Source organism: Enterococcus sp. AZ091 (assembly GCF_051714805.1).
Classification (GTDB): Bacteria; Bacillota; Bacilli; order Lactobacillales; family Enterococcaceae; genus Enterococcus_D; species Enterococcus_D gallinarum.
Map to the genome: position 1 here is coordinate 1 of NZ_JBIOSO010000002.1, position 115,343 is coordinate 115,343.

A 115,343-nucleotide genomic window follows, 5' to 3' on the forward strand; every position below is an offset into this window, starting at 1 on the left:
ACACAACGTCCTAGTGTGGATGTCATCACAGGAATCATCAAAGCCAACGTACCTTCAAGAATGGCGTTCGCCGTTTCCAGCGGGGTCGATTCCCGGACAATCATTGACAGCAACGGCGCGGAAAAACTTCTTGGACGAGGCGATATGTTGTACTTGCCTATGGGTGAGAATAAACCAATCCGGGTGCAAGGAGCCTTTATCTCAGACCACGAAGTAGAACGGGTCGTGTCGTTTGTTACCGAGCAGCAGGGAGCGAATTACGAAGAGAAAATGATGGTTACCGAAGAAGATACGGTAAGTACCAGCAGTGGTCAACCACAGGATGAACTATTTGATGATGCCAAAGCATTGGTGATCGAAATGCAGACGGCAAGTGTCTCTTTATTACAACGCCGCTTTCGGATTGGCTACAATCGGGCAGCCCGTCTTGTTGACGAATTGGAAGACCAAGGGGTCGTAGGTCCTTCAGAAGGCAGTAAGCCTCGGAAGGTGCTGATCGAAGCAGCAGCCGAAGAAGTGCCGGGGTTTGATGAGTAACGTGCAAGTCCTCTTTTTGAGAGAGAATCAATGACTGGAAAGGCGAGGAAAGAAATGAAGCGTAAACATATTTTATATCGTGATGTGGCAGATAAAATCAAAGAAGACATCATGTCCGGACACTATCCTGTTGGTTCTTTTCTACCGACAGAAACCGAATTAGAAGCAGCCTTCAATGTGAGTAAAATCACGGTACGCAAAGCAATCGAGCTATTAGCAGCAGATGAATATGTCGAAAAGCGCAGTGGACGCGGGACCACGGTTTTAAGTAATCGACCTTATAACAAGTTGTCTAAAGGGACAACTTTCAGCCAGTTATTAGAAAAAACCGGCAAAGAATATACCAAGAAAAATCTTGATTTTAATCTAGTCGAGCTCGCAGAAGATCATCCAGCTTCTGCTTTGATGGGCAGAGAAGTCATGCGTTTGCGGCGCATGTACTACTTTGACCATCAACCATTTATTTATTATGAATATCATTTGCCCAAATTGTTAAAAGGCCTTGCCATGGAAGAATTGGAAGAAAAATCACTGTACCGTATTTTAGATGAACATCGGATGGTGATCGATACCTTTGAAGATTCGTTTGCAGGACTGACGTTGAATGAGGAACAACAAAAATTTCTGATCACACCAGAGATTTCCGCTTTAAAGCGCGTCCGTCGCTCTTATGATCTGCATGGAGAAGTGGTAGAATATACAGAGGGCATCTATAATACAGCATTGCATCCTTATGTGATCGAGTTTGAAGCCTAATCTCTTGATTAGGCTTTTTTTACAAGAAACAGCGAACATAGGATCATAAATGTTAGAAGGAGTGAGTGTTATGAAAACCATCGCCTTTATCGGGGCCGGAAATATGGCAAAAGCAATTATCAAAGGATTGATCCAATCGGAACTATATCAACCAAAGGAAATTTTAGTCTACAATCATCGGTACGAACCGACACTTAAACAGTTGGAACAAGACTTAGGGATCACCCCTACATTAGAACTTTCTGAAGCCGCAGCTGCTTCCATTTTGATTTTAGCTGTCAAACCGTTTGTGTTTCCTAAATTATTGGAGGATCTAAAAGCGCAATTAAATGAACAGCAGTTAGTTGTATCGATCGCAGCAGGCGTTACGATTGCGCAGATGGAAGAAGTTTTGGGTCAGCGCAAGATCGTTCGAGTGATGCCGAATACTCCGGCACTAGTCGGAGAAGGGATGACGTCTATCAGTAACAATCCGCATGTGACCGTAGAGGAAGCTGCAGAAATCCAAAAATTATTTGAAAGCATGGGAAAAGCAGCTCAAGTGCCTGAATCCATGATCGATGCTGTGATTGGGGTCAGCGGTTCTTCCCCAGCATATACCTATCTGTTCATTGAAGCATTGGCCGATGGCGCAGTCGCCGAAGGAATGCCCCGCCAAATGGCCTATGAATTTGCTGCTCAGGCAGTTTTAGGCGCTGCGAAGATGGTGCTGGAGACCAAAGAACATCCTGGTGTATTGAAAGACAATGTCAGTTCTCCTGGTGGTACGACCATTCAGGCCGTAAAAACACTGGAAGAAAATGGCTTTCGTGCTGCGGTGATGAAGGCTGTTCATGCAGCTGCCGAAAAGAATCGTCAAATGTCTTGATTAAAATACTTATATTGAAACTGCTTGAGTATGAAGGAGAGAAGGAGTAAAGAGTCTATGAAAGAATTATTGATTTTTGATTTGGACGGATTGCTGTTGGATACGGAAAGAGTCTATCATGAAGGCTGGTTGGCACTTTTTGAAAAGTACCATCTACCGATCACATCAGCAGATATCGTTGCTTGGCGTGGGCAAAGTTGGCAACAGACAGCAACCTTACTAGCGAAAAAAGTTGGTGGTCTTCAACGTGTGGAGGAACTTCGGCAAGAACGAGAAGGGTACATTGAAGACCAATTGCTCAATGGAAACTTGCAGCCAAAACCATTTGCTCGTGAGACATTGGCTCTGGCACGAGAAAAAGGGTTAAAGACAGCATTAGCCACTTCTTCGATGGCTTTTCGAGGTGAAAAACTACTGGATCATTTTGAATTGCAGAATGCATTTGATTTCAAGACATTTGGTGACGATGTCCCAGCACACAAACCAGATCCGGCTCCCTATTTGCTGACATTGAAAAAAGCAGCACGAACCTCTGAATCAGCTTTAGTTATGGAAGACTCATTGCCAGGAGCTACCGCGGCAACTCGGGCAGGAATTCAAGTGGTGTTGATACCGGATCAAAGTTTCACTCATCATTTTTCAGCTGATGAAAAAGCAGGTTTGAACCTTTATGCCGAAACGACTTCTCTTGAGTACGTTTATCAACTATTGGCCACTGAGCAGTTGACAAACTAGAACAGGCACCATTGATCGTATCAAGGGAAACGGTCAATGGTGCTTTTTTATGATTGCTTTTAGCAAACAAATTGTTCGTCTGCCAAAAGCAGTCGTGTTAAAGTTAAAGAAAAGATTAACAATAAGGGAAATTACGCGAAAAGTAAAGGGGTTTCATTTTGACAAATGGTACATTTTGTCAAAAGGCTGATATCAAGGGAATCATTCCCATTGGCGGCGTACAAAAAACGTGGTAAATTATCCTTCGACGAAGAAAAGTGGGGGAAAGAAAATGAACAAAATCAAAAACGTGTTTTATTTATACAAATTAGACTGGAAACGAATTTTTAGTAATCCGATTTCCGCTTTTTTGATCATTGCTTTGATGATTTTGCCCTCGCTTTATGCGTGGTTCAATATCAAAGCATTATGGGATCCATATGGAAACACTAGTGAACTGCCCATTGCGGTTTACAGCGCGGATAAAGGCGCAGAATTCCAAGGGAAAGAGCTATCGATTGGGAATGAAGTGATCGACTCTTTACATGAAAATAAGCAGTTAGGTTGGCATTTTCTAGATTCTAAAAAAGAATTAGTGGAAGGGGTCAAATCAGGTAAATATTACGCGGGAATTTATTTGCCTGCTGATTTTTCAAAAGATCTGGTCAGTTTTACCAGCGGTACGATCGTTAAACCGAAAATTGAATACTACAGTAACCAAAAAATCAATGCTATCGCACCTAAGATCACTGACAAGGGAGCAAGCAGTCTCCAAGAACAGATCTCAAAGAACTTTATTGAAACTGCTAGTTCTACATTAGTCAAAGTGTTCAACGAAATCGGGTATGATATTGATTCAAATCTAGTTAGTATCAATAAAGTCAAAAATATGATTTTAGAGACCGATGGCAATCTTGACACCATTGATAGTTACACGAAGCAAATTGTTGATTTGCATGACAAGTTCCCGGAAATCAAAGACAAAATCGCCAAAGCCGAAGAATTTACGGATTATATTCCTCAGGTCGATGAAATGGGGGATAAACTGATCGCATTGAATGATAAGCTGCCAGAATTAAAAAAACAAGCTAGTGTCATTCTGACATTGCAGAAAAAGATCCCTGAGATCCAAAATGCCGGCAAGCAATTAAAAATGATCGATGATGATTTTGATTCTATTGCTAGTACAATGACAGATGGTATTGATACAGCTAAACAAGGACTGCAAATCATTGATCAAGTACAAACCGCATTGCCAGAAATCCAACAATTAGGGGACCAAGCAACAGACTTTGCCTCAGCGACGAAAGAAGGTGCCCAACAGTTACAAGATGCGCTACCAAGTATTTCTAATAGTGTTCAAGTAACGATTGATTCCATCAGTCAAGTCGCTACCACGACAGTTAGCTTAACGAATACAATCAAACAAGCAATTGCTGACAATCAATTGACCGACCAAGAACGGGAAAACATCCAAAAGGTCATCAGTGATTTCCAACAAAATATTCAACGACAACAAGCAGCGCTGGATGGCTTGATCACTTTCTTAACGAATCTTCAAAACTCAGGCAACACATCCGATTTATCAGGGATCATTAATCAATTGAGGGATGCAAAAAGTCTCTTGGGGGATCTTTCTTCGCGGCTAGATCATTTAAGCGAATTGGTCAAAAATGGGAATACAGATGCCATTACCGACTATTTAACTGAAGTCAACACTGCTGCACAAAATGTTACGGATCTCTTAAAAGGCATTAATGTGACGAATATTACCGATACCATCGACAATGTTTTGTCTAAATTGATCACCACCATCACCACAGCACAAGATGTATTGAAAAAAGCGCAAGCCATTGACTTCAAGTCTTTATTGACATCAACCAAAAATGTGGTCAGCAATGCCATCAGTATCTTAGAAAAGTATCAAAAAGAATTACCTGCTATTAAGCAAGAGTTGCATGATGCCAATACGATGCTCAATGGTCACATGGATGAGATCGTCGCAGCCATCAACAAAGGGGCCGATCTTTACAACAATGAACTGCCAATCGTTGAAGATAAGTTAGGGATTGCGGCTGGTTTCTTACAAAATGACTGGCCCACCATCAAAGCTGAAATCACTTCGACCATGAACATGGTTGATGAGAAACTGCCAGATGTAGAAAAAGCATTGAATGCGGCAGTTGATTTGATCAATAATGATTGGCCAAATATCAAAACAGGCATTCATAAGGCAGCCAATGCGATTCGCAAAGGTGAAAGTGAAGTTGATCTAGGCGAGATCATCAAGTTGTTGAAGCTTGATGCAACTAAAGAAGCGGATTTCTTCAAACAACCAGTTGAATTGCAAACAAATGATATCTATCCGATTGCCAACAATGGTTCTGCCAGCACTCCATTCTATACAGCGTTATGTTTATGGGTCGGGGCGTTATTGTTGTCAAGCGTGGCTACAACAGAGTATCATTTAGAGAAGAAAGATAAAAAACGCTTTACGCAACGAGAAACATTCGTTGCTCGAATGCTGACTTTCCTAACTATGGCCATTGCGCAAAGCTTGATCGTTACACTAGGAAATATGTTCTTATTAGGAGTAGATGTTCATAATCCGGTATACAGCGTCTTGTTCGCATTACTCGTTGGACTGGCATTTATGATGATCGTCTACGTCTTAGCCGGACTGTTTGGCAATGTCGGGAAAGGGATCGCGATCATTATCCTTGTTCTATCGATTTCTGGTGGGGGCGGAAATTATCCGATCCAAGTCTCTGGTAAATTTTTCCAATTTATTAATCCGCTGTTACCATTCACCCATGCAGTCAATCTGTTAAGGGAATCAGCCGGCGGGATCTATTGGCCAAACGCCATTCCTCAGTTGATTATTTTGTCACTGTTGTTTATTGTATTTGGCATCATAGGAACATGGGCTTATCCTTATCTAACAGATGTAACTAAGAAACTAAATAATGTCTCGAAAAAGAGTCATTTTTTCCATTAAAAAATCAAGAGCAGATAGGGCACGATGTTCTATCTGCTTTTCTTGAATCTTCTTGCGAATTCTGATAAAAAGAAGAGGGAGTTTGTTCAAATTTTTCATGCCATTTTCATTGACTTTTGTCGGTTTCAGGAGTAGCATACAGTCTTGTTAATTCAGTAATTATCAAAGAAATTTTGTATGTGCAATTATGATCTTTTTCATGAAAAAAGGAGTGTAAAAAAGTGGAATATTTGAAACGTTTGTTGGTCGGACGTCCATTGAAATCCGCGGAGAATGATGAACAAAAATTGACAAGGAAAGCCGCGTTGGCTTTGTTATCTTCGGATGCATTGTCATCGATTGCTTATGGGACCGAACAAATCGTTGTTGTCTTAGTTGCTTTGTCAGCTGCTGCTATCTGGTATTCACTACCGATCGCCGCATTCGTTATTATCTTGTTGATTTCATTGACCTTATCCTATCGTCAAATCATTCATGCGTACCCTCATGGTGGTGGGGCATATGTCGTTAGTAGTGAGAATTTAGGCAAGAATGCAGGATTGATTGCTGGCGGCTCTTTATTGATCGACTACATGCTGACTGTTGCCGTTTCGGTATCGGCTGGGGCAGAAGCGATTACTTCTGCCGTACCCGCTCTATATGGGCATCAAGTGGGTATCTCGATCACTATTGTTTTACTGATCATGATGATGAACTTACGGGGGTTACGAGAATCTGCGAGTTTCTTGATGGTTCCTGTATACACCTTTATCGCTGTGATCACGATCTTGATTCTTGTAGGATTATTTAATATTATCACTGGGGTACAGCCATTAAATGCCACAGCCTTACCAGGTGCTGTTGTGCCAGGGGTTTCTGTCGCATTGATCTTACGCGCTTTTTCTTCTGGTTCTTCTTCATTGACAGGGGTAGAAGCAATCAGTAATGCCGTGCCGTTTTTCAAAAAGCCGCGAGCAAAAAATGCAGCTGCAACATTGACGATCATGGCTGCGATCCTAGGTTTCTTCTTTGTGGGGATCACATTTATCAACTATTGGTATGGAATCGTTCCAGAAGCAGAAGTAACGGTCCTTTCGCAAATCGGAGCTGCGATCTTCGGTCACGGATTCATGTATTACGTTCTGCAGTTCGCAACGGCTTTGATTTTAGCAGTTGCAGCGAATACTGGATTCTCCGCATTCCCAGTGTTAGCCTATAACTTAGCGAAAGATAAGTATATGCCTCATATGTATCAAGATCGGGGAGACCGCTTGGGTTATTCTAATGGGATCATTACGCTGGCAGCAGGTTCGATCGTTCTATTGTTCATTTTCCAAGGATCGACGGAACGGTTGATTCCACTTTATTCGATTGGCGTGTTCATTCCCTTTGCGCTCTCACAAACAGGAATGGTAGTTCGATGGAAGAAAGCTGGTAAAGGATGGTTCTTGAAATCATTGGCCAACATCGTCGGAGCGTTGATTTCTTTTGCGATCATTGCGATCTTGTTTGTTTTTCGTCTAGGTGACATCTGGCCATTCTTTATCATCATGCCAATCCTACTGTTTGTCTTTTATAAGATCCATGATCATTATAAGAAAGTCGCTGAGCAGCTACGTTTGGAAAAAGAAGTGGCACTCCACAAATATGATGGCAATACCGTTATTGTATTAGTAGGAAATGTGACCCGTGTAAATATCGGGGCTTTGAATTATGCACAATCCATCGGAGATTATGTAGTTGCAATGCACGTATCTTTAGATGAAGATGTCAAGAAGGAAAAAGAAATCGAACAAGAGTTCAAACAAAATTTCCCGGATGTCCGTTTTTCTGTAGTGCATTCTTCTTATCGTTCAATTGAAAATCCAATCATTCGTTATGTAGATCTAGTCAGCAAAAACGCAACGAAACACAATTATACGACGACAGTTATCATTCCACAGTTCGTGCCACGTCGTCGCTGGCAAAATATTTTACACAACCAAACAAGTCTGCGTCTAAGATTCCGTTTATCATGGCGTGAAAACATTGTCGTAGGAACTTACAGTTATCATTTGAAGAAATAGATTAAGTTTTATAATCAAAAAAGACTATCTAACTCTAATATCGAGCGAGATGGTCTTTTTTGTCTTATTTTCAGCGAAGGAATCTTTTACCGCACATCAAAAATGATGAGAGAGTGTGCCTGTGATTCCTAAAAACGTTTAGCTGTAAAACATTTTGATTTTGATGTCTTGATCGTAATTTCCAAAGCCTTTGCCAAACAATGTACAACCGCCCATATTTTCAGCCTCTTCTTTTACCTCGACTCTTAAATGCCAAGTATCTTCATAAGCAGGAATATCCTTGATCGTGACGTCTGATAAAGGTTCTCCTTCCATATAAGTCCCATGATCCATGATTCGAATCGTCTTCAATAACCCATATTGATTTAAGTTATCAGGATACCAATCTGGCGTATACTTGCCGCGAATATCGGCGAAGTCACCGGGACTTGTCCAAGTTCCAAGCTCGATGCCATTTAAGCTAAAGGTAATGTCAGACGGCCAATTATTATTAGAAAAAGGGAATTCAGAAGAAATCTCCATGGAAATCTCCATCATCTCTAGTTTCTCATCTAGAGAAAGAAAATTAGGTGACTGGTACTCAACAAACCCTTTCGTAAACCAGAGGATGCGAGCATCCATTCGATTGGGGTCCATAAAAAATTTAGGTTCATCTACTGGACCGATAAAACCAGCAAGCGTGGCTAATCCACAAGTGGGTTCAACCGAATAATTTGTATAATGACCAATTGGAATTGACGTTTCTCTCGTATCGAATGCATTAAAGATTTTTTCTGGGAAATTGATATCGATATGATCGACTCTCAGACTAGATATCTTTCGCTGACCGACACGTTCTGTCTTGATAATTTTTGCTTCTTCTAGCTTTTTGATATGCATCGTGACGATAGCACTGCTTAATCCTAATTCTTGTGCGATTTCTTTCACATTCATTTTGTTTCTTGCAAGTAGTTGAATGATTTTGATCCGTACATTACTAGCTAACGCCTCATAGACGGGCAATGCTTCTTGATTGATTTCTAATTGCATCATTTCACCCCCATTATAGTTATAAATGATTTACTTGAATGTTAACATATTTGTTAATTTGTGTAAATAGGATTATTTATAGTAGTTACTATTAATATAGATGTTAATTAATAGATATATTATTTAGAGTTGTTTAATTAAAATATTGTTGACAGCGATTACAAATAAAGTTATTATTTAGTTGTAAATTGAAAGTGTTTGCAAACGCTGAATATAAGTAATGAAATTATACATGATTGTTTAATTAGTGTTGACGAGGAGGATAGGGCTATTGGCTTCAAAGATTACAATTCAATTTCAATGAAAGAGGGTAAATCATGAAAAAGAAACTTATTATTATTGGCGCATTGGTTGCAGTAGTTGCAGTTGCTCTCGTTGGGTTTAACAGGTACCGCGCTTCAGAAAAAGAAAAATATACAATCAATTTTTGGTCCCCACTCACTGGTGATGACGGTGCCTATATGGATAAGATTGTAGATGAATTTAATGAACAATCTGATTCAGATTACAAAATAAATCATGTGATTACTTCGGATATGTATACAAAATTAAGTACAGTTGTTAGCTCTAAAAATGGTATCCCTGATTTGACACTAATGCATTCTTATAAAGTTGAGGAGTTTGTTAATTCAGGCATTCTTGATACAGTTGAGCCTTTGATTTCGTATCAACCAGAGTTAGAAGAGAGCAATTATTTAGATACTGCTTGGGATGCAGGGAAAATCGGCGATACTCAATATACGATCCCATTAGATATCCATGCCAGTGCAATGTATTACAATCAAGATCTTTTAGAAAAATACAATGTCACTTCTTGGTTAGACGACAACATCGTGACGTTTGATGAAATGATGTCTTTAGCAGGAAAAATGGATGAAGGCGATTATGTTGTTAATAATGCTTTGCTTTCTTGGGTTATCTTAGCACAAATCCGTAACTTAGGCGGCGCGATTTCTGACGATGCTGGGAACCCGACGGTGAATACGCCGGAAATGAAAGAAGCATTGGAAAAAATAAAAGCGTTAACAGATGCAGGTTTAATGACTCCTTATGGAGAAGATGGCTATTTGATGTTCCAAGGCGGAAACGTACTCTTATCAACAGATGGTACTTGGACTTCCACCGCTCACAATGCCGTTGATGGGCTAAATTGGGGTGTAACAAATATTTATTCGACTTCAGATGACATCGCAACCAACCGAGCAGCTTCTCATATGTTTGGCATGCTGAAGAGTGAGTCTAGAACAGAAGAAAAAAAGGAAGTTATCGCAAAATTCTTGGAGTTTGTTCGTACTAACTCGATTGAATGGGCTAAAGCTGGACAAATCGTTGCCAGTAAAGATGTTTTAGAAAGCGATGATTATAAAAAATATCCACAATCTTTCTTTACATCAACACCAGAAGAAGAAGACACACTATATATCTTTGACTATGTTTATTTCTCTTATGTTTTAGAAGCACTAGATGTCTATTGTACAGATATTGCTTATGGTGAACTAGATTTAGATGAAGGTTTAGCTACGATGCAGCAGTATGTAGAAGACAAAATTGCGGAAGTGGCGAAATAAATTAAAGGGGATAAAATTATCCCCTTTCGGATTTTTTGAAGGGAATGAAAGGAATGAAAAAAAAGAACATTAATTGGGCTTCAATTGCATTTATTGGACCGCATATGGTTCTCTTTATTATTTTTGTATGTATTCCAACGCTCTATGGTGTTTATGCTTCATTTACTCAGTGGAATTTGATTTCTGATCCTGTTTGGATAGGTCTAAACAACTATAAGACATTATTATTTGATAGTTCTTCCACGTTTTACACTCAATTTTGGAATGGTTTGAAAAATACTTTTATTTTCGTTTTGATCATGGTTCCCTTACAGATCATTATTCCTTTGATGATTGCAGCGGCTCTACAACATAAAAAAGTGAAAATGAAAGGTCTTTTTCAAGCAATTCTATATATTCCAGGTCTTATTTCAGTATCAGCGGGATCTCTGATATGGTCACTAATTTTTCACTCGAGATTAGGCGCTGTAAATAATATTTTTGGATATGATTTTTCATGGGCTTCTAAACAGCCATATGCTTGGATCTTGATATTTGTTGTCAGTATATGGGGAGCGATTGGTGGGAATATGATCATTTATCGCTCGGCTCTGGCAGGAGTAAATGAAGATTTATATGAGGCTGCTGAAATCGATGGTGCCGGACCAGTTCAAAAATTCTTTAATGTAACATTGCCATCTATTCGTTTTCCTCTTCTATATACAATTGTTATGACAACTGCCGGTGCATTCAATGTTTTTGCGCAACCGCTGATGATGACTGGCGGTGGACCAAATCGAAGTACTACTGTATTAATGATGTACATTCGTTCATTAGCATTTAGTCAAGGGGAATCAATTGCAGGGATGGCTTCAGCAATGGCTGTCATATTAGGACTAATTATTATGTGTGTATCTGTATTTCAATATTTTCTATTAGATAAAAACAATACTTAAGGGGGCAAAAAGATGAATACACAAAAGAAACATATACCTAGTATGCTAGTCGCATATTTATTTTTAATCACTTTATGTATTATCTGGGTAATTCCATTGATTTTTAGTTTTGCAACTTCTTTTCGTTCCCAAACTGAAATCGTGTCTACTGGATTTCGACTATTGCCAGTTAACTGGATTTTAGATAATTATGTAGCAATCTTGGCTAATACTTCTACTGCACCAATCATGCAATGGCTGTGGAATTCTCTTTTTATTGCCGTTACTCATACTATCTTAGTGGTAATTGTTGTTTCTGTAACAGCTTATGGCTATGGCAGAATGCGTTTCAAATACCGAGACCGTATCTTTTATATTCTAATGGGGATTTCTATGTTCCCTGGAGTAGTTAATTTGATTCCTTCCTACAAAATTATCGAAACATTTGGTTGGGTCAATTCATCACTTGCTATGATCATTCCGGGATTAGCAGGGATGGGGAATATTTTTCTTGTGCGACAGTTTATGAAAGGCATCCCGCTGGAATTTGACGAGTCGGCAAGAATGGATGGTGCAGATGAATTTACGATTTTTTCTGAGATCATCGTTCCGTTGATCAAACCTGTTCTGATCGTTGCTGGACTCTTTTCTTTCACTGGTTCTTGGAATGATTTCTTATGGCCGGTGATCGTGTATACGGATGTCAGTAAAATGCCGATCACAGCCGGTTTGCTATTACTACAAGACATTTATGGCAATTATCGAATGATTGGACAGTTAATGGGATCAGCATTGATCGCCATTATTCCAACAGTACTGCTGTTTTTATTTGCCCAAAAATATTTCATTGAATCTATGAACTTAAATGCGGGAATAAAGGGATAGTGAAACTTATGAACAGAAAAATAGAAAGAAATTTATTACGGGTCAGTGCTGTCTGGGATGTGTTGATCGGGTTAGTTACGATGTTTGGCTATTATCCTTGGTTTGAAGAACAAGGCATCGCTGCTTTTCAAAATAAAAATCAGTATGAATATTTGCAATCAAGCCTTGTAGGTATGATCTCAAAAGTAGTCATGATCGTTGCTTTAGCGACTATCTTAATGGGTGTGATCAGTTGGATCAACGCTAAAAATATGAGAGATAAACAAATCAATAAAGGAACTATGAGATGGATGATTGCCTGTGTCATCATTCATTTAGTCATCTATGATGTCATCGGTATTGTATTCTATTTACTCGCAACTATTTTGTATATATCAAAAAATAAAGCCTTAAGAACGTTAAAAACTGAAGATGGATATTTTTAAGAAGGTGTAGAATTTATGGCAGAAAATTATTTGGAACCAATTGTATTAGAACGAGCAGATCCATGGATATACAAGCATACCGATGGATATTATTATTTCACTGGATCAAAACCAGGATATCAGGAAATCGAATTAAGACGTGCGAAAACCTTAAAAGGACTGGCTGACGGTGAGGTAAAAGTCATCTGGACGGCTCATGCCGAAGGCCCCATGAGTGAGCTGATTTGGGCGCCAGAGATCCATTTTATTCAGGGAAAATGGTACATCTATTTTGCTGCTGCAGATCATGGAGAAGTCAGAAATGATCAGCATCATCATCGGATGTTTGCGATCGAAAATGCGAATGAAGATCCCTTTGAAGGTGAGTGGGTAGAAAAAGGGCAGATCAAGACGCAATTTGAAAGTTTCAGCTTAGATGCTACGGTATTTGAACACAGGAACCGATTGTATTATGTCTGGGCACAAGCGGATCCAAATATTCCAGGCAATTCTAATCTTTACTTATCAGAGATGGAAAATCCTTGGACTTTGAAAGGAAAGCAGATTCTTCTGAGTATTCCTTATTATGAATGGGAAAAAATCGGCTTCAAAGTAAACGAAGCACCTGCTGCCTTGATTAGGAATGGAAAAGTGATCATTACTTATTCAGCAAGTGCGACGGATGAAAACTATGTGATGGGACTGTTGTGGGCAGATGAGGATAGTGATCTATTGAATGGATATTCTTGGCATAAGTTGAAGGAACCGGTTTTTTCGAGTTCGGAACAAAATTCCCTCTACGGACCAGGACATAACTCCTTTACAGTCGATGAGGAAGGGAAACAAGAGATCTTAGTGTATCATGCAAGACCAGAAATAAATGATTATAGTAATCCTTTAGAAAATCCCAATCGACATGCGTATGTCCAACCGTTTACTTGGGATAAAAATGGACTACCAGATTTTGGTGAACCCGGTGCAGTCAAAGGATAAAAGAGAGGAAAAAAATGAATACAAAAAGAAAAATGCTCTGTTTAACCATGTCCGTTTTTTTTACTAGTTTTTTTCTTGCTGGCTGTCAAACAGGAGACGCCGCTGAGCAACTTTCACAAAAGGAGTGGGAAACAACGACAAAAAATCGAGTGTCGATTCATGACCCATCGATTACTTCTATTCATGTTGGTGACCAAGAGCTGTTTTACGTATTTGGTTCGCATCTCGCTCAGGCGAAAACCGCAGATTTACAAACTTGGGAAGTACCTTTCACTTACGAATATGAATCAATGGAAGACAATACGATCTATGGTAACACAAAAGAAAATCTAGCTGAAACTTTTGAATGGGCAGGCTACGATGATGCCAATTCACAAGGTGGTTACAGCCTTTGGGCACCAGATGTCATTTGGAATGCTGATTATGAATGGTCAAATGGTGATAAAGGGGCCTATATGTTGTACTATTCCGCAAGTTCTACTTGGCGCCGTTCAGCGATTGGATTAGCTGTAGCTAAAACGATTGAAGGTCCCTATAGTTATGCGGATACTGTGATCTATTCTGGCTTTACAGAAAAAGATTCGACAGATGGTAGTGAGCGCAATACTAACTATCAAAATACCCGTTTGGCGAAATTGATCAAAGAGAGAAAAATCAGCGGTTTCAGCGAAAACTGGGCGATCGAAGATGGTCTGACATATAACACCGATTATGCGCCAAACGCCATTGATCCAGCTTTGTTTTATGATGAAGAGGGAAAACTATGGATGACCTATGGTTCTTGGTCTGGCGGTATCTTCTTATTAGAAGTTGATCCAGCCACTGGAAAACCAATGTATCCTGGGGAAGATAGCACGACGGAAGACGGTCGTATCATTGATCGTTATTTCGGAATCAAGCTTTTTGGCGGCTATCACCAATCAGGAGAAGGTCCTTATATTGTTTATGATGAGAAAACCGATTATTATTACTTATTCGTCACTTACGGTGGTTTAGCAGCAAAAGGTGGTTACAATATGCGGCTCTTTCGCGCGGAAAAACCTGAAGGACCTTACCTCGATGCTCAAGGAAATAGTCCAATTTTGGAACAAGGAGAGCAAAATTCAAACTATGGTATCAAATTGATTGGCAACTACCAATTCTCGTTTCAACAAATGGGGTATCGAGCGGCAGGACACAATTCGGCGATCATCGATGAGAATGGTCAGTGGTCCTTGGTGTATCATACGCGCTTTAACAATGGAACCGAAGCCCATGAAGTGCGAGTCAACAGAATGTATATGAATGAGGAGGGCTGGCCAGTTCCAGCACCCTATGAGTATCGAGGCAATGAACAAGTAGCAGATGCTTTGACAGCAGATGAAATTATCGGACGCTATGAAATCATTAACCATGGCACCGATAATGGAACGACCATGCTAAAAACGCAGATGATCGAGCTTCAAAAAGATGGAAACATCACTGGAGAGTTGACCGGGACTTGGACATACGATGCCGGACACATCACAATGACCTTCGCAGATACTACCTTCAAAGGAACCTTATTAACTCAGGATATAACAGAATTCGAACAGCAAAAATTAACGTTCTCAACGATTGGCGATAATAATGAGTCCATTTGGGGAATCAAAGAATAGGAGTATAACAATGACAATCAAAATTCTAAATACAAAATCAGGAACAACGATTAGCAAATATATTTACGGACACTTTTCAGAACATCTCGGCCGTTGTATCTATGAAGGATTATACGTAGGAGAAGATTCTCCTATTCCAAACAAGAATGGGATGCGTACGGATGTTGTGGAAGCTTTGAAGAATATCAAGATTCCAGTTTTACGCTGGCCAGGTGGCTGTTTTGCCGATGAATACCATTGGAAAGACGGTATTGGACCAAAAGAAAATCGAAAAACGATCGTCAATACTCACTGGGGGGGTGTGACTGAAAATAATCATTTTGGGACACATGAATTCTTTGAATTGGTCAAACAACTGGAATGTGAAGCATATGTCAATGGAAATGTCGGCAGTGGGACAGTCCAAGAAATGTCTGAATGGGTCGAGTACATTACCATGAACGGAATTTCTCCAATGGCAGACTGGCGTCGAGAAAATGGTCATGAAGAAGCTTGGAGCATGAAATTTTTCGGTGTAGGAAATGAAAATTGGGGCTGCGGTGGAAATATGCGTCCAGAATATTATGCTGATCTTTATCGTCGGTATCAGACTTACGTTCGTCAATACGGTGATCAAAAAATATACAAAGTGGCTGGCGGAGCAAATGTTGATGACTACCATTGGACAGAAACGTTGATGAAGAATGCCCATTGGCTGATGGATGGATTGAGCTTACATTATTATGTCCATCCCCAAGGGTGGGAGAAAAAAGGTAGTGCGTTAGCATTCGATGAAGCAGAATGGATTATTACCTGTCAAAAAGCTGCGCATATGGATGAATTGATTACGCGTCACAGTGCGATCATGGATCAATATGATCCTGAAAAACGGGTGGGCATCATTGTTGATGAGTGGGGAACTTGGTTTTCTGCTGAACCCGGAACGAATCCAGGATTCTTATATCAGCAAAACACGATTCGTGATGCAATGGTAGCTGCTATCACCTTAAACATTTTTCATAAGCATGCAGAACGAGTGCACATGGCAAACATTGCCCAGACAGTGAATGTTTTGCAGGCAATGATTTTGACTGATGGCGAAAAGATGGTCAAAACACCAAGCTATCATGTGTTTGATTTGTACAAAGTCCATCAAGATGCCGAACGCATCGAGAGTCATGGAGCAGCAAGTGAAACGATCACCTACACGGTCTCGAAACAAGCAGATACCCTCCACCTGTCGATCTGCAATTTCGCAGTATCTGGCTCGGAAGCAATTAGTTTTGACTTTGAAACTGCCATTCAAGGAATCAAAGAAGCTCGCTATATTGTGGGGGATAAAATGAATGCACACAATGATTTTGATCATCCGGAAGACGTAGTGATCCAATCATTTGAAGACTACACAACAAATAATAGCCAATTAACGATCAATATACCCGCTATGAGTGTATTGACAATATCTTTGGCGGTGTAATTCAATGACGTGTAAAGGTTGCGATGTCAAGGAAACAGCAGCAACGGTAGATGTAGAAGCGTTGATTGAAGAACAGCTAGCCATTGAGAACGACCTTGCTGCACTTGAAGTCGTTCAGTCCCGTATAAAAATTTGTGAAGCCTGCCCATTTCGGTCCAATCACACCTGTACTAAGTGTGGCTGCTTTTATAAATTTCGGGCAAACCTATCAAAAAAATACTGTCCTGCAGGAATGTGGGCACAAACAGGGCAGAGCATTCAATGACTGTCCTGTTTGTTACGCCATAAGCAGTTATAGAAACTGTAGCCTGGGGTAATCTTGGAGGTAGCAAAGATCAAGAGCAGATAGATTGTTTTTAATGAAAGTGGCGTAATAAGTAAGAAAGAACTAAATAAATATAGAAAAGAATCGATTCTGCTTTCGTTCACTGAAGTCAAACTAAAGTGAATCGATTACTGAGAGGAAGAATCTATGAACTGGAAAAATGGTGTTCATGATCCAACGATCATTGAACGAGACAGCGTTTATTACTTATTTTCAACAGATACGCAACAACCTAAAACGGCAGGAATACCGATCCGGACATCATTGGATCTCATACACTGGCAGTTTGAAAAGCAGGCCTTTCCTCAATTGCCACAATCTGCAAGAGAATGGAGTCAAGCAGAAGGGTTGTGGGCACCTGAAGTGATAGAGTACCAAGGGGAATATCGAATGTACTATTCCGCTTCTACATTTGGCAGTACCACTTCATTTATTGGTCTTGGAACAGCACCGCATCCTTTGGGACCTTGGGTAGATCAAGGAGAAGTTGTGAAAACGCATCGAGGCATCGCCGATCATAATGCCATTGACGCAAATCTTGCTCTAGATCGTATGGGACACCATTGGCTGATCTACGGATCATTTTTTGGCGGGATTTATATTGCACCTATAGATCAAAGCACTGGAAAGTTAGCCGAGAAGGGATACGGAAAAAAAATAGCGCAACGACCTGCTTCTGTTGATACTGCGATTGAGGGTCCTTTTGTTTATTATCATCCAGAAACGGATATGTATTACTTATTTGTCTCTTTTGATTCTTTGAATGAAACCTATAATATCCGGGTTGCAAGAGCGAAAGAGATTACCGGTCCCTATACGGATTGGAACGGCCTGTCTCTGTCGGAACAAGAGGCGGTACCGGAGAAAATTGGTGTTAAATTACTAGGGAGTTATCAATTCGAAGAACAGTCTGCAGTCTATGCACCTGGCCACAATTCTATATTCAAACGTTCAGATAATGAATTATTTATTATTCATCATGCACGGAGACAACCTTTTAGTGATGATTTCTTTTTAGATGTCAGAAAAATTTACTGGTTAGATAGTGGTTGGCCGGTCATATCAGCAATTAGTTATGCGAAATCAATTCCTGAAATCCCTATGAAAGAGGACCTCATAGGAACGTGGGAGATTATTCAGTTTACAGCAGAGTCCAGTCTCATTTCTTCAGAATTTGTCATGCTTACAGACATTCAGCAAATGGAGAAGAGCTATTTTTGGCAGGGGCATGAGTTTACAGCTTATTATGAGACAGATTCTGAAGAACGGGTCTTGTGTTTATCAGGAATGGACCCGAACGGCATGGGGTTCATCGGAAAAAAAGTCCCAAAAGAAAGTAGGGGGAAGACGAAGCGTACAACTTAAAAGCGACCAAACTTAAGAATGATCTTTGGAGTAGCGATCAGAGCAGTGTTCGAGAAAAAACAACCCCATATCAGTATCAAGTATGGAATGATGGCATACCAGTCGCCCCTCAAGCAAAACGATGGGCGCCAATCCATTTATATGGATCGAGCCTTGAAACAACCATCTCTAGGATATGATGCGTGATTCCCGATCATCTCCGGGAAAATCGAGAAGCACATTCACCTGCTTTGAGTGAATTAGTTAAAAAATATAGAAAACAAGCATCCTTACATACAAGAAGGATGCTTGTTTTTCTATATTTATAAAAGCGCTAAGAAATGGCCTTTATTTCGACGAACGGCTTGCTGGATCTAACCGACGTTCAATAAAGCCTAAGCCTAAGTCGGTGATGATTGCCATCAATGCAGTGGGTAAAGCTCCGGCAAGAATGATTGAAGCGCCATTGGTTGCATTTGTCCCACGGATGATGATATCACCTAGGCCACCAGCACCTACGAAGGCGCCAATGGCAGTGATTCCAATTGCAACGACTAATGCATTACGAATACCTGCCATGATCACGGAGACGGATAAAGGCAATTCGATCATATACAGTCGTTGCCAACTTGTCATGCCCATTCCTTTACCAACATCTAGTGTATTACGGTCTACCTGGCGCATGCCGGTATAAGTGTTTTTGATGATCGGTAAGAGCGAGTAGAGAAAAATCGTCAGAATAACGACATTGACACCTAATCCCATTCCAATCATCAAAATCGAGATCATTGCTAGCGAAGGGATCGTTTGGATGATATTGGCGATGCGGATCACCCAATCGGCCATACGCATCTTTTTAGAAATCCAGATTCCTAGTGGAATACCAACGATTGCAGCGAATAAAACGCCATAGATAGAGATCAGGAAGTGACGAACAAACTGTGCAAAGACATAACCGCCATTTTCCTGAAAATAGGCAATAAATTGTTGAAATAGATTCATGTCATTCATTTCGTCACTCTCCTTCAAAATAATTATTTTCTTGTAAGAAACGTTCTGCGACCACTGTCGGTTCCAACAGGTCATTATCAACTTGATAATTTAGTTGTTGCATTTTTTCAGTGGAGATTGTATCAGCAAGTTTGTTCAAGGCGTCCGCTACTTCTGGTGTGTCTTTGATTAATTTGTCATCGACTACTGGAGCTGCATCATAAGGTGGGAAGAAATTCAAATCATCTTCCAACATTACGAGGTCATAACTAGCGATCCGTCCATCCGTTGAATACCCGAGTACGATATCCATTTTTCCGTTGTCAACAGCATCGTAAACGAGACCGATCTGCATAGGCAAAATGTTTTTGAAAGAAAAGCCATATGCTTCTTGGAAGCCATCATACCCGTCACCTTCACGGGTGATCCAAGCTGTATCGACACCAGCAACCAACTGATCGGCAACGCCTTTTAAATCACTGACTTTTTTCAGATTATATTTTTCTGCAGTGTCTTTTCTGACTAGAAAAACATATGTGTTATCAAAGCCGTAGGAAGGAAACCAGGTCTGATGGTAACGTTTCTCAAATTCTTTTTTTACGGTATTGAAGGCAGCAGTTGGATCAGATTCTGGCTCTAAGCCAAGTGTTGTTGTCAAATCTGTTCCGGTATAACGAGCGGCAGAGATAGACGCATCGCCATTCATCATTGCTTGATGATTGATTGTCGTTGTTGCTAAGTTATTAATGACAGTGGTATTTTTGTCCGTATAATGTTCTACCATTCCTGCTACAATAGCGCCAAGAATCTGAGCTTCAGAAGTGATTCCTCCTGTGATAGCTACGGTGTCTTCATTAGATGTAGAAGCAAGTCCTGGAAAGGAGCAGCCTGAGAGTAAAATAATGATCATGGATAACAAAAGACCAAATTTCGCTTTGATTTTCATTTAGGCATCCCCCTTTAATGCAGCTGGTGTTAGTTTATTCTCAAGTAATCCGAGTAACCAGTCTGCTAAAAGTGCAAAAATCGTCACTGGGATTGTGCCGGCAAAAATCAATGCCGGTTGATAGTTATTCAATCCACTAAAGATCAAGTCTCCAAGCCCCCCTGCACCAATGTACGAAGCCAAGGTTGCCCAGGCTAAGACATAGACTGCTGACAAGCGGATACCTGCCATGATCGTTGGGATCGCTAACGGCAGTTCCACACTAATGATCGATTGGAAGTTAGTCATTCCCATTCCTTTAGCGACATCTCGATAATTCCAATCGACTTTCTTCATGCCAATATAGGTGTTTCGCAAAATAGGCAGCAAAGAATAGATAAAGAGTGCAACAATAGCTGGGACCTTACCGACCCCTAAAATCGGGATCATCAATGCCAACAGTGCCAATGAGGGAACAGTTTGCAAGGCGCTAGTCACACCGATCACGATAGAAGCGGCTTTGGGAAAGCGTGTCAATAGAACGCCCAAAGGGACTGCAACGACAATGCCTAGAAATAGTGCGGCAAAGGAGATGTATAAATGCTCAATGCTTTTCGTGACCAATTGGCCGCCATATTCATTAAAGAAGCTTTGCATGGCTAGACCTCCTCTGGTTTTGCGGATTCGATCGCTTCAAGAAGGGAGGATTCCTCGCCCCAAATAACGTCATAAACAATGTCGACTAATGAAGCACGCGTCAAAATTCCTACCAAATGATTCTCAGCATCCACGACTGGCACATATTTCAAACCGCGTTTAAGGATTCGTTGCAACGTATCTCGCAGTAAGGCGGTTTCTTTTACATAGAAAACATCTTTATTAAGAATATCCCCGACACTGGTTACTTTGCCTCGATTGCGGTCGATCGATTCTACATCGATATACCCTTTTAAGACATTGCTATTATCCGTCACTAATAATGTATCTACCCGTTTTTCTCTCATCAGGCGAATCGCTTCTTGTAAAGATTTTTCAGGAGTGATGGCGATTGGTGTTTTGAGCATGACTTCTTTAACTGGTGTGGTGTCTGGTTTTGCTTGCAGAAGGCGGTCTTCACCGATCAATTCTTCAACAAAGGTAGTAGCAGGATTTCGCAGAATATTTTGCGGTGTATCGAATTGGATGACGCGTCCTTCGCTCATGATCACGATGCGGCTAGCTAACTTTAATGCTTCATCCATATCATGGGTAACGAAGACGACGGTTTTACCTAAACGTTCCTGCAAATCTTTGATCAAATCTTGCAGTGAATCGCGAGTGATGGGGTCCAAAGCACCGAAAGGTTCATCCATCAAAATGATATCTTGGTCGGCTGCCAGAGCCCGAACAACACCGATCCGCTGTTGTTGTCCACCAGATAATTCGTGAGGGTAACGATCCAGCATTTCACGAGGAAGTTCCACCAGATCGATCATTTTCTCTGCTGTCTTATTTCGTTCTTCTTGACTGACCTTCAAAAGTTTTTGTACTAATGTAATATTTTCTCGAATCGTCATATGAGGCATCAAGCCGATGCTTTGGATCACGTAACCGATTTGGCGTCGTAATTCTACTGGATTGATATCGGTCACACTTTTGCCATCAATCAGAATTTTTCCTTTGGAGGGGTCTGTCATACGGTTGATCATTCGCATACAAGTAGTTTTACCACTACCACTGGTACCAATGAAACAAATAAATTCTCCCTTTTCAAAGGATAGATTGACATCTTCGACAGCCACTTTGCCGCCTTTATAGATTTTGGATACATGCTGAAATTCAATCATGATTTCACCTCTAGTTTTATTTAGGCGCAGCTTATTTACGCCTAGGGTCTGTAATTAGTATGCCCAAAAGTTTGCTGTTATTCAAATATTCTGCCTTTTTTATTCATATTTGCATATTATAAGCAAAATGTTTGAAACAAATCCAATCGAAATGAAAATCCAATAGGGAATATATGCATTATTCTTCATTTTGATTGTTATTTTTAAATGGGGATGAGTAGACTTTCTTCGTCACTAAAAGTGATATACAACATTTTAATATTAAATGAAAAGCGAACATTGCTGCTACAAGCGAGCATGTATCGAGTCACCAAATACTAAATCGATACATTTCAGATACATTTTTCCTTTAATTTAGCAGCAGGAGGTGTTCCGATGCGGAAAATAATTCTTATTTTGCTTTTTGTTTCAGTAGTCCTTGTTGGTGGTATTACTGGCTGGGCAGTCTATTCTGCAAATAAAATAAATACAAAAGTGTACGAAAAATTGAATCCTTCAGATGAGCAGTATGACTTAGATTACGACCAATTGAAACAAGAACCTTTTAATGTTTTGCTACTTGGCGTTGATACTGGAGAGTTTGGGCGAACGGATTCTGGTCGAAGTGACAGTATGATAGTCGCTCATATCAATTTAAAAAAGAAAGAATACACATTAATGGGAGTTGAACGCGATCTTTTAGTTGATATCGCAGACCAAGGAATGCAGGATAAATTAAATGCGGCGTATGCTTATGGAGGTGCAGGCTGTTCCGTTAAAACAGTAGAAAAAATGTTGGATATTCAAATTCCTTATTTTGTTTCTATTGATATGGGAGGTTTTCAAAAGATTCTCAAAGAAGTAGGAGCTGTTCAAGTAGAAAATGAATTTGAGTTTAGTTCTGATGGATTCGATTTTCCTAAAGGTAAACTAACGTTATCTCCAGAAGAAGCACTTTCTTGGGCGAGAATGAGGTATGAGGATCCACGAGGGGACTATGGCAGACAAATGCGGCAACAGTTGTTGCTGAAAGGTGTTTTGGAAAATATGGCGCAATTGAACCAAGTCACAAAATGGAATGCATTTATCGATATCTTGACAGATAACATCAAAACCAATCTACCCATTACCAATCTTGTTCTTCATGCGAAGGAACTGATGAAAGAGCCAACAATTATTCATGACCAAGTGATCGGAGAGGAATTGATTCAGAATGGAATCTCTTATCAAACAGCTTCGACAGAAGAGATAGCAAGAGTTCATGATGTATTGACAACAAATAAGGAGGAAAAGCAATGAAAAAGATCCGTTTACTCATAACTGGCTTTATCTTTTTGTTAGTACTTTGCGGCTGTGCACGAATCAGTGAGGAATTTGCTAGAGGAAAAACAGAGAACAATCTGTCCCAGTCCTCCGAGTTAACAAGCAACAGTAGTTCTTCAAGAACAGTGACAAGTAACAATAAGGCTACTACAGAGACTAGTTTGGAAAATATACTAGAAAGCACTACAGAGACAGAGGAGATTCCTTCAAATAAAAAAAGGTCGCTTTGACATTTGACGATGGGCCAGATCCCAGCAATACACCTAAATTATTGGAACTATTGAAAAAAGAAAAAGTGCCAGCTACTTTCTTTTTAGTAGGACAGAACGTAGAGATGTATCCCGAGGTGGTGAAAGCAATCGCAAAGGATGGCCAAACTATCGGTAGCCATACCTATGATCATCAAGACCTCAGCACATTGGACGAATCTGGAATGACTAATGAGATCACGAAGACCGATCAATCTATCAAGAAACTCACAGGCAAAAATCCAGCCTATTTTCGCCCGCCATATGGTTCTGTCAATGCAAAAGCTGCAGAATTGATCAATCGTCCCATCATCCAATGGTCTGTTGATTCAGAAGATTGGAAATCTAAAGATGCCCAAATGATCATTGATAAAGTAACGAGTTCTGTCTATGATGGTTCGATTATTTTGTTGCATGACATTCATCCGGAAACCATTGCTGCAGTCCCTGAGATTATTCGTGATTTAAAAAAAGAAGATTATCAATTTGTGTCTTTAGATACTCTTTTGAATAATCCTTCCAGCAATGAGACTTATTACGGAGAAAATGATCATCGGCCAGCCGGAGGTTAAACATGGATAAACACTATTCAGCAGGCATCGATTTTCTTAGGGCATTTGCGGTTATTGGTGTTATTCTCTACCATTTGCCTCAATATTCTTTTCAAGGAGGAAATCAAGGCGTAACGATTTTCTTTGTTATTTCGGGTTACTTGATGGCAAAGAATGCTTCCTATGCGTATCAAAAAAATCAGTTCTCCTGGATTGGCTTTTATAAGAAACGGATCAAACGGATTTATCCGTTTCTTTTATTCTCCTTACTTATCTTTATTCTGATAGCTGGGAGTATTCAAATCCGAATGCTAGGAAACATCAAAAGCGAACTTCCAAGTTTACTCTTTGGATATAACAACTGGTGGCAGATCCACGAAAAAGTCTCTTATTTTGATCGCTTCGCAAATTCGTCCCTATTTAAACATTACTGGTCTTTGGCGGTGGAATTACAATTTTATCTAGTTTTTCCACTCTTCTTTCTAACAGTCATGCGTTTGTCTAGAAAAAGAGGCTATCAGCTTATGTATCTTCTTACCATTATTTCGATTCTCACCAGTCTGTTATCGCCGTTTTCTATCGCTTATTACAATACCTTTGCTCGACTTTATCCGTTTATAGTTGGCATGTTTGGTTTTTTCAATAGAAAGAACATTAATGATGTCATTTCTTCAAAAAAAGTAACGAAGTTTTGGCTCATCATGAGTTGTTTGACTCTGGCTGTCTTTATTCCGCTGCCTTCGTTTACAGGTAGCTCATTGCTTGTCAGTGTATTAACAATGCTATTACTCGTTTTGATAAATGACAAAGAAGTGGAAAAAAGAACCAAAATCGCCAAATTCCGTCTTCAATATATAGGCAAAATTAGTTATGAATTATATTTGGTTCACTATTCGGTGTTTATTCTCCTAGTGAATATAGCACCTAAGATGAATCCTCTAATTGAATTGGTAGTGGTTCTGATCATGACGGTTCTGATGATTGCTGGCTTTCATTCTTTCATGCATTTAAAAAGAAAAGCAGGACGTTACCTTGGAGCAGGTCTTGTTGCTGTTGCAATCGGAATGATCATTTTTGCACCGACTAACCGTCTGACTGCGGATCAAAACGAATTGAAACAAGAGTTAAGCAGTAATCTGAAAAAGATAGAGAATCAACCCAATCAAAAAGGAAATATCTTATTTCTAGGGGATTCTGTGATGCTTGGAGCATATCAAGAATTGGAAGATACGTTTAGTGGGCAAGCAACCGTTGATGCGAAGGAATCACGGCAAATATCTAGTTTGGCAACGATTCTTCAAGGGTATCCCAATTTAGCTGATTATTCGACGGTAGTAATCGGACTGGGTACAAATGGTATTATTTCGGATGAGTCAATCGATGAAATCCTTACTCAATTAAAGGATAAACAGATATACTGGATAACTATCAAATGTCCGGAAGGCTGGCAAGAATCTGTGAATCAAAAATTAGCAGAGCTTCCTAGTCGCTACAAGAATGTCCATATCATCGACTGGTTTAGCCACAGCAAAGACCACCCAGAATACTTTTATGATGATGAAACTCATTTGAATGGGGAAGGACGCAGTGTTTATGCCCAATTGATGAAGTCTGTTCTTTCTAAATAGTGGGACAATGGCTAGGAGCGCGCGTTAAGACAGGAGGAACCATGTATTTACTAAATAAAACAATGAATGGGATTCGGTTATATTATTTGATTTTACTGGGAATCTTATATCTTTCATTTTATCAATCAAGTGTCTATTTTCTTTTCTTTACTAATACTATTTTGGCATATATTCCAATAGAATTAACCTTTCTTGCAATGTATTGTAAAAAAAAGTACATTATAGTGGTAGTTGTGTGTCTCTGGCTTGTTTTTTTACCAAATAATTTTTATCTCATGACAGATCTCTTTCATCTTTCTTTATTGACACCTTATGATGAAGTAACATTGTTGATAAGTAAGGATTTAATGAATTGGATCAAACTTTTTCTGATTTTGTTGGCAGTGATGCCTTCAACAATTTTGGGCTGCTGGAGCATTGACAAGATTGCAAGAATATTAGTAGAGAAATTAACCATTGGTGTCTACCCAGCGCTTTTGATTGCGTGTCTTTTATTTATGGATTCTATTGGGATTTATATTGGGCGATTTACCCGTCTTAATAGTACAGATATTTTTGTGCGTCACAATCAAGCGCTTCAAAAAATTTTCGCTGATTTTGAAGATATTGACAATCGATCGATCGTACTTTTACTTTTGCTCTATCTTTTTTTGTGCGGTATCATGATCGGCTATCAGCTTATAAAACAGCTTCTTTACAAAAATTGGGAAGAAAGTGTGAAATCAAATGGATGTACTCATAGTAGAAGACAATCAAGCCATAAATAACCTGCTAGTAAAAAGCCTCGCAAAAAAAGGCTATCGAACGATCCCGATTTTTGATGGCAAAAGTGCCGCAGATTACATTGAAAATCATGAGGTGGATCTGATTCTTTTAGACATCATGTTACCAGAAATAAGTGGGGATGAATTAATAGACTATTTTGTCGAATATGATATCCCAGTTATCTTTTTAACTGCCAAGAATACCTTGCATGATAAAGTGCGAGGATTAAAGTTAGGTGCAGAAGATTACATTACGAAACCTTTTGAACTAGAAGAATTATTTGCTCGAGTTGAAACAGTACTTCGCAGAAGGAAAAAGAGTTCTGTTTCTGAGATAAATTGGCACAACATCCGCATTGAAGACGAGAAGAGAAGTGTATTTTTTAACAATGAGTTGATTGCATTGACGCCTAAAGAATATCAATTGTTCATTTATCTCGTTCAAAATCGCGGGATTATTTTAGAGCGAGAAACGATTTATCAACGAATTTGGGAATCGCCAAGTGAGCCAGATAGCAGAACTCTTGATTTACACATTCAGCGGATCAGAAAGAAACTGCATTTGGAAAACGAGCTGCGAACGATTTATGGTGTAGGGTACTTATTGGAGGAATAAGATGAAATATGCGACAAAAGCATTCTATTGGCTGCTATTCTTTTTTTTACTTTTGTATTTAGGGATCAGCACCATCAGTTTGCGGATCATCGCTCAACATGCAATCAATCAGGAATATGATCAAGCACTAGCTACCCAAAAAAGTGCTGCGATACTATTTGCAGCCAAAATTGAAGATCAAGAACCTACGAAAGAGCAGTTACGGAATCTAAGTGATATAGTCAAGAGCACGGTAAAGAATGATTTTGAAATTTTGGATAAAGAAGGAAAGAGTGTGTATGCCAGTACAACTGACTTTCCAAGCATAACAGAGGTTGTTGATTACGATTCAATTAAGAAGAACACAATCAACATTAGCCCAATCATCACAATCAAACAAGAGAAGTTTTTATTTACAAGCTCGACAATTGGAACGACAGACTATTATTTGGTGTCTAAGCAGAATCTAATCACTTATCAAAGTATTCTGAAGAAAGCAAGTCATTATTTTCGAATGATTTTATTTCTTCTGCAGATCGTTTTGATTCCAATGTCGTGGTTTTTATCAACCCTCATCACTAAACCGATTCAAAAATTGATTGATCGCGCAACAGAGATTGCAAAAGGGCAAACAACAAAGCCTTTCGTTGTTGAAAAACGTGGAGATGAAGTTGAAAAGCTTGCCAACAGCCTAAATGACATGGCCAATAAATTAAATCAAGACATAGAACAAATCAGTCAGGAAAAAGAAAAGCAAGAATTATTTGTCTCAAGTTTATCCCATGAAATTTCTACCCCGCTAACGTCGATCATCGGCTATGCGCAAATGTTGCAGTGGGAGGATCTAAAGGAACCTTCTTCGGAATTTGTCGATTATATTTTAGAAGAAAGTTTCCGCTTGAAAAGCCTATCAGAAGATGTTTTGCGTTTATTGTACTCGAAGAAAAATGAAATGAATCTCGAAGCAATATCGACAGACCAGATTGACTCTTATATTACTCAATTTGTCTCTGGATTAGATGAGCGGATCCTTTTGCAGATGACTCTTCAAAAGGCCACCATACGAATGGACTTTAACCTATTTAAATTAGTCATTGCAAATATATTTTCTAACGCATTAGATGCGATGAAGGATAGGAAAGAGATGTGCATCACTGGCTACAGTAATGAAGGACGATATTATTTTATACTAAAAGATACTGGTCAGGGAATTCCCGAAGAGATTATTGATCAAGTCACTGATGAATTTTTTACGGGGGATGTCACTAGAAATTCCGGGCATTTAGGCTTAGGGCTTTCATTAGTGAAGAATATTATCTCACTTCATGAAGGGCAAGTGACAATCACTAGTGAGAAAGGTGAAGGAACGTCTATTACGATCGACTTTCCTTTAGATGAGGACTGAAGATGAGGAAAAGAATAAAGATAAGTCTGATCCTCCTATGGGTCGGTTTCAACGTATTTCTACTATTTTTACCAAATATGCTGTTTACAGATTCATTGTCAAAGCCAGTCGTATTTGAAGAATCCTTGGAGCTGCCTTCAAATAAAAGTACATTAGAAGAAGTGCTCACGAACGCCGGGAAAGTAACGCAATATAATAATACGGGAGAAGGAAGCCAGTATGTCAATACATATGCGGTGGAAATAGAGAAGCTGCTAAAAGAAATGGGAATCTCTTCAGAATACTTGGTTACGTTATCCCAGAATCTAAAGATTGATTCGGAAACTGTTTATTGGCAAATCAATTATTCTTCGATCGAAGGTTATGGGGAAGCCCTGATTGAAGAATCGACTAATAAAATCGTCCAATTTAAATATTACCCAGAGCAATCATTTCAAGAGATAGATCCTGAGAAAATTTTAGCGGCATATTTTAAGTATCTAAACATTGAAATTTCCTCAATAAAAAAAGATAGTCCACTATTTGAAGTATCTTTTGCTGACGGCCAAAACATCAAAGCGGTTATTGATAATTATCGTATTATTCTTAATTATCCCAGTGTTGAATAGGACAAGTAATGGAACAAGTAGCATTTTTTGAATATAGTTCTCCTTGGAGCGATTAAGAAAGGAATGAAAGGATGGCTTTATGAATTTTCGATAGAAGTGAATCGATAGAGACGAAGTGATTCGTAAAGCATAGGTTAGCAGTTCAACCTAAATGTCTTTCGTGGTTAGTTTGAATAATGGAAAAAGAATACTGGAAACGAATTTGCTTGCTTACTGCAATTCCCGATTGGAACAAAGATTCAGAGATTGTTACAGAAGTTGAACGATTAAGAAAGAAATATGAAGACTATCGCAAAGAAATTAACTCGAAAAAAGTCATGGTTTTTTATAAAAACAACAGCAGTTATGTTTATGACACATTGAAAAAATGTGCTCAGCAAGAAAAAATCCCACGTGAAAAAATTTTGTTTTATTCACAAAACGATAAAGCAGATAAAAAAGGCAGAAGATTCCGTATTATCGGTTAAAATTCTCTAATAGATTAGGAGCACCGTGAAAAGGTTCTAGTCTCCCTCTCTAGCGCTCTTTTTATTTAAAGCTATGCCCTAGTTTCCTAATTGGCGAGTAATCTCTAAACATGATAGAATAGACGGGCATATGAAAGAAAGAGAGTGACGACATGCTTACAACAGAAGATTTTGACTTTGAGTTACCGGAAGAATTGATCGCTCAAACGCCGCTTAGCGATCGCTCCAGTTCCCGCCTATTGGTCGTGGACCGAGAAAGCGGTGCAATGGAAGACAAACATTTTTATGACATTATTGATGAATTAGCTCCTGGCGATGCCCTTGTGATGAATGATACTCGCGTTTTGCCCGCTCGTATCTATGGCGAGAAAATCGAGACCGGCGCTCATCTAGAGATTTTATTGTTAAACAATATCGAAGGGGACAGTTGGGAAACATTAATCAAACCTGCCAAGCGAGCAAAAGTCGGTACGAAGATCACCTTTGGCGACGGTCGCTTAGAAGCAGTCGTTGAAAAAGAACTCGAACATGGTGGCCGAATTATTCGATTCAGCTATGATGGGATTTTCTTAGAGATTTTAGAATCTTTGGGTGAAATGCCATTGCCGCCATACATCAAGGAACGATTGGAAGATCCAGATCGTTACCAAACCGTTTATGCTAAAGAGAATGGATCTGCAGCGGCACCAACGGCCGGTTTGCACTTTACGCCAGAATTATTGAAGAAAATCGCTGATAAAGGGGTCAAATTAGTTTATTTGACCTTACACGTGGGTCTAGGAACTTTCCGCCCAGTTAGCGTCGATAATATTGCGGATCACGAAATGCACAGTGAATTTTATCGATTGACGGAAGAAGCGGCGGCTCAATTAAACGATGTGCGGGCAAATGGTGGGAAAATCGTTGCGGTCGGAACGACTTCGATCCGTACATTAGAGACGATTGGTACCAAATTTGATGGCGAGATCAAAGCCGACAGCGGCTGGACGAGTATTTTCATTACCCCCGGCTATCAGTTCAAAGTTGTCCAAGCCTTCTCAACGAATTTCCATTTACCGAAATCGACATTGGTAATGTTGGTCAGTGCCTTTGCCGGACGCGATCTAACATTAGAAGCTTATCAACATGCCATCGATGAACGTTATCGCTTCTTTAGTTTTGGCGATGCCATGTTCTTAAAATAAAAAACTGAACGACAAGAGCGGCTCGTTAAGTTGGGATACTTCTCAACTTTTTGAACTGCTTTTTTGTCGTCCAGCTTATAACTAAGGGAAGGTATAAGTGGTGGTCGCTGATGGTTGGTTCATGCAAAGCAATTGTTTCTCAAAATTTGTTTTCTTTTACAAACTTACACATGTTTCGTGTGTTCTGATACAACGTAATAGACGTATCCTTTTTTCGAAAAGATTCTCGATTTTGTGTTACGCTTTTCTGTTACTTTACACGCTTGATACTAGGTGAAACTTGTACGTTCAACAACTTTTAGTAGATTGAGTTTGCGATATTTACAAGACCACCAACAGAGTTGCTACCTTCCTTACACCTATACTATAGCATATTTAGGAAGCGTTTGCAAATAGGCAGGGTATACAAAGTACAACGATCAATTCACAATTTAAAATCTAAAAAGTTGACTTACCAAAAAATCGTTTATTCAATAATCAGCAAATCAGCAATCACTCGTTGACGTTCCTAGAGAGAGTCCACTAATTGTTAGGATCGTTGGTAAACTTTATAAGGGCGTCCGATTTTGGTATAGATAATCTGACTGGTAACATAGTTATTTTTTTCTAAGTAAAGCATGTATTTACGGACTGAGACATGAGAAAATCCGCTGACCTCTACCAAATCTGGGATCGTAAAAGTGTCTGGAAATGTTTGGATAGCCGCTTTGATGCGATCCATGGTATCAGGAGAGAGTCCTTTATCCAGTTCTGTAAGGGATGGCTCGGGACTCTTCTTTGCAACCATTATTTGATCAATGGTTTCTTGGGCAAGACTGTCTTGTTCCAAAGCTTCTTGCCGTTTTAGAAATAGTTCGATGCTTTGCCGGAAACGTTCATAGGTAAATGGCTTGACGAGATAGTCCAGAACACCTAAATGTAGTCCATGCTGAATAGTTTGTGTCTCATTGGCTGCTGTGATCAAGATCACTTCGATGGCTTGCTGAGAGTTCCGGATCTCTTTGAGCAAGTCTAAGCCGTTGCCATTTTTCAAATGGACATCTAGCAGCACTAAATCAACTTGTTTGTTTTGTAGTAAGTATTCAGCATCTGTCACAGCATCTGCCGAATAGATTTCTTGAAATCTGCCGATTTTTTCTAAATAATTCCGATGGATAAATTCCACCATTGGGTCATCTTCGACAATTAATCCATGTAATGGTTTCATTTTATCACCCCATGATAATGCGTTTGTAATTGGAGAACGACAAAGTTAGGTTGTTCTTCTATCAAAAACTCTGCCTGGTAATCTTTTAACATTTGTTGGAAATAGTTGCTGTGAAAACTATCCTGCAATTGCTGCTGATCCGTTGTGGTCAGCTGAATGGTATAGGTCGTTGTCAGCAGGCCTGTTTCATGATGGATCTCGATCCGCAAATCTTCTATGGTGATTAGTTGCAACAAAACATGATGAATATACCGGTAAAGATCGATCAACGATTTTGTTTCAACTTCTTGCGAATTGGCGGGAATTTCTGGTGAAATCTCGATCATCAAGTGGATTTTACGCTCAAAGAACTTTTGACGTTCGCCAATCAAAAATCCAGCAACTTGCGGATTCTGAACTAAAAAAGACAAGCGATGAGAGAACTCTTTTTCTGGAGTCAAAATATCATCCAGATAAATTTTCAATTCATCATAGGCTTTTAAATCAGCGAGCCCATAGATCACATGCAGTTTATTCATAAACTCATGGGACTGAGACTGCAGCGCACTGGCGTAAGCAGTAGTATTGGCTAACTGATCCATGACGAATAACGATTCTGTCGCATTGCGTAAAAACACGATCCAACCGATCCGTTTCTGATCCACATTGATCGGTGCAGAGGAAAAAAGAAAATCCTGTCCATTTTGCCGATAGAGCTGTTCAACATTTCGCTCCAAGTCTACAGCATCGGTCTGCAAGATCAAATCCTGCAAATGTTTGCCGACCAAGGAGTCATTGTGTCCACTGTTCTTTTGGTAAAGCTCGTTGGCGGCGATATTTGCCAAATTGATTTGTTGGTTCAAATCCAATACAATGACCGCATCTTTAGTTTCTTCCAACATGGCATTGCGTTCTTCAAAGAGACGTGAGATTTCTTTTGGTTCTAAATTATGAAGTTGCCGTTTCAAATAATAGGCAAGTCCAGTTGCTGCAAAGGCGGCGATTGTGATACTTAATGCTAAGGCAAGTAGATACCCTTCCCGAGAACTCTTTACTAAAGCACTCAAGGACTGCATACGGATCCCTAAAGCTACTACACCGATTTGTTTTTGCGATTCAGTGAGGGAATAGACGGGAACGAATCCCCGCAACGAGCGACCCAATGTTCCTTCACTGACAGAAACATGTTCTTTTCCTTCCAATGCAGTGACTTCATCACCGCCTTCGAAGTGTTTGCCGATTTGGGTCTCATCTGGATGAGTCAAACGAATGGCTTGCATATCCATAACTACCACGAAATCCAACCCGTGTATTTGTGTCACTTCATTTGTGTAAGCTTCCAATTGATCGTTGGAACGTCCTTCTTCCAAAGCGGTAGTCACTTGTGGATCGATCGCCAGCTGTTTACCGACGGACAAGAGCAGGTATTCTTCGTTGGAGCGAATAAATGTGGAATTTTGAATAAGGACTAAACCATAAAGAATGGAAGTGACAATGAGTAAGACGATTGTAAAGACTAAAGTCAATACCCCCCATAACCGTAACCCTTTTTTCACTACATTTCCCCCTTTATTCGTAAATTATAACATAGCGGCGGAATCCCTAAAGAAGCTTTAATTAATTTAAATACTTAAAATAATTAAATAAACTACGAAAAAGAAAACGCTTGCTTTAATCTGTGTGTAACGAGGTACTCGTAGAACTAGTAGATCAATTTAGGAGGAAAGCAAAATGGAAAAGCATATCGAACCCCATGTGGCGAGAGAACAGGTTGAATCTAAAGCAAAAGAAGAGAAGCTAATTGATCGGTGGATGAAAATCAAAATTGGATCAGTTCCGCTGCCAGTATACATTGTTTTATCAACAGTCATCGTAGTCACGGGTCTGTTACAACAATTACCCGTAAATATGCTAGGTGGTTTTGCGGTCATTTTGACTTTAGGGTGGTTATTAGGAACGATTGGTGCCACTATTCCTTTTATCAAGAATTTCGGTGGTCCGGCAATTTTATCCTTATTGGTTCCATCTATTTTGGTTTTCTTCAACTTAGTCAATCCGAATATTCTTGAGTCTGCCGATATTTTGATGAAGCAAGCCAACTTCTTATATTTTTATATTGCTTGTTTAGTTTGCGGCAGCATTTTAGGGATGAATCGCAAAATCTTAGTCCAAGGTTTGATGCGGATGATTATTCCCATGATGATCGGGATGATCTGCGCCATGGGTGTTGGTACGCTAGTTGGTGTATTATTAGGTTTAGAATGGCAACATACGTTGTTTTTCATCGTTACTCCAGTGTTAGCTGGCGGGATCGGTGAAGGAATCTTGCCTTTATCACTAGGCTACAGTGCCATTACTGGTATGGGGAGTGAACAGCTGGTCGCACAACTGATTCCAGCAACGATCATTGGTAACTTCTTCGCGATCATGTGTACCGCATTGCTCTCTCGCTGGGGAGAAAAACGACCAGATCTTTCTGGGGGTGGACAATTGGTCAAAATGAAAAATGATGATGACATGGCAGATGCGTTAAAAGATGATTCCGGCGCTTTTGATATCAAGAAAATGGGCGCTGGTGTGCTGACCGCTTGTACACTGTTCATTGCTGGTAGTTTACTGCAGCATTTGACTGGGTTTCCTGGTCCTGTATTGATGATTGTCTTAGCCGCTTTTTTGAAATACTTGAATGTGGTGCCGGCAGAAACACAACATGGCTCCAAACAATTGTATAAATTTATTTCCGGCAACTTTACTTTCCCATTGATGGCTGGTTTAGGATTGTTGTATATTCCATTGAAAGACGTCGTGGGAACACTGAGTGTCTCTTATTTCTTAGTCGTCATCAGTGTAGTGTTCACGGTAATTGCCACCGGGTTCGTCGTATCACGTTTCATGAACATGTATCCCATCGAAGCCGCGATTATTTCTGCTTGTCAAAGCGGTATGGGAGGCACAGGAGACGTAGCGATCTTAAGTACCGCTGACCGTATGAACTTGATGCCTTTTGCCCAAGTAGCTACCCGTTTAGGCGGCGCCATCACAGTGATTGCCATGACCGCAATCTTGCGAATGATTTTTTAATAAAAAATAGAAAAAACGATCAACTATTGGAGGAACGAATCATATCAGAAGATGTAAAAGAAATCGCTTTGCGACAAGCCAAAGAACATGGCGGTAAATTGGAAGTAGTATCAAAAGTGGCGATTGAAAATCGAAGAGACTTAAGCATTGCCTACACTCCGGGTGTCGCTGCCGTATCTTCCGCGATCGCAGAAGATAAACAGCTGGCCTATTCATTGACAACAAAGAAAAACACAGTCGCTGTTGTAAGCGATGGTTCTGCTGTGTTAGGTCTTGGTAATATTGGAGCAGAAGCAGCAATGCCGGTCATGGAAGGGAAAGCCGCTTTGTTCAAGCGATTTGCAGATGTAGATGCTATTCCTATCGTTTTAGATACTCAAGAGACAGAAGAGATCATTGCGATCGTCAAAGCAATTGCACCGACCTTTGGTGGAATCAACTTAGAAGATATCAGTGCGGCGCGTTGCTTCGAAATCGAACAGCGGCTGATCGAAGAGTGTGCGATCCCGATTTTCCACGATGACCAGCATGGGACGGCAATAGTTGTCTTAGCGGCTGCTTTCAACAGCCTGAAATTGATTGGCAAATCACTAGCAGAAGCCAAAATCGTTGTCAATGGCGGTGGTTCTGCTGGGCTTTCTATTACTCGTAAGTTTTTGGCAGCTGGTGCAAAAAATGTCATTGTCGTAGACAAGGTGGGGATCTTGAATGAAGAAAATGATCAGTTACCACCTCATCACGCAGAGATTGCTAAAGTGACAAACCGTGACCATCTTTCTGGTGATTTGCAGACAGCATTGAAAGGTGCTGATATCTTCATTGGTGTTTCTGCTCCAGGAGCACTGAAGAAGGAATGGATCGCTGAGATGGGAGATAAGCCTGTGATTTTTGCTATGGCTAATCCAGTACCGGAAATCTTCCCAGACGAAGCCTTAGCAGGAGGTGCCTATATCGTTGGTACTGGACGCAGTGATTTTCCTAATCAAATCAACAATGTGTTGGCTTTTCCTGGTATTTTCCGTGGAGCTTTAGATGCTCAAGCCCGCAAAATCACGGTTGAGATGCAGATTGCCGCAGCAAAAGGAATTGCTAGCTTGATTCCAGACGAGGAGCTGTCACCAACAAACATTATTCCGGATGCTTTCCAAGAAGGAGTAGCCAAAATCGTTGCAAATTCAGTCAAAGATGCTGTGGAAGCAAAACGTGTCAATTAACGGAAGAAACATTGCGTTGAGAACAATTTTTCATTCAATCAAAAAGGACCTTACTTTGATATGTCAAAGTAAGGTCCTTTTTTTAAGCTAATGTCTGTTTTGGCAAGTTTTCATAAAAGGCTGCTTTGGTAGCACTGATATAAGGTGTCAACCAAAGATACCCGATACCAGCTGTGATAATGGCTAGAATGTGCCAGCCAATAAAACTCAAATCAAGTAAGAACAGTTTTCCTTTATACCCTTTCATCAATCGGCGGCTAGCCGTGATGCAAGCAAGAAAATCTGGCCGTGTACCTGTTTGCTCATAGGTATCATAGTAGATGAAGTATGCTTGTGAGTAGGAATAGGATTTGATGATTCCTGGAATCACAAATAATAATGCCCATAAACTAACGAAAATCGTTGATAAAATATAGATGACAATGATACCAAGTGCGAATACACCGCTAAATCCACGAAAGACATCAGAAAATGGACGAATCTCTTGTTTATTGCCGCGTAACAAATCAAGGAATGTCCAAGAAATCCCGGCACCAAACAACGCTGAGAATAATCCGCTGATCAAGCCACCGCCACTACCGCCAGTTGAGTTCGACGCTTCATTGATGGATTGACTATCAAAGGCACCATTTTGACTTAATGCCATCAAAGGCAATACAACAATCACTACGATCACAACAGCAAAAGCAATAGAGATCAACGTAGGGACCAAGCACATCAATACGCTATCTTTCCAGCGTCCATTCAGAACGGATTTGGCTTCACTTTTTAGTTGTCCTCTAGTTTTCATAAAAAAACCTCCTTTCTATCTGTTTAACATGATAGCAAATGAGCATGGATTGTACAAAAAATAAAGCAAAGAAAGGAAAGTTTTTTTGAAAAAGAGGAAGAGAAGCTGAAACCTTCTTGCAAATTCCTAACGCAACCCTTATCATTAATAGCGTTGCACAGTTAATCGAGTCTATAAAGAAAGTAGGGAAATGAATGTCGCAACCTGCCATTCGTTATCGTCTGATCAAGAAAGAGAAACATACAGGTGCCCGTTTAGGTGAATTGATCACACCGCATGGCACTTTTCCAACGCCAATGTTTATGCCTGTAGGAACTTTAGCTACTGTTAAGACCCTTGCACCGGAAGAACTGAAAGCCATGGGCGCTGGTGTCATTTTAAGTAATACATATCACTTATGGCTGCGACCAGGAGAAGATCTAGTGGCCGAAGCAGGTGGGCTGCATAAGTTTATGAATTGGGATCAGCCGATTCTAACCGATTCTGGTGGCTTCCAAGTCTTCTCACTAGCAGATATGCGAAATATTGTTGAAGAAGGTGTCCATTTCAAGAACCATCTAAACGGTTCAAAAATGTTCCTTTCACCAGAAAAAGCTATCGATATCCAAAACAAACTAGGTTCGGATATCATGATGAGTTTTGATGAATGTCCGCCATTCGATGAAAGCTATGATTATGTCAAAAAATCAGTAGAGCGGACTTCTCGCTGGGCAGAACGCGGATTGAAAGCTCATGCCAATCCAGATTCTCAAGGCCTGTTCGGGATCATTCAAGGGGCCGGTTTTGAAGATTTACGGAAACAAAGTGCGCAAGATTTGATCAGCATGGACTTTCCTGGTTATTCGATTGGCGGTTTGTCAGTAGGCGAGCCAAAAGCTGAAATGAATCGCGTCTTGGAATTTACCACACCATGGATCCCTGACCACAAACCTCGCTATCTGATGGGGGTAGGAGCCGCAGATTCTCTGATCGACGGCGTTATTCGCGGGGTCGATATGTTTGACTGCGTATTGCCGACTCGAATCGCCCGTAACGGAACATGTATGACGTCTAAAGGTCGTTTAGTCGTGAAGAATGCCCAATTTGCCCGAGATTTCCGACCAATTGATGAAAACTGTGATTGTTATACTTGTAAGAATTATTCACGGGCGTATATTCGTCATTTGATCAAATGTGACGAAACATTCGGGATCCGATTAACTTCTTATCACAATGTTTATTTCTTGTTGAATTTGATGAAACAAGTCCGTCAAGCGATCATGGATGACAACTTGCTGGAATTCCGGCAACATTTCTTCGAAGAATATGGCTTCAATAAAGAAAATGCCAAAAATTTCTAATTTATTCTGGTAAAACGGTAGGAATACACGTCAGATTCTGATAAAGTATCTATAGAAAAGTAAAAAAATCGAGGTGAAAAAAATGGCACAATCTTTACCAATGCTCTTTATGCTTGTTGCTTTGGTGGCAATGTGGTTCTTCATGAGCCGTTCACAAAAGAAACAACAGCAAGAACGAAAAAACTTATTGGAAAATATGAAGGCTGGAGATCGCGTAGTAACAATTGGCGGACTTCATGGCGTTCTTTCTGAAGTAAATACAGACAAGAGTACAGTTGTCATCGACTGTGAAGGTATTTTCTTAGAGTTCGATCGGGCAGCGATTCGTACCGTGACACCTGGTACTGGTGCATCTGTTGCAACTGAAATCGAACCAGCTGATGTTGTTGATGAAACAAAAGCAGACGATACAAAAGAATAAATTTTTTCGATCCGTCTGACAAAGACAGCTAGGACTAGAGCGTGGGATAAAAGTAAAAAAAACTTTTGTCCCACGCTCTAAACACGTCTAGATGGTGGGAGCAGAAGCAACTCCTTCGGAAACAAGTCGAAATACCCCAAAATTTGAGAAGCAATTTCCGCGTATTCCTTCTTATTTCTAGGAGTTTAGCACCTCTGTCCCAGCCTCTTTTTTATAGAGTGGCGTTTGTCCAGATTTTCGCTTGTTCTTTAGCGAGAGCAAAAAAATCAGCAAGCAAAACATGGAGAACAGGTCTTTTTCTACATTAATAGCCCCCTTAACAAGCATTTCTGTTAAGGGGGCTGTTTGTTTGGTAAAAGTGATGCTGCTACTCGATCGGAATGGTTTTCTTAGGTTCTTTGCCGTGATCATCTTTTGGCAAAGTCAATTTAAGAATACCTTCAGAATAAGAAGCTTTGATGTCGTCTTCTTTGACATTTTCTAGCAAATATTGGCGACGAACACTTGTTAAACTACGCTCGCTGCGTACTAGTTTTCCTTTTTTATCTTCAGTTGTAGTATCCGATTGATGTTGACCAGCAATCGTCAAAATACCATTCTCATAAGTGACTTGAATATTTTCTTTAGGAATACCAGGCAGCTCTGCTTCAACGAGATATTCCGAATCATTTTCGTGAATATCTGTTTTGATCATGTTCGCTTTAAAACCATCAAAAAAACTGCGACCAAAATCTTCGAAGAAATTAAAAGGTGTCATACTATAGGCATCTGAGCGACGAGGTTCAATCTCATGTGACATAATAATCAATCCTTTCTTTAATTTTCTTTCCAATTATTATTTTAGTCAAAATTAGTCAGTTTTCAAGTATTTTACTCTCTTTTTCTAGCCCGCATGTCAGGATAAATTTTACCCCTCGATCCTGCGAAAGACTATGGATCAGCAAAGGCGGTTTCTTTAAAGAAAATAAGTTTTTTGATGACAGTATATACTTAATGATATATACTATAATCGAAGCGGAAGGAGATGCTTATGCCAAAAAGAATAAAACGATTAGCTGTTGCACTCATTTATGCACTGTTATCATCCATCGCATTGAATATGTTCTGGCTGCCAGGAAATATATTTGCCAGTGGAATTACTGGACTTTCACAATTATTGTCGCAGCTCTTGGAAGTATACTTTGGTATCGAGTGGTCAATCCCTGTGTTGGTCTTATTTTTTAACGCGCCATTGTTAGCGATTGCATGGTGCAAAATCAATCGTGATTTCGCGCTTATGACGGTTTGTACTGTCTTCCTCTCATCTGTTATGATGAAGGTGGTCCCAGTTGTCACATTGACTACAGATCCAGTCATCTGCGCTGTTTTTGGCGGGGTGCTCCATGGGTTTTCCGTTGGTCTGACTTTAAACGATGATTTTTCCACAGGAGGATTAGATATTTTAGGGATCTTAGTGAAGAGAATGACCGGCAAAAGTATTGGCAGTTTCTTTATCTTTTTCAATGTCAGTCTCCAACTCGTTGCTGGAATGATTTTTGGCTGGCCGTACGCTTTTTATAGTGCAATCTCTTTCTTTATCAGTGGTCGAATGGTAGACTACGTGAATCTCAAGCAAAGGCGTGTGCAATTACTAGTAGTAACCGAAAAAGCAGAAGGTGTCATTGCAACATTACAATGTGCACTTCAGCGAGGGATCACAGTGATCAATGATGTTGAGGGGGGCTTTGATCATCAACAGAAGAAATTGTTGCTTTTAGTCATCTCCCAAAAAGAATTAAAGACAGTTGAAGGGATGATTCAATCCGTCGACAACCAGGCCTTTGTTAGTGTGGCTTCTGGTGTGAGTGCGAATCGTCCATTTTATGAATGGTAGAGTAGAAAGTAGGGAATCAAGTGAAAAAACAAGCCGTTTTTCAGGAAGTAGCAGATAAAATCGCCCAACGTGTCAATGATGGCACTTATGTAACGAGTCAGAAGCTGCCTTCTGATTATGATTTAGCGGAAGAATTTCAATGCAGTCGGCTAACTGTCCGCAAAGCCATCGATCTTCTGATCACCCAAAATATCCTAGTCAAAGAAAAAGGCAAAGGAACGTATGTGATGAAGCAGCCAAAGATCCAGAGTGGATCTGGCGGATTGCAAAGCTTCACCGAAACGGCCAAAGCCCAAGGGAAAAAGACCCGAACCGAAGTCTTACAAGTAGAGACAGTGAAAGAATTACCGACTAAGATCCGACAGATGTTCGGCAACTATGGGAAAGAACCAATGGTGTATCTGACTCGCTTGCGTTATTTTGATGATGAACCGATGACGGTGGAGAACCTCTATGTATTGAAGCGTTATTTAGAAAAAGAGTCCGGCGAAATCACCAAAGATCAGTTAGAGTCTTCTTTATATGAAGTGATCGAAGCCAACATTGAGATTGGTTATTCCCATCAAGAAGTGGAAGCGGTCAAAAGTCCGCCAGACATTGCCAAGCTATTGCATGTATCCGAAGAGGAACCAATGCTTCTCGTCCATTCGATGACTTATTCCCCTTCTGCGAAACCGATCTTGTTCGATACATCTTTTTATCGTGCAGATAAATATACCTTTAAAAATACATTGGTACGTCAAAAATAAGGGGTGGTAAAAATGGATCAAATCAGCACAGCCATTGAGGAAAACTGGCTGGATTTTCTAAACTTACTCAAACAAGTCATGCAAGTTCCTAGTGTCAAATCTGAACCTATGCCACAGGCGCCCTATGGTACGGAAACTCGGCGAGTTTTGTCTTTGGTAATGGAAAAAAGTGCCGCTTTTGGATTTGAAACAAAGGTGATCGATGATGCGATCGGCTATGCACAGTGGGGACCAGAAGGGTCAGACTACATCGGTATCCTGGGACATCTCGATGTGGTGCCTGCGGGTTCAGACTGGGATTTTCCGCCGTTTGATTTAAGCGAAAAAGACGGCCGCCTTTATGGTCGGGGAATTCTAGACAACAAAGGACCAATCATTAGTTGCCTTTATGGGATGAAATTATTGAAAGAATTAGGACACCAACCGAAAAAAAATCTGCGGATCATTTTCGGTACGGATGAAGAAAGTGGTATGTCGGATGTTCCTCATTATTTGGCCGCAGAACAACCACCTGTGTTCGGATTTACGCCAGATTGTAAGTATCCGGTAGTCTATGGCGAACGAGGGGTCGTCAATGTAGCACTCCATTTTCCGCTGCCAGACGATGAACTACAGCAACTCACTTCGTTTCAGGGGGATCAATTCCGAGACCATGTTCCTGACGACTTGAGTGTAAGCATTGCCGGTCAGAAGTTTGAAGTCACAGGGAAACGTTCTCCAAGCAATGCTCCTGAATTGGGAGAAAATGCAATTACGATCCTGGCAGCCCAACTGGCTGAGAAACAAACTATTCCTCCAACCATACAATCTTATTTTCGTTGGATCTGTCAAAGCTTTCATCAGCAGCATTTTGGAGAAGGGATTGACTTGGCGCTGGCTGATGAAGATTCTGGTAAATTGATTTTGACGCCTGTCGTGATACAAAAGTCTCTCACAGGATTAGTGATGGAAGTTGCCTTTCGCTACCCAGTGACTGTTACAGAAACAGACGTGTTGTCCCGTTTGAAAAGGCAACTGCCTATCGGTGTCGAATTGGAAGTCATTCGCAGTATTCCCGGGTTTTGCCGAGACAAAGAATCAACCGAAATAGCTAAACTGTCGACGATTTATCACACAGTCACAGGCAATGACCCTAAACCAGTAACCACAACAGGGGCAACCTATGCACGCAAAATGCCGAATATCTTGGCATTTGGTCCGTCTTTTCCTGGTCAAAAAGGGATTGCACACAATAAGAATGAGTACATGGACAGTGCTGACTTACGGATGAATTTAGAGATCTACATGCGCAGCATCAAAGCATTAACAGAATAAGAATGCCCTGGATGAATCCTCAACAATAAAAAATTAATCCGAAACGAGTTTCTTATAAATCAATGAGAGTTGAAAGAAACTCGTTTTTTAGTATAGACATACTAGTATATACCATATAGAATATACTTGTAAGCGCTACAAATGATGGAGGGAAAGATATGTGGGGAATGATTGCAACTTGGCGAATGGCACACGATGGTGTACTGGCAGCCAAAGAACTTTTAGAAGGACAAGCGTCATGCAAAGATGCAGTAGAAACTGCCATCAAAGCAGTGGAAGATTATCCATTTTATAAATCAGTTGGTTATGGCGGACTGCCAAATGAACGCGGAATCGTCGAAATGGATGCCGCTTTTATGGATGGTGAAACATTTAAGATTGGTGCCGTTGCAGGGATTACCGATGTTGCCAATCCCATCTCAGTTGCACGCCAATTGAGTGATGAGAAATTCAATAGCTTTCGAGTAGGGCAAGGAGCCACCGAATACGCGATGTTGGCTGGATTTGAACGTAAGAATATGTTGACCGATCGGGCAAAAAAAATCTGGGAAAAACGATTAGCAGAAATCGCTGCTTCCAACCTCGATCCTTACGATGGCCATGACACGGTTGGCGTTGTTGCTCTCGATACGCAACAGCAAATGGCAGTCGGAACCTCTAGCTCTGGTTTGTTCATGAAAAAACAGGGTCGAGTGGGAGATTCACCATTATCCGGCTCAGGATTTTATGTAGACAGTACGATTGGCGGAGCTGCCGCTACAGGTTTGGGTGAAGATTTGATGAAAGGCTGTCTTTCTTATGAAATCGTCCGCTTGATGGGAGAAGGCCTTTCACCACAAGCCGCTTGTGACCGGGCTGTTTATGGGTTTGAAGAACGATTACGCAAACGTTATGGCAAAGCAGGTGCCTTCTCGTTGATAGCATTGGATAAAAATGGGGCATGGGGGGTGGCAACAAATGTAGAATTTACATTTAGCGTTGCGACATCTGACCAAGAAGCGGCTATTTATATGGCCAATCCTGGTCCAGATCAAACCACGGTGATCACACCGATCACGCAAGAGTGGCTTGATGCATATGAAGCACGCATCAAAGCACCGGTATGATTTCAAAAAAAGAGGATTGCAAAGAGCAAGATCTCGAAAGGAAGAGTGGAATGTTCGATAAATTAGAAAATGTGTTGATGCCGCTTGCGGTAAAGTTAGGGCAGAACAAAATTTTGATCGCAGTGCGTGATGGCTTTTTGATCACGACACCATTAGTGATTGTAGGATCGATTTTCTTACTGTTCGCAAATTTTCCAATACCAGGGTGGTCAGAGTTTTGGGCAGGAATGTTTGGTACAGGTTGGGAGTCGTGGGTCACTCGGGTTTCTGGTTCTGTCTTTAATACAGTTGGCTTCTTTTCATGTCTAGGAACGGCGTATGCTTATGGACGGGAAAAGAAAACCGATCCCATCCAAGCGGCAGCGGTAGCCGTGATTGCGTTTTTGATTTTAACACCAAATAAGCTGATCGTTGAAGGAGTGGCAGATCCAATTAGCGGGCTTTCTTTTGATCACTTAGGAACAAATGGTATTTTTGTCGGTTTGCTCGTCGCACTTATTTCTGTAGAAATTTATGCTTATACAACAAAACGAGGCTGGACCATCAAGATGCCTGATGGGGTTCCACCTGCTGTAACGAAATCCTTTGCTGCGCTGATTCCAAGTGCACTAGTCATGCTCTTATTTTTTGTCATCAATATATTATTTGGTATGACCTCTTTTGGTACCGTCCATGATTTTATCTTTAATGTCTTGCAAATGCCATTAAAAGGAGCCGGTAATACATTAACCGCACAGATTGTCTATAGTTTAGCCTGTACGATTTTTTGGTTCTTTGGGATTAATGGTCCGGCGGTAGCCAATTCTGTATTTGCGCCGATCTTAAGAATTCTAACCATGGAAAACCTAGATGCCTTTCAAGCTGGTAAAGATTTCCCAAACATCTTCACGGATCCATTTTCGAACTTCTTTACCAACTTTGGCGGCGGTGGTTCTACACTTTCCCTTGTAATCATCATGGTCCTCTTCTGTAAATCAAAACGGATCAAAGAACTAGGGAAACTTTCGCTCGTTCCTGGAATTTTCGGGATCAATGAGCCAATCATCTTTGGTTTGCCAGTCGTATTGAATCCAATCATTATTATTCCTTTTATCGCTGTTCCAATGGTTAATCTGCTTTTATCAACATTGGTAACCAACCTAGGAATCATTCCTTATACAACCGGCGTTTCATTGCCATGGACGACCCCGATCGGCTTCTCAGGGTATTTGAGTACAGGAAGTCTGGTTGCCTCTGTCTGGCAATTGATTCTATTAGCCATTGGTTGTTTGATCTACTATCCATTCATTATGGCATTAGACAAGCAATACCTGAAGGATGAACGGGAAGCAGAACAAGCCAAAAGTGAAGAACTGGAATTGTCGTTTGATGATATTTCCATCGATCACTTGTTATAGAAGGGGGATCACAATGAAAATAATCTTTTTGCTGGATCAAATTCAAGCCGGACTTGGTGGGAAAGAACATGGGGATCAGCCATTAGGGGGGCAAAAGACAGCGATTGGTTCTGTCAAAATGTTCGAAAAGTTATTAAAGGAAAAGAATATGGAGGTCCTTGCCACGATTTATTGTGGTGATGACTATTACCGAAAGCATGCGAAGGAATCTTCTTTAAAGATTGCCGCAATGGTACAGAAATTAGGCGCAGATGTGTTGCTTTGCGGTCCATGTTTTAATTATGAAACATACGGGGAAATGGCTGCTGAAGTTGCGAAAGTTGTCGAAGAGAAGGTTCAGATCCCTGCTGTTGCGGCGATGTCCATTGAATGCCAAGAGGCAATCACAAGATTTAAAGATCAAGTAGATATTGTAAAAATGCCAAAAAAGGGTGGTACTGGATTAACAGAAGCAATGAACGAAATGTTGACTCTTTGTCAGTTGAAAGCAGAGAAACGAGATACGACGGATTACGTGAAGGAACATTGTTACTAAGGAGTGGTAAAGCAGATGGGACAAATGGATCAGCTCGAAAAAGTGGTCAAAACTCCCGGAATTTCCGGAAGAGAAAAACCAATCTCTAAATTATTGAAAGAGTATTATGCACCTTACTGCGACGAAATCATCTATGACAACCTAGGTTCGATCTATGGGGTCATCAAATCTGAAAAGGAGAATCCAACCACTGTTTTAGTGACTGCCCATATGGATGAACTTGGGTTTATTGTCAAAAAAATCGAAGAAACCGGCTTGATTCGCGGACTGATAATGGGGAAAATCGAGCCGAATAGCTTATTGGGACAGGAAGTCCACCTGTACAATCGACAAGGGAAAGCCTTCCCAGGCGTCATTTTAGGACGAAACAAAGCAAACCAGGTTCAGGGAAAAGAGGACGTTTTACTAGATTTTGGTTTTTCTTCAAAAGAGGAAGCATTGTCAGAAGAAGTTTCTTTGGGAGATATGGTGACATTTGCGCCCAAATTTACTGTCAGCAAAAATGGAAAAGAATGGATCGCTCCAAATTGGAATGGACGGATTTCTGTCAATCAAACGATTGATTTGTTACGTCAAATTTATGAAAATCAACTCAGCTTCCCTTTTGATCTATATGTTGGATGTACGGTTCAGGAGCAAGTCGGTGCCAGAGGTGCTCAAACAGCAGCGAATCTGGTTGCACCAGACCTAACGATCATCCTAGATACAAATCGAGCCTGGGATTATCAGGAAGATGCTGGCGATGTACAAGGAGAACTCTCAAAAGGAGTTCTATTGACATATTATGATCCTTCCGTTTTGCCAAATCGGTTGCCGATGGAAGAATTGAGAAAAATCTGTGAAGAGGCAGCATTGCCATATCAATATTATTTCTCATTAGAAGACTCAGACGGTGCTTGGTTCAACAAATTACGGACGGGATGTCCAGTCTTATTTATGAACATGCCTGTAAGAAATATGAACACAGCAGCTCAAGTTGTTTCGCAAGAAGATTATGAAACAGTCGGTCAAGCCATCTATCTTTTTCTGAAAGACTTAGACGAAGCAGCGATTGTTTCATTCAAAGAAGAAAACCGCTAGGAGACGATCCCTATGAGAGCTGTAGACTTAGAAATCCTAAAAGAATTAAGTGAAGCCGATGGTATCGGCGGCCGGGAAAAAGAAATATCCAGAATCGTGAAGAAATATGCAGAAGGAGCAGTTGATTCCTGTTTTTATGACAACCTTGGTTCATTGATCTTAGTAAAAAAGAGTTCTAAAGCGAATGCGCCCAAAGTGATGTTGTCAGCCCACATGGACGAAGTCGGTTTCGTAGTTCGAAAAATCACCAAGGAAGGTTATTTGAAACTCTTACCGGTAGGCGGCTGGTGGGGACACGTCATGCCCGCACAGGAAATGCGTGTCACAACGATGGAAGGCAAGAAATACACAGGGGTCATTGGAAGTCGCGCGCCCCACGGGATGCCGCCAGAAGAAAAGAATAAAGTGATCCCAGCTAATGAATTTTATTTAGATATGGGGGTTCCGTCAGCTGAATATATTCGCCAGTTAGGAATAATGGTAGGCGACATGGTTACACCTAAGACGGTCTTTCGTGAAATGAATGATCCGAATTACTTGTTAGGGAAAGCTTGGGATGATCGAGTTTGTGTGGGTGTCTGTATTGAGGTCATGAAAGCTTTAGCCAAAGAAGAGCTAGCTGTTGATGTCTACTTTGCGGCAACGACTCAAGAAGAAGTCGGTATACGAGGTGCCCGTACAGCTGCCCACAGCATTAAGCCCGATTTGGCGATTGCGTTAGATGTCACTACCGCTGTAGACACTCCCTTTGATCAAGGGGGATTGCAACTGGGAAAAGGTCCTGTACTCTCTGTTTTGGATTCGCTAACGATCGGTAATAGTGAACTGCTTGCAAAAATGGAAGAGATTGCAGTAAGACAAAAACTACCTTATCGGCATGACTTCATGACTGTTGGAGGGACAGATGCTTGCAACATCCATAAAGCAATGACAGGAGTTGTTGCAATGACAGTATCGATTCCGACAAGGTATATGCATTCCTCAAGATTAATCATCCACAAAGAAGATTATTTGCAAACAATCATTCTATTGAGTGAATTTTTGAAAAAAATCACCTCTGAAGAAATACGCTCCTTCAAAATAGGACAATAGAGTGTTATTGTTCATCTATGTAAATGCAAAACCAAAATCAGTATCCATCATACTAAGAACCGATATATTTGAGAATCAATCAAATATATCGGTTTTTTTTCTTGGAAAAAGCTTGATAAAAACAACGATTGTTCAATAAAGCACATGGATACTCGAGTCACTTAAGCATCAGCTTAAAATAACTCGATATGTTGAAAACGCTTGATTTAACTTATTTTTAAAAAACTGTGAAAAAAATCACAGAAATTGTTTACAAACGAAAAGAGTTATTGTATGATGTGTATGTGAAGTAATTAACAAATAAATTGTTAACGAACTAGGAGGATTACAATGGCTAAGACATTGGAAAAAGAAGTGACGATCGATGTACAAGCAATGATCGATGATCTTGCAAAAAAAGCAAACGTGGCCTTAAAAGAAATGGAAAACTTTGATCAAGAGAAAGTAGACCATATCGTACACGAAATGGCTATGGCGGCCTTAGACAAACATATGCCGCTTGCAAAAATGGCAGTTGAAGAAACGGGTCGCGGAATCTATGAAGATAAAGCAATCAAAAATATGTATGCTTCAGAATATATTTGGAATAGCATCAAACATGACAAAACAGTTGGCGTGATCAATGAAGACAAACAAAAAGGGTTGATCGAAATTGCTGAACCAGTCGGGGTTGTCTGTGGGGTAACTCCAACAACGAACCCAACGTCAACAACGATCTTTAAAGCAATGATCGCATTGAAGACTCGGAACCCAATCGTGTTTGCTTTCCATCCATCTGCTCAAAAATGTTCAGCAGAAGCAGCGCGGATCGTTCGTGATGCAGCAATCGCAGCCGGTGCACCAGAAAACTGTGTGCAATGGATCGAACATCCATCAATCGAAGCAACAGGCTTATTGATGAATCACCCAGGAATCGCCATCGTATTGGCAACTGGTGGTGCAGGCATGGTCAAAGCTGCATACTCAACAGGAAAACCAGCCCTAGGTGTAGGTCCAGGTAACGTCCCTTCTTACATCGAAAAAACAGCAAAAATCAAACGCGCGGTCAACGATTTGATCGTTTCTAAAACATTTGATAACGGAATGATCTGTGCTTCTGAACAAGCAGTGATCGTTGATAAAGAAGTCTATGCAGCTGTTAAAGCAGAGTTTGAAGCTCATCAAGTATACGTGGTAAAACCAAAAGAATTGCAAAAACTTGAAGATGCAGTGATGAATGAAGGCAAATATGCTGTAAATCCAGCAATTGTTGGACATTCAGCAATGGAGATCGCAAAATTAGCAGGCATCAAGGTGCCTGAAGGTACGAAACTATTGATTGCAGAACTAGATGGCGTGGGTGCAGATTACCCATTATCTCGCGAAAAACTTTCTCCAGTTCTAGCAATGATCAAAGCAAACAACACAGAAGATGCTTTCCAAAAATGTGAAGCTATGCTTGATTTAGGTGGATTAGGACATACAGCGGTTATCCACACAGAAAATGAAGATTTGCAATTGGCATTTGGCTTACGCATGAAAGCTTGCCGTATCTTGGTGAATACTCCATCTGCTGAAGGTGGTATCGGTAATATCTACAATGAAATGATCCCTTCATTGACACTTGGTTGTGGTTCATACGGAAAGAACTCTGTTTCTCGTAATGTTTCTGCTGTGAACTTGATCAACGTTAAAACTGTAGCGAAACGGAGAAATAATATGCAATGGTTTAAATTACCGCCAAAAATCTTCTTTGAAAAGAACTCTCTATTATACTTAGAGAAAATGGAAAATGTTGAACGTGTCATGATCGTTTGTGACCCAGGAATGGTTCAATTCGGCTACTGCGATACCGTTCGCGAAGTTCTTGCTCGCCGCAAAAACGATGTGAAGATCGAAGTCTTCTCAGATGTAGAACCAAACCCATCAACAAATACCGTTTATGCTGGAACGAAGATGATGGTTGATTTCAAACCAGATACAGTAATCGCTCTTGGTGGTGGATCAGCAATGGATGCTGCGAAAGGCATGTGGATGTTCTATGAACACCCAGATACATCTTTCTTTGGCGCAAAACAAAAATTCTTGGATATCCGTAAACGGACATACAAGATCGACAAACCAGAAAAAACTCAATTTGTATGTATCCCAACAACTTCCGGTACAGGTTCTGAAGTAACCCCATTTGCGGTTATCACAGATAGCGATACGCATGTGAAATACCCATTAGCAGACTACGCATTAACACCAGATGTAGCGATCGTTGACCCTCAATTTGTCATGTCAGTTCCTGCTTCTGTAACAGCAGATACAGGTATGGATGTATTGACCCATGCGATTGAATCTTATGTGTCGGTAATGGCATCTGATTACACTCGTGGGTTGAGCTTACAAGCAATCAAGTTAGTCTTTGACTACTTAGAAAAATCAGTGAAAACACCGGATATGGAATCTCGCGAAAAAATGCATAACGCATCAACAATGGCAGGTATGGCCTTCGCCAATGCATTCCTAGGTATTTGTCACTCAGTTGCTCACAAAATTGGAGGAGAATATGGTATTCCTCACGGACGTACCAATGCGATTCTTTTGCCGCATATTATCCGTTACAATGCCAAAGATCCTCAAAAACATGCGATGTTCCCTAAATATGATTTCTTCCGTGCTGACACAGATTACGCAGACATTGCGAAATTCTTAGGTCTTAAAGGAGAAACAACTGCGGAACTAGTTGAAGCATTAGCAACTGCGGTTTACGAATTAGGTAAATCCGTTGGTATCGATATGAACTTGAAAGCACAAGGCGTGACTCAAGAAGTATTGGATGCAACTGTAGATCGTATGGCTGAATTGGCTTACGAAGACCAATGTACAACTGCGAACCCTAAAGAACCATTGATTTCTGAATTGAAACAAATCATTGTGGATGCTTATAACGGCTAAGCAATGAATGCACCAATCCCCTCGGTATCTTAGCTGCCGAGGGGATATTTTTTGTAGTTGAGAGATACAATGAATTGAGTTAACTGTAGGGTGGTGCAGAAACTAGTAAATTTGACTATAAAAGAAGTGGTATGTGATATGTAATATACAGTAGAGAAAACAATTACTATTCAGCCCGTCTGTTTTTCAACATTATTCTCGAAGCTTTTCTTGACGAAGCAAAAGAAAAACGCAACAATAGAGTAGGAGGTGGTACCGATGGACACAGAGGCCTTAGTGTTAGATTTACTCGTTCAGCAAAAACAAATGGAAGCGTTACAAAACTATTTAATGAAAACATCAATGGTTGAAGATGAAGCAAGCCAAACGTTTCTTTTTGACTTAAAGGATTATGTCGATAGTTTATCTTTAGTGACTATTTACGAAACGGCACCAACGATAGAAGAACGTCAAGTGGAAGAGATGTCGGCTATTCTGGGAGATCAGGCTCAAACACTTCGAGAGTTAATCCAGCAACTAGAAGAACTTGAAGATGCTGGGAAGAAGGATTTCTATGGTCAACAAGACGGTGAGTTGCGCCGAACGATTGCTGGGTTAAAAGGTATCCTCGAGTTAAATGGATTACTTTTACAAGATAATCTTACGTTTCAGAGAAAGTGGAAGGACACCGATGGTACAGTGGTAGTCAAAGAAACAGCGTCCGAAAAAAATGGCTTTTTTCAACGTTTGTTTGGTAAAAACAAGTAGCTTCAGTTTTATTTTTCAGCAGTTTGATGTTTGAAAAGGAGAAAGATGAAAAATCATATACAATTGAAATCAATCACCGAAGAAAACCTTTCTGCTCTTTGGTCGATCAGTTATGGTCCTAAAGCTGACTTAGAGTGGAAAAAGTGGGATGGACCTTATTTTCAGGACCCTGTCCTAACATGGGAAGAATTCAAAAATGGATTTGGCAAAAATTGTTTAAATAATCCATTACGGAAGGCTATTTATTATCAAGGAAGGCTTGTAGGAATCGCCACTGCATATTGGGAAGATGGCAATCTGCATCAATGGCTTGAATTTGGTGTGGCAATCTATGATGCCACTTTATGGAATCATGGGGTCGGTAGTCATGCGATGCGTTTGTGGATCACATTCTTATTTGAACAAGAACCACTCATCCAACGGATCGGATATACGACTTGGTCAGGCAATCACCGGATGATGAAGGTTGGGGAAAAACTGGGCATGACGAAAGAAGCACAAATCCGTAGAGTTCGTTATTGGGAAGGCCACTATTATGACTCAGTAAAATACGGTGTGCTGCGAGAAGAATGGAACCAAAGAATGGGCAGGTAAGAAAAAAACTGCACTGTACCAATAAACGGGATTTTTTGTTCCGTCTGTTGGCATCGATAACAGATCTAACTGCTAAAACGTATAAAATATCTATTTGTGGATCCAGCTGGAGATATTCCTTGCTGGTCTTTTTTTGTCGCCAACTGTTATTGATTGTCTTGCTCCACAATATCGAAAGACGAGGAAGCTAAGAAGCAGCTTTATTTCAGCTGATCAATTTACAATTTTAGATGCAATGCTTTTTTGAAAGTCATGGGAGAGTAAGCGTAGATACACTGATTTTTGTTTGAAGCAAAGTCAAAGCAGGTGCAGCTATTTTTTTTGCTACCATTATTCCTAGAAATACTTTGGTCTACAGATACAGTAGTTATTAATTTTTAGCAAATGAAATGGCGTGATTGGGGTGTGAAAAGTGCGTAACGTTCGTGCTATATTTCACTAGTTAAGTTATAACTTTACTATTTTCCATTTTAGGATTATTATTATTAAAATGAGAATATGATTAAAAAAAGAAAAGGTAATGATTAGCAAAAAAGGAGATCAAAAATGAAACGAAAAATATTTAGCTATGTATCTTTGTTTGTCTTATTAAATTCACCACTGGCTACCCCCGTAGTGACGGTACTAGCAGCGGAGGGAAACGACTCTGTACAGTCTGACACCACCCAAGAAACTAGCAACGATTCAGTTGAGACTGTTACTGAATCTTCTACCTCTGAAAGTGTTACTTCTGATTCAAAGGAATCAAGTTCTGAGAGTGAAGCATCAACAACATCAACAGCATCAACAGTAGGTACAGAAGAATCATCGATTCCAGATACAAGTTCTGCCAAATCAAAGGAAAAATCAGCTAGAAGTTTGTTGCCATCAAATGCTCAACAGTTCGCAAATTCGTTGCCTGATAATCAAGCCAATACTGAGGATGTTTCTAGTTGGTTACCAGATCCTACATTACAGTCAATAGTGGCGAAGGCATTAGGAATCGAAGTATCAGAAATCACTAAAGAAAAAATCAGTAAAATGCAGACAATCTATATTTATTCGACTGATTCAGCTCTTGCTGATTTGTCCGGTTTGGAGTATGCCACAAGCCTGTCTTCCTTTTACATGAATGGAACCAATCAGATTTCTGATTTTTCGGTATTAACTAAGATAGATGGTTTAGTCTATGCTTATTTAATGGGAGCGAATGTTACAGATGACAATGTTCCTGATTTTGGGGACAATCTTACTCGATTGAACCTTTCTTCTGCTAATGTCACAGATGCTGTCTATCCGAAGATACTTGAAATGAAGAATTTAGAATCACTTACTTTTGAGTCGAATATGAATATTACTACGATTGCGCCATTGGCTTCATTGCCGAATTTAAAGGAATTACGGATTCAATTTTGTGCGGTCAGTGATTTCACCGTTATCAACAATTTTCCTGTCTTAGAAAATCTGGCGGCTTATGGGCAGAATACAGGAAGAAGTGATGGAGTGACTACGATATCTGCTAAGGAGCTGAATTATGATGCTGCAACGCAGTCATTTTTTGTCCCGTTTTCGATCATGCCCAATCGACTAACAAATTTTGATGGCTATGTTCCACCTTTTTCAACATCCAATAGTCAAAGCCAAACGTATTTTGACTTAAACGGGGTTCAACTCCCTTCTTCTCAGCTATCTATTACAGATCAAGGCGTCACTGTGTCTGATATAACCCCAGAAGAATTTGAAGGTATTCATACGATGAAATACAATTCACGTCTGAATAATCCAGCCGGGACATATGCACAACCAGATGGGTTTAGCTTCTACGCGATTTCTTCAGGTACCTATTTGCATCAATTTGCGATCAATCATCAAGAAGCAGCCGCAGATGTAACAGTAGAATATGTGGACACAGATGGAAATGAGATCCACGCACCACAAGTCATTACAGGAAATGTTGGGGACGACTACGACGCTACGACGGATGTATACAAACTAACGATCAATGGTTATACATTAGACACGAAACAGTTGCCAAATAATGGTATTGGGGTAATGAGTGATCAAGCGCAAACAGTGACCTATGTGTATACCAAAGATCCTGTGAAAGCGGCGGATGTGACGGTGAAATATGTGGATACAGATGGAAATGAGATCCACGCACCACAAGTCATTTCAGGAAATGTTGGGGACGACTACGACGCTACGACGGATGGATACAAACTAACGATCAGTGGTTATACATTAGACACGAAACAGTTGCCAGATAATGGTACTGGGGTAATGAGTGATCAAGCGCAAACCGTGACGTATATGTATACCAAAGATCCTGTGAAAGCGGCGGATGTGACGGTGAAATATGTGGACACAGATGGAAATGAGATCCACGCACCACAAGTGATCACAGGAAATGTTGGAGATGACTACGACGCTACGACGGATGGATACAAACTAACGATCAGTGGTTATACATTAGACACGAAACAGTTGCCAAAGAATGGCACTGGGGTAATGAGTGATCAAGCGCAAACCGTGACGTATATGTATACCAAAGATCCTGTGAAAGCGGCAGATGTGACGGTAGAATATGTGGACACAGATGGAAATGAGATCCACGCACCACAAGTCATTACAGGAAATGTTGGAGATGACTACGACGCTACGACGGATGGATACAAACTAACGATCAGTGGTTATACATTAGACACGAAACAATTACCAACTAATAGCACTGGAACAATGAGTGACCAAGCGCAAACCGTGACCTATGTATATGCGAAAGACCCTGTAAAAGCCGCAGATGTGACGGTAGAATATGTGGACACAGATGGAAATGAGATCCATGCAGCACAAGTCATTTCAGGAAATGTTGGAGACGACTACGACGCTACGACAGATGGATACAAACTAACGATCAGTGGTTATACATTAGACACGAAACAATTGCCAACTAATAGCACTGGAACAATGAGTGACCAAGCGCAAACCGTGACCTATGTGTATACGAAGAATTCGGATAAAGGCAAAGATTCAGAAAGAGCGGCAGCTGTGACAGTTGTCTATGTTGACAAAGACGGCAAAGAAATTCATGCAGCGAAAACCATTCAAGGAAATATCGGTGATCACTATGATGCTACTACGAAAGAATATCAGTTGTCGATCAATGGTTATCATCTAGATGAGAGCCAATTACCAGAAAATCGGATCGGAAAGCTAGGGAAAGAGCCGCAAACCATCACATATGTATATACAAAAGATGCTTCTCCAGCAAAAGCATCCACTTCAGAGCAAAAAAACAAGACATCAACATCTAAGAAAGAAAATACAAATTATCAAAAAGATTCAGAATCAAAAGCAAAATTACCACAAACCAATGACGTATCAAAAAGTTATTTAAACCTTATAGGAATTGGATTAGTCAGCTTTATTGGATTCTATTTAATAAAAAGACGAAAATAAAAGGTAGCAGTTCTTTTTGATTACGAGATGTCGATTCTTAAGTGGAGACAAGGATTGTTCATTAAGAACGATCGATGAGTAAACGGCTAAATACCAAAACAAGGAGCCTATCTTCTTGTTTTGGTATTTTTGTGTGCGGTAGTCTTTAGGAATCAGTACATCGACAGCTCAAAAAAATAGATCTATTTACAAATACACTTTTTAAAACATAGAGAACGTTCATGCATTTAAAGGAATTTCTTGTTCTATGCTATACTTGGGGCATCAAAAAATACTTTTGACTAAAACCGATAAAACATGCAACGATAATACCGGGTGACGTTCTTTGAACTTTGTTATTGTGTAGGAGATGGGAGAGAAGATGAATGAATCCTTTAGAGAATATGAATCAGGCAATGGCCTATCTAGAAGAAAACTTGTTAGAAGAAATTGATTTTACACACATGGCTAAATTAGCTGGTTGTTCGGAATATCATTTTCGGCGGGTATTTTCCTATTTGGCGGGTATGTCTTTAAGCGAATATTTGCGATGCAGGAAATTGGTTTTGGCAGGAGACTTGTTGAAACAAGGAGCGAAAGTAATCGACACTGCAACGTTACTTGGCTATGATTCGTCGGATGCTTTTAGCAAAGCCTTTCGTGGGATGCATGGCATTTCTCCCTCACAAGCAAAACAGCTGGATGTTATTCTAAAAGCATTTCCACCAATGACTTTCCAGCTGACAATCAAAGGAGGTAACAAAATGGACTATCGGATCGTACACAATGAACCTTTTCAAATCGTCGGTTTCAAAAAAAGGATCACGCTGCAGTATCAGGGAGAGAATCCGCAAATGACATCACTGTATGAAAAACTGACGCCAGAGCGCATTATGGAACTCAAAAATCTGGCAAATATCCAGCCGCGAGGAATTATCAGTGTGTCGGCAAATTTTGTCGAACGAGAAGTGGAAGGAACAGCGCTTGATCAGTATGTCGGTGTAGCAACTACCCAAAAAGCATCAGAACCTTATGATGTGTTACAAGTGGAAGAATCTGATTGGGCAGTCTTTACAGTAGTAGGACCATTTCCAGAAGCAGTTCAAGAAACTTGGGCGCGTATTTACAGCGAATGGCTGGCAATGTCTGATTATCAATTAACTGGAGGACCCGAACTTTTGTGGCATGAAAGTCCTGATTTGTCTAAACCCGATTGCAAAAGCGAGCTATGGATTCCAGTCAGTAAAAGCTGATGATTGACGAATCAAACGTCACGAAAGAACGTGCAAAGTGAGGAATCAAAACAAGCCAGAAGAAGCACAGAAAGTCATTTCTGTGCTTCTTTTGTATATTCATTGAATAGGAGTTTGAGAAGAATCCATGATGTGGAATTTGTGAGAATAAGACGAGTGATGGTGCAAGAAACTTTGGGCGAAGCCCATTGCTCAAAATAAGTAAGCTAAAAAAATATATTCAAAATAAAAAATGTTATTGTATGTTTGAGAAGTAAGAAGTAGACTATTCTTAATAGTAGACTACTCTTAATGATAGAGCGACGCCTTTTATAGACAAACGTTTTTGAACAAGTATGCCAGGGAGGAGCTGGGTAAATGGACAAGCAAACGAGTAATCAATCATGGTTTTATAGTACATTTTCAAATGACATCCAAAAAATGTTACTCGATGGAAAGCGGGTAGCAGCACTGATTGAAATTGACGCCAAGGAATATCCTCAAGGGTTTGTCAAATGTTCAGCTGGAACGCCTAATTGCAAATGTATCATTGGAGAAGATACGATTGACATAATCAAGTTGGGGGAAAACCATTGTTTGTTTAGGAAAAAGCAGAAACAGGAACTATTTCACATAAGCAGAGCAGATTTGGAATATCTTTATTTAGAGATAAGAAGATTAGGAGCTGCGACTAATGGGTACCATTTCTTATTTTTAGATTTGAAAAGCAAGATAAACCCGAACCCGCTAAAATTTGCTATCAATTCTTTGAAACCATTTTTGCTGCTGTGGAATCATCCAGCTTTTGCAGCAATTGAAAAAAGGATAGACGATCGCTTAACTCCTTTACTAAATTGCAAGGATTCAGATAGGATCCCTGACGAAATCAAAAGTAATAGAATCGATATTCCTTTAGTGACTGATCGAATAGAATAGAGACAGATTCAAATTAGTCCAAGTGTCAGGTGAAACCCGACTATCGCATTTTCATTGAAACAAGCAAAAAGACTGCGAAGAACCTTTAGAAAGGTTCTGTCGCAGTCGTTTTCTTGTATACCATAATCAGTTCACCATTTTCTGGATCTATGTGATGGGTATGCCTAAAGCCAAAAGCGGTATAAAACGAAAAGATCGTTTTGTTCTCTTTGTGGGCACTTAAATAGATTTTTTCCACTGTCCAATGGCAGAAAAGATAGTCTAGGAGCAACGGCATAAATTTCTTGCCTAAGCCTAATTTTTGCCAATGCTGATCGATCATCAAGCGATCCAACCAAATACTTTGTTCTTGTTCGTTATAGGCACCGACCATTGCAAAGCCGATAATGGTTTCTTCTTTGTACAAAGCAAGCGGGACCCAATGCAAAGAAGTATCATATGCAGCTTCCAGCAAGGAGGTGGTGTTGTCTTCAATAAAAGTACGTTGGGATTCTGATACTTTTAAGGCAGCAACTGTACGCCAAGTAGACTGGGACACTTCTTCAATTCTGACTGTCATAGTGTATGTCCTTTCTTCCATTTTTTTAGTATAACGAAAGCTGTCTCAAAGAACAAATACAGTTGCCGCAATTAGCAGCTAGTCTTGCGTTAGGGGGAGAAGCCGGGCTGTCCTTTTCGTATTTAATTTACTTTTTAGCAATAGTTTACTTTTTGTTTACTATTTCCTGTTACTATAGTATTGGCTCAGTTTTTATTATTCTGATAAGCAAATTTTATTTTCTTTATTTAAAAAGGTAAGAAATCGTTCAAGAAATCAGATCATTGCGTGTGCAAGGCGGAAAGAATTCACTCTTTCACAACTGACCGAAGGCATCGGTTGAAGTACCTATAAGTATGGGCTAAAATCGAAAAAAATAGACAGCACCTCCTTTCAATAAGAGGCGGACCACGTCGTGAAAACAGGCGATCCCAATTTTTTCAAAGAGAACACTTTAAATGATGGCTGCATAACTATGTTGAATCATCGCTATCAAAGAGAAGAGGAAAAGAATGACTATCAAGCAGCGTTTATTTATATCGCATATATTGATGATTATTGTCCCAGTTTTATTGAGCTTATTAGCTTCAGTGATTGCTTTTTTAATGGTCTGGCGTTATTTCTGGGGGCTAGATGAAGGAGCCATGATCAAGAATACCGAATTTCGTGCCCAGTATGCGACGGTTGAAAGTCTGGTGATCAAATGGGATACGGAGAAGACGACAGATGCAGAAGTAGTCGCCGACATGCAACATTTCAAAAAGACCAATCATAGCAAAAATATTGCATTGCTGGTTTATCGCGGCGATAAGCTAATTTCGTCTGTAGGGGAAGTAACAGATCAAAAAATGAAAGAAACTGCTCTTAAAGAAGAGGGAGAACATAGTTACTTAAAAGATCAAACCTTTCTTACGACATTTGATACCAGCAACTACAAGATTATCTTGATCAATTCAAATTATTACAATGATTTGTATTATCAAGATCCATTATGGGATCGCGATTACAAAGCGATGTTGTCTCGGATCATCGTGTTAGTCGTGATTTTGATTTTGTCGATTATTTTTATTACTAGCCGTGTTCTGACGCGATATCTCACAAGAAGTATTACCGATCCTTTGGAATTATTGACTGTAGGTTTCTATAAAATCAGAGAAGGAGATCTGCAATATCAGATCCAGTATACGAAGCAAGATGAATTTTTACCGGTCTCAAAAGACTTCAACGGTATGGCACGTCAGCTGAAAGAAATGATGGATAATCAAAACAAACTGGAAACCAATCGCCGAGAATTGATCGCGGGTATTTCCCATGATCTGCGAACCCCACTGACTTCGATCAAAGCCTATGTCGAAGGACTAGAGAAGGGGATCGCTAATACACCTGCCATGCGGACCAAATATTTTACGATTGTAAAAAAGAAGATCGATGATTTGGACCAAGTGATTGCACAGCTTTTCTTGTTTTCTAAGTTGGATACCGGTGAATTTCCTTTCAATCTAGTGACAACTACTAGTAAAAAACTGATCGATGAATACATCGGCTTTATCCAGCAGGAATACGAATTGAATGGATTGACGATTCTATTGGAACCGACGGATCAAAACGTTTCGCTAGAAGTGGATCCAGTTCAGTTTCGTACAGTCTTAACAAATCTATTTGAAAATGCCCGCAAGTATGTGGATCGCAACGATAAACAAGTGGTCGTCTCTTATGAAGTAGTTGAGGAACAGTTTATCTTGTCGATCATTGATAACGGCAGCGGTGTATCGGAAGAGAATTTGGAAGACTTGTTTGAACTTTTCTATCGCGATGACCGCTCAAGAACCAACCCGAGCAAAGGCAATGGCTTAGGCTTAGCGATTTCGAAGAAAATCATTGAAGGATTCAATGGAACGATTCAAGCGTACAACCATCCAGCAGGGGGATTAGCGATCGTTATCACCCTCCCAGTTAAATCAAAAAGGAAGTGATCGAAGTTGAGTGTACGAGTATTAATTATTGAAGACGATGAAGATATTTCAATGATCGAAAAAGATTTTTTAGAAATGGAAGGGTATGAAGTCCATATCGTTAACGACGGTTGTGTGGGCTATCATGAAGCATTGACGGAGAAATACCAATTGATCTTATTGGATGTGATGCTGCCAGGAATGGATGGACATGAAATTTGTCGTAACATTCGCGATAAAGTCGATATTCCAATCATTATGGTCACGGCCAAGTCAGAAGAATTAGAAAAGCTGCGAGGTTTAGGTATAGGTGCGGATGATTATATTTCGAAACCTTTTTCGCCAACCGAACTTGTCGCTCGGGTCAAAGCGAACATTGCACAATACAATCGGATCAAGCGCGGACAACAGACAGAAACTGTATCTAGTGAAATCGAATTAGGCGGTATCCGAATCAATTCACAAACGCATCGGGTTTACGTGGATGGAATCGAAGTTGACTGCAAACATCGAGAGTATGAGTTATTGCTCTTTTTGATGGAAAATCCAGAGATCGTCTTCAGCAAAGAACAACTCTATGAAAAAATCTGGGGGATGGAAGCACTAGGCAACATCCGAACCGTCGCCGTCCATATCAATCGTTTAAGAGAAAAAGTCGAGGAAGATCCCACCAATCCACAATATATTCAAACCGTCTGGGGAGCAGGGTATCGCTTTAAGGCGTAACATTGCAGCAAAGTGGTTAGTTGCTGCCAAAAAATATAGCAGCAAGAATCTTTTTTCAGCATAGGTGCTGTTTAAAGAGATTCTTGCTTTTTTTTATGAAGAGATGACAATTTTGTTCGTGAAAGCCATTTTGTATTACAAAAATGTAAGCAGATTAAAAAAAAACTAATAAATGAAATAAAAAGTTTATCGCCAGTTTATAAATTGTTTAACATTTCAAGGTCAATTATTTACTCCTTCATTCTAGAATCAATATAGCAAGAAAAGGAGGGATTTGGTGAAACAACGAATCAAAAATGAACATGTGCGTCAAGCACTCTTCTTTGCAGGCAAAACCCTTTTTTATTTCTGTATCATTTTGATGCTGATTTATCTTTATCATTATAAAAACGTGCAAGGTGGCACCTTTATCTATAATGAATTTTAGGAGGAATGTTCATGAACGTGGTAAATATTGTGCAAGCCATTGAAGAATGGGCACAAAAGGATCCAGAGAGGATTGCCTACCGAGAAGATGACCTAACATATACTTATGGACAATTAGCAGCTCGATCCGACCAATTAGCTGCCTATCTCGAGGAAACTCTGGAAACTCGCGGACCGATCGTGGTTTATGGCGAGTTAGAATTTGACATGCTAACAGCCTTTTTGGCAGCTTCCAAAACAGGTCGGGCATATATTCCGATTGAAAGTACCACGCCAAAAGAGCGTATTGAATTGATCCTCTCTGTGGCTACGCCAGATTTGATCATTAGCGTAGCTGACTGGCAAGGTCCGGAAACAATGATTCCAATGCTAGAAATAAATCAATTGGAAGAAATCTATCAAAGCGGGCGTAATTTAGGCAACACAAAAGCGCTAGGGAAGGATGATATTTACTACATCATCTTCACATCAGGAACGACCGGCATCCCTAAAGGAGTTCAGATTAGTCATGGAAATTTATTGAGTTTCGTGCAATGGACATTGAAGGATTTTTCTTTACGCGAAGGGATGCATTATTTGGCACAGGCACCGTATTCCTTTGATCTCTCTGTCATGGGGTTATATCCAGCATTGACTTCTGGCGGCTGTTTGGTGCCTTTAAAAAAGGCGGTCATTAATGACTTCAAAACATTGTTTGGAACCTTGCCGCAATTGGCTATCAATGTTTGGATCTCGACACCTTCATTTATGAAACTATGTTTGATGGAAGAGACCTTTGACGGGATGCACGTTCCTCAATTGGAACATTTCTTATTCTGTGGGGAAGAACTACCAAAAAAAACCGCTCACGCACTGCTGGAACGTTTTCCAAATGCAAAAATCTACAATACCTATGGACCTACTGAAGCGACTGTTGCCGTATCCGGAGTGCAAATCACTGAAGAATTACTGGAGCAATATGATCGAGTGCCAATTGGGTATGTGAAAGAAGATTCGACGGTTTTCTTTATGGAAGAAGATCAACTAGTTCCTAAAGGGCAAGTAGGTGAGATCATCATTAGTGGTCCTAGCGTGTCAAAAGGGTATCTGAACAATCCCGAGAAAACAAAAGAGGCATTTTTTGTCCATGAAGGGCAACCAGCGTATCGAACCGGCGATAGTGGCAGAATGACGGAAGATGGTTTGTTGCATTATGAAGGGCGTCTTGATTTTCAAGTGAAGTTCCATGGGTATCGAATGGAATTAGAAGAGATCGACCATCATTTAAGCAATAGTTCGTGGGTCAAACAAGCCGTCGTAGTCCCTAAATATCAAGAAAAGAAAGTGGAACAGCTGATTGCTTATGTCGTTCCCGAAACGCACCCCTTCGAGAAAGAGTTTCAACTGACAAAAGCCATCAAATCTTCGCTGAGTGAAACGGTGATGGAGTATATGATCCCGCAGCGATTTATCTATGTTGAGCAGTTGCCTCATACGGCAAATGGCAAAATCGACCGCAAATGGCTGACAAATGAGGTGAATCCTTCATGAACCTGCAGCATATGATTCCTTATGCAAATCCCACCTATTTCATTTGGCTAATGGTAGGGTTGCTTCCGATGATGCTTGTGCTGCTGTTCAAACAAAAGCGTTGGCAATGGTATCAAACGTTACTCACACTAGCGGTATTGTACGTAAGTTTTGGTGGTGAATATTGGCAACAGGGACTGGCGCTGATCGGGTACGTCGTGTATCAGACATTACTCGTCTATGGCTATTATCAGCATCGCCAACGAGCAAATACTTCAGGCGTCTTTTATGGTGCAGTGGTAGCAGCGATTTTACCATTGGCATTGAGCAAAGTCACCCCTTTCTTTGTTGGACATGCCTCATTGATTTATTTCTTGGGTATCTCTTATCTGACCTTTAAATCGGTGCAAATGATCATGGAGATACGGGATGGACTGATCAAAGAATACCATCCTTGGCGTTATATCCAGTTTCTACTATACTTTCCAACGATTTCTTCGGGGCCGATCGATCGGTATCGTCGCTTTGAGAAGGATCTGCTGAATCCGCCGACAAAAGAAGTGTATCTCGATTATTTAAACAAAGGAGTCGCCAAAATCATGTTAGGGCTCCTGTATAAGTTCATTCTTGGTTATTATCTCGGTCAAGTATTACTGCCGATCGTAACCAAAGAAGCCCTGCAAAATGGCTTGTTCTCTTGGGGGATGCTGGGTTATATGTATGTTTATAGTATGTATCTGTTCTTTGATTTTGCTGGCTATAGTTTATTTGCGATTGGTGTCAGCAACTTCATGGGTTATGATACACCAGCTAACTTCAATAAACCTTTTCTGGCGCCTAATATCAAAGAATTCTGGAATCGTTGGCACATGAGTCTGTCTTTTTGGTTCCGAGACTATGTGTACATGCGTTTAATGTTCACACTGATCAAGAAGAAAGTTTTCAAAAGCCGTATCGTCGCATCCAATGTCGGCTATTTTGCCCTCTTTTTGTTAATGGGCATTTGGCATGGACTTACCTGGTATTACATTTTATACGGGGTATATCATGCGACATTGATTTGCGGAAATGATGCGTGGATCCGTTGGAAGAAAAAACAAGGAAATCTGCCATCGAACAACCTAACCAAAGCGGTGTCCACTGTATTGACCTTCCAAGCAGTTTGCTTTAGTTTTCTGATTTTCTCAGGAATCTTGGACAAATTATTCGTTAAATAAAAGGAGAAAAGAATATGACAACCAAAGAAGCAGTATTAGACATTTTAGAATCAGTTACAGGAAGTGATGAAGTAAAAGAAAACGAAACAATCGATCTTTTTGATGAAGGATTATTAGATTCATTAGGATCTGTTCAATTGCTGGTTGAACTAGAAGGGCAGTTAGGAATTGAATTTCCCGTATCGGAATTTGACCGGGCAGAGTGGAATACACCAGCAAAAATCATTGAGAAAGTCGACACGCTGCAAAGCCGATGATGAAAAAACGACTACTCACGGCTTTTGGACCGCTTCTTTGTGCGGGGATTCTTGTCGGGGTACTCTTCCTTGGCCCTTGGAAGATCAATAGCCACGATCCGAAAGTCACCGCTCAAGCGGCGACGGCAATGAATGATGCGGTGTTTCGCGGGGATCGTATCAAAAATGAGGCAATAGCAACAGGAAAATATGTCCCATTTTTTGGCTCATCCGAACTAAACCGTGTGAGTGCCACTCATCCTTCCGTATTGGCGCAGAAATATCAACGTTCTTATACGCCATTTTTGATTGGTGCACCTGGCACCCAGTCGCTGACCCAGTACGCCATCATTCAATCAATGGCGAAAGAATTAGCAGGGAAAAAAGCAGTCTTCATCGTTTCCCCTCAATGGTTCGTTCCTAAAGGGTTGAAAGGAGACTATTTCAACCATCATTATTCCGAACAGCATGTGTACGATTGGCTCTCTTCGTTAAAGAAAGTCTCTGACACCGATCAATACTATGCCGAACGTCTCTTAGACTATTCGAAAGTGAAAGAAAATAGCTTGACGGAACAAGTCTTGAATGAAGTGAAATCCGGTAAGATACCGACTGATTGGCAGAAAAAACAGATTGATCTGCAACGATCTATTTTGAAACGGGAAGATGAGCTTTTTAGTGGTCTTGGGTTGGGGCACAACTTGACTGACAAAATCACTGCTGCTGCAAAGAAATTACCTTCTACCTATAATCTCGCTCAAATAGAACAAGTAGCCGATAATGAAGGAAAAGCAGAAACGACTAATAATTCTTTAGGGATCAAGAATTCTTTTTACCAACATAATCTGCAAAGCCGCATAGATAAAATGAAAGGCTCTCAAAAGAAATGGGATTATCGTTTTGGACCAGAATATAGCGACTTTCAACTAGTACTGACAGAATTTGCTCGCAACAATGTGGATGTCTTATTTGTGATTCCGCCCATCAATCAGAAGTGGATGGATTATACCGGCTTGCCGCAAGAGGTGTTGTCCGGTTTTGACAAAAAGATTCGCTACCAGTTAAGAAGCCAGGGCTTCATGAATATCGCTGATTTATCAACGAAGGGTAATCAACCCTATTTCATGGAAGATACGATTCACTTAGGCTGGCGTGGCTGGTTGGCAGCAGATGAATACATTCAGCCATTCTTGGATTCCAAGATCAAAGAAAAACCGTTGTATGAAATCAACCATTATTTTCTCTCCAAAAATTGGCAGCAAGAGGCACCAAAAGATATTCAGGGGAAATGAAAAAGGAGGACTGTTGGAGAATAGGAATGCTGGAGGCTTCATTCAATGAGTAGACATACGAAAAGACATGCAAAAAGACGCTCAAAAAGAAACGTTCAAAAACTATTGCTTGGGATTGATATCCTGGTAATCATTTGTGGTCTCATTGGCATCTACTACTTGTTTTTGCCAACGGAACCAACGGCTGCTTCTGATCATTCCAGTGAGCAAGTCGCACATTCCAGTACTGCCAGCAGCTCCTCCTCCAAAAAGGAGCAACCCGCAAACAAGAAACAGGACTTGTTGGATGCGGGAAACTATGACAATCTCATTAGTGACCAAGAAGTCGTCACAGCCGAAGGAGCCAGCTACGATCAGAAAATTCTTTCCAGTGGTTTTATTGGAAGTGCATTGGTTGTAAAAAACGGGAAAGTCCTGCTGCACAAAGGGTACGGATATGCTGACAAAGCAGCTGATGTCAAAAACACCCCGACAACATTATTCAATATTGGCTCGATGCAAAAAGGATTGACGGCGGTCTTGATCATGCGGGCAATTAAGGAAGGGAAACTATCCTTGACGGATACATTAGCGCGCTTTTATCCGTATATTCCAGGCGCTGCCAAGATTACGATTCAGCAAATGCTGCAGATGGCTTCCGGACTCAAACTTTCAGAAAATCCGCAAGGACTGGAAGACGTGCAACAGATCCTCGACTGGGATGCCACCCATGCTGTCTTATCCGGAACCCAAGGAACATTCAAATATAGTCCCATCAACTACAATTTACTGGCAGGTATTTTGACAAAAGTATCAGGAAAAAGTTATGATGCGTTGTTAACGGATTTTTTTATCAATAAGAATGGGTTGAAACAATCTTTCTTGTATAAAGCCTTTTTACAGCAGGATCATCCTACGGTCAATTACAAAACGGATGGCGAAGCAGATCCTTACGGGAACCCTAACAATATTTCCTCAGCCAACTTGGCAGCTGAGGTAGGAACTGGAAATCTCTATATGTCAGTTGGCGACTTGTATCGCTATTATGATTTATTATTGAATGGGAAACTGCTGGATAAAGCTTCACTGAAGCAAATGTGGCAACCAGCCGCTGGCGGGTCCTATGCCGCAGGTTTTTATGACAAAGGGACTTATTTTCGGGCTCATGGTGGTAAAGGAGGATTCGAATCGTTTGGGTTGTTTTCTAAAGACAACAAAACCAGCGTGATCCTACTATCCAATCGTGGACGTAAAAGCGACACAGAATTAATGAATCAACTCTATCATCCGCTTGCAAATGTTGCTGCTTCTTTTTGATTGCATCATTTTGCTCGTGCAAGCTTAGAGTTTTCAAGTAGGACACCCTCTGTTCCTAAAGACAAAAGCACATGCTTTCGTCGGGGCTGAGGGTGTCTTTTTTTAGTTTCTTTCAAAGGGGATCCTCACAGCAGTTTGTAATGATTCCAATGTATCTCTAGGGGCTAGATTAGAAGAATTTTAAAAAAGTAGGCAATTGCGTTTGAACTTCATTCTCAATTAGTCTAAAATAGTGAGAAAGAAAAGATACAGGAGGGAACAGAATGTCAGTTTTAGAAATCAAAAACCTGCATGTCCAAATTGAAGATAAAAAGATCTTAAAAGGTGTTGATCTTGTTTTAAAAACCGGTGAGATCCATGCCATCATGGGACCTAATGGGACAGGAAAATCTACCTTATCTGCGGCAATTATGGGAAACCCGAATTATGAAGTCACTGAAGGAGAAATCTTGTTCGATGGGGAAAATGTGCTGGAAATGGAAGTGGATGAGCGAGCACGTTTAGGTTTGTTCTTGGCGATGCAATACCCTAGTGAAATTCCAGGAATCACAAATGCTGAATTCATGCGAGCTGCTATCAACGCTAAACGGGATGAAGAGGACAAAATCTCTGTCATGGATTTTCTAAAGAAATTAGATCAAAAAATGGATCTATTGAACATGCCAGAAGAAATGGCAGAACGCTATTTGAATGAAGGTTTCTCTGGCGGGGAAAAGAAACGGAACGAAATCTTGCAATTATTGATGCTAGAACCAACATTTGCGATTTTAGATGAAATCGACTCTGGATTAGACATTGATGCCTTGAAAGTCGTCGCTAAAGGGGTCAATGAAATGCGCGGGGAAGGCTTTGGCGCGCTCATCATTACTCACTATCAACGGTTGTTGAATTATATCACTCCTGACGTGGTACATATCATGATGGAAGGTCGCGTGGTAATGACGGGATCTGCTGATTTAGCGAAACGCCTGGAAGCTGAAGGCTATGCTGGAATCAGTAAAGAATTAGGGATCGACTACAAAGAAGAAGAAGCATAAGGAGGCAAGGCAAATGGCAAAATTACAGGATTATCTTGACCAAGTCAACGTGTTTTCAGCGTTGAAAGAAGAACCTGAATGGATGTTGGAACTCCGCCAAGCAGCCCTTGCAAAAGTGGATGAACTCCCGTTTCCAAAAATTGAACGGGTCCGTTATGAACGCTGGCCTTTGTTTAATATCAATGAAGCAGCACTTGTCGGTGAACAAGAATTCTCTGGCGTGATTGATCCAGCGGCAGCAGGATTGGGGGCAGTTCCATCCTTTGATGCAATGGATAGCCATCCAACGGTTGTTCAGTTTGATGAAACAACGGTCTTTGAACAATTACCGCAACATCTAGTGGATCAAGGTGTCATTTTTACGGACTTGTTTACCGCAATGAGAGAAGTACCAGAACTCGTCAATCAATACTATATGACTAAAGCAGTCCCAATGGATGAAGACAAAATGACTGCGGCCCATGCGGCATTTATGAATAGTGGTTTATTTTTATATGTACCCAAGAATGTCATCATTGAAGAACCACTAGAAGCAATCTTCTATCATAATGGCAATAGCCAAGCGCATTTCTTCAAGCATGTCTTGATCGTAGCAGATGAGCACAGTGAATTCAGCTACTTGGAACGTTTCCAAACCAAAGGGGATCAAGCCAAAAAGCTATCTGGAAATATCGTTGTAGAAGTGATCGCCAAAGCAGGGGCTAAAGTCAAATTCTCAGCTATTGATCAATTGGGGGTCAATATCACTACCTATATGAATCGACGAGGCTATGTCTTACGAGACGCTATGGTTGATTGGGCGATTGGCGTCATGAATGACGGCGATGTGATTGCTGACTTTGATTCAGACCTCGTTGGCGTAGGCGCCCATTCTGAGGTAAAAGCTGTTGCTATCAGTGCTGGTCGGCAAACACAAGGGATCGATACGCGAGTGACAAATAAAGCACCACATTCGATCGGTCACATTTTACAACATGGTGTCATTAGAGAACGCGGCGTCTTGACCTTCAACGGTATCGGACATATTTTAAAAGGAGCCAAAGGTGCCGATGCCCAACAAGAAAGTCGGGTCTTGATGTTGTCTGACCAAGCTCGTGGCGATGCCAATCCGATCCTATTGATTGACGAACATGAAGTCACGGCAGGACATGCTGCCAGTGTGGGTCGCGTCGATCCAGAAGAAATGTACTACTTGATGAGTCGCGGCTTGCGCAAGGAAGAAGCAGAACGCTTAGTGATTCGCGGATTTCTGGGATCTGTCTTAACAGCCATTCCTGTGAAAGAAGTGCAACAAGAACTGGTGGCTGTTATTGAAGGGAAGTTACTTGCATGATCGATGCCCAAAAAGTGAAACAAGCGTTTCCTATCTTGGATCAAGTCGTCAATGATGAGCCACTAGTCTATCTTGATAATGCTGCCACCACCCAAAAGCCGGAAGCCGTTTTAAAGACGATCGCTGCCTATTATCATCAAGACAATGCCAACGTTCACCGCGGCGTTCATACATTGGCGGAACGGGCGACCCATTCTTATGAAGCCGCGCGGGAAAAAGTTCGCCATTTTATTCAGGCCAAAGAAACCGCCGAAGTGTTGTTCACTCGTGGTACGACGACAAGCCTGAATTGGGTAGCCCGCAGTTTTGGGGATCAATTTGTCAATGAAGGTGATGAGATCGTGATCTCTTACATGGAGCACCATTCCAATATCATCCCATGGCAACAACTGGCAAAACGCAAGAAAGCGATTCTGAAATATATCCAATTGACGCCAGAAGGTATCCTTGACATGGATGATGCACGTCAACAGATCACGGATAAAACAGCGGTGGTTGCCATTGCTCATGTCTCAAATGTTCTTGGTGTGATCAATCCAATTGCTGAGTTAACGCAACTAGCCCATCAACACCAAGCCGTGATAGTAGTAGATGGCGCCCAAGCAGTTCCCCATATGTCAGTTGATGTCCAAGCATTAGATTGTGACTTCTATGCTTTTTCTGGTCATAAAATGTGCGGCCCGACCGGCATTGGTGTCTTATATGGCAAACGTTATTGGTTAGATCAGATGGAGCCAGTGGAATTTGGCGGCGAAATGATTGATTTCGTTCATCTTCAAGAAAGCACGTGGAAAGAATTGCCATGGAAGTTTGAAGCAGGTACTCCAAACATAGCTGGCGCCATCGGGCTAGGGGCAGCGGTAGATTACTTGAGTGAACTTGGGTTAGCGGCCATCCATCAACACGAGGCTGAACTGGTCGCTTATGTTTTGCCAAAATTGCAAGCCATTGATGGACTGACGATTTATGGTCCACAAGAAGCAGCCAAACGAACAGGTGTCATCGCTTTTAACATCGACGGGATTCATCCCCATGATGTAGCGACTGCATTAGACATGGAAGGTGTCGCTGTCCGTGCCGGTCATCATTGTGCACAACCCCTCTTAAACTATTTGCACGTACCGGCAACTGCACGTGCCAGCTTTTACCTGTATAATACAAGAGAGGACGCCGATCGATTGGTTGACGCCATCAAGTTAACAAAGGAGTTTTTCCAACATGGCATTAACGAAATTAGATAATTTATACCGACAAGTCATATTAGATCATTCCAGTCACCCCCATCATCGCGGAACACTGGGAGATTCTACCTATAAAGTCGAATTGAATAATCCCACTTGTGGCGATGTGATTCATTTAGAACTCGCCGTTGAAGGGGAGACCATCAAAGACGTGGCATTTACCGGTGAAGGCTGTTCTATCAGCACTGCCAGTGCTTCAATGATGGGAGATGCAGTGATCGGCAAAACATTGACCGAAGCTGGAGAATTGTCAGGTTTATTTTCTGAATTGGTCCAAGGTCATACTGTTTCTGACAGTGACCGTCTAGGTGATGCTTCAATGCTAGGAGGAGTGGCTAAGTTTCCCGCGCGGATCAAATGTGCCACCCTTGCATGGAAAGCATTGGAAAAAGCGATCGCCGACGATACCCAACAATCAGATGTGGAACACAGACACTCGGAAACCGATGAGCATCAAGTAGAGTAGATTGCAGCAAAACAAAGGAGTGAGAACCATGGGTGTACCCGAATTAGAAGAATATAAATTTGGCTTCCACGATGACGTGCAGCCCGTATTTAGTACCGGTGAAGGCTTGACCGAAGACATCGTCCGTGAAATCTCACGGGTCAAACAAGAACCAGAATGGATGTTGGAATTCCGATTGAAGTCATTAGAAGCCTTCAACAAAATGCCCATGCAAAACTGGGGACCGGATCTGTCCGACATCGATTTCGATGCCATCAAATATTATCAAAAACCTAGCGACAGCCCAGCTCGAGACTGGGATGATGTACCAGAAAAAATCAAAGAAACCTTTGAACGAATCGGAATTCCCGAAGCAGAACGTGCCTATTTAGCCGGGGCTTCGGCACAGTATGAATCAGAAGTCGTTTACCATAACATGAAAGAAGAGTTTGAAAAGTTAGGCATCATCTTTACCGATACCGATTCAGCCTTGAAAGAATACCCAGAGATCTTCAAGCAATACTTTTCAAAATTAGTACCGCCAACCGATAACAAATTGGCTGCACTGAACTCAGCTGTTTGGTCCGGTGGAACCTTTATCTATGTACCAAAAGGCGTCCGCGTTGACGTACCGCTGCAAACCTATTTCCGGATCAATGCCGAAAACACCGGTCAGTTCGAACGAACATTGATTATCGTTGATGAAGGTGCCAGCGTCCACTATGTGGAAGGCTGTACCGCACCAACCTATTCCAGTAATAGTTTGCATGCAGCTATCGTCGAAATTTTCACCTTGAAAGATGCCTACTGCCGTTATACAACCATCCAAAACTGGTCCGACAATGTCTATAACCTCGTAACCAAACGAGCAAAAGCATTGGAAGGCGCCACAGTCGAATGGATCGACGGCAACTTAGGTGCCAAAACAACCATGAAATATCCAAGTGTCTATCTCGATGGCAAAGGCGCCCGCGGTACGATGCTCTCCATTGCATTTGCCGGTGCGAACCAAATCCAAGATACAGGTGCTAAAATGATCCACAACGCACCAAACACTTCCAGCTCCATCGTCTCGAAATCTATTTCAAAAGACGGCGGCGCCGTAAACTATCGTGGACAAGTCACCTTCGGCAAGAAGAGCGCAGGCTCTATCTCTCACATCGAATGTGACACTATCATCATGGATGATCTATCGAAATCCGATACCATTCCATTCAATGAAATCCACAACAGCCAAGTATCATTAGAACACGAAGCAAAAGTCTCAAAAATCTCAGAAGAACAACTCTACTACCTCATGAGCCGCGGCCTATCCGAAAGCGAAGCCACCGAAATGATCGTCATGGGCTTCGTCGAACCATTCACCAAAGAACTACCAATGGAATACGCCGTTGAGCTAAACCGATTGATAAGTTATGAGATGGAAGGGTCAGTTGGATAATTTTATTACCCGTTAAAAATGTTGTTATATCAATGTTTTTAATGGGTAGTTTTTACTTTTGATAAAATTGAATGCTAAATTGAATACAATTAGCATCAAAGATTTACATAATTAGCGAATCGTTCGCCAGTTTCTTCAATTTTTTCTGGTGTGACATGGGCGTAAATATTTATTGTTGTTTTAACGTCCTTATGGCCTAATCGGGCTTGTACTTCTTTAATACTTGCACCAGATTCAAAAAGAAGGCTTGCATCAGTATGGCGAAATCCATGTAAAGTAATTTTAGGTAAACCGTATTTTTCGAGAATATGATATAGCCAGTCATTAGGGGTTTGTCGACAAAAATCGTGCTAAAAGCCCATAGCCGTAAGGCTCGAAGCCTTGCACGAACTAAACGCGAAAATTTTAAAAGGCCTTCAAAATAGGGGATTAAGGTGATTTTTTACTCGAACATAATTTTAAAAATCCACTTGCAGTGAGTTTCCTGTAAGTTTACAAATGCTTTTTCGAGAAGGTTGTAGATTTTTATATTCTAGTGGTATTAATGTTAACAGTGGTTTTTAAAAGGAGAAATAAAGTGTTATTTTCAGTTGGGAGGAGTTTTATGCCATACCATACGAAGAAAGATATTTATATTTGAACAGCAATTAAATTATAGCTTTTGGGACTGGGACGAAGAAGATAAATTATTGTTACATAATTGGAAGGAAAACAAAAAGAAAATATTTGATTTATTCTAAAATAAAAGAATATGATGTTTTTGATGATGAAAAAGTTAAAAGTGGCGTTGATTGTCTATGATAAAGATATTTCGTATGGGACAAAATTAGGAGAGCAACATATTCCTGGGTATATTGAATTTAGTTATAGGTATTCTTTAAACGAATTTGCAAAAGCTTTAGGCATTGAATCACAATATGTAGAGGGGTATCTCAGGGTAAATACGTGAAAATTAATTCTTCAGCTTATTTAATCCATGCGAAAGATAAAACGAAGTATCAATATTCTTCAGAGATGGTAGAAACATTTGGAACAATTAATTATGATGAATTTATTAGGCAAAATAAAGAAGATTTTGATAAGCGAGCAGCTACAGCTAAATGTGAACAATCTGATATTGGGTTAGATTATGTTTTGCAAGAAATACAGCAAGGTTGTTTAACATACAGAGATGTTATGATTGATGAAAAATTAGCATTTCTTTATGATAATAATCAAGTAAAATTTAAAGATGCTTTTAATTTTTTTGGTGAGCGGCAGTCGTGGTTGCGACTAGAAGAATTAAGAAATAAAGAATATGAATTAACAGTTATTTATATTCAAGGAAAGCCGGGAATTGGGAAGACGACACTAGCAAATGAATTAACTTTAGAGACTAGAAGTTTATTAATGGCGAACGGATACAAAAGTGATATTTATTTATTCAGCTGGGGCAAAGAATTCTTTTGATGATTATTATGGGGAAGATATTCTTATATTTGATGATTTAAGATATGATAGTTTCTCTTGTTCTGATTGGTTAAAAATATTTGATCCGTTAAATTCAGCGAGAATGTCAGCTGGGTATCGAAATAAGATAGTTGTTCCTAAAATGATTATTGTAGCTAATTATTTATCAACTGAAAAATTTTTAGTCAAATCCCAAATGAGGATTTGAATCAATTTATACGAAGATTGAATTATAAATCTGAGATTAAGGGCGAAAATTTTTTTGGTGATATTATTAAAACATATTGTTTTTTGAAATTGAATTATTAGGTGAAAACTACATATATTCTATATCAGAATCGAAAGCAGCGCAATTAAAGTATGGTGCTTGCAAGGTTTTTCAAACAGATAATAAACAAGAGTTTGTAAAGCGACTTATTTCAGAATATATTTCAAAAAGAATGTTAAAGAATAAATAAGGGAATGATCTTTTGTAAAATTGGAATATTTTGTGCTATACTGTATATGAAATCAGAGCCGTTAAAAAGACGGTGACTTGGATAAATAGTTTGTTTAACCATCTACCTTCGGTCAAAGTGTTAGATGGTTATTTTTTGTTCTTGTTATCTGTAATCAGCAAGACTAATGTTGCAAAAGCAATCATCAGCGTTAATGCTTCAAATACAGACATGCTTACTCCCTTCTAGGGATAAAGCTATGAACCATGGGCATTACCCCTTTATTAAGAGATTAGCCACCATCTATTTACTTCTCTGGCTCATAAATAGCATACATTTTTTCTGCTAAATGTATACCTGATGGAAATGATGAGTGCGCTTTCAAAAAAATAGAGATTGATGTATAATATAGTTGATAAAATTGTTGTTTTTGTTTTTTTGCTGTAACTATTTATTTTTTTGAAGATGGTTTTGGCTGAAAAAGGAGGATAGAAAAATGCAATTTTTTATAGGCTTAGCTGTTCTTGGTTGTTTTTGTTGGAGTTGGTCAAAGATGCCTAAAATTTTAGAAGAATGGAAGGAGCAAAAAAAGAAATGAAAAAAGTGTTATCTATTTTTTTTGTTTTGTTAGGCTTTTTATTCTTCTTTAAGGGAAATGATGTATATGCAGACAGTCAGGAAATTTCTAGTCAGCCAATTGAGTTTAATGATGTTAGTTCTATTGATGAAGTAGTGACAATTATCGATAATTATTATAGTCCAGTAGTCCAAACAAGAGCTGCTGCAGGAACAAAGTGGAAAGAAGGAACAGTTAAGTATATTGGTCAGGGTTCTCATTTGGTAACTAATTATTTTTGGGTTAAAGGGAGTTCTATGTCTAATTTAAATGTAGTGGGGAAAGCACAAAGAAAAGCTGTTATAGCTAAATATGGTAAAGTAAATAATAATACTTCGTATAAAATGAAAACAGAACAAAAAATTAATATGAGCCCACAAACACAAGGATATGTTACGGTTTCTGCGCAGGCGTGGTGTTATGCAAAAGACTGAATAAAATAATGTTTAGCAAAACGCAGTGATTTCTTGACAATAGGCATGTCGTGGTATTCTATCGATAGCTCAGCTATGGAAATTTGTGTTTGTGTTTGTCATGCTGAGCGCTCCTAAATTAAACCACAACAATAAGCGCCTGTTGTCAAGAATTGCGAATCAAGAGTCCCACGCTAAATAATTTTTGAATGCCAAATTGATTGCCATTTCTTTGATTTTAAGTGCTATTTACTTAGATTTAATAATTTTTTGCTCTCTAGAATGCTTGATTTGATAGCTTTTTCCATTATATGCAATCTTGATAATCGAATGGAAGGGTCTGTTGGTTAATTGAATTGAATAAGCTAGAAATGCCTATTTGAAGGTGTTTCTGGCTTTTTTTGTTTGGGTGTGTATAAAGTAACACCAATGAGAAATGGATATTATGCTTCAGACAGAACTTACAATATTTAAAGTAAAAGCAGGAAAAACGGATATAGTTGATGAATGGATGTCTTTCTAAAATGAGCATATGGAAGAAGCGTTTCTAACATTAGAAAACGAAAAAATGTTTGTTGAGACAATCTTTAGAGAACAGCTCAACGGGGAAGAATTTTTGTACTGGTATTCTATATAAGAAGAAGGTGGAATTCCTGTTGAGAATTCTGAAAGTTGGATTGATAAAAAACATTTAGAATAATGGGATGAACGCATAAATTCTATATACAAGCCAGTCGATTTGTCAGCGGAAGTTGTAATGATTCCTGATAAAACACGCATTAATATGAAATCCTAATGACTTTTAGATTAAGCAAATAGGATTTTTTAAGCAATTAGAGCAAGTGTTTTTAGAATAAGTTAGATAGGCAATTTGGGGTCTCAGAAACTACACAGTCCCAGACCGTGTCATTTGCGATATTACCGAATGGGGATTACATAAGTGAAATTTGTCTGTTGTGCTAGAAACTAACCATACGAGCCGTGGTTGGCTACAAAGTTGCATTAAGTTATTTATCAAGGCTGGCTATAGATGTGATCAATCAAGTACACCGGAATTATCCTGATCAAACACTCCTTTTTCAAAGTGATTAAGGCAGTCAATTTACCAGTAAAGAAGTAGTCCATAAAATCCACATACTTCAGTTGGATCAAAGTATGTTACGTAAGAGAAACAGTTTGGATAATGCAATGATTTAATCTTTTCTAGTATTACCAAGCGAGAAGAATTAAAGTGGTATGTTTTTCATTCGTTTATTCATGCTGAAAGAGTCATTTTGTGAATATATTGAAGGGGATTACATGTCTCTGCGATCACGTGAATCTTTAGGTAGGTTCTCACCTATCCAATATATTACGACAATCAGTCTGTCAATGAAGACATTAAAATAGGCACAGAAAAAAATAGACTTTTCCGTGTCAAATTTTCTTGACTAACTCAGTCTGAAAAGTTAAGGCATCTTCAAAATTATAAGTACATTGAGATGATTTATTACTTCCTGTTAGTATTTATTATATTGAGGGAGCTGCTGCAACAACAAATATTGAAGACGTTGGTAAATTACTATTTCAAAAGGTCCTCAAGTAATAATAGATAAGCTAGACGGAAAATAATTGAACAGCAACTTCACTGTTAATATTAGTGGTGGTAGTTGCTGTTTTACATCTTTGATTTATTTTTATATATGCGTGTGTACGAATTTACTAATTCGTATACGCATTTAATAGTTGTACACAAAATCTATTATGCTTCAAGTTTATTGTATAATCCAAAAGCACTCTTTATACTGGTGGTGAATTAAAGAAAGGGGATACAAAAATGAAAGAATATCTTCAAAAATTGGGAAAATCTTTAATGATGCCTATATCCATTATCGCAGCAGCTGGGATTTTTCTAGGGATTGCCTCTGTATTACAAAACCCTAATATCGTAGGTGAAGGCTTTGTGGCAGTTTCAGGTGTTCAAAATACGATTGGTTTTATTCGAGCAATTGTAGGTGCACTCTTTGGCAATTTGCCAATTCTATTTGCCGCTTCAGTTACAATTGGTCTTGCTAAAGGAGAAAAGACAACCGCAGCTTTTGCAGCAATTATTGGTTTTATTTTGTTTCATATAACAATTAGTTATTTTCTTAGCTTAAAAGGTATTACGGCTGCCACGATGTCAGTAGAAGCGCTGATTGAAAGTGGCCAGTCTACATTAGAAGCTACTAGGACCGTATCACTATATGAATCAGTACTAGGGATTTTTACTTATCGAATGAATGTATTCGGTGGGGTAATTGTGGGTATGTTAGTGGCGACGGTTCATAATCGTTTTTATAAAACAGAATTACCAATGGCGATTAGTTACTTCGGTGGTAAACGGCTAGTTCCGATTATGACTACTGTGACAGTTCCAATACTTGGAATTTTAATGTACTTTGTTTGGCCCTTTTTAGGTAAAGGAATAGAAAGCGTTGGGAATTTAATTGCAGATTCTGGAGCATTTGGTGTCTTTTTATTCGGCGCAATTGAACGTTTGTTAGTACCAACTGGCTTACATCATATTTTAAATCAGCTTGTGCGTTTCACTCCAATTGGTGGGGTGGCCATGATTAATGGTGAACAAGTAGTAGGAGCATTGAATATCTTCAATCAATTATTAACAGAATCTGATCCGAATATGGATATTATGCGAGAAGCGACTCGTTTCTTAGCGCAAGGTAAAATTCCTTTTATGGTGTTTGGCCTACCGGCCGCTTGTTACGCTATGTATAAAACGGCTCGCCCGGGGGAAAAGACTCGAGTAAAAGCTTTGCTACTAGCTGCAGCCATAGCAAGTTTCACTACTGGGATTACTGAACCAATTGAATTTTCCTTTATTTTCGTTTCACCAATTCTATTTATCTTCCACGCCATAATGTCTGGTCTTTCATTTATGCTAATGAACCTACTAGGTGTTTCAATTGGTAATGTGCAAGGGGGAGCTATTGACTTAGGCGTCTTTGGTATCTTACGTGGTTTAGAAACTCAGTGGTTCTTTGCTGTTATTGTAGGGATCTTTTATGCTTTTGCCTACTATTTTGTCTTTAAGACAGTTATCTTACGACGCAACGTAAAAACACCTGGTCGTGAAGATGAGACTGAGCCAGTCGTTATGACAGCAAGTAATAATGCTGGTATTAGCTCTACATCCGATATTGGCACAACTATTGTTACTGCATTGGGAGGGGCAGAAAATATTCAATCCATTGATAACTGTTTCACTCGTTTGCGGCTCGTTCTCGTTGACTCTGAAAAAGTTGACGAAAAGGCTTTGAAAGCAACCGGGGCTGCGGGAGTTATGAAATTTGATGACAAAAATGTTCAAGTTGTTTACGGGCCTCAAGTTGAAGGGATTGCCTTAAAAGTCAAAGACGCAGCTAATATGGCGGAATAAAAAAGTTGGGTAGTGAGAATTCTCTACCCAATCTTTAAATAGTTCCTTGAAAGGCAGCGGAGTAGTATTTTTTCAAATACTCTGTAAAAAGTGTGTTGCCAATATAGTGGAAACTTAAGCGATCCGCTACGTCAATACCATCGATTACTACTTTAGAGGTCATGGCGTAGAGCTGAAAGTTTGTAATCCGACTCAGTTTGTTTTGAGAAAAGCCGGTAATACTGACGGTTTTTGCGCCAGAAATATTGGCAATATTTACCGGTTCAATGGTGTTTTCTGTCTCTCCACTAATACTAAAGGCAATTACCAAATCATTTTTTGTTAGCTTTCTGGCTGCGTGACGCATCATGTGAGGCTCCCAAAAAATATGAGAATTTTTGTCAACTACTTGAAGATAGTTGTGTAACTCTTCTGCCGGTAAACGAGATAATCCTACCCCAAGCACTAAAACTTGTTCGGCTTCAAAAATTACTTGATTGATTTCATCGATGATTTGTTGGTTAAGCAATTGTTTAGTTTTAACCAATTGATCATCTAGTGAAGTGAAATCAGAAAAACTCTGTTCCTCAATAGTCGTGATGTAGAGTGCTTCTTTGAAATCAGAGTAGCCTAAAAAGCCTAGTTTTTTACACATCCGGGTGATGGTATTGGGAACGGTAAAGAAGGTCTCTGCTACTTCGCGAATAGTGACTTGCTGAATATCTTTTGCATGGGCTAAAAAATAAGCAAGAATTTCTTCTTCATTTTTATTTAGTAAATGTCTATTTAACTTTAACAATTGATAAAAATACATGGGATCACCTCATATGAAAGGATATAGAACAAATATGGATATAAAAAAGAAAATTTACGACAAAATTACCAACATTTATGCTATAAAGTCAGAGCAAGAGACTGCAAAGAAAATTTTTACAGCAATTTTAGCTAAGTATAGCAAAGAAACCTTTAAACAGACAAATCGTCTTAGCCAAGAGAATGTCTACTTGATTACTTATGGGGATAGTTTTATCAGCGAGGATAAGACACCTTTGGCGACTTTAAATGAGGTTTATCGTCAAGTATTGTCCAATAGTATCTCGGATATTCACTTGTTGCCGATGTTTCCTTATACTAGTGATGACGGTTTTTCTGTTACAGATTACTTAGCCATTAATCCTGATTTAGGCTCATGGGAGGATATTGGAAATCTAGCCCAAGACAAACGATTGATGTTTGATTTTGTGGCTAATCATATGTCAAAATCTAGTCCATGGTTTCAAGACTTCTTAAACAAAGAAAATGGCTTTGACAAAGCGTTTATTGAATACGATTCAGACTTTGATACAAGCAATGTGACGCGACCAAGAACTTCACCCTTATTTCATGAGTATGAAAATAAGGAAGGAAAGGTGCTTAAGGCTTGGACGACTTTTAGTGAGGACCAAGTTGATTTAAATGCCAAAGATCCAGCTACTTTGGGTAAGTTGACAGAAGTTTTATTGGAATATGCTTTACGAGGAGCAGATTCCATTCGTCTGGATGCTATTGGCTTTTTATGGAAAGAAAGTGGTACAACTTGTATGCACTTGGTTCAAACTCATGAGATTATTCAACTATGGCGCATGTTACTAGATGAGCTAGCGCCGAATGTTCAAATTATTACGGAAACCAATGTACCTCATGTGGATAATATTAGTTATTTTGGAGATGGAGACAATGAAGCTAATCAAGTGTATCAATTCCCATTACCACCACTTGTGTTGTACAGCTTTATAACAGGCAATGCTAGTAAGTTATCTCATTGGGCTAAAGGAATCCACAAAGTATCTAACACCGCAACGTATTTTAACTTCTTAGCGTCCCACGATGGAATTGGTTTGCGACCAACAGAAGGTATCTTAACGGATGAAGACCGAGAATTATTGGTGCAACGGGTCACGGAAAATGGCGGAAAAGTATCTTACAAAAATAATCCCGATGGTAGTCAATCTGTATATGAAATGAACATTAACTACAGTGAAGCGTTAAAAGATGTAAAAAACGAAGCAGACACACCAAAGAAAATGATAGCCGCACATCATATCCTGTTATCTGTAATCGGTGTTCCGGCTATTTACTATCATTCGATTTTTGGCTCAAAAAATGATCTTGTTGGAGCAGAGTCTTCTGGTATCAATCGACGCATTAATCGGGAGAAATTAAAGGAAAACCAATTATTAATACAATTAGGAACTGACCCTTATCGAAAAGCAATCTTTACTGGCATCTCTGATTTGATTGAGATTCGTAAACAAGAAACTGCTTTTGATCCTTATGGTGAGCAGGAAGTCTTAGCTAGTGCTCCAGAAATTTTTGCCATTAAACGAGGTCAAGGCCAAGAGCAAATTACTTCTTATACCAATGTTAGCAATCGAGAGATCACCATTAATAATGTAGTTGGAAGAAATGTCATCACAGATGAGCTAATCTCAGGTAACTTAATATTAGCACCTTATGGCTATGCTTGGGTTAAGAAAGGTTTAAAGCTATGAAATTGTTAGCTGCGATTGATTCTTTTAAAGGAAGTGCCACGTCAAAAGAATTAAATGAAGCACTTTTAACGGCAGTAAATCACCCAATGATTACTGAAAAAATAAGTATTCCCATTGCAGACGGTGGTGAAGGAACGTTACAAGCTATCCGAGAATCACTAGGTGGAGGGCTTTTAAGCGCGGAAGTTCCTGATTTAACAGGAGCTTTGATCAAAGCTCCGTATTTGATTACCGACTTTGAAGGGCAAAAAACTGGGATTATTGAATCTGCCATGATTCTTGGTATTGACCGGATTAATCCCAGCGAAGAAACGATTCGTAAGACAACTTCTTTAGGACTAGGTATTCTAGTATCTCAATTAGTAGATCAAGGGATTGAAAAAATTATCATCACTCTGGGCGGTTCAGGAACTTCTGACGGTGGTTTAGGCTTCTTAGCTGGGATGGGCGCATTAGGAATAACCCAAGAGCAACAAAATCCATTATTTTCCACGAAAGTTATTCAACTAGAGAATGCTTTAGCGAAGTTGGCAAAAGTTGAATTAATTGCACTGGCAGATGTTACGAATCCGTATGTGGGTGCGCAAGGATTTTCCATGATTTTTGGCCCTCAAAAAGGCGGTACCCCAGATTTACTTAACGAAATGGATCGTCTTGCCGCGGTGATTGCCAAAGATATTAGTAATTATAGTTCAACTGATATTGCCAGCACACCAGGAGCAGGAGCTGCTGGTGGACTAGGCGGGGCAATTTTGGCTCTTGGCGGAAAAATTCAACCAGGATTTGCGACCGTTAGCCAGTTGATTGGTCTAGAAGAACAAATTGCTCAAGCGGACTTAATCATCACCGGAGAAGGTAGCTTAGATGCGCAGACAGAAAAAGGCAAGGTGCCTTTTGGTGTTGCCAGATTAGCCCGAAAAAACGGAAAACCTGTCTTTGCCATTTGTGGAAAAAGAAGTGTAGAGATTGGTGCTATGGCTTCTTTAGTTTCAGGAGCATATGCCATTCATTTGGGGCCAGTTAACCTTAGTGAAGCCATGAATAGAGAAAATACATTACAAAATATTGGTATCACGGGTAGAGAGTTGGTTAATTTATTTTTGGAAGGAGTTAGCTATCATGATTAAAGCAGTTGTTGTGGACATGGATGGTACCTTCCTAAACGATCAAAAGTGTTATGATAAAAAAAGATTTATGAATCAGTATCAAGAAATGAAGCAATTAGGCATTAAATTCGTGGTGGCATCAGGAAATCAATACCAACATCTGATTTCCTTTTTCCCAGATATTAAAGATGAAATTACCTTTATTTCAGAAAATGGTGCTAAAGTAATTGATCAAGGAAAACTGATTTATCAAAATCCGATTCAACCTAAAAAATTAAAAAAAGTTTTACAATTAATTGAAAGCAAAGCTATTTTCGATGGCTACCGTTTGGTTATGTCTGGCGAAAAGGCGGCTTATATTAAGCAAAATGCTCCGGTAGAATATCTCAAAAAAGCCCATTATTTCTATTGTAACTTAGTGGAAGTTGTAGACTATAACGAAGTGCAGGATGTAATTTATAAATTTGCTTTCAATTTTGCTCCTGAAAAGGTGCATCAATGTGAAGCAGAGCTCAACTCTTTTTTTGACGGCGAATTATTAGCTATGACCTCTGGTCATGAAGCAATTGATTTAGTAAATGTCCATTCAGGAAAAGATGTGGGCATTAAAGTTTTGGCAGATTATTGGCAACTTACTCTTAAAGAGGTTGCTGCTTTTGGAGATAATCTAAATGATTTTTCCATGATTAAAAGAGTTGGTCATGGTTGTGTGGTAGCAAATGGGAAAACAGAAGTAAAAGCGATTGCCGATAAAATTATTGAATCCAACAATCAAAGTGGCGTTTTAAATGAGTTTGATCAAATCATTGATTCCACAAAAAAGCAAATTAGGAGTGAACAAAATGTTCGGTGTATTAAAAAAAAAGAAAACTGATACAGAAGTATTGTCACCAGTAAATGGTGAAATAATCAAAATAGAAGAGGTAGAAGATCCGGTTTTTAACCAAAAAATGATGGGAGAAGGTTTTGCCGTTAAGCCTTTTAATGGTGAAATCAGTTCTCCAATCAGTGGCATAGTCAATTCAATTTTTCCGACTAAACACGCTTTGACGATTGAAGGAGCAAATGGTCTTCATGTATTAATACATGTGGGATTAGATACTGTGGCTCTTAAAGGCGAGGGCTTTAACTTGCTTGTTACGGAAGGGCAAAAAGTCAATACAGGGGATATGCTCTTGTCAGTGGACTTAGAAGTTTTAAAAAATAATGCTAAGAACAACACAGTGATTGTGGCTTTTCCTGAGCAAGTCGACTTGCAACTTTCCGTCAACGAAGGAGTGGCAACAAATAAAACTGTTGCGGCAACTGTAAAATAATAATTACTTTATAAAAGTTTTCTCTCATTATCAAATCAAGAAATTGGTTTGATAATGAGCGTTAATCATGATATTCAATATAAATCTAAATCACTAAATTGTAACCTTGACCGCTTAAACGACTCATAAGCGTTTCTGTCATACGATTAGATTTACTAAGTCACAGAATTTTTTTGCTGTATACGTAGATCCCTGATCACTATGCAAAATAGCCTGTCTTGGGAGTTCCCTTAGTTGATTGAATGTGTCAATTACTAATTTTGTATCATGGTGCGCGGATATTTTGTACGCAACAATTTCACTATTGAATGTAGCCATGATCGTTGATAAATATAGCATGCTATTTTCGAAAGGAAGGTAAGTGATGTCTGTTGTTAATTTCTGTAAAGGTTGCTTGGTGGTCCAATCCTTTAGGATAAGGTTGTCAAAAGCTTTATGTTGCGATCCGGTATGACGATATTTTTTAACTTTTGCTCTGCAGTTTCAGCCTCTTCGTTTCATGATACGCACCATTTTATTGATACCTATTGCAAATTCACAACTCAAAAGGGCATAAATTTTGCGATACCCAAATAGAAAATGATTCCCTTGAACTAATTGATGAATTCGTTCCTCTATAGATGTCATTCCTGTTGATATGAGCTTTCTATTCCTGTAGAAAGTGCTTCTTGATAATCCAAACAACCCTGTCAGCTTAGAGATTGACAACTGATTTTTGTGCTTTTCAATGAAATAAACAATATTTTCTTTTGTCACCACCTTTCTTTTGAAAAAAATTTTTTTTAACAATTCTAACTCCTTCTCCTTTTCCTCTAAAACTTTAGAAAGAGAAAATTCTTGTTCTGAGGGGCGTCATGAAGAAGCTTTTAAGCGATGAAATTCTCCACTTAAATACCATTTTTTCCAATTATATATAGTCCCTCTTCCTGGAATATTAAATTCTTCTCGAAGAGAAGAAGCTGACTCTTCTTTCAATAAACGCTCAACAATTTGAATTTTTAATGTATAAGGATAATAATTATGCTTTGCCATTAGAAAAACACCTCCAAATTTATTTTACTAAATTTGAGGTGCTCTTTTTTAATTGTATCTAATTATAGTGTCAGTTCCCATTGTCATGTGTACACTTTTTTTTATAACTTAAAAAAAGAATTCGTTTTTCATAAGAAATAAAATCAATATACCCCATTTCTCCATTTCTCCGATTTTTGTGACGACATTATAACTCTTTTTATCTTTATTATTGATTTCTTTAACAAGGGTTTCTTTTCCTTGCAATAATTTTTTAAGTTTATTTTAGTTAGTTTTTTCTTTTTAAAATTATCCTGAATGTAAATTTACATTCAAGATAATTAGGACAACTAGCCATTTTGACATGCTCTATCATTTAGTCACTGCATACGGGGGATTTAAAAATCATAAATTAATTGATTTTTTCGTACGACATGCTAATACAGTGATCAACCGATGCCATGAAAAAGTTAACTATTGGCTAACGTTTAATGAAATCCACAACCAAATGAATACAGAGTTTTTTCTATTTCCCTATACGAATTCGGGTCTTTTATTTGAGTCAGAAGATAATAGACAAGAAATAATATACCAAGCGCTACATAATGAATTAGTTGCAAGTGCCAAGTTTAAAAGGTTTGAGAAAGAAAAGTATCCTCCTCTGCAGGTACGATGCTTGATTGCATGGAATCCAATATATCCTTATAGTTGTTGACCAGAATATCAGTTAGCAGCGAATCAGGCGATGGATTCTCGAACAATTTGTGAAGGTGTGTTTATCAGAGCTCATTACCCGAATTACGCTTTGAAAGAATGGGAAGCAAATGGAATGCAAGTAAAAATGACTGATGGGGATCCTATCGATTTAAAAGAAGGAAGTGTTGATTTTATCGGTATTAGTTATTATGTCTTTCACGTAGTAGACGGTACTAAGAAATAAGATAAAACAGATGCTGTTTTTATTGGGAGTAAACCTAATCTTGATCTTAAAACAACGTATTGGGATTGGATCATTGATTCCGTAGGGTTGAGATACACGTTGAATACTTTTTATGAACGGTATGAACGGCCAATTTTTATAGTTGAAAATGGGTTTAGTAAAGTAGATGATGAATCAAAAGCCGTTATTCAAGATAATGACCGAATCGAGTATTTAGCAGCATGCATTCGTGAAATGAAAAAAGCCATCGAACTCAATGGTGCAGATATAATTGGTTATACCGACTGGGGATGCATTGATGCCGTATCATTTACAACAGGTGAAATGAAAAAAATCTATGTGTATAAAGATGATGAGGAGTGTGGAATACTGGAGCGTAGAAAGAATCATTCACTTGGTATCAACGAGTAATTGAGAGTAATGGGACAGAATTAGGTAACTAGTAATAATTAGTCAAAGAGCGGAATAAATTTTTGAGTAATCGTTGTATAGTCAAAGTATAAGGACATCATATCGCAATCTGTTACTATACAGGTCGTTTTTGTTTTAGAAATTGTTGTAACTCTAAAAGATAGACATCAAGGTTCTAAATAGCAGTACAAAGGAGTCAATGGGACCCCAGCGTATCCGCTCTTCTCTTTGTTAAACAAAAAATCACTCACTCTTTGGGCCAGAGTGAGTGCAAGAACTAAGAAATATTTTAGGCAGTTTCAGTGTGTTTTTCGAGATGGTAATAGTTAACAGCGACTTTTATTGGTTCTTCAATATTTAGTGTTGATGGAAAATATATGGATTTTCTACTGACATTTTTTGACGGATTTTTTAATAAACTTAGCCACCTAGTAAAATAAAAAAACGACACCGCAAAATTTTATTTATTATTGAGGTTCATACACCAATCAATAAGGATGAAATCATGAGGATGCAAATTGAGAATACAATAGAATCACGCAAAGGAAAACACCTTACTTATGAGGAGGGTTTGAAAATTGAGGCGTTTCAATCATTAGATAAACCAATGTCTGGAAACAAAATCGCTGAGTATCTTGGACGTTCCTATCAGACCATTCATACGGAAATTAAATATGGGATTTTCGGGCAGATCCGTAAGCAAAGGTGAAAAGGAAGAGTTTATGAGTACCAGTATTATACTTATTCGCTGATGTTGGGCAAGTTTCCTATGATAGACAGCTAGCTTAAACTCTATCAAGAAATTTAAAGGATGAATGCGCCTATGTTTATGGATTACGCTGATCATCTGATGAAGCACGAGAGACATTTCGTTTCAATTCATTTGAGTAAGGATGTTAAAAGCCTACTTCAATTAATGCTTTTGTATCGAAAGATACAATATTTTGTGAGAAAATAGATTCGTTTTTGTTTACTCGATCGAATAAATTTTTGTATTGCTCAACTTCTTTTTGAGTCAGATCATCATTGGTAAAACCAATCATTCCCGTATTCAATGATCTTATTTTTTTGTTTCCTTTTGCATGGTTTCGATTTGTGCTTTTGATAAAATCTGAAATTCGAAGAGATGTTGTTTGATTTCATCTAATGATACTCTTTCTTCAGTTATAAATTTTGATTGAGCAAGTAACGAATTTTTTCTATCCATATAATCTAAGTAGCCTTCAAATAATTGACTAGGATCGTCATTCGTCATGGTCGTTCCAAAGTCAGAAAGATCTTTTTCTTGATGAACTTTCTTATCTTTCTGATCCATATATTTCAAATACTCAGAATCAAACGAAATGAAAAAAAGCTCATTAAGTTTATACAAGAGACAGCAGATTGTGTCAGGTGACCATCTCATTCATTTAAATACCGTCCGCTTCAAATGCACGATACAAAAGCACATTATTCATGTCGATGCATTTTTGTAAACCGTATTTGAAATCATCCAGATTATCTTTAATCATGTCGACTTCTCTATTTTGAGATTAATATTTTTTCATATCATCTGCAATAATCATGGTGATCAATTGATTCATTGAAATTTTTATCCAGATCGTTCGGACAATTCTTTTGCTCTTCTAGCAAGATACGTAAATTTCTCATCATGTTCGAATCGAACAACAATTTCTTTCATAGTTTCCTCCTTAAGTAATTTCAAAATAAGAGCATAGATCTCTGATTGCAGATTGGAAAATCATAGAAATAGGTTCAAATAAAGAAAGAGCATAAGGTAGACACCCTCAACCTCTAGTTTGAAGCTGTGTAAAACAGGCTATGCCTTGACGTTGCCTTAATGTCTCACGCGTAGGCTATTATTTGTTATGTTATCGCGATCCATTAAAACTTGAAATTGTAAAGGAAATCTTAGCGGAACTTTTGAAATGAATTTTTCTTGAACATATTATTTTTCTATTTAGTTTAATGCAGCTAATTAAAATAGCATTAAGAATAGGGGGGTGAAAAATTAAGAAGTGCTGATGATCTCATTAATTAAAACAAGATTATGATGCTGTTTACTCTAATAATGATAACAAACAGAAGTTTAAAAATTCTGGTTAGAAAAAATCATTTTTGCATAAGGCTTTGTTTTTAATACATTTTTTCTTCTGTAGGATATGCTGTCAAGTGGAGTTTGAGAAAGCTTAACTAAAAATAAGGCTTGCCAAAAAAATTATATTGGGTTATCCTTACAAATATAAATTTCTATTATTTACAATTCGAAAGAAGGGGTTTTTGTGATAACAATTAATAATCTATCGGTTGCTTATGGTGATTTTCCAGTATTCAATGAATTATCTGTACATTTCAATTCAGGTAAAATCACAGGGGTTATTGGCCCGAATGGAGCGGGGAAATCAACACTAATTAAAGCAATATTAGGACTTGTAAAGGCAAAAAAAGGAAGTTGTAATTACAATGGTAAAAATATTAGAGAAGTTCAAAAAAAAATTGCTTATGTAGAACAACGGAAAGATTTGGACCTTACCTTCCCTATTAATGTGTATGAATTAGTGTTGACAGGAAGTTATGGAGAACTAGGTTTATTTAAAACGCCTCGAGAGAATGAAAGAAGAGCTTGTGAGGATGCAATAAAAAAAGTAAATATGAGTGAATATAGTCACCGTCAAATAGGCAATTTGTCTGGTGGACAATTGCAACGAGTTTTCGTAGCTAGAGCTATTTTGCAGCAGGCCGAGATTGTTATTTTAGATGAACCTTTTGTGGGAATTGACCTGGAAAGTGAAGGTGCTATCATGAAAATTTTGAAGCAATGGCGTAATGAAAATAAAACAATAATTGTAGTGCACCACGATTTAAATAAAGTGTTTGATTATTTCGACGAGTTGGTTGTAATGAACCACGGTATTATAGATTATGGACCAACAAAAGAAGTTTATAACTCTAAAAATATTGAAAAAGCTTTTAGTGCTGATTTATCCTCAGTATTGTTTAAGGAGGTACGTTAGATGGATTCTGTCATGAATTTTTTTCAAGCAATGGCAAAGTATGATTTCTTACAAAGTGCATTAATAACCGCCATTATGGTAGGGATTATGTCTGGAATTATCGGTAGTTTTATTATTTTGCGTGGAATGTCACTGATGGGGGACGCTATTTCACACTCTGTTTTACCAGGTGTTGCAGTTGCATATATGTTGGGGATTAACATTTTAATTGGTGCCTCGGTCTTTGGAGTTTTAGCAGCTATGTTAATTGGTTATGTTGCTTCTCATAGTAAAATCAAAGTGGATACGGCAATCGGTGTAGTTTTTAGCTTTTTTTACGCCTTGGGTTTTATTTTAATTTCTATGGCGGAAAGTTCTACTAATTTGCATCATATTTTATTTGGTAATATTTTAGCTGTTAGTAACAATGATATTATTACAACAGCTATTGTGCTAGCTTTAGTGATTATCTTTGTTCAAGTTTTTTATAAGGAGTTACTAATTACGTCTTTTGATGAAACTTTTGCTAAAACATATGGTTTAAACACTCAGTTGATTCATTATAGTTTAATGCTTGTGTTAACGCTAGTTACTGTATCTGCCTTACAGACAGTTGGTATTATTTTGGTAGTTGCTATGTTGATTACTCCTGCAGCCACAGCGTATTTTTGGACCGATCGTTTAAATATAATGTTAGTTTTCTCTGCAATCTTTGGAGTCATTGCGTCGATTTGTGGTCTTTATCTTAGCTATACGTTTAATTGGGCTTCTGGTCCTGCTATTGTAATTGTAGCAGCGGGAATGTTCTTAATCTCTTTTATATTTTCTCCAAAACAAAAACTAATATACTTTAAAAAATAGAAATGAGGCGATAATATGAAAAAAATATTTTTAACCGTAGCAACTATGATATTAGTGGTAGGGGGAGTAATTTTCTTCGTTAATAGTCGAAGTGAAGAATCTAGGCAATCAGGAGAGAACAGTAAAATTAGTGTGGTGACTACTAATTCTATTTTGGAAGATATGGTAAAAAATGTGGCTAAAGATCGCGTTAATTTATATAGTATTGTTCAAAGAGGGGTTGACCCTCATGAATATGAGCCTCGCCCAGAAGACATCTCTAAAGCGACCGATGCTACAATTATATTTCATAACGGATTGAACTTGGAGACAGGGGGAAGCGGATGGTTCAAAAAACTTGTAGAAACTGCACATAAGGAATTTGAGAAGGATGTTTTTGCTGCTAGTGAAGGAGTTACTCCACTACATCTAACGACTAATGAAGCAGAAGAAGATCCTCATGCTTGGTTAGATTTAGCTAATGGTATTCAGTATGTTAAGACAATAACGAGAGTATTAAAAGAAAAAGATGAAAAGAATGCGGATTTTTATCAAAAGAATGCGAATCTTTATATAGAAAAATTGCAACATTTACATGAAGAGGCACAATCAAAGTTTCTTGATATACCTGAAAAACAACGCTTGCTTGTGACATCAGAAGGGGCATTTAAATATTTTGCTAAGGCATACCATGTTACTCCAGCTTATATTTGGGAGATTAACACAGAAGCACAGGGCACTCCTGAGCAAATGAAAACTGTGTTAGCAAAGATCGAAGCTTCAGATGTTAAACATCTATTTGTTGAAACCTCCGTCTCGCCAAAATCAATGGAAAAGGTCGCAGCAGAAACTGGTTTAGAAATCTATTCCAAAATTTTTACCGATTCTTTGGCGAAAGAAGGGGAGGAAGGCGATACTTATTACACCATGATGAAATGGAATTTGGACAAGATACATGATGGTTTAGCTTACTAGTTTAATTGTTTTTTCTATTTCAGTTGATTCGAATTGCTTTTCTATGATGAAACACAAATTTAAAACAAAAGATTTTTATAGCATTTATATTCATAGATAATGCTTGGGTACTAACGACTGCAAAAGCAACTGAGGTTGTTTTCTCGGAAGTATATATGAGAGGAGTACTGATTAAGATTGACACCAATTCAAGAAAAATACTTATTAGTTATTGAAGAGATTAGTGCTCAAAACGAGATCGTAAAGAATAGTCAAATTGCTAAATATTTAAACGTTAAGCCTTCATCGGTTACAGAGATGGTTGAACGATTATCTGATACTGGCATGGTTAAGTGTGTTGCGTATAAAGGGATAATTTTAACCGATAAAGGAAAGAAAGAACTAGGGGAACTGAAAAAGAGATGTCAGATTATGACAGCATTTTTAAAGTATCAATTAGGTTGCTCTGAAATAGAAATAGAAAATATTATGGAAGAATTTATCCAGATTAAAAACCCGGTGTTTTTAAAAAAACTTGATTTATATATAAAAAGTAAGGAGTATGTATTGCATTAATCTGAAGCTCAAGTAATTAATCTTAAAATATAATTTTTGTTCATACTTTACTCAGTTTTGCTCGCTAGGCGTGCGAAACAAAAAAACGCGCATTTCTAAGCGCGGACGAAGTAAATTTAGCGATAAAAAACTCTTTTGGATATACTGATAGTTGGCTACCAACCGCATATCAGATCGAAAGGAGTTTTTTTATTGTTAATGACGATATTTAGCTTATACTAAATAGAATTGTAAATATCAAATCATTTTCATGTAGTGTATTTTCAATAGTTATACCAATTGTGCTTCTAGTTTCAACATTTTTAGAAAAACAATAAATTAGTTTGAGTTAGTAGCCAAAGTAACACGATAATCAGCCATTTTGTTAGTAAATTCCATAATACATTCTCCTTTATAAGCAAAATAATTCAAACAGAAGTTAAACTTAATATTATGAGTAAGATGCTTTTTTATTTTTCATAATTTACTTCCAAAAGAAATAAGAAAACAAATACTAAGGATTTGTTTCTTCTTTTATTATAAGAGTTTTCCACAGCTAAGATATTTATACACAGCAGTAGAGTAAACAAGTTTAGTAGTGTTTTATTATGCTAATTGCATAACAGGAACTAATGCTTTACATAAATCCTTATTACACATGTTGTATTATTCCACCCCACTTGTAACAACCTTCACACGCCTTACATGTTCTATCTAAATCATCAATAGGATTCTTCTTTTTTTTGCATGGACCAAAATAATTTCTATATTATAGTCTGGGTATTCTGAGTCTTAAATAAGTTGAAGTTTCATTCTCTGTTTTAATACTGTTAAATGCTTCACCAGGTTGTATTATTAAATCTCCTTCTTGCTTAGCGATAGCAGCTTCAAAATCAAAATATCTATCATCGTTTTTAAAACTGATACCATATTGATTGATCTTTTCTAGTAACTCTACTGCAAATTGTGGCACTTCAGAATCACTAGAGTGTTCTTCATCCACAGCTGAAATTGTAGGGTTAAATACTAGTATTATAAAAAGCATTCCAAAAAAAAACAAGTATCTTTCTCATAATTATAAATTTCCTTTCATCTTCAAAAATTTGTACCAAAAAACAACAAAATAAATCCAATATAAAGGAGCGCTCCCCCTCCTAAAAGAACAAAAAAGTAGAAAACGTATTTAGTTGTTTTAGTAATATTATTTGCACTTCTTGTTTTAATAGTAATAATATAAAATGCTACGAGAATTAACAATGGTAGGGCTCTGATCAACAATTCTTGTTCCTCCTTTGGTAAAAGCGGTATGAACATTTTTTATAGTTTTCAATTAAACAATATTTCTGTGATCAGAAACCTAAAAGTTTTTGATTTTATTTAGAATGCCCAATTCATAGGCCCTTCATCAACTCACTTAAATAGTTCAATTATAAATTGTTTATGTATAAACATGATATATTTTGTTAGCCAAATTACCAGTTTTAATCTATAAATCATTCTTAAAAGCGAAGTAAGTTGAGCATAATTAAGTATTAAACAATAGAATATTGATGTTGAAATTTTATAAAAAGAGTTTGAAAAAATAATAGAAACATAACATGTTGTATTAGAGTGTTAAAATATCATCAATCAAGTCAAATAATTGTCATTTGTATTATTCTTAAAGATGACAATGAAACTTTATTACAAGAAAACTTATCTAACTAATAATTCACTATAGTTTTTATTTATAAAAAAATAGAAAGTAATAAAGTAGAATAGATATTTTTAATTAGTTAATTATTCATCTATATTGATGTTAGATAAACATATTAAGTTTTTATGGTAAAGATTATTAATTAAGCTTCAGCTAACATAACGCTATAACTTTTATGATTTTTACGTTTTTTTTGAAATAAAAGGGTTTACAAAGTGGGTTTTTGTGGTATTATTAGCTAAGTCAACACGTTAAGTAAGAGGGGAAAGATAAAATAATGTTACCTAAGTATGAAATAATAAAACAAGACATTATTGAGAAAATTAATACTGGAGAATTTGAAACAGGGACAAAAATTTACTCCGAAGGAGAACTCAAGAGAATTTATGGTGTTAGTAATACGACAGTTGTCAGAGCTTTGCAGGATTTAGTTTTGGAAGGATATTTAATTAGAAGACAAGGTGAAGGTACGTATGTAAGAAGGAATTTACGTCATAAGAAAGTTTACTTTGATGAATTAGGGCCTTTTATTAAAAGGAAATCAGAAGAAACTATTAAAGAAGCAACTGAAAAAACAATAACAAAATTTTATCGTAGTGTTCTACAGAAGGAAATTGCAAAAAAATTGAATTTAAAAGAAGATGCAAGTCTAACTCAGATTGTTCAAATAGCTATGATTGATGACTTGATTTGGAAAATTCAAATTCGCTATGTGTCAGATGAAATGTTAACAGATGATATGATAGTTCAATTACAATCTGGGGGGAGTTTATCAGAGGAGTATAAAAAAAAGAGCCAATTAAAGCAATTACCAATGAATCAAGAAATTAAGTTTAGTGTAGTAGCAAATGAAAGTGATGTTTTAAATTTAATTCCTGAAGAAATGCTTTATGTTGATTGGGCATTAAATTTACCGATTGTTAAATTTAATAAAACTTATTTTGATAATCATAAAAAAGCTATTGAATTTTCAACGACATTAATTCATTACAAACATTATGCAATTAAGATTGAATATGAAGGGATATAAGTATGAACAAGTTAAATGTTGAAGTTTTAAAAGATAGTCATCGTTTTATGAATAATGGCTTATTGACTAAAGAGAAAGTTGAAAAAGCGATTGAAGAAGCTATTAAAAAGATTGATCACAACATGAGCCGTCTAGGTGAACGTTTTCCATCTCCTAATACGATTAACCATAGTTATCAAACAATTGAAAATGTAGAATGGACAACAGGTTTTTGGACAGGAATGTTGTGGTTAGCTTATGAATATACACAGGATGAAAAATACAAACAATTAGCAGATAAACATGTGGATAGCTTTTTAGAAAGAATTGAAAAAAATATTGCAGTGGATCATCATGATATGGGTTTCTTATTCTCGCCTTCTTGTGTAGCATCATACAAACTTACAGGAAATAAAAAGGGTAGAAAAGCAGGTATTTTAGCCGCAGATAAGTTGATGACTCGCTACCAAGAGAAAGGAAAGTTTATACAAGCTTGGGGAGAATTAGGAACTAAAGATAATTATCGATTAATTGTTGATTGTTTATTGAATATCCCATTACTTTATTGGGCTTCTGAAGAAACAGGAGATCCTAAATATAGTGAAGTAGCGGATAAGCACTATCAAACAACAATTGCTAATGCAATAAGGGAGGACGCATCAGCATTCCATACATTTTATTTTGATCCAGAAACGGGAAAGCCTGTTGGAGGAAGGACTCGTCAAGGGTACGCTGATGATTCAAGTTGGGCACGTGGACAAAGTTGGTTGATTTATGGTATTGCGTTAAATTATAATTTCAGACCAAAAGAGGATGATTTTGTTAGTTATGAAGCAGTTACTAATTACTTCTTAAATCGTTTGCCAAAAGATTTAATTTGTTATTGGGATTTGATTTTTGATGATCAATCACAACAATCAAGAGATTCTTCTACTGCTGCTATTGCTGTTTGTGGGATGAATTTAATGAACAAGTACTTACCAGAATCTTTTGATAAAAAACAAGTTTATACTTATGCACAGCATAGCATATTAGAAAGTTTAATTGACGGTTATACAGAACAGTTGAGTCAAGGAACTGTAGCATTAATAAATCATGGCGTTTATTCTTGGCACAGTGGTAAAGGAGTAGATGAAGGAAATATATGGGGGGATTACTACTATCTAGAAGCACTTATTCGTTTTTATAAAGACTGGAAAATGTATTGGTAATAAAGGGGGAAATGTAAATGGATGAGAAGCCAAATATTAAGATGATTAGAATTGATGAAAGATTGATTCATGGGCAAGGACAGCTGTGGATAAAAAGTTTAGGTGTTAACTTAGTTATTTGTGCAGATGATAAAGTATCTTCAGATAGTATGCAACAGTCGTTGATGAAATCAGTTGTTCCTCAAGATATAGCTTTACGTTTTTGGGATCTTGAAAGAACAGCAAAAGTAATTTGGAAAGCGTTACCTAGTCAATCGATTTTTGTGATTGTGTCATCTCCAAAAGCTGTATTGACATTAGCAGAACAAGGTTTTCCAGTTGGGGAAGTGAATGTTGGGAATATTCATGCAAAAGAAGGGAAAGAGAAGATTTCACAATTTATTTATTTAGGTGAAGAGGATAAAGAGTCGTTAAGAACTTTACGAGACAAATATGGATGCTCATTTAACACTAAAACATCACCAATATCAAGTGATGGAGCACAATCACTAGAAAAATTGGAAAATATTTTAGGATAAGGAGAAAAATTATATGGATATTTCAATGACACAAGCACTGTTAATTGCTTTAATCACTGGTTTTTGCTATGCAGGTCAATTGTTGGGGATTTATACAAATCGTGCGTTAGTAATGTCATTTTTTGTTGGGGTTGTTTTAAATGACATTCCAACAGCTATTACCATGGGGGCTATTGCTGAACTTGCTTATATGGGATTTGGCGTAGGAGCAGGAGGAACAGTACCTCCTAATCCAGTAGGTCCTGGTATTGTAGGTACAATAATGGCAATTACTTTGAAGGACCAAGGAGTAACACCAGAATCGGCCTTGGCATTATCCTTTCCGTTTGCCGTACTGTTTCAATTAGTAACAACTGCGCTTTACTCACTATTTGCTGGTACTACAAATAATGCAAGAAATTTAATTAAAAAAGGTAATTTTAAACAATTTAATTTGTTAGCTAATTTGACATTTGTAAGTTTCTTTGTTACTGGATGTGCGATTGGTTTCTTTGCCTCGGTATCACGTCCAGCTTTACAAGCTTTTGTAGAAGCGTTGCCAGAGTGGTTGATTACAGGATTTTCAGTTTCAGGCGGATTAATTCCTGCAATTGGTTTTGCAATGATTCTTTCTGTTATGCTAGATAAAAAACTTATGTCGTATGCATTACTCGGATATATTTGTGCAGCATACTTAGAATTGCCAACAATGGCAATTGCTTTAGTAGGAACTTTCTTTGCCTTAATTACTTTTTATGCAAACCAAGATAAAGATTCAATAAATAAGACTGAAACAAAAAATGATAAAGAATCATACCATGACTTATCTAATTTTGCGGAGGAGGATTTTTCTAATGGAATCTAAACAAAACAGATTAACACAAAAAGACTATATGAAAACTGCACTACGGTCTTATCTTTTGCAAAATGGATTTAACTATAATGTTTACCAAGGAACTGGATATTTGTATAGTATTTTACCAGCCTTAAAGAAAATATATGCAGATGATCCAGAAAAACTAAAAGAAACAGCTGGTGCTAATATTGAATTTTATAATGTAAATCCTCATATGGCTCCATTTGTTACAAGTATGCAATTGGCTATGTATGATCATGGAGAAGAAATTGAAGATGCTCGAAGTATTAAAATGGCTTTAATGGGACCTCTGTCAGGTATTGGTGATTCATTAGCACAATTTGGGATTGCTCCTTTATTTTCTACTATATTTGCTGGGCTAGCATTAGATGGTTTAGGATTTGCTCCTATGGGATTCTGGGTATCAATGTTGGTATCAATGTTTGTTATTAAAATGTTTTCAGGATATTTAGGGTTCAAATTAGGAACAAGTATTATTGATACATTAAGTGAGCAAATTAGTAAAATATCTGCTGCAGCTAACATCGTTGGAGTTACAGTAATTGCGGGGCTTTCTACTACCTTTGTAAAAGCTAATATCCCTATTCAATATACTTCTATAATGGCAGATGATACAGAACAAATTATCTCTCTTCAAGAAATTTTAGATAAGATTTTACCCAAATTGTTACCTGTTGTACTTACTATTATTGTTTTTTATTTAATTAAGAAACGTAACTGGTCAACATACCGTTTGTTAATTTTATTATTTGCGATTGGAATTTTAGGTTCTCTTTTAGGTATATTAGGATAAACTTAAAAAGGAGTTAAAAGAATTTATTAACTCCTTTTTTGAAAGGATCTATTGATGGATTTTAAATTAATTGAAAAATATAATAATGAATTTTTTAAAAATCAGTCTATAAAAGAGGAAGTATCAAAAAATAGAATTTTTTTTGATACGATTATTAATAGAGGAAATTACTTAAAAAAAGGGCAAATTATATTTAATGACTCCTTAGATATGGAAGCAGTAAGCACACCTTACAACCTAGACTTAACTAATTTGGAAGAAAGTCCAAATGGCGATTTAGAGTGGTGTTACATGGCTAGTCGTAATGGATATCTTGTAGACTTAGGAATTCTATACGCTTATACAAAAGAAGAAGTGTATTTTAAGCTTTGGAAAAAATATCTCTTTTCTTTTATTGAATGGCAAGAGAAGAGTCCTCATGTATGGCGAAGTTTAGATGTAGGGTTACGTTTAAATAATTGGATGAAAAGTTTTATTTACATTTCTGATTTGACTAATCAATTATCCAGTACAGAGAAAATTAAATTAGAAAAATCTATCATTAAACAGATTATTTACTTAAAAAAAAATTTTCCTAACAAAAGTTACTTAAGTAACTGGGGTGTATTAGCTATAACAGGAGTTTTATCTACTAGTCAATTATTACCAGAATTAGTTGATAAAGAAACAGAAGAATGGGCATGGACAACTTTAACAGAGGCACTTGAAATTCAATTTTATGATGATGGAATCCAGTGGGAGCAAAGCCCCATGTATCATCATGAAGTTACTATTTGTATGTTGCAATTATGGTTAAATAGCTATTACTTAGAACATTCTTTCCCTGCACATATACAGTCTATTTTAGAAAAAGCAATTAACGTTAGTTATTATTATTGCGATCATGCTTTTAATTTATTATCTTTACATGATAGTGATGCAGTGGATTTCACATATGTTTACAGCATCTATGAATTATTAGGTTTTTTGGATATAAATATGAATAAAACACCAGGAATTTTTTATACTGGAAAAAAAATTAATACAGAAAAGAAGAAACTGTTACCCAATCTATTTGAAACAGGTGAAAGTGGTTTTCTAGCATATAAAGACGCGAATATTTATTTAACTTTATTTAATGGACGACATGGTAGTGGGCATGGTCACGGGTCTTTAGGATCTATTACTTTGGATTATCAAGGAAAAGAACTAATAAAGGATCCAGGAAGGTATACATATCTTGAGGTTCCTTTAAGAAGTTATTTAAAAGAAGAGTTTAGTCACAGTTCATTAATTGTTGATGGGAAGCCGTTAACTCAAATAGATTCATCTTGGTCGTATAGAACGATGGCAGAACCAATTTTTCATAAGAGTTTTGAAGATAAGGAGTATGTATTATTTGAGATTAGTTGGCATGGGAAGCAAGAGAATAATTTAGTTATCTTCAAAAGAACAATTATTTATTTTAAGAAGTTAATGGTTATCCTAGTGGTAAATACAACAGATTGTCCTGGGAACCATATTTTGAGCACACGTTACCAAATGGGAGATAATCTTCAGCTAGATAAACAAGAAAATAATATTTTATTAAAGTCAACTCCATTTGCATTACTTGTTGGAAATCAAGCCGACGTGGCTATTAATAAGAAAACATGGTCACCTAAATATAATGAAAAAGAGCAATATGAAGAAATATTGCTTGAACAGTCATTTAATAATAATTTAGTGACGTATGAATGTTTTTATCCTTGGAATCAAGTGGAAGTTGAAAAAGTTGATTGTTATCAAAATAATCAATCAGATCCGTGTGATATGCTGTTATGTTTTGGAGTAAAAATGACTACTAATCAAGGAGAAGTTTATGAATATTATCACAGTGCATATGATACTTTTAGAGGCGATAAGCTTTATTTAGGGGACCAAGGACGTTTATTATATGGGAAACACAAAATCTTCAGAAAAAAGTTAGGGGAATAGTTATGATTGGGTTTATTATTACAGGACACGGAGCTTATGCACCGGGAATTCACGGTGCCATGGAAATGATTACTGGAAAACAAGAAAAGGTTAAGGTAATTCCTTTTTTACCTGAAATGACATTAGAAGTTTTCAAAAATGAAATTGTTGCAAGTATTGATACTCTTAAAAAAGAGGTATCAGAAATAATTATTTTTTCAGACCTTTTGGGTGGAACTCCATTCAAGATTGCTGCAGAAATAGTAATGAACCAAGGTGGTATTGAGATAGTTTCAGGTACTAACTTATCGATGTTGGTAGAAGGTTCAATACTTAGATTAGGAATGTCAAGTTCTCAAGAATTAGTTAATCAGTTGCTTCAAACTGGGAAAGACGGAATTAGTAGATTAGAGTCAATTAGTGAATACTTTAAAAATGATACAGAGGATTTTTCAGATGGGATTTAATTAGAATCACTTAACCGAATATAGTACAAAATTGAATAAGCTGTAATAATAAATGTTTTTCCGATTGAAGCATATCTTTCAACTCAGTGATAACCTAATATTGTTACAGTTTATTTAACTTTAATAAGCTCATACGGAACTTCTTTTGAAAACGTATACATTTTTTTCGGTAGTAAACCAGTATAGGAGTAATTTTTTTAATATTTACGCTTAAAAATATTTTTTATTAACTCTCTAATCGCCTTTCAGGACGGTTGCATTCTAGAAACTAAGATATATCGAGGGAGAAATTTATGATAATTAAGAATTAATTCAAGGGGTGTATCGTTTGATTTATAAAGAATAAACTAATAGGTGTTAATTTGACTTTTATTATAATATACGACAAGGAGAATAATTATGAAAAATAAAATAGTAGTGAAGAGCTTGTTTGTTTTAGCACTATTGTCATCTACAAGTTTAAATGCCTTAGCAGAGGAACCAGAATCAGTTAATGAAGCAGAACAATCTATAGACAAAACAGCAATACAATCTGATGATAATCAAGGTAATTCTAATTTAGTGCAGAACGGTGATTTCTCAAATATTGAATCTCAAGAAGGTAAGTGGTCAGGAAATAAACCAAGTAGTTGGGGTATATGGATACCTAGAGATATGACTTCTACAGACTATACAGCTGAAGTGAATGCTAACAATCAAATAGTATTATCTAGTTTAAAAGATGATTTTCGTGTAGGGATAACACAAAAAATTGAAGTAGATCCTAATAAACTTTATCAGCTTTCATTCAAAGTAAAAACGGATGAGTTAACAAATGTGGCTCGTGTACGAATTAATGAGCAGAATGAAAATGGTCAAACTAATTTATGGTATTCAAAATCTGTTAAGGGAACAACTGATTGGCAAACAATTACGCAAGACTTCGAACCAAATCCAGAAACTAGTTTTGTCACTATTGAATTGTTCTTTGAAAAAGGTATAGGGACACTTTATTATGATGACGTATCGTTTTTAGAGAAGCAGATTGAAGAAGATGATGGTATTACAATCGAAGATAAAATTGAGATCAATACAAACAATATTTATGTGACCAAACAAGAAAATTATAAATACGTTGTAAGTGATTCTTCACTAGCAACCGAAGAAGAAGGGATGTTGTATCCTGTTAAAGAAGGAGAAACAACTGTAAAAATTTTGGATGAAAAAGGTATTTTTATGATGGAAATTCCTTTGGTTATTTCTTCATATAATGAAACAAAGTTTAATAAAATGCTTAATCAATGGAATGGAATTATTGCTGGAAATTCTTATTACAATGATAATAATGATGTAATGGTTCAGCAAAATAAAGATTTGGATTCCTCAGTAGAAAACATTATATCCTTATATACTTACAAAGAAAATTTTAAAACACTTTGGAGTGATATTACAGACTATAAAGTGTCTGCTAATATCACTGAGTCATATAGAAGAATTGAAACAATTTCAAAACAAGTGACTCAACCAGCTTCTAAATATTATCAAGATAAAGAAGTCATTCGAATTGCAAAAAACGCAATGGAGTGGATGAGTAAAAATGTCTATAACGAAAATTCTTCTCTTCAAGGTAATTGGTGGGATTATGAAATTGGAGCGCCACGTGCTATTAACAATACGTTGTCTCTGATGCAAGCATATTTTACGCAGTCAGAAATATTGATGTATACTAATCCGATTAATTATTTTGTACCTGATCCTTATAATTTTAGAGTGACATTAGGCACACCCTTTAAAGCTTTAGGTGGCAATTTGGTTGATATGGGTAGAGTAAAAATTATTTCAGGCGCTTTAAGAGAAGATGGAGATATTGTCAGTAAATCAGTAGAATCCTTGCAACAAGCTTTCGAGTATGCGAAACCTGGTGAATCAGGATTTTATGAAGATGGATCATATATAGACCATGATAACGTTGCTTTAACAGGTGCGTATGGGAGTGTTTTAATAGATGGCTTATCACAATTACTACCAGTAGTATTGGAGAGCGAATTACTCCCTGTTAGCAAGCTAGATAATTTATATAATTTTATAGAAAATTCATTTATACCGTTAATGTACAAAGGTGAAATGATGGATATGGTCCGAGGTCGAGCTGTTAGTAGAGAGGAGCTTCAAAGTCATGCTGCGGGAGGAGAAGTTCTTCGAGGTTTGATGCGAGTAGCTAATTCATCAGAAGAAACTCAAAAGAATCGATTGAATAAACTGGTTAAAACATTTGTTAAAGGAAATACCTACTATGATATATACGACAGTCTAAATTCATATAAAGATATTGATTTGATGGATAAATTATTAGCAGATGATTCTATTTCAATAACTGATTTTTCAACTAGTTTAGCAACTTTTAATGAGATGGATAAAGTAGCTTATCAAAATGTAAATGCTAAATTTGGTATTGGGGTAAGTATGTATTCTGATACAACACAAAACTATGAGTATATGAATGAAGAAAACTCGCATGGATGGTATACATCAGATGGGGCAGTTTATCTATATAATTTAGATTTAAGTCATTACAATGATAATTATTGGGCAACTGTAGATCCTTATCATATCCCGGGAACCACTATTATTCCAACGGAGAGAAAAGATGGGGCTGGAATGGTTAGATCACCTAATAGTTTTGTTGGGGCAACTAAGCTGGATGATACAACAGCTTCAATAGTTATGGAGTTTACTAACTGGGATAAGACATTAAATGCGAATAAATCTTGGTTCATCTTTAATGATAAAGTTGTATTTTTAGGTTCAGATATTCAAACTACTGGAGATACACAACCAATTACTACAATAGAAAATAGAAAAAATACTGACACAACACAATATGATGTGTATGTAAATGGAGATAAGCAGATATTAAATAATGAAGAAGTAGAATTAAAGAATGTACACTCTTTATTGTTATCTTCACCAAATAACCAAGCAATGAATATTGGCTATATTTTCTTAAACAAAACTTCATTAGATTTTCTAAACAAGACAAACCAAGGGAGATGGAAAGATATTAATGCAAGCCAGTCAGATCAATTACACGAAAATAATTTTTTAACATTCTATAAAACACATTCTAAGGAAGACACAAGATATGCTTATGTGATGTATCCGAATGTATCAAATGATGAACTAGCAAAGAAAGAAGAATCAAATAAAGTCAAGATATTGCAAAATAATGCGTCTGTTCAGGCTGTCTATGATGCTGATGAAGAAAGTTGGGGAGTTGTATTATACGAGGATATGCCTTTTGAGATTGATGGAGCTATAACACTGACTAAAAAAGGTGTTTATAGTATTAAGAAGAAAGATGAGTATAGAGTTTCATATTTTAACCCGTCAGATGAGGAATATCATTCAGACACAATTGAGACTATCTTATCTCAAGAGATAGTACAAGAAGCAACAAATAAAGATAAAAGCACGATTATTAGACTTAGCATTGATAAAGATACAAGAAAAGCATTAAAAGACAAACAAAAAGAGAAAGAAAAACAAGCAGAAAAAGATAAGCAGAAAAAAGAAAATCAGTTAGAAAAAGAAAAAAGAGCTAAGAGAAATAAAAATCTTTAATGGATTTAATTTGCTCGAAGGATAGAAATAATGAGATTTTATATTATGAAGAAATAGATGAGTAGGAGAAATTGTATTGTTAACATTAATATTAAAAAACGAAAACAAAATTATTATGAAAAGAAGTCATTCTACAGAGACTTATTTAGCGTTGAAACGTAGAGAATATGCAGAAGGGGAAGTAGTAGAATTAATTTTAGATAAAGCTAATCAATTTGTATGGGTTCAGGTAGATGAAGCTATTGAACCAAGCCTAATTTATTTAACAGAAAAAAAATGGAAATTTCCGATTATCTTAGATGAGAAGTTACGTTTAGCATATTCACCTAAAATTTTTACAGGAGATCGTCATTATATAAGAGCTTGGTTACCTACAGAAAACGAAATTCATAGTTACCGCAATTTAGCACGTAATGCACACGATCAAAAGGATGTTACGAATACTTACCCTCATGCATTTGCTAATGTCGAGACACGAAATGACTCAACATTCTTTGCTCGTAATGCGATTGATGGTATATTAGCAAATGAAGGTCATGGTGCTTATCCATATCAATCATGGGGAATTAACCAGAATGAAGACGCAAAGATTACAATTGATTTTGGTCGTGAAGTTGAAATTGACAAGTTAGCATTAGTTTTACGTGGTGATTATCCTCATGATAGTTTTTGGACACAGATTTCAGTTGTTTTTTCAGAAGGTGAAGAAAAAACCTTAGAAACAACTAATGAACTGAATCGTCAATATTTTGATTTTCCTTTCATAAAAACAACAAAGATTACATTAAAAAATCTCATTAAGAATGAAGATGAATCTCCGTTTCCAGCGTTAACTCAATTTGAAGCATACGGAAGAGAGGTATCAAAATAGTTATGTTATATGAGGAAAAAAGATTTCAAAATTAGTTCCTGTGTATGTTATTTTGTTATTAGTATGAACCATTCATTTTGATTGTGAATACTTTTTTATCATTTGAAAATAAGAAATGGTAACTAAGCAATTTTTCCTTATCGAGAGCTAACTACCTCGTGATTTTTTGAAAATAGATTTCATATTTACAGATAGTTAAAGAGTGACTTTTAAAACTTGTAGTCAATATCTTCTAAAAAATCTTTTTTGTTGAGTATTTATATGTTTGATAAGTATTATGTGTGATACAAAATATTTAGGAAGAAAATATTGTAATAAATTATGAATATATATATTATTTTCAAGAATTAGATATATTCCGTCAAAAAATGTAGTAGTGAGATCCTTTAACTATTCATAATTAAGATAATCTCATGGCTGAAACAGGATAATTTGATTCTTCAAATAACTTCTCTACCTGCTATTTTGGCTACGATATTGGCTACGTTCTCGATGATAGTACTTACTAATATATACCGTCAGTTTATAGTAATTTGTTAAATGAGATATCTCTATAACGCCTATTCCTTTCCTCTGATTCCCAAAAGAGTCATTGGAAGGCAGTGTAGGGTAATTCGATTTTTATCGCTAGAAACGTTTATATATAAGCGTTTCTGGCGTTTTTTTTTTCAAAAAGTCTACTAACTACAAAACTAACTACAAAAAAGATTAAAAGAGATATTTTACCTTTTCAATGAATTGAGCGAATTGATCTGCACTTCGTTCTTCCCGTTCGGGGTAGAAGTAGTTATAAACTTGACGGGTAATTTTAGAATCTTTATGACCGACACGATACATAATGTCTTCTAAATTCATATTCGCCATTGCGCAAAGGGAAACGTGTGTCTTTCTAAATTCATGAAGTGTAATCCGTTTCAGATTATATTTCGTAGCAATGACATCATACCAATCATTTGGCTGACTAGGACGGCAGAAATCCTTCTCCTTGATGGTATATAAATTGTTTATAACGAATATAGAAGTAACGGTAAAAAAGTGACTAGTATTATGATACTAGTCACTGCGATAATCATTATAAGGTTGTATGGGAGAACGGCAATTCCAGCAATTAATATTTCAATCAGGATGCATAAGCTATTACATGGTCAATAGAAATATAATTAACGTAGGCAGGAACAAAGCAGTTAACCATATAGATTAACTATCTGTGTTTTGAATAGGAAATTATAGATAAAAAGTTTAACTTATATTTCCAATGTAACGTAGTCTTACACTTTCTTTCGTATATAGTAAATCCCAGCAACTGCTCCAATAAGAATAATTGGTGCGAATCTAACAAATAGCCATTCAAATGCATGAAGACTTACTCCTAGAACAGCAGTTTCAGGGTCATTGTAATTCCAATCTAAATAGGAACTTTTAAATACAATTAAGCTCACTGAAATTATTACTATAACAGCAAAGAGTGTAATAAGTAATCCTTGAATAATTTTTTGCTTAGTTCTCTTCCTTTGTGCAAGTTGTAAATTTATTACCTCTAATTTTTCTGAAATTACTTTTAAGTCATCACCTTTAGTTTCAAAAACCTTTTCTCCAAGTAAAGTGCTGACAGGGGTTTCTAGTATTTCCGACAGGGAAATAAGCATATCTGAATCAGGAACTGACAATCCTTGTTCCCATTTAGAGATTGTTTGCCTTACTACATTCAGTTTAATAGCTAGTTCTTGTTGTGAAAGCCCTTTTGATTTTCTGATTGCCTTTATATTTTCATGTAACATTAAATCTGTCCTCCTTTTTTTATTTTCTAACAATATTGTATGAGGAGTTTCTCGTTGCTACAAGCAACGCATTTTAACATTCAAGCTATTTACAAACAATTCTAGTTCTTAAGAATATTATATACCATTAATTGCTCGAAGTAGTAGTTGCTTATTTTTGTCTTGTGCCTACTTTAAGAGCAAAAATATAAGCTGTAAAAAGTGATATACTAGTAATAAGACGATGAAAGGAATGGAAGTCATGCTTCAGACAGAACTGACAAGATTTAAAGTAAAAGTAGGAAAAACGGCTATAGTTGATGAATGGATGTCGTTCTTAAATGAGCATATGGAAGAAACATTGTTAACATTGGAAAATGAAAAAATGTTTGTTGAGACAATCTTTAGAGAACAGCTCAACGGGGAAGAATTTTTGTACTGGTATTCAATACAAGGAAAAGGTGGAATTCCTGTTGAGAATTCTGAAAGTTGGATTGATAAAAAACATTTAGAGTATTGGGATGAATGCATAGATTCTACATACAAACCAATCGATTTGGCAACTGAAGTGGTGATGAATCCTGAAAAAATACGTAGTAATATGAAATGAAAATAACTTTAGATCAAGTCAATAGATTTTATAGGATATTAAAGCAGTTTAGTATGATGTGCATAAGTAAAATTCTTGATTATAAGAAATCAATTTGAAAGAAAATCTAATATTTTTCATCAACACTACATATTCTTATATCTATTAATCTATTGATTTCAATCTGCCAACACTAGTTGACAAAGAGCGTTTTAAAGTAAAATAGAAAATTATAACAAAACTAAAGCATTAATCTCAACTAACGCAATCGATGCTTTTTCTGTGTATATATGTGTATATAGTATTGTAAGAAATTAAAGTTGTTACATTAGGGGATTTGATTTAATTTTAAGTCCATCTGATGTGATAGACTCTTCAGAATAAATTTTGTCTATAATCTCAATAGTTTCTACAGGTTTGAAATTGCTATATGTATAAATTGAAGCGACTATAATTTGATTGTCTTTAAAATCTTTATTTAATATATCGAATGTTTTTTCAACATTTGAGACGATGGAATTAAGTTTCGAAAAGCTTACTAAATCGTATAGATGATTTGATATAATAGAAAAGGCAACTTGCCCCCAGAAGGCGTGTTTGTAGTGCTTATGAATTTTCTATCGTTGGTTGTCGCGCCAATTATTGTTTGAGCTATTTTCTCACTGGTTGGATGAGAAAGACAAAGACGACAACTAAGCAAGTTGCTATCCAACTCACATGCTAGCAGTCGCAACTAGCATAAAAAAGGCGCTCCCTTTCGTCGCGGTTAGGGAGCGCCTTTGTGTTGTAGTGCTATAAGTTTTCTATCGTTTCGCAATATTATTATATCATAAAACACAATAAAAGATTACTCCAAGAAAGAGCGGGAAACTTAAGAAGAATGTAAAAATGAAAGTGTATTTAGCAACTTACTATAGTTTTTACTAAATCATCTGACAATTCAAGAGCGCTTCGTGCGATTTTGCTAAATAAACGGTGACTGTTCAATGCAGCAGATTTTCTTTTCTATGTTCATGATAAAGATTAATTTGGCTCTGTTAGACACGGTCAATATTACTGTAAAATAAATCAATTTCATTTTTGTCATATTCTAAAATCCAATCATTAAATTTATCATACAGTTTCTTTTGACTTTGAAAATTATTAGACCAAATATCACATCCCCTATCGTCATAAATATTAACAATAGTATTTGTTTTTGAATTATACAGAAATAGATTGTCACTTACTCTCAATTTTCCAACTTCATTAAAATCTCTGTAGCACAAGCCGTCAATAATTTTTGCAATTCTTACATTGTTTCGTTGTGTATTCATGACTAAAATAGTCGCTTTATTTTCATAATATGAATCAAAAGCTGAAGTAGTAAAACTATCGACAATTTGATAGTTGGTTTTGTATAGGTACTTACGTATCAAGCCAGCTCCTGAGAATTTAGAAGCCGTAATAATTAGTTGTAGTTCTTTCTCGTCAGAAAACACCTCATTACACAATGTTTTAGCCCGATCTTTTGCGACTTCAATTCTCTTCTGAAAGTTTTCTTCTGATTCAGGTGCCAGTTCAAATCTTAGATTGCCTTTCAGATTGTAAGTGTTATATGAAGATAAAAATATGCTTCTTATATTGGGACTCATAAAAGTTCTCCTCTTAAACTCTTCAAAGATATGAAGGCTATTTTGATATAATCTTTCCGTTTCCATCTGTCGAAGCTTTTCTTTTCCCTGATTTGTCTTTGATTTTCCATTCTTTCCCCGCATGTCCTGACATATCTTTTTCTTTAGTATAGCCAGTCTTTGGATCTCTCCAAGCAGGCGGTGCACCCTTACGATGAACTTTTTGATTCATATTTTTTAATTTCATACGGCCAGCTCCGTCTAAAAGGCTCTTGGGAATACCATATGTGTAGCTCGTATGTTCTTGTTTAGTTACTGATTTACTATAATTGTATTGTACGGTTTTTTCGTTTTTGGTCTAGGTCTCGAATTTACATGACTTCGAATTTTATTATAAGCCCAATCCCCACTTTTTATAATGGCTTTCCCTAAAATGTATGTTCCAACAGTCACACCTACAGCAGCAGTCGCTACGACAGCAATTTGACCAACTCCTGGAACCCCATATACCCAAGCCGAAGCCCATCCTACAGCTGGAATAAAAAATGCTCTGCTTTGCCGACTATTTGAAGTAGAGTCATCTAAAATACCTATGTTTAAATCAGTAGGTTCCTCCATACTTTCTAATAAATAATCAAATTCCTCCGGATTATAGAAGTTCCCATTAATATAAACGCCTTCTTCTGTAAACTCTATTTCAGTTCCATCATCAATTTGTTCCGAAACAAAAGCAGTTAATGCTTCTTCATTTAGGTTCTCGTCAATGGGATCAGGCAATGTTTCTTCTGCTTCATTTGAACTTTCTTGACTAACTATCTCTTGACTTGCTGCGACAACAACTGATTCACCTGTTCCAACAATAATAGACCAAGGTAATAATACCGCTAAAAATACTCTAACTACTTTTTTCAAACTTAATCTCCTCCCATTATAATTCAATAGTTATAGTGTAACTATACGGATGTTTAATTATAGTTACAACTTACAAAAATGTAAGTATTGTAAAAAAATAAACAAACCTCTAATGTGACAAAACTAAAAATTAATCGAATTGAGAATGATTAAGCTTAAATTTACCAAGGATCAGCGAATTACCGAAAATTTACAACACTACAAAAAAAGCAGTATGTAATAGCAAGCTGCTTTTTTTATGCGGATAATGTTTCCTAAGTGGCTTCTGACAAAACTAATTCAGGCATACCAGCTGTAAGATGGTTTCGTGCAAAATCCAAATCAGGAGTGGTAAAGGTAAAAATTTTAGTCTATTATTGAATCTTTCTCTAAAAGAGAAACTAAACTTAATAAAAAAGTTCTGTGACTACATTTCTTAAAAGAGCTATAAAATAAATGGAGTATCTGGAAATGTATAGACGCTAGGGTGAAGGCAATACAATTTGTCTATAGAGAATTTATTTATTTTTTCTTGTAGGGGTTTATCTGGTGAAAAAAACTATTTCTTTTTATGATAAAAACTTATTGTAATAAACACTAACTTTAATAGTGTTGGTGTTTATTCATAAACTTAAAGGAGATGATTATTTTGAAACTAAGTAAATATATTATAGCGGGAATATGCGGCTTGTCGATTGCGGCAGTTCAAACGAATATTGCACATGCAGATGCTGTAGGAACTCAAAACGCAGAAACAGTAAGTGTTCCTCCTGTTTGTCTACCTGTTACAGGAAGTAAGCTAGTAAAAGAGGTAACTTATAACGACCGCGTGGATCACTTCAAATTTGTCGAAGATCAAAGAGGAGAAGGAACAAAATATAGTGGCTACAAGTTAGAATTAAATCGTGACTTTAAGTCAAATCGGTTATATATAAAACTGATTATTCTTCTCTAGGAACAATCGAAAACAGTATCGAGGAGTATTCAAGAAAAAATATTGGTGTTGGAAAAGTAGAATATAAATTCTATTTCACGCTAATTAATTACAAACCAACACGCACGATTCACATCAACGTTTCACCAATTAGCGAATAATCATGTTGTTTAGCACATAGATAAACGCCTTCGTTTGAACCTATGATCAACTATCTACAACCTGAAAAAGCGGCAGAAATGACGAAACTCGTTCATTTCTGCCATTTTTTGGATAAAAAAGCATAAATGATATCTGTGCCTCAATTTTTACTTCTGAGGAACTAAGCAAATGTATGCAAATAGGGGGAATCAACTCATTTTAGAACTAGCTACTTTCTTTTTCCTAATGAAGGGAAATGGTTTGGGAATAAGCCTCACTAGTGTCCCGCGTGTTTTAATTTTTGATGAAGAAGGAATGCCTAAAACTAGGTGTTTCGAGTTGTTTATTTAGAGATAGAAAAAGGAACAGCAAAGAAAGAATTGATCTCAATTTTCTTTAGTAGTCTCCTAGGAAACAAGGCTTTCTTCTGATAAGAAAGATGATTTTTAAAGTCTATTAATTGAAAAATGATAAAGAAAAGCCAATACCTTTACATCTCTTTTAAATAACACGAATAATTCTAAAGTGTATTTCCGAGCAGCGTAAAGCTAGAAAGAAAATAAAATTTTTTCAAATAATTTTTTTAATGTGAAATTAATAAATTTCCTTTTCGGATGACTGCAGGGAAGAACGATAGTTTGATAGTTTATCGACAAATGTCTGTTTCAATCATTAACAAAGATTATTTTAAAATGATCTTCATACGAGTGGTTTCACAGTGTTTTAAGATCGATTAAACCCAATATAAAAACAGCTTTGTTTTACACAAAATCTACTGAATTCTTGATTTTTATTCGTATAACGTACTTATACTTTTCTAATCGTATTAAAAAATCATGAGGCAAAACGGCAAAATAAAAATTGACAAGAAAAAACGAATTTGTTAGTGTGTACCTGAAAATAAAATATGATTTGTTAGGTGAGGCTCCTATGCAAACATAGGCTACTGCCCAAAAATGTCGAGAGACGCCAATGGGTAGAACAGGAACTGTCGAATACAAGGCTTTTCTTAAGGTAGCTAAGATGTTTGTCTTTACGTTGTATAGTGCCAAAACTCAACGATTAGATCAATGTCTTTTTTGTCTTGTTTTTTGACGAATTTAGAGCGACTTTTCGCGGAGTTTTTGCGGAAAAGTCGCTTTTTTTGTGCTTAATGATTCGATTTTATTTTTAAAACGAGGAAAGGAGCAGGAGTATGTATTTTTGGGAATGATGGGTCTGAGTGTGCTGGCAGGAGGCCTTATTGGTGTTGAAAGACAGTGGAGAAAAAAGCTAGCAGGTGTACGGACGATGGTTCTAGTCTCGCTGGGAGCAACGATTTTTGTTTCATTGTCCTCGATGGTTGCGTCTGATACGAGTCCTACTCGAATTGCTGCACAAGTAGTGAGCGGTATTGGCTTTTTGGCTGGCGGGATTATTTTGCGGGATGGTTTTAGTGTAAAAGGATTAAATACTGCAGCAACATTATGGTGTACAGCAGCTGTTGGCACAGTGATTGGCGCTGGTTATATACAAGAAGGATTTTTTGCAGCGCTAATGATCATGCTGGTGAATAGTGTGATTCGTTTTCTTTCTCAAAGATTTGATCAATTTGCTGAAGGGTATCGAACAGAATCTCTGGAGAAGAACACAAATTCATTTTTGATCATTACCGGAAAAAGGTCTTCCGAAGTGGCTTTGCGGACAGAGGTCATCAATCAATTGGATCGGTATGTTCTTTCATTTTGCCATTTTGTTTGCCAAGACCTGGCAGAGAATCGGATTCAGCTGCAAGTAGAGATCGAGCCTGCTGCAAATGCTGATTTAGCAGTGAAAGAAATTGTTACTCAATTGTCGAAAAATAATCATGTACTAGAAGTTTTTCATTTATCAGAGGAGGGAGAAACATGGTAAAACAGTGCTTACGTTAATCAGATGGGATAGTTGTGACTATAAAGAAACATTAGTTTTGCGAAACCAAGTGTTAAAGGTTAGTGCGGGACAACCGTTATTAAGAGAGTCTCCAGCAGAGGAGAAACAAGCTATTCATTTGGTGGCAAGGCAAAATAAGCGGATTGTCGGCACCCTTCTTTTGCACCCTTGTTCGTCTAAGTGTATGCAAATAAAACAAGTGGCCATTCACCCAGATTATCAAGGGCAAGGGTTAGGGAAGAAATTACTAGTGTATGCGGAGCAAATTGCCAGAAATTTAAATTACTCGACCTTATTTTTAACAGGAAGAAAGCAAGCTTGGGGCTTTTATCGGAGATTAGGATATAGCGAAACAGAAGCCTATCAAGCAGATGCTTTGATCTTGAAGGTTTTCAAAAAAGACTTGTCAGTTGACCGATATTTTTTCAACCGGAAGGAGATGAAAACAAATGGACGATAGTCATTCGATACCAAAGGGTTTGGCAGAAGAGGAACAAAGAGATAGTCAGATACTATTGTCTATTTGTTTTTAGCGCCTTCTTCTTCAAACCCTCGCAATAAAACAACAATGCTAGGAAACAATTTTCTTGATCATTCGAAGAGAGTTGTGGCGAACTATTTGGAGAGAAGGTAGAAAAAGTGGAAACAAAAAAACGACCTATTCAAAGCATTAATTATGGATTAATGGCAAAAAAAACGATCGAAACGATCTATGAAACCTTTCAGACTTCTAAAAGAGGACTGACTGAAGGACAAGCAATCGCGGCTAGGAACAAGTATGGATCAAATCAAATTTCCTATGGAAAGAAGACCCCATTCATTATGGAAATCTTAAAAGCGTATATCACTCCCTTTACATTAGTGCTGATTGGGTTAGGGATTACCTCTTTTATCACTGAAGTCGTTATTGCGGCACCAGAGGAACGGGATTATTTTGGCAGTGGGATAATTTTTGTCATGATTTTGATTAGCGGCACCATGACGTTGATTCAATCTGTGCAATCAAATAAGGCTGCCGAAAAACTAAAGTCATTGGTTAAGGTTACTGCGACAGTGAAGCGTAAAAGCGTCTACGCAGAAGTACCGATGGAAGAACTCGTCTGTGGAGATATTGTGAAATTGTCTGCGGGAGACATGATTCCAGCGGATATCCGCTTGACTGCAACGAAAGACTTGTTTATTTCTCAATCTGCTTTAACGGGAGAAAGTTATCCGGTTGAAAAAAATGCCGAAGCAGTTGTTACAAGCCGTGATTCTGAAACAAGCTATGAAAATTTAGCCTTTATGGGAAGCAATGTCATCAGTGGTACAGCGGAAGGGGTTGTGATCGCTACTGGCAACCATACTCTTTTCGGTGATGTGGCAAAGTCATTGTCCACTAAGCCTATTCGAACCAGCTTTGAGTTAGGGATTCGCAAAACCTCGTTCTTATTCATCAAGTTCATGGCATTAATGGCACCGACGGTCATTGTCATTAATGGCTTCACGAAAGGCGATTGGATGGAAGCATTCCTGTTTGGCTTGTCAGTGGCTGTTGGGCTGACGCCAGAAATGTTGCCGATGATCGTAACAACGAATTTGGTCAAAGGCGCAACTGGAATGGCGAAAAAAGGCACTGTGATCAAGAACTTAAATGCGATCCAAAACTTTGGTGCGATCGATATCCTCTGTACGGATAAAACTGGCACGCTAACGCAAGACAAGATTATTTTAGAGTACCATTTGGATTTGACTGGAGAAGAAGATGAGCGAGTATTGCGGCATGCCTATCTTAACAGCTATTACCAAACCGGATTGAAGAACTTATTGGATGTTGCGATCATTGATGCGGCTAAAAAAGAATTAGGAGTCCCTGATCTCCCATATAAAAAGATCGACGAGATTCCCTTTGATTTTGAACGGAGACGAATGAGTGTGGTTGTAGAAGATCCGTCTGGAAAAACACAAATGATCACCAAAGGCGCAATCGAGGAAATGCTCAGCATCTCAAGTTATGTAGATTTCAAAGGAAAGGTGACTGCATTAACTGAGGAGATAAAACAAGAAGTTCTAAAAAAAGTCAATGAACTAAATGAAGATGGGCTACGTGTGATCGGGGTAGCTCAAAAAACGAATCCAAGCGTGGTAGGTGAATTTTCTGTAGCAGATGAATCTGAGATGGTTCTCATTGGGTATCTAGCGTTTTTGGATCCGCCAAAAGAAACCACGAAACAAGCACTGGAAACGTTAAAGAAACACGGAGTTGGCGTGAAAGTGTTAACTGGCGACAATGCGTTAGTAACGCAGTCTGTGTGTCAGCAAGTTGGATTAGGGGCAGAAAAGCTGATCAGTGGAGAAGACATTCTAAATGTATCGGATAAAAAACTTAGTCAACTTGTTGAAAAATACAATGTTTTCGTCAAATTGAACCCGCAGCAAAAGCAGCGAATTACCGGGATTTTGAGAGAAAATGGGCACACAGTAGGATTTTTAGGAGATGGGATCAATGATGCGCCAGCAATGAAGGCAGCAGATGTCGGAATCTCAGTAGATACGGCAGTAGATATTGCCAAAGAATCGGCCGATGTTATTTTGTTAGAAAAAGATTTAATGATTTTAGAACGTGGGATCATTTCAGGACGAGAAACCTTTGGGAATATCATGAAATATATCAAGGCGACCGCAAGTTCTAATTTCGGCAATATGTTTTCGGTTCTCGTTGCTAGCACGTTTCTGCCATTTTTGCCAATGTTGCCGTTACAGATTCTTTTCCTCAACCTTATTTACGATATTTCCTGTGTATCGATTCCTTGGGACCACATGGATAAAGAATACTTGGATAAACCAAAGCGCTGGGATGCATCGAGTATCGGTAAATTTATGATTTGGTTAGGTCCAACAAGTTCAGTGTTTGATATTACTACC

General features: G+C 38.0%; 109 protein-coding genes, 4 pseudogenes and 1 riboswitch (1 of these 114 running past the window's edge). Of the genes and pseudogenes, 89 read left to right on the plus strand and 24 right to left on the minus strand.

Features of this window, described 5'->3' with window-relative positions:
• The 6 genes from IGJ28_RS12530 to IGJ28_RS12555 form a co-directional block, all read left to right on the plus strand.
• The coding region (locus tag IGJ28_RS12530) for a DNA translocase FtsK (RefSeq protein ID WP_438845436.1) at nucleotides 1-537 on the plus strand (537 nt) is incomplete at its 5' end.
• A 54-nt stretch (nucleotides 538-591) separates the two neighbouring features.
• A complete protein-coding gene (locus IGJ28_RS12535; RefSeq protein WP_003128220.1) occupies nucleotides 592-1,293 on the plus strand; it encodes a GntR family transcriptional regulator in 702 nt (233 codons plus the stop codon).
• A 70-nt stretch (nucleotides 1,294-1,363) separates the two neighbouring features.
• Nucleotides 1,364-2,161, plus strand: coding sequence for a pyrroline-5-carboxylate reductase (proC, locus tag IGJ28_RS12540; protein WP_103301060.1), 798 nt, complete (start codon nucleotides 1,364-1,366; stop codon nucleotides 2,159-2,161).
• A 57-nt stretch (nucleotides 2,162-2,218) separates the two neighbouring features.
• A complete protein-coding gene (locus IGJ28_RS12545) occupies nucleotides 2,219-2,896 on the plus strand; it encodes an HAD family hydrolase (RefSeq protein WP_029486321.1) in 678 nt (225 codons plus the stop codon).
• Nucleotides 2,897-3,167: 271 nt separating this feature from the next.
• Nucleotides 3,168-5,873 (plus strand): YhgE/Pip domain-containing protein, encoded by a 2,706-nt coding sequence (locus IGJ28_RS12550; protein WP_252711649.1) that lies wholly within the window; start codon nucleotides 3,168-3,170, stop codon nucleotides 5,871-5,873.
• Between the two features lie 221 nt (nucleotides 5,874-6,094).
• Nucleotides 6,095-7,918 (plus strand): APC family permease, encoded by a 1,824-nt coding sequence (locus IGJ28_RS12555; protein WP_003128226.1) that lies wholly within the window; start codon nucleotides 6,095-6,097, stop codon nucleotides 7,916-7,918.
• Between the two features lie 138 nt (nucleotides 7,919-8,056).
• Here IGJ28_RS12555 and IGJ28_RS12560 read toward each other — a convergent pair whose 3' ends face one another.
• Complete coding sequence (locus IGJ28_RS12560; RefSeq protein WP_003128227.1) at nucleotides 8,057-8,947, minus strand: ArsR/SmtB family transcription factor; 891 nt, start codon at nucleotides 8,945-8,947, stop codon at nucleotides 8,057-8,059.
• 317 nt (nucleotides 8,948-9,264) lie between these two features.
• Between IGJ28_RS12560 and IGJ28_RS12565 the strand changes: the two genes are divergently transcribed.
• The 10 genes from IGJ28_RS12565 to IGJ28_RS12610 all read left to right on the plus strand — a co-directional run bounded on the left by IGJ28_RS12565 (nucleotide 9,265) and on the right by IGJ28_RS12610 (nucleotide 18,680).
• Complete coding sequence (locus tag IGJ28_RS12565; RefSeq protein WP_103301063.1) at nucleotides 9,265-10,515, plus strand: extracellular solute-binding protein; 1,251 nt, start codon at nucleotides 9,265-9,267, stop codon at nucleotides 10,513-10,515.
• A 44-nt stretch (nucleotides 10,516-10,559) separates the two neighbouring features.
• The gene (locus IGJ28_RS12570) at nucleotides 10,560-11,450 is read left to right on the plus strand and encodes a carbohydrate ABC transporter permease (RefSeq protein ID WP_171917874.1); all 891 of its coding nucleotides are present in this window, start codon (nucleotides 10,560-10,562) and stop codon (nucleotides 11,448-11,450) included.
• A gap of 12 nt (nucleotides 11,451-11,462) precedes the next feature.
• Complete coding sequence (locus IGJ28_RS12575; protein ID WP_003128230.1) at nucleotides 11,463-12,314, plus strand: carbohydrate ABC transporter permease; 852 nt, start codon at nucleotides 11,463-11,465, stop codon at nucleotides 12,312-12,314.
• A gap of 8 nt (nucleotides 12,315-12,322) precedes the next feature.
• The gene (locus IGJ28_RS12580; protein WP_021150529.1) at nucleotides 12,323-12,739 is read left to right on the plus strand and encodes a hypothetical protein; all 417 of its coding nucleotides are present in this window, start codon (nucleotides 12,323-12,325) and stop codon (nucleotides 12,737-12,739) included.
• 15 nt (nucleotides 12,740-12,754) lie between these two features.
• On the plus strand, nucleotides 12,755-13,711 hold the full coding sequence (locus IGJ28_RS12585) for a glycoside hydrolase family 43 protein (protein WP_003128232.1): 957 nt from the start codon (nucleotides 12,755-12,757) through the stop codon (nucleotides 13,709-13,711).
• A 14-nt stretch (nucleotides 13,712-13,725) separates the two neighbouring features.
• Entirely contained in the window at nucleotides 13,726-15,348 is a 1,623-nt protein-coding gene (locus IGJ28_RS12590; RefSeq protein WP_438845437.1) for a glycoside hydrolase family 43 protein, read from the plus strand.
• 10 nt (nucleotides 15,349-15,358) lie between these two features.
• A complete protein-coding gene (locus IGJ28_RS12595) occupies nucleotides 15,359-16,804 on the plus strand; it encodes an alpha-N-arabinofuranosidase (protein WP_034705107.1) in 1,446 nt (481 codons plus the stop codon).
• A gap of 4 nt (nucleotides 16,805-16,808) precedes the next feature.
• A complete protein-coding gene (locus IGJ28_RS12600; protein ID WP_003128237.1) occupies nucleotides 16,809-17,069 on the plus strand; it encodes a DUF6171 family protein in 261 nt (86 codons plus the stop codon).
• A 207-nt stretch (nucleotides 17,070-17,276) separates the two neighbouring features.
• Nucleotides 17,277-18,494, plus strand: a complete 1,218-nt coding sequence (locus IGJ28_RS12605; RefSeq protein WP_096710909.1) for an arabinan endo-1,5-alpha-L-arabinosidase — start codon at nucleotides 17,277-17,279, stop codon at nucleotides 18,492-18,494.
• A gap of 45 nt (nucleotides 18,495-18,539) precedes the next feature.
• Nucleotides 18,540-18,680 carry a hypothetical protein gene (locus IGJ28_RS12610; RefSeq protein ID WP_167757169.1) on the plus strand — a complete coding sequence of 47 codons (141 nt, stop codon included), beginning with the start codon at nucleotides 18,540-18,542 and terminating at the stop codon, nucleotides 18,678-18,680.
• A gap of 141 nt (nucleotides 18,681-18,821) precedes the next feature.
• Here the strand turns inward: IGJ28_RS12610 and IGJ28_RS12615 are convergent, their stop codons facing one another.
• Genes IGJ28_RS12615 through IGJ28_RS12630 form a run of 4 tightly spaced genes read right to left on the minus strand, consistent with a single transcriptional unit; the run spans nucleotide 18,822 to nucleotide 22,214 of the window.
• The gene (locus IGJ28_RS12615) at nucleotides 18,822-19,484 is read right to left on the minus strand and encodes an ABC transporter permease (protein WP_003128239.1); all 663 of its coding nucleotides are present in this window, start codon (nucleotides 19,482-19,484) and stop codon (nucleotides 18,822-18,824) included.
• 4 nt (nucleotides 19,485-19,488) lie between these two features.
• Nucleotides 19,489-20,409, minus strand: a complete 921-nt coding sequence (locus IGJ28_RS12620) for an osmoprotectant ABC transporter substrate-binding protein (RefSeq protein WP_003128240.1) — start codon at nucleotides 20,407-20,409, stop codon at nucleotides 19,489-19,491.
• Nucleotides 20,410-21,045, minus strand: a complete 636-nt coding sequence (locus tag IGJ28_RS12625) for an ABC transporter permease (RefSeq protein WP_003128241.1) — start codon at nucleotides 21,043-21,045, stop codon at nucleotides 20,410-20,412.
• Between the two features lie 2 nt (nucleotides 21,046-21,047).
• Nucleotides 21,048-22,214: a betaine/proline/choline family ABC transporter ATP-binding protein gene (locus tag IGJ28_RS12630; RefSeq protein ID WP_005470181.1), complete on the minus strand. Its 1,167-nt coding sequence runs from the start codon at nucleotides 22,212-22,214 to the stop codon at nucleotides 21,048-21,050.
• Between the two features lie 375 nt (nucleotides 22,215-22,589).
• Between IGJ28_RS12630 and IGJ28_RS12635 the strand changes: the two genes are divergently transcribed.
• The 10 genes from IGJ28_RS12635 (at nucleotide 22,590) to queA (ending at nucleotide 30,966) form a co-directional block, all read left to right on the plus strand.
• Nucleotides 22,590-23,492, plus strand: coding sequence for an LCP family protein (locus IGJ28_RS12635; protein ID WP_252711646.1), 903 nt, complete (start codon nucleotides 22,590-22,592; stop codon nucleotides 23,490-23,492).
• Nucleotides 23,489-23,746, plus strand: coding sequence for a hypothetical protein (locus IGJ28_RS12640; RefSeq protein ID WP_225585882.1), 258 nt, complete (start codon nucleotides 23,489-23,491; stop codon nucleotides 23,744-23,746). Before IGJ28_RS12635 ends, IGJ28_RS12640 begins: the two co-directional genes overlap by 4 nt.
• Entirely contained in the window at nucleotides 23,743-24,336 is a 594-nt protein-coding gene (locus tag IGJ28_RS12645) for a polysaccharide deacetylase family protein (RefSeq protein WP_225585881.1), read from the plus strand. Before IGJ28_RS12640 ends, IGJ28_RS12645 begins: the two co-directional genes overlap by 4 nt.
• A gap of 2 nt (nucleotides 24,337-24,338) precedes the next feature.
• Nucleotides 24,339-25,943: an acyltransferase family protein gene (locus IGJ28_RS12650; protein ID WP_113849193.1), complete on the plus strand. Its 1,605-nt coding sequence runs from the start codon at nucleotides 24,339-24,341 to the stop codon at nucleotides 25,941-25,943.
• 41 nt (nucleotides 25,944-25,984) lie between these two features.
• Nucleotides 25,985-26,710 carry a DUF1361 domain-containing protein gene (locus IGJ28_RS12655; protein WP_117474742.1) on the plus strand — a complete coding sequence of 242 codons (726 nt, stop codon included), beginning with the start codon at nucleotides 25,985-25,987 and terminating at the stop codon, nucleotides 26,708-26,710.
• Nucleotides 26,670-27,323: a response regulator transcription factor gene (locus IGJ28_RS12660; RefSeq protein WP_103301072.1), complete on the plus strand. Its 654-nt coding sequence runs from the start codon at nucleotides 26,670-26,672 to the stop codon at nucleotides 27,321-27,323. The genes IGJ28_RS12655 and IGJ28_RS12660 overlap by 41 nt, the downstream gene beginning before the upstream one ends.
• Nucleotide 27,324: 1 nt before the next feature.
• Nucleotides 27,325-28,707, plus strand: a complete 1,383-nt coding sequence (locus IGJ28_RS12665; RefSeq protein WP_081131872.1) for a HAMP domain-containing sensor histidine kinase — start codon at nucleotides 27,325-27,327, stop codon at nucleotides 28,705-28,707.
• 2 nt (nucleotides 28,708-28,709) lie between these two features.
• Nucleotides 28,710-29,315 carry a hypothetical protein gene (locus tag IGJ28_RS12670; RefSeq protein WP_103301074.1) on the plus strand — a complete coding sequence of 202 codons (606 nt, stop codon included), beginning with the start codon at nucleotides 28,710-28,712 and terminating at the stop codon, nucleotides 29,313-29,315.
• 176 nt (nucleotides 29,316-29,491) lie between these two features.
• Nucleotides 29,492-29,782, plus strand: a complete 291-nt coding sequence (locus IGJ28_RS12675) for a hypothetical protein (protein ID WP_252711641.1) — start codon at nucleotides 29,492-29,494, stop codon at nucleotides 29,780-29,782.
• A gap of 152 nt (nucleotides 29,783-29,934) precedes the next feature.
• Entirely contained in the window at nucleotides 29,935-30,966 is a 1,032-nt protein-coding gene (gene queA / locus IGJ28_RS12680) for a tRNA preQ1(34) S-adenosylmethionine ribosyltransferase-isomerase QueA (protein WP_081131874.1), read from the plus strand.
• A gap of 529 nt (nucleotides 30,967-31,495) precedes the next feature.
• Here queA and IGJ28_RS12685 read toward each other — a convergent pair.
• Both IGJ28_RS12685 and IGJ28_RS12690 read right to left on the minus strand, forming a co-directional pair.
• Nucleotides 31,496-32,173: a response regulator gene (locus tag IGJ28_RS12685; protein WP_081131875.1), complete on the minus strand. Its 678-nt coding sequence runs from the start codon at nucleotides 32,171-32,173 to the stop codon at nucleotides 31,496-31,498.
• Nucleotides 32,170-33,708, minus strand: a complete 1,539-nt coding sequence (locus IGJ28_RS12690; protein ID WP_081131876.1) for a Spo0B domain-containing protein — start codon at nucleotides 33,706-33,708, stop codon at nucleotides 32,170-32,172. Before IGJ28_RS12690 ends, IGJ28_RS12685 begins: the two co-directional genes overlap by 4 nt.
• 256 nt (nucleotides 33,709-33,964) lie before the next feature.
• Between IGJ28_RS12690 and IGJ28_RS12695 the strand changes: the two genes are divergently transcribed.
• Together IGJ28_RS12695 and IGJ28_RS12700 are read left to right on the plus strand one after the other, a co-directional pair.
• Entirely contained in the window at nucleotides 33,965-35,233 is a 1,269-nt protein-coding gene (locus IGJ28_RS12695) for a 2-hydroxycarboxylate transporter family protein (RefSeq protein WP_225585976.1), read from the plus strand.
• A 38-nt stretch (nucleotides 35,234-35,271) separates the two neighbouring features.
• Nucleotides 35,272-36,447: an NAD(P)-dependent malic enzyme gene (locus IGJ28_RS12700; RefSeq protein ID WP_438845549.1), complete on the plus strand. Its 1,176-nt coding sequence runs from the start codon at nucleotides 35,272-35,274 to the stop codon at nucleotides 36,445-36,447.
• 82 nt (nucleotides 36,448-36,529) lie between these two features.
• Here IGJ28_RS12700 and IGJ28_RS12705 read toward each other — a convergent pair whose 3' ends face one another.
• Entirely contained in the window at nucleotides 36,530-37,237 is a 708-nt protein-coding gene (locus tag IGJ28_RS12705; protein ID WP_003128265.1) for a DUF975 family protein, read from the minus strand.
• Between the two features lie 194 nt (nucleotides 37,238-37,431).
• On the opposite strand from IGJ28_RS12705, the gene tgt reads away from it, so the two are divergent.
• Nucleotides 37,432-38,577, plus strand: a complete 1,146-nt coding sequence (gene tgt, locus IGJ28_RS12710; RefSeq protein WP_060813158.1) for a tRNA guanosine(34) transglycosylase Tgt — start codon at nucleotides 37,432-37,434, stop codon at nucleotides 38,575-38,577.
• 82 nt (nucleotides 38,578-38,659) lie between these two features.
• Nucleotides 38,660-38,998 (plus strand): preprotein translocase subunit YajC, encoded by a 339-nt coding sequence (yajC, locus tag IGJ28_RS12715; protein WP_005470213.1) that lies wholly within the window; start codon nucleotides 38,660-38,662, stop codon nucleotides 38,996-38,998.
• 367 nt (nucleotides 38,999-39,365) lie between these two features.
• On the opposite strand, the gene IGJ28_RS12720 is transcribed toward yajC, so the two are convergent.
• Nucleotides 39,366-39,797 (minus strand): Hsp20/alpha crystallin family protein, encoded by a 432-nt coding sequence (locus IGJ28_RS12720; RefSeq protein ID WP_003128269.1) that lies wholly within the window; start codon nucleotides 39,795-39,797, stop codon nucleotides 39,366-39,368.
• Nucleotides 39,798-40,028: 231 nt separating this feature from the next.
• Here IGJ28_RS12720 and IGJ28_RS12725 point away from each other — a divergent pair, with 231 nt between their 5' ends.
• The 14 genes from IGJ28_RS12725 to IGJ28_RS12790 all read left to right on the plus strand — a co-directional run bounded on the left by IGJ28_RS12725 (nucleotide 40,029) and on the right by IGJ28_RS12790 (nucleotide 57,989).
• Nucleotides 40,029-40,871 (plus strand): YitT family protein, encoded by an 843-nt coding sequence (locus IGJ28_RS12725; protein WP_081131878.1) that lies wholly within the window; start codon nucleotides 40,029-40,031, stop codon nucleotides 40,869-40,871.
• 20 nt (nucleotides 40,872-40,891) lie between these two features.
• Nucleotides 40,892-41,620 carry a GntR family transcriptional regulator, LSA1692 subfamily gene (locus IGJ28_RS12730; RefSeq protein ID WP_003128274.1) on the plus strand — a complete coding sequence of 243 codons (729 nt, stop codon included), beginning with the start codon at nucleotides 40,892-40,894 and terminating at the stop codon, nucleotides 41,618-41,620.
• Nucleotides 41,621-41,632: 12 nt separating this feature from the next.
• Complete coding sequence (locus tag IGJ28_RS12735; protein WP_081131879.1) at nucleotides 41,633-42,934, plus strand: Sapep family Mn(2+)-dependent dipeptidase; 1,302 nt, start codon at nucleotides 41,633-41,635, stop codon at nucleotides 42,932-42,934.
• A gap of 158 nt (nucleotides 42,935-43,092) precedes the next feature.
• Nucleotides 43,093-44,040 carry a N(4)-(beta-N-acetylglucosaminyl)-L-asparaginase gene (locus IGJ28_RS12740; protein ID WP_081131880.1) on the plus strand — a complete coding sequence of 316 codons (948 nt, stop codon included), beginning with the start codon at nucleotides 43,093-43,095 and terminating at the stop codon, nucleotides 44,038-44,040.
• Nucleotides 44,041-44,090: 50 nt separating this feature from the next.
• The gene (locus IGJ28_RS12745) at nucleotides 44,091-45,437 is read left to right on the plus strand and encodes a PTS sugar transporter subunit IIC (protein ID WP_252711640.1); all 1,347 of its coding nucleotides are present in this window, start codon (nucleotides 44,091-44,093) and stop codon (nucleotides 45,435-45,437) included.
• Nucleotides 45,438-45,450: 13 nt separating this feature from the next.
• Nucleotides 45,451-45,972, plus strand: a complete 522-nt coding sequence (locus IGJ28_RS12750) for a GrdB-related putative oxidoreductase (RefSeq protein WP_081131882.1) — start codon at nucleotides 45,451-45,453, stop codon at nucleotides 45,970-45,972.
• Nucleotides 45,973-45,987: 15 nt separating this feature from the next.
• Nucleotides 45,988-47,052 carry a M42 family metallopeptidase gene (locus IGJ28_RS12755; protein ID WP_081131883.1) on the plus strand — a complete coding sequence of 355 codons (1,065 nt, stop codon included), beginning with the start codon at nucleotides 45,988-45,990 and terminating at the stop codon, nucleotides 47,050-47,052.
• A gap of 12 nt (nucleotides 47,053-47,064) precedes the next feature.
• Nucleotides 47,065-48,144, plus strand: a complete 1,080-nt coding sequence (locus IGJ28_RS12760; RefSeq protein WP_081131884.1) for a M42 family metallopeptidase — start codon at nucleotides 47,065-47,067, stop codon at nucleotides 48,142-48,144.
• A gap of 330 nt (nucleotides 48,145-48,474) precedes the next feature.
• A complete protein-coding gene (gene adhE, locus IGJ28_RS12765) occupies nucleotides 48,475-51,066 on the plus strand; it encodes a bifunctional acetaldehyde-CoA/alcohol dehydrogenase (protein ID WP_005470221.1) in 2,592 nt (863 codons plus the stop codon).
• Between the two features lie 258 nt (nucleotides 51,067-51,324).
• Nucleotides 51,325-51,813, plus strand: coding sequence for a hypothetical protein (locus tag IGJ28_RS12770; RefSeq protein ID WP_081131886.1), 489 nt, complete (start codon nucleotides 51,325-51,327; stop codon nucleotides 51,811-51,813).
• Between the two features lie 45 nt (nucleotides 51,814-51,858).
• Nucleotides 51,859-52,407, plus strand: coding sequence for a GNAT family N-acetyltransferase (locus IGJ28_RS12775; protein ID WP_081131887.1), 549 nt, complete (start codon nucleotides 51,859-51,861; stop codon nucleotides 52,405-52,407).
• Between the two features lie 546 nt (nucleotides 52,408-52,953).
• Nucleotides 52,954-55,842: a MucBP domain-containing protein gene (locus IGJ28_RS12780; RefSeq protein WP_438845438.1), complete on the plus strand. Its 2,889-nt coding sequence runs from the start codon at nucleotides 52,954-52,956 to the stop codon at nucleotides 55,840-55,842.
• A 365-nt stretch (nucleotides 55,843-56,207) separates the two neighbouring features.
• Complete coding sequence (locus IGJ28_RS12785; protein WP_005470224.1) at nucleotides 56,208-57,074, plus strand: AraC family transcriptional regulator; 867 nt, start codon at nucleotides 56,208-56,210, stop codon at nucleotides 57,072-57,074.
• A 357-nt stretch (nucleotides 57,075-57,431) separates the two neighbouring features.
• Entirely contained in the window at nucleotides 57,432-57,989 is a 558-nt protein-coding gene (locus IGJ28_RS12790) for a hypothetical protein (protein WP_252711638.1), read from the plus strand.
• Between the two features lie 85 nt (nucleotides 57,990-58,074).
• Here IGJ28_RS12790 and IGJ28_RS12795 read toward each other — a convergent pair whose 3' ends face one another.
• Complete coding sequence (locus IGJ28_RS12795) at nucleotides 58,075-58,548, minus strand: GNAT family N-acetyltransferase (RefSeq protein WP_252711637.1); 474 nt, start codon at nucleotides 58,546-58,548, stop codon at nucleotides 58,075-58,077.
• Between the two features lie 394 nt (nucleotides 58,549-58,942).
• Between IGJ28_RS12795 and IGJ28_RS12800 the strand changes: the two genes are divergently transcribed.
• From IGJ28_RS12800 to sufB, 14 genes are all read left to right on the plus strand, one after another.
• Nucleotides 58,943-59,164 (plus strand): hypothetical protein, encoded by a 222-nt coding sequence (locus IGJ28_RS12800; protein ID WP_438845439.1) that lies wholly within the window; start codon nucleotides 58,943-58,945, stop codon nucleotides 59,162-59,164.
• Nucleotides 59,133-60,500 (plus strand): ATP-binding protein, encoded by a 1,368-nt coding sequence (locus IGJ28_RS12805; RefSeq protein WP_438845440.1) that lies wholly within the window; start codon nucleotides 59,133-59,135, stop codon nucleotides 60,498-60,500. The genes IGJ28_RS12800 and IGJ28_RS12805 overlap by 32 nt, the downstream gene beginning before the upstream one ends.
• 6 nt (nucleotides 60,501-60,506) lie before the next feature.
• On the plus strand, nucleotides 60,507-61,205 hold the full coding sequence (locus tag IGJ28_RS12810) for a response regulator transcription factor (RefSeq protein ID WP_003128294.1): 699 nt from the start codon (nucleotides 60,507-60,509) through the stop codon (nucleotides 61,203-61,205).
• A gap of 289 nt (nucleotides 61,206-61,494) precedes the next feature.
• Nucleotides 61,495-61,632, plus strand: a complete 138-nt coding sequence (locus tag IGJ28_RS12815) for a teichoic acid D-Ala incorporation-associated protein DltX (RefSeq protein ID WP_029486349.1) — start codon at nucleotides 61,495-61,497, stop codon at nucleotides 61,630-61,632.
• Between the two features lie 11 nt (nucleotides 61,633-61,643).
• On the plus strand, nucleotides 61,644-63,161 hold the full coding sequence (dltA, locus tag IGJ28_RS12820; RefSeq protein WP_252711636.1) for a D-alanine--poly(phosphoribitol) ligase subunit DltA: 1,518 nt from the start codon (nucleotides 61,644-61,646) through the stop codon (nucleotides 63,159-63,161).
• Nucleotides 63,158-64,357, plus strand: coding sequence for a D-alanyl-lipoteichoic acid biosynthesis protein DltB (gene dltB, locus IGJ28_RS12825; RefSeq protein WP_081131892.1), 1,200 nt, complete (start codon nucleotides 63,158-63,160; stop codon nucleotides 64,355-64,357). Before dltA ends, dltB begins: the two co-directional genes overlap by 4 nt.
• A gap of 14 nt (nucleotides 64,358-64,371) precedes the next feature.
• Nucleotides 64,372-64,614 (plus strand): D-alanine--poly(phosphoribitol) ligase subunit DltC, encoded by a 243-nt coding sequence (gene dltC / locus IGJ28_RS12830; protein ID WP_081131893.1) that lies wholly within the window; start codon nucleotides 64,372-64,374, stop codon nucleotides 64,612-64,614.
• On the plus strand, nucleotides 64,611-65,885 hold the full coding sequence (gene dltD / locus IGJ28_RS12835; RefSeq protein WP_252711635.1) for a D-alanyl-lipoteichoic acid biosynthesis protein DltD: 1,275 nt from the start codon (nucleotides 64,611-64,613) through the stop codon (nucleotides 65,883-65,885). Before dltC ends, dltD begins: the two co-directional genes overlap by 4 nt.
• Before the next feature lie 45 nt (nucleotides 65,886-65,930).
• Nucleotides 65,931-67,181, plus strand: coding sequence for a serine hydrolase domain-containing protein (locus IGJ28_RS12840; RefSeq protein WP_252711634.1), 1,251 nt, complete (start codon nucleotides 65,931-65,933; stop codon nucleotides 67,179-67,181).
• Nucleotides 67,182-67,444: 263 nt separating this feature from the next.
• Nucleotides 67,445-68,218, plus strand: coding sequence for a Fe-S cluster assembly ATPase SufC (gene sufC, locus IGJ28_RS12845; RefSeq protein WP_003128303.1), 774 nt, complete (start codon nucleotides 67,445-67,447; stop codon nucleotides 68,216-68,218).
• Between the two features lie 13 nt (nucleotides 68,219-68,231).
• Nucleotides 68,232-69,551 carry a Fe-S cluster assembly protein SufD gene (gene sufD, locus IGJ28_RS12850; protein WP_252711633.1) on the plus strand — a complete coding sequence of 440 codons (1,320 nt, stop codon included), beginning with the start codon at nucleotides 68,232-68,234 and terminating at the stop codon, nucleotides 69,549-69,551.
• The gene (locus IGJ28_RS12855) at nucleotides 69,548-70,792 is read left to right on the plus strand and encodes a cysteine desulfurase (RefSeq protein ID WP_156247812.1); all 1,245 of its coding nucleotides are present in this window, start codon (nucleotides 69,548-69,550) and stop codon (nucleotides 70,790-70,792) included. The genes sufD and IGJ28_RS12855 overlap by 4 nt, the downstream gene beginning before the upstream one ends.
• Nucleotides 70,770-71,258 carry a Fe-S cluster assembly sulfur transfer protein SufU gene (sufU, locus tag IGJ28_RS12860; protein ID WP_003128306.1) on the plus strand — a complete coding sequence of 163 codons (489 nt, stop codon included), beginning with the start codon at nucleotides 70,770-70,772 and terminating at the stop codon, nucleotides 71,256-71,258. The genes IGJ28_RS12855 and sufU overlap by 23 nt, the downstream gene beginning before the upstream one ends.
• Nucleotides 71,259-71,286: 28 nt before the next feature.
• The gene (sufB, locus tag IGJ28_RS12865) at nucleotides 71,287-72,678 is read left to right on the plus strand and encodes a Fe-S cluster assembly protein SufB (RefSeq protein ID WP_005470231.1); all 1,392 of its coding nucleotides are present in this window, start codon (nucleotides 71,287-71,289) and stop codon (nucleotides 72,676-72,678) included.
• Between the two features lie 95 nt (nucleotides 72,679-72,773).
• On the opposite strand, the pseudogene IGJ28_RS12870 reads toward sufB, so the two are convergent.
• Nucleotides 72,774-73,013, minus strand: a pseudogene (locus IGJ28_RS12870) (tyrosine-type recombinase/integrase); the annotation flags it as partial.
• A 428-nt stretch (nucleotides 73,014-73,441) separates the two neighbouring features.
• Here IGJ28_RS12870 and IGJ28_RS12875 point away from each other — a divergent pair.
• Nucleotides 73,442-73,627: a hypothetical protein gene (locus IGJ28_RS12875; RefSeq protein WP_131731988.1), complete on the plus strand. Its 186-nt coding sequence runs from the start codon at nucleotides 73,442-73,444 to the stop codon at nucleotides 73,625-73,627.
• Complete coding sequence (locus tag IGJ28_RS12880) at nucleotides 73,624-74,127, plus strand: Rep family protein (RefSeq protein WP_003128370.1); 504 nt, start codon at nucleotides 73,624-73,626, stop codon at nucleotides 74,125-74,127. The genes IGJ28_RS12875 and IGJ28_RS12880 overlap by 4 nt, the downstream gene beginning before the upstream one ends.
• Before the next feature lie 586 nt (nucleotides 74,128-74,713).
• Here the strand turns inward: IGJ28_RS12880 and IGJ28_RS12885 are convergent.
• Entirely contained in the window at nucleotides 74,714-74,797 is an 84-nt protein-coding gene (locus tag IGJ28_RS12885) for a putative holin-like toxin (protein WP_280115467.1), read from the minus strand.
• A gap of 361 nt (nucleotides 74,798-75,158) precedes the next feature.
• Between IGJ28_RS12885 and IGJ28_RS12890 the strand changes: the two genes are divergently transcribed.
• From IGJ28_RS12890 to IGJ28_RS12900, 3 genes and pseudogenes are all read left to right on the plus strand, one after another.
• Nucleotides 75,159-75,614, plus strand: a complete 456-nt coding sequence (locus IGJ28_RS12890; RefSeq protein ID WP_252711632.1) for a hypothetical protein — start codon at nucleotides 75,159-75,161, stop codon at nucleotides 75,612-75,614.
• Nucleotides 75,615-76,038: 424 nt separating this feature from the next.
• A pseudogene (locus IGJ28_RS12895) lies at nucleotides 76,039-76,389 on the plus strand (DUF6176 family protein).
• A 1,020-nt stretch (nucleotides 76,390-77,409) separates the two neighbouring features.
• Entirely contained in the window at nucleotides 77,410-79,011 is a 1,602-nt protein-coding gene (locus tag IGJ28_RS12900; protein WP_438845441.1) for a PTS transporter subunit EIIC, read from the plus strand.
• A gap of 34 nt (nucleotides 79,012-79,045) precedes the next feature.
• Here the strand turns inward: IGJ28_RS12900 and IGJ28_RS12905 are convergent, their stop codons facing one another.
• On the minus strand, nucleotides 79,046-79,804 hold the full coding sequence (locus IGJ28_RS12905) for a MurR/RpiR family transcriptional regulator (protein ID WP_252711630.1): 759 nt from the start codon (nucleotides 79,802-79,804) through the stop codon (nucleotides 79,046-79,048).
• 13 nt (nucleotides 79,805-79,817) lie between these two features.
• Here IGJ28_RS12905 and IGJ28_RS12910 point away from each other — a divergent pair, with 13 nt between their 5' ends.
• From IGJ28_RS12910 to IGJ28_RS12925, 4 genes are read left to right on the plus strand one after another with little or no spacing between them, the layout of a single operon-like run.
• Nucleotides 79,818-81,521, plus strand: coding sequence for a sugar phosphorylase (locus IGJ28_RS12910; protein WP_438845442.1), 1,704 nt, complete (start codon nucleotides 79,818-79,820; stop codon nucleotides 81,519-81,521).
• Nucleotides 81,518-82,648, plus strand: coding sequence for a glycerate kinase family protein (locus IGJ28_RS12915; protein ID WP_252711628.1), 1,131 nt, complete (start codon nucleotides 81,518-81,520; stop codon nucleotides 82,646-82,648). The genes IGJ28_RS12910 and IGJ28_RS12915 overlap by 4 nt, the downstream gene beginning before the upstream one ends.
• Nucleotides 82,641-83,501 (plus strand): Cof-type HAD-IIB family hydrolase, encoded by an 861-nt coding sequence (locus IGJ28_RS12920; protein ID WP_252711627.1) that lies wholly within the window; start codon nucleotides 82,641-82,643, stop codon nucleotides 83,499-83,501. The genes IGJ28_RS12915 and IGJ28_RS12920 overlap by 8 nt, the downstream gene beginning before the upstream one ends.
• Entirely contained in the window at nucleotides 83,470-83,943 is a 474-nt protein-coding gene (locus IGJ28_RS12925; RefSeq protein WP_252711626.1) for a PTS sugar transporter subunit IIA, read from the plus strand. Before IGJ28_RS12920 ends, IGJ28_RS12925 begins: the two co-directional genes overlap by 32 nt.
• A 138-nt stretch (nucleotides 83,944-84,081) precedes the next feature.
• On the opposite strand, the gene IGJ28_RS12930 is transcribed toward IGJ28_RS12925, so the two are convergent.
• The 4 genes and pseudogenes from IGJ28_RS12930 to IGJ28_RS12945 form a co-directional block, all read right to left on the minus strand.
• A complete protein-coding gene (locus IGJ28_RS12930) occupies nucleotides 84,082-84,360 on the minus strand; it encodes a DDE-type integrase/transposase/recombinase (protein ID WP_367178268.1) in 279 nt (92 codons plus the stop codon).
• Nucleotides 84,361-84,426: 66 nt separating this feature from the next.
• Nucleotides 84,427-84,732, minus strand: a complete 306-nt coding sequence (locus IGJ28_RS12935) for a hypothetical protein (protein ID WP_252711625.1) — start codon at nucleotides 84,730-84,732, stop codon at nucleotides 84,427-84,429.
• 63 nt (nucleotides 84,733-84,795) lie between these two features.
• Nucleotides 84,796-84,975 carry a helix-turn-helix domain-containing protein gene (locus IGJ28_RS12940; protein ID WP_252711624.1) on the minus strand — a complete coding sequence of 60 codons (180 nt, stop codon included), beginning with the start codon at nucleotides 84,973-84,975 and terminating at the stop codon, nucleotides 84,796-84,798.
• A 70-nt stretch (nucleotides 84,976-85,045) separates the two neighbouring features.
• Nucleotides 85,046-85,303, minus strand: a pseudogene (locus tag IGJ28_RS12945) (hypothetical protein); the annotation flags it as partial.
• Between the two features lie 15 nt (nucleotides 85,304-85,318).
• Between IGJ28_RS12945 and IGJ28_RS12950 the strand changes: the two are divergent.
• The 4 genes from IGJ28_RS12950 (at nucleotide 85,319) to IGJ28_RS12965 (ending at nucleotide 87,014) form a co-directional block, all read left to right on the plus strand.
• Nucleotides 85,319-85,669 (plus strand): family 1 glycosylhydrolase, encoded by a 351-nt coding sequence (locus tag IGJ28_RS12950; protein ID WP_367178260.1) that lies wholly within the window; start codon nucleotides 85,319-85,321, stop codon nucleotides 85,667-85,669.
• Nucleotides 85,670-85,699: 30 nt separating this feature from the next.
• On the plus strand, nucleotides 85,700-85,894 hold the full coding sequence (locus IGJ28_RS12955) for a hypothetical protein (protein WP_252711623.1): 195 nt from the start codon (nucleotides 85,700-85,702) through the stop codon (nucleotides 85,892-85,894).
• A 21-nt stretch (nucleotides 85,895-85,915) separates the two neighbouring features.
• Nucleotides 85,916-86,305 (plus strand): family 1 glycosylhydrolase, encoded by a 390-nt coding sequence (locus tag IGJ28_RS12960; RefSeq protein ID WP_367178267.1) that lies wholly within the window; start codon nucleotides 85,916-85,918, stop codon nucleotides 86,303-86,305.
• 505 nt (nucleotides 86,306-86,810) lie between these two features.
• Nucleotides 86,811-87,014, plus strand: a complete 204-nt coding sequence (locus IGJ28_RS12965; protein WP_252711622.1) for a helix-turn-helix domain-containing protein — start codon at nucleotides 86,811-86,813, stop codon at nucleotides 87,012-87,014.
• Nucleotides 87,015-87,365: 351 nt separating this feature from the next.
• Here IGJ28_RS12965 and IGJ28_RS12970 read toward each other — a convergent pair whose 3' ends face one another.
• Nucleotides 87,366-87,629 (minus strand): hypothetical protein, encoded by a 264-nt coding sequence (locus IGJ28_RS12970; protein ID WP_438845443.1) that lies wholly within the window; start codon nucleotides 87,627-87,629, stop codon nucleotides 87,366-87,368.
• 958 nt (nucleotides 87,630-88,587) lie between these two features.
• Between IGJ28_RS12970 and IGJ28_RS12975 the strand changes: the two genes are divergently transcribed.
• The 4 genes from IGJ28_RS12975 (at nucleotide 88,588) to IGJ28_RS12990 (ending at nucleotide 91,668) form a co-directional block, all read left to right on the plus strand.
• Nucleotides 88,588-89,319: a metal ABC transporter ATP-binding protein gene (locus IGJ28_RS12975; RefSeq protein WP_228159954.1), complete on the plus strand. Its 732-nt coding sequence runs from the start codon at nucleotides 88,588-88,590 to the stop codon at nucleotides 89,317-89,319.
• A complete protein-coding gene (locus IGJ28_RS12980; protein ID WP_228159955.1) occupies nucleotides 89,320-90,159 on the plus strand; it encodes a metal ABC transporter permease in 840 nt (279 codons plus the stop codon).
• 15 nt (nucleotides 90,160-90,174) lie between these two features.
• Nucleotides 90,175-91,113: a metal ABC transporter solute-binding protein, Zn/Mn family gene (locus tag IGJ28_RS12985; RefSeq protein WP_228159956.1), complete on the plus strand. Its 939-nt coding sequence runs from the start codon at nucleotides 90,175-90,177 to the stop codon at nucleotides 91,111-91,113.
• Nucleotides 91,114-91,290: 177 nt separating this feature from the next.
• On the plus strand, nucleotides 91,291-91,668 hold the full coding sequence (locus IGJ28_RS12990; protein ID WP_252711620.1) for a metal-dependent transcriptional regulator: 378 nt from the start codon (nucleotides 91,291-91,293) through the stop codon (nucleotides 91,666-91,668).
• 748 nt (nucleotides 91,669-92,416) lie between these two features.
• Here IGJ28_RS12990 and IGJ28_RS12995 read toward each other — a convergent pair.
• Nucleotides 92,417-92,692, minus strand: a complete 276-nt coding sequence (locus IGJ28_RS12995) for a hypothetical protein (protein ID WP_438845444.1) — start codon at nucleotides 92,690-92,692, stop codon at nucleotides 92,417-92,419.
• A gap of 928 nt (nucleotides 92,693-93,620) precedes the next feature.
• On the opposite strand from IGJ28_RS12995, the gene IGJ28_RS13000 reads away from it, so the two are divergent.
• The 9 genes from IGJ28_RS13000 to IGJ28_RS13040 all read left to right on the plus strand — a co-directional run bounded on the left by IGJ28_RS13000 (nucleotide 93,621) and on the right by IGJ28_RS13040 (nucleotide 104,603).
• The gene (locus tag IGJ28_RS13000; protein ID WP_003128371.1) at nucleotides 93,621-94,373 is read left to right on the plus strand and encodes a GntR family transcriptional regulator; all 753 of its coding nucleotides are present in this window, start codon (nucleotides 93,621-93,623) and stop codon (nucleotides 94,371-94,373) included.
• Between the two features lie 2 nt (nucleotides 94,374-94,375).
• Complete coding sequence (locus IGJ28_RS13005; protein ID WP_003128372.1) at nucleotides 94,376-95,563, plus strand: glycoside hydrolase family 88 protein; 1,188 nt, start codon at nucleotides 94,376-94,378, stop codon at nucleotides 95,561-95,563.
• A gap of 17 nt (nucleotides 95,564-95,580) precedes the next feature.
• Nucleotides 95,581-96,081 (plus strand): PTS sugar transporter subunit IIB, encoded by a 501-nt coding sequence (locus tag IGJ28_RS13010; protein WP_003128373.1) that lies wholly within the window; start codon nucleotides 95,581-95,583, stop codon nucleotides 96,079-96,081.
• A 13-nt stretch (nucleotides 96,082-96,094) separates the two neighbouring features.
• Entirely contained in the window at nucleotides 96,095-96,925 is an 831-nt protein-coding gene (locus IGJ28_RS13015) for a PTS mannose/fructose/sorbose/N-acetylgalactosamine transporter subunit IIC (protein WP_003128374.1), read from the plus strand.
• Nucleotides 96,915-97,730 (plus strand): PTS system mannose/fructose/sorbose family transporter subunit IID, encoded by an 816-nt coding sequence (locus IGJ28_RS13020; RefSeq protein ID WP_003128376.1) that lies wholly within the window; start codon nucleotides 96,915-96,917, stop codon nucleotides 97,728-97,730. The genes IGJ28_RS13015 and IGJ28_RS13020 overlap by 11 nt, the downstream gene beginning before the upstream one ends.
• Nucleotides 97,731-97,784: 54 nt before the next feature.
• Nucleotides 97,785-99,686, plus strand: a complete 1,902-nt coding sequence (locus IGJ28_RS13025; protein WP_252711616.1) for a heparinase II/III family protein — start codon at nucleotides 97,785-97,787, stop codon at nucleotides 99,684-99,686.
• A gap of 2 nt (nucleotides 99,687-99,688) precedes the next feature.
• Complete coding sequence (locus IGJ28_RS13030) at nucleotides 99,689-100,132, plus strand: PTS sugar transporter subunit IIA (RefSeq protein ID WP_003128381.1); 444 nt, start codon at nucleotides 99,689-99,691, stop codon at nucleotides 100,130-100,132.
• Between the two features lie 399 nt (nucleotides 100,133-100,531).
• A complete protein-coding gene (locus tag IGJ28_RS13035) occupies nucleotides 100,532-103,732 on the plus strand; it encodes a polysaccharide lyase 8 family protein (protein ID WP_252711615.1) in 3,201 nt (1,066 codons plus the stop codon).
• 76 nt (nucleotides 103,733-103,808) lie between these two features.
• The gene (locus IGJ28_RS13040; protein ID WP_003128383.1) at nucleotides 103,809-104,603 is read left to right on the plus strand and encodes a hypothetical protein; all 795 of its coding nucleotides are present in this window, start codon (nucleotides 103,809-103,811) and stop codon (nucleotides 104,601-104,603) included.
• Between the two features lie 708 nt (nucleotides 104,604-105,311).
• On the opposite strand, the pseudogene IGJ28_RS13045 reads toward IGJ28_RS13040, so the two are convergent.
• Together IGJ28_RS13045 and IGJ28_RS13050 are read right to left on the minus strand one after the other, a co-directional pair.
• Nucleotides 105,312-105,590: pseudogene (locus IGJ28_RS13045) on the minus strand (site-specific integrase); the annotation flags it as partial.
• A 281-nt stretch (nucleotides 105,591-105,871) separates the two neighbouring features.
• Nucleotides 105,872-106,381, minus strand: a complete 510-nt coding sequence (locus IGJ28_RS13050; RefSeq protein ID WP_113849231.1) for a helix-turn-helix domain-containing protein — start codon at nucleotides 106,379-106,381, stop codon at nucleotides 105,872-105,874.
• A 241-nt stretch (nucleotides 106,382-106,622) separates the two neighbouring features.
• Here IGJ28_RS13050 and IGJ28_RS13055 point away from each other — a divergent pair, with 241 nt between their 5' ends.
• Entirely contained in the window at nucleotides 106,623-106,970 is a 348-nt protein-coding gene (locus IGJ28_RS13055; RefSeq protein ID WP_252711614.1) for a DUF6176 family protein, read from the plus strand.
• 1,016 nt (nucleotides 106,971-107,986) lie between these two features.
• On the opposite strand, the gene IGJ28_RS13060 is transcribed toward IGJ28_RS13055, so the two are convergent.
• The 3 genes from IGJ28_RS13060 to IGJ28_RS13070 form a co-directional block, all read right to left on the minus strand.
• Entirely contained in the window at nucleotides 107,987-108,583 is a 597-nt protein-coding gene (locus tag IGJ28_RS13060; RefSeq protein ID WP_252711613.1) for a DUF3885 domain-containing protein, read from the minus strand.
• Nucleotides 108,584-108,620: 37 nt separating this feature from the next.
• Nucleotides 108,621-108,809, minus strand: coding sequence for a hypothetical protein (locus IGJ28_RS13065; protein WP_252711612.1), 189 nt, complete (start codon nucleotides 108,807-108,809; stop codon nucleotides 108,621-108,623).
• Between the two features lie 65 nt (nucleotides 108,810-108,874).
• Nucleotides 108,875-109,474, minus strand: coding sequence for a hypothetical protein (locus tag IGJ28_RS13070; protein ID WP_252711611.1), 600 nt, complete (start codon nucleotides 109,472-109,474; stop codon nucleotides 108,875-108,877).
• 628 nt (nucleotides 109,475-110,102) lie between these two features.
• Between IGJ28_RS13070 and IGJ28_RS13075 the strand changes: the two genes are divergently transcribed.
• The 4 genes from IGJ28_RS13075 to mgtA form a co-directional block, all read left to right on the plus strand.
• Nucleotides 110,103-110,408 carry a hypothetical protein gene (locus tag IGJ28_RS13075; RefSeq protein WP_156247804.1) on the plus strand — a complete coding sequence of 102 codons (306 nt, stop codon included), beginning with the start codon at nucleotides 110,103-110,105 and terminating at the stop codon, nucleotides 110,406-110,408.
• A 1,024-nt stretch (nucleotides 110,409-111,432) separates the two neighbouring features.
• A riboswitch (M-box (ykoK) riboswitch) is annotated at nucleotides 111,433-111,602 on the plus strand.
• Between the two features lie 135 nt (nucleotides 111,603-111,737).
• The gene (locus IGJ28_RS13080; protein ID WP_242387846.1) at nucleotides 111,738-112,421 is read left to right on the plus strand and encodes an MgtC/SapB family protein; all 684 of its coding nucleotides are present in this window, start codon (nucleotides 111,738-111,740) and stop codon (nucleotides 112,419-112,421) included.
• A 4-nt stretch (nucleotides 112,422-112,425) separates the two neighbouring features.
• Entirely contained in the window at nucleotides 112,426-112,899 is a 474-nt protein-coding gene (locus IGJ28_RS13085) for a GNAT family N-acetyltransferase (RefSeq protein ID WP_081131899.1), read from the plus strand.
• 224 nt (nucleotides 112,900-113,123) lie between these two features.
• Nucleotides 113,124-115,343 carry the 5' portion of a magnesium-translocating P-type ATPase gene (mgtA, locus tag IGJ28_RS13090; RefSeq protein ID WP_252711789.1) on the plus strand. Its footprint extends 390 nt past the window's final position, so 2,220 of the gene's 2,610 nt are visible here — the first part of the coding sequence; it begins with the start codon at nucleotides 113,124-113,126; its stop codon lies beyond the right edge, outside the window.

Excerpts from the sequence above, each read along its gene's own strand:
- IGJ28_RS12900 (WP_438845441.1), top strand. The coding sequence starts at position 77,410 with ATGAAAGAATATCTTCAAAAATTGGGAAAATCTTTAATGATGCCTATA.
- adhE (WP_005470221.1), top strand. The coding sequence starts at position 48,475 with ATGGCTAAGACATTGGAAAAAGAAGTGACGATCGATGTACAAGCAATG.
- IGJ28_RS12750 (WP_081131882.1), top strand. The coding sequence starts at position 45,451 with ATGAAAATAATCTTTTTGCTGGATCAAATTCAAGCCGGACTTGGTGGG.
- IGJ28_RS12625 (WP_003128241.1), bottom strand. The coding sequence starts at position 21,045 with ATGCAAAGCTTCTTTAATGAATATGGCGGCCAATTGGTCACGAAAAGC.
- IGJ28_RS13005 (WP_003128372.1), top strand. The coding sequence starts at position 94,376 with ATGAACAAGTTAAATGTTGAAGTTTTAAAAGATAGTCATCGTTTTATG.
- IGJ28_RS12695 (WP_225585976.1), top strand. The coding sequence starts at position 33,965 with ATGAAAATCAAAATTGGATCAGTTCCGCTGCCAGTATACATTGTTTTA.
- IGJ28_RS12885 (WP_280115467.1), bottom strand. The coding sequence starts at position 74,797 with ATGTCTGTATTTGAAGCATTAACGCTGATGATTGCTTTTGCAACATTA.
- IGJ28_RS12660 (WP_103301072.1), top strand. The coding sequence starts at position 26,670 with ATGGATGTACTCATAGTAGAAGACAATCAAGCCATAAATAACCTGCTA.
- IGJ28_RS12745 (WP_252711640.1), top strand. The coding sequence starts at position 44,091 with ATGTTCGATAAATTAGAAAATGTGTTGATGCCGCTTGCGGTAAAGTTA.
- IGJ28_RS12740 (WP_081131880.1), top strand. The coding sequence starts at position 43,093 with ATGTGGGGAATGATTGCAACTTGGCGAATGGCACACGATGGTGTACTG.
- IGJ28_RS12920 (WP_252711627.1), top strand. The coding sequence starts at position 82,641 with ATGATTAAAGCAGTTGTTGTGGACATGGATGGTACCTTCCTAAACGAT.
- IGJ28_RS12980 (WP_228159955.1), top strand. The coding sequence starts at position 89,320 with ATGGATTCTGTCATGAATTTTTTTCAAGCAATGGCAAAGTATGATTTC.
- IGJ28_RS12675 (WP_252711641.1), top strand. The coding sequence starts at position 29,492 with ATGGAAAAAGAATACTGGAAACGAATTTGCTTGCTTACTGCAATTCCC.
- IGJ28_RS12570 (WP_171917874.1), top strand. The coding sequence starts at position 10,560 with ATGAAAGGAATGAAAAAAAAGAACATTAATTGGGCTTCAATTGCATTT.
- IGJ28_RS12635 (WP_252711646.1), top strand. The coding sequence starts at position 22,590 with ATGCGGAAAATAATTCTTATTTTGCTTTTTGTTTCAGTAGTCCTTGTT.
- IGJ28_RS12650 (WP_113849193.1), top strand. The coding sequence starts at position 24,339 with ATGGATAAACACTATTCAGCAGGCATCGATTTTCTTAGGGCATTTGCG.
- sufU (WP_003128306.1), top strand. The coding sequence starts at position 70,770 with ATGGCATTAACGAAATTAGATAATTTATACCGACAAGTCATATTAGAT.
- IGJ28_RS12580 (WP_021150529.1), top strand. The coding sequence starts at position 12,323 with ATGAACAGAAAAATAGAAAGAAATTTATTACGGGTCAGTGCTGTCTGG.
- yajC (WP_005470213.1), top strand. The coding sequence starts at position 38,660 with ATGGCACAATCTTTACCAATGCTCTTTATGCTTGTTGCTTTGGTGGCA.
- IGJ28_RS13050 (WP_113849231.1), bottom strand. The coding sequence starts at position 106,381 with ATGTTACATGAAAATATAAAGGCAATCAGAAAATCAAAAGGGCTTTCA.
- IGJ28_RS13000 (WP_003128371.1), top strand. The coding sequence starts at position 93,621 with ATGTTACCTAAGTATGAAATAATAAAACAAGACATTATTGAGAAAATT.
- IGJ28_RS12910 (WP_438845442.1), top strand. The coding sequence starts at position 79,818 with ATGAAAGGATATAGAACAAATATGGATATAAAAAAGAAAATTTACGAC.
- IGJ28_RS12725 (WP_081131878.1), top strand. The coding sequence starts at position 40,029 with ATGCCAAAAAGAATAAAACGATTAGCTGTTGCACTCATTTATGCACTG.
- IGJ28_RS12875 (WP_131731988.1), top strand. The coding sequence starts at position 73,442 with ATGATGAAAAAGTTAAAAGTGGCGTTGATTGTCTATGATAAAGATATT.
- IGJ28_RS12600 (WP_003128237.1), top strand. The coding sequence starts at position 16,809 with ATGACGTGTAAAGGTTGCGATGTCAAGGAAACAGCAGCAACGGTAGAT.
- IGJ28_RS12940 (WP_252711624.1), bottom strand. The coding sequence starts at position 84,975 with ATGGCAAAGCATAATTATTATCCTTATACATTAAAAATTCAAATTGTT.
- IGJ28_RS12720 (WP_003128269.1), bottom strand. The coding sequence starts at position 39,797 with ATGTCACATGAGATTGAACCTCGTCGCTCAGATGCCTATAGTATGACA.
- IGJ28_RS12915 (WP_252711628.1), top strand. The coding sequence starts at position 81,518 with ATGAAATTGTTAGCTGCGATTGATTCTTTTAAAGGAAGTGCCACGTCA.
- IGJ28_RS13010 (WP_003128373.1), top strand. The coding sequence starts at position 95,581 with ATGGATGAGAAGCCAAATATTAAGATGATTAGAATTGATGAAAGATTG.
- IGJ28_RS12605 (WP_096710909.1), top strand. The coding sequence starts at position 17,277 with ATGAACTGGAAAAATGGTGTTCATGATCCAACGATCATTGAACGAGAC.
- sufD (WP_252711633.1), top strand. The coding sequence starts at position 68,232 with ATGGCAAAATTACAGGATTATCTTGACCAAGTCAACGTGTTTTCAGCG.
- IGJ28_RS12840 (WP_252711634.1), top strand. The coding sequence starts at position 65,931 with ATGAGTAGACATACGAAAAGACATGCAAAAAGACGCTCAAAAAGAAAC.
- IGJ28_RS13025 (WP_252711616.1), top strand. The coding sequence starts at position 97,785 with ATGGATTTTAAATTAATTGAAAAATATAATAATGAATTTTTTAAAAAT.
- IGJ28_RS12770 (WP_081131886.1), top strand. The coding sequence starts at position 51,325 with ATGGACACAGAGGCCTTAGTGTTAGATTTACTCGTTCAGCAAAAACAA.
- IGJ28_RS13035 (WP_252711615.1), top strand. The coding sequence starts at position 100,532 with ATGAAAAATAAAATAGTAGTGAAGAGCTTGTTTGTTTTAGCACTATTG.
- IGJ28_RS12670 (WP_103301074.1), top strand. The coding sequence starts at position 28,710 with ATGAGGAAAAGAATAAAGATAAGTCTGATCCTCCTATGGGTCGGTTTC.
- IGJ28_RS13030 (WP_003128381.1), top strand. The coding sequence starts at position 99,689 with ATGATTGGGTTTATTATTACAGGACACGGAGCTTATGCACCGGGAATT.
- sufC (WP_003128303.1), top strand. The coding sequence starts at position 67,445 with ATGTCAGTTTTAGAAATCAAAAACCTGCATGTCCAAATTGAAGATAAA.
- IGJ28_RS12780 (WP_438845438.1), top strand. The coding sequence starts at position 52,954 with ATGAAACGAAAAATATTTAGCTATGTATCTTTGTTTGTCTTATTAAAT.
- IGJ28_RS12890 (WP_252711632.1), top strand. The coding sequence starts at position 75,159 with ATGAAAAAAGTGTTATCTATTTTTTTTGTTTTGTTAGGCTTTTTATTC.
- IGJ28_RS12630 (WP_005470181.1), bottom strand. The coding sequence starts at position 22,214 with ATGATTGAATTTCAGCATGTATCCAAAATCTATAAAGGCGGCAAAGTG.
- proC (WP_103301060.1), top strand. The coding sequence starts at position 1,364 with ATGAAAACCATCGCCTTTATCGGGGCCGGAAATATGGCAAAAGCAATT.
- IGJ28_RS13065 (WP_252711612.1), bottom strand. The coding sequence starts at position 108,809 with ATGAAATTAAAAAATATGAATCAAAAAGTTCATCGTAAGGGTGCACCG.
- IGJ28_RS12655 (WP_117474742.1), top strand. The coding sequence starts at position 25,985 with ATGTATTTACTAAATAAAACAATGAATGGGATTCGGTTATATTATTTG.
- IGJ28_RS12560 (WP_003128227.1), bottom strand. The coding sequence starts at position 8,947 with ATGCAATTAGAAATCAATCAAGAAGCATTGCCCGTCTATGAGGCGTTA.
- tgt (WP_060813158.1), top strand. The coding sequence starts at position 37,432 with ATGTCGCAACCTGCCATTCGTTATCGTCTGATCAAGAAAGAGAAACAT.
- IGJ28_RS12735 (WP_081131879.1), top strand. The coding sequence starts at position 41,633 with ATGGATCAAATCAGCACAGCCATTGAGGAAAACTGGCTGGATTTTCTA.
- IGJ28_RS12905 (WP_252711630.1), bottom strand. The coding sequence starts at position 79,804 with ATGTATTTTTATCAATTGTTAAAGTTAAATAGACATTTACTAAATAAA.
- dltC (WP_081131893.1), top strand. The coding sequence starts at position 64,372 with ATGACAACCAAAGAAGCAGTATTAGACATTTTAGAATCAGTTACAGGA.
- IGJ28_RS13080 (WP_242387846.1), top strand. The coding sequence starts at position 111,738 with ATGATGGGTCTGAGTGTGCTGGCAGGAGGCCTTATTGGTGTTGAAAGA.
- IGJ28_RS12785 (WP_005470224.1), top strand. The coding sequence starts at position 56,208 with ATGAATCCTTTAGAGAATATGAATCAGGCAATGGCCTATCTAGAAGAA.
- IGJ28_RS12855 (WP_156247812.1), top strand. The coding sequence starts at position 69,548 with ATGATCGATGCCCAAAAAGTGAAACAAGCGTTTCCTATCTTGGATCAA.
- IGJ28_RS13060 (WP_252711613.1), bottom strand. The coding sequence starts at position 108,583 with ATGAGTCCCAATATAAGAAGCATATTTTTATCTTCATATAACACTTAC.
- IGJ28_RS12545 (WP_029486321.1), top strand. The coding sequence starts at position 2,219 with ATGAAAGAATTATTGATTTTTGATTTGGACGGATTGCTGTTGGATACG.
- IGJ28_RS12705 (WP_003128265.1), bottom strand. The coding sequence starts at position 37,237 with ATGAAAACTAGAGGACAACTAAAAAGTGAAGCCAAATCCGTTCTGAAT.
- IGJ28_RS12665 (WP_081131872.1), top strand. The coding sequence starts at position 27,325 with ATGAAATATGCGACAAAAGCATTCTATTGGCTGCTATTCTTTTTTTTA.
- IGJ28_RS12795 (WP_252711637.1), bottom strand. The coding sequence starts at position 58,548 with ATGACAGTCAGAATTGAAGAAGTGTCCCAGTCTACTTGGCGTACAGTT.
- IGJ28_RS12685 (WP_081131875.1), bottom strand. The coding sequence starts at position 32,173 with ATGAAACCATTACATGGATTAATTGTCGAAGATGACCCAATGGTGGAA.
- IGJ28_RS12595 (WP_034705107.1), top strand. The coding sequence starts at position 15,359 with ATGACAATCAAAATTCTAAATACAAAATCAGGAACAACGATTAGCAAA.
- IGJ28_RS12615 (WP_003128239.1), bottom strand. The coding sequence starts at position 19,484 with ATGAATGACATGAATCTATTTCAACAATTTATTGCCTATTTTCAGGAA.
- IGJ28_RS12965 (WP_252711622.1), top strand. The coding sequence starts at position 86,811 with ATGAGGATGCAAATTGAGAATACAATAGAATCACGCAAAGGAAAACAC.
- IGJ28_RS12640 (WP_225585882.1), top strand. The coding sequence starts at position 23,489 with ATGAAAAAGATCCGTTTACTCATAACTGGCTTTATCTTTTTGTTAGTA.
- IGJ28_RS12925 (WP_252711626.1), top strand. The coding sequence starts at position 83,470 with ATGTTCGGTGTATTAAAAAAAAAGAAAACTGATACAGAAGTATTGTCA.
- IGJ28_RS12585 (WP_003128232.1), top strand. The coding sequence starts at position 12,755 with ATGGCAGAAAATTATTTGGAACCAATTGTATTAGAACGAGCAGATCCA.
- IGJ28_RS12790 (WP_252711638.1), top strand. The coding sequence starts at position 57,432 with ATGGACAAGCAAACGAGTAATCAATCATGGTTTTATAGTACATTTTCA.
- dltB (WP_081131892.1), top strand. The coding sequence starts at position 63,158 with ATGAACCTGCAGCATATGATTCCTTATGCAAATCCCACCTATTTCATT.
- IGJ28_RS12535 (WP_003128220.1), top strand. The coding sequence starts at position 592 with ATGAAGCGTAAACATATTTTATATCGTGATGTGGCAGATAAAATCAAA.
- IGJ28_RS12550 (WP_252711649.1), top strand. The coding sequence starts at position 3,168 with ATGAACAAAATCAAAAACGTGTTTTATTTATACAAATTAGACTGGAAA.
- IGJ28_RS12985 (WP_228159956.1), top strand. The coding sequence starts at position 90,175 with ATGAAAAAAATATTTTTAACCGTAGCAACTATGATATTAGTGGTAGGG.
- dltD (WP_252711635.1), top strand. The coding sequence starts at position 64,611 with ATGATGAAAAAACGACTACTCACGGCTTTTGGACCGCTTCTTTGTGCG.
- IGJ28_RS12775 (WP_081131887.1), top strand. The coding sequence starts at position 51,859 with ATGAAAAATCATATACAATTGAAATCAATCACCGAAGAAAACCTTTCT.
- IGJ28_RS12805 (WP_438845440.1), top strand. The coding sequence starts at position 59,133 with ATGGTCTGGCGTTATTTCTGGGGGCTAGATGAAGGAGCCATGATCAAG.
- IGJ28_RS12760 (WP_081131884.1), top strand. The coding sequence starts at position 47,065 with ATGAGAGCTGTAGACTTAGAAATCCTAAAAGAATTAAGTGAAGCCGAT.
- IGJ28_RS13015 (WP_003128374.1), top strand. The coding sequence starts at position 96,095 with ATGGATATTTCAATGACACAAGCACTGTTAATTGCTTTAATCACTGGT.
- IGJ28_RS13020 (WP_003128376.1), top strand. The coding sequence starts at position 96,915 with ATGGAATCTAAACAAAACAGATTAACACAAAAAGACTATATGAAAACT.
- IGJ28_RS12565 (WP_103301063.1), top strand. The coding sequence starts at position 9,265 with ATGAAAAAGAAACTTATTATTATTGGCGCATTGGTTGCAGTAGTTGCA.
- sufB (WP_005470231.1), top strand. The coding sequence starts at position 71,287 with ATGGGTGTACCCGAATTAGAAGAATATAAATTTGGCTTCCACGATGAC.
- IGJ28_RS12590 (WP_438845437.1), top strand. The coding sequence starts at position 13,726 with ATGAATACAAAAAGAAAAATGCTCTGTTTAACCATGTCCGTTTTTTTT.
- IGJ28_RS12955 (WP_252711623.1), top strand. The coding sequence starts at position 85,700 with ATGGATTCTCGAACAATTTGTGAAGGTGTGTTTATCAGAGCTCATTAC.
- queA (WP_081131874.1), top strand. The coding sequence starts at position 29,935 with ATGCTTACAACAGAAGATTTTGACTTTGAGTTACCGGAAGAATTGATC.
- IGJ28_RS12620 (WP_003128240.1), bottom strand. The coding sequence starts at position 20,409 with ATGAAAATCAAAGCGAAATTTGGTCTTTTGTTATCCATGATCATTATT.
- IGJ28_RS12575 (WP_003128230.1), top strand. The coding sequence starts at position 11,463 with ATGAATACACAAAAGAAACATATACCTAGTATGCTAGTCGCATATTTA.
- IGJ28_RS13055 (WP_252711614.1), top strand. The coding sequence starts at position 106,623 with ATGCTTCAGACAGAACTGACAAGATTTAAAGTAAAAGTAGGAAAAACG.
- IGJ28_RS12950 (WP_367178260.1), top strand. The coding sequence starts at position 85,319 with ATGCTCTATCATTTAGTCACTGCATACGGGGGATTTAAAAATCATAAA.
- IGJ28_RS12995 (WP_438845444.1), bottom strand. The coding sequence starts at position 92,692 with ATGCTTTTTATAATACTAGTATTTAACCCTACAATTTCAGCTGTGGAT.
- dltA (WP_252711636.1), top strand. The coding sequence starts at position 61,644 with ATGAACGTGGTAAATATTGTGCAAGCCATTGAAGAATGGGCACAAAAG.
- IGJ28_RS12755 (WP_081131883.1), top strand. The coding sequence starts at position 45,988 with ATGGGACAAATGGATCAGCTCGAAAAAGTGGTCAAAACTCCCGGAATT.